Origin of the sequence: Leptotrichia sp. HSP-342 (assembly GCF_041199995.1) — a bacterium.
Lineage (GTDB): Bacteria > Fusobacteriota > Fusobacteriia > Fusobacteriales > Leptotrichiaceae > Leptotrichia > Leptotrichia mesophila.
Map to the genome: position 1 here is coordinate 115,344 of NZ_CP165646.1, position 115,343 is coordinate 230,686.

At 30.8% G+C, this 115,343-nt stretch carries 112 protein-coding genes, 6 tRNA genes, 3 rRNA genes and 6 pseudogenes (2 of these 127 cut by a window edge); 106 read left to right on the forward strand and 21 right to left on the reverse strand.

Annotated elements, in window-relative coordinates:
• The 17 genes and pseudogenes from murC to AB8B23_RS00565 all read left to right on the forward strand — a co-directional run.
• Window positions 1-419 carry the 3' end of a UDP-N-acetylmuramate--L-alanine ligase gene (gene murC, locus AB8B23_RS00485; RefSeq protein ID WP_369712992.1) on the forward strand. It extends 943 nt beyond the left edge of the window, so the window shows 419 of its 1,362 coding nt (coding positions 944-1,362); its start codon lies off the left edge, out of view; the stop codon is at window positions 417-419.
• A 304-nt stretch (window positions 420-723) separates the two neighbouring features.
• Window positions 724-1,578: a UDP-N-acetylmuramate dehydrogenase gene (gene murB / locus AB8B23_RS00490; protein ID WP_369712993.1), complete on the forward strand. Its 855-nt coding sequence runs from the start codon at window positions 724-726 to the stop codon at window positions 1,576-1,578.
• 166 nt (window positions 1,579-1,744) lie between these two features.
• Window positions 1,745-2,413 (forward strand): cell division protein FtsQ/DivIB, encoded by a 669-nt coding sequence (locus tag AB8B23_RS00495; RefSeq protein ID WP_021744603.1) that lies wholly within the window; start codon window positions 1,745-1,747, stop codon window positions 2,411-2,413.
• 76 nt (window positions 2,414-2,489) lie between these two features.
• Window positions 2,490-3,608: a cell division protein FtsZ gene (gene ftsZ / locus AB8B23_RS00500; protein ID WP_021744602.1), complete on the forward strand. Its 1,119-nt coding sequence runs from the start codon at window positions 2,490-2,492 to the stop codon at window positions 3,606-3,608.
• Window positions 3,609-3,844: 236 nt separating this feature from the next.
• Window positions 3,845-4,129: a 30S ribosomal protein S6 gene (gene rpsF, locus AB8B23_RS00505; protein WP_021744601.1), complete on the forward strand. Its 285-nt coding sequence runs from the start codon at window positions 3,845-3,847 to the stop codon at window positions 4,127-4,129.
• Between the two features lie 94 nt (window positions 4,130-4,223).
• Window positions 4,224-4,646, forward strand: a complete 423-nt coding sequence (locus AB8B23_RS00510; RefSeq protein ID WP_147004738.1) for a single-stranded DNA-binding protein — start codon at window positions 4,224-4,226, stop codon at window positions 4,644-4,646.
• Window positions 4,647-4,736: 90 nt separating this feature from the next.
• A complete protein-coding gene (gene rpsR, locus AB8B23_RS00515; protein WP_006806119.1) occupies window positions 4,737-4,976 on the forward strand; it encodes a 30S ribosomal protein S18 in 240 nt (79 codons plus the stop codon).
• A 171-nt stretch (window positions 4,977-5,147) separates the two neighbouring features.
• Complete coding sequence (locus AB8B23_RS00520; RefSeq protein ID WP_369712994.1) at window positions 5,148-5,807, forward strand: lipoprotein; 660 nt, start codon at window positions 5,148-5,150, stop codon at window positions 5,805-5,807.
• 146 nt (window positions 5,808-5,953) lie between these two features.
• Window positions 5,954-6,532: a DUF937 domain-containing protein gene (locus AB8B23_RS00525; protein ID WP_369712995.1), complete on the forward strand. Its 579-nt coding sequence runs from the start codon at window positions 5,954-5,956 to the stop codon at window positions 6,530-6,532.
• 117 nt (window positions 6,533-6,649) lie between these two features.
• A complete protein-coding gene (gene crcB / locus AB8B23_RS00530; protein WP_369712996.1) occupies window positions 6,650-7,009 on the forward strand; it encodes a fluoride efflux transporter CrcB in 360 nt (119 codons plus the stop codon).
• A gap of 78 nt (window positions 7,010-7,087) precedes the next feature.
• The gene (locus tag AB8B23_RS00535; RefSeq protein ID WP_369712997.1) at window positions 7,088-8,500 is read left to right on the forward strand and encodes an MFS transporter; all 1,413 of its coding nucleotides are present in this window, start codon (window positions 7,088-7,090) and stop codon (window positions 8,498-8,500) included.
• A gap of 181 nt (window positions 8,501-8,681) precedes the next feature.
• Window positions 8,682-9,647, forward strand: coding sequence for a transposase (locus AB8B23_RS00540; RefSeq protein WP_369712998.1), 966 nt, complete (start codon window positions 8,682-8,684; stop codon window positions 9,645-9,647).
• Between the two features lie 178 nt (window positions 9,648-9,825).
• Complete coding sequence (locus AB8B23_RS00545; protein ID WP_369712999.1) at window positions 9,826-11,757, forward strand: ATP-binding cassette domain-containing protein; 1,932 nt, start codon at window positions 9,826-9,828, stop codon at window positions 11,755-11,757.
• Complete coding sequence (locus AB8B23_RS00550) at window positions 11,718-14,654, forward strand: SIR2 family protein (RefSeq protein WP_369713000.1); 2,937 nt, start codon at window positions 11,718-11,720, stop codon at window positions 14,652-14,654. The genes AB8B23_RS00545 and AB8B23_RS00550 overlap by 40 nt, the downstream gene beginning before the upstream one ends.
• Window positions 14,655-14,966: 312 nt before the next feature.
• Window positions 14,967-15,634, forward strand: a pseudogene (gene fic, locus AB8B23_RS00555) (protein adenylyltransferase Fic).
• A gap of 1 nt (window position 15,635) precedes the next feature.
• A complete protein-coding gene (locus tag AB8B23_RS00560) occupies window positions 15,636-16,031 on the forward strand; it encodes a zinc transporter 7-A (protein ID WP_369713001.1) in 396 nt (131 codons plus the stop codon).
• A gap of 161 nt (window positions 16,032-16,192) precedes the next feature.
• The gene (locus AB8B23_RS00565) at window positions 16,193-17,848 is read left to right on the forward strand and encodes a tetratricopeptide repeat protein (protein WP_369713002.1); all 1,656 of its coding nucleotides are present in this window, start codon (window positions 16,193-16,195) and stop codon (window positions 17,846-17,848) included.
• Window positions 17,849-17,889: 41 nt separating this feature from the next.
• Here the strand turns inward: AB8B23_RS00565 and AB8B23_RS00570 are convergent, their stop codons facing one another.
• Window positions 17,890-18,441: a phosphatase PAP2 family protein gene (locus tag AB8B23_RS00570; RefSeq protein WP_369713003.1), complete on the reverse strand. Its 552-nt coding sequence runs from the start codon at window positions 18,439-18,441 to the stop codon at window positions 17,890-17,892.
• A gap of 197 nt (window positions 18,442-18,638) precedes the next feature.
• On the opposite strand from AB8B23_RS00570, the gene AB8B23_RS00575 reads away from it, so the two are divergent.
• Window positions 18,639-19,280: a hypothetical protein gene (locus AB8B23_RS00575; RefSeq protein WP_369713004.1), complete on the forward strand. Its 642-nt coding sequence runs from the start codon at window positions 18,639-18,641 to the stop codon at window positions 19,278-19,280.
• Window positions 19,281-19,360: 80 nt separating this feature from the next.
• On the opposite strand, the gene AB8B23_RS00580 is transcribed toward AB8B23_RS00575, so the two are convergent.
• Window positions 19,361-20,836: a carbon starvation protein A gene (locus tag AB8B23_RS00580; protein WP_369713005.1), complete on the reverse strand. Its 1,476-nt coding sequence runs from the start codon at window positions 20,834-20,836 to the stop codon at window positions 19,361-19,363.
• Between the two features lie 282 nt (window positions 20,837-21,118).
• On the opposite strand from AB8B23_RS00580, the gene AB8B23_RS00585 reads away from it, so the two are divergent.
• From AB8B23_RS00585 to secY, 28 genes are all read left to right on the forward strand, one after another.
• Window positions 21,119-21,820: an N-acetylmuramoyl-L-alanine amidase gene (locus AB8B23_RS00585; RefSeq protein WP_369713946.1), complete on the forward strand. Its 702-nt coding sequence runs from the start codon at window positions 21,119-21,121 to the stop codon at window positions 21,818-21,820.
• Between the two features lie 123 nt (window positions 21,821-21,943).
• On the forward strand, window positions 21,944-23,407 hold the full coding sequence (locus AB8B23_RS00590) for an ATP-binding protein (protein ID WP_369713007.1): 1,464 nt from the start codon (window positions 21,944-21,946) through the stop codon (window positions 23,405-23,407).
• A gap of 351 nt (window positions 23,408-23,758) precedes the next feature.
• Complete coding sequence (rpsL, locus tag AB8B23_RS00595; RefSeq protein WP_006806098.1) at window positions 23,759-24,127, forward strand: 30S ribosomal protein S12; 369 nt, start codon at window positions 23,759-23,761, stop codon at window positions 24,125-24,127.
• 32 nt (window positions 24,128-24,159) lie between these two features.
• Entirely contained in the window at window positions 24,160-24,630 is a 471-nt protein-coding gene (rpsG, locus tag AB8B23_RS00600; protein WP_021744579.1) for a 30S ribosomal protein S7, read from the forward strand.
• A 156-nt stretch (window positions 24,631-24,786) separates the two neighbouring features.
• The gene (gene fusA, locus AB8B23_RS00605; RefSeq protein ID WP_369713008.1) at window positions 24,787-26,871 is read left to right on the forward strand and encodes an elongation factor G; all 2,085 of its coding nucleotides are present in this window, start codon (window positions 24,787-24,789) and stop codon (window positions 26,869-26,871) included.
• Window positions 26,872-26,943: 72 nt separating this feature from the next.
• Window positions 26,944-28,128 (forward strand): elongation factor Tu, encoded by a 1,185-nt coding sequence (gene tuf / locus AB8B23_RS00610; protein ID WP_369713009.1) that lies wholly within the window; start codon window positions 26,944-26,946, stop codon window positions 28,126-28,128.
• A 193-nt stretch (window positions 28,129-28,321) separates the two neighbouring features.
• The gene (gene rpsJ / locus AB8B23_RS00615; protein WP_012806349.1) at window positions 28,322-28,627 is read left to right on the forward strand and encodes a 30S ribosomal protein S10; all 306 of its coding nucleotides are present in this window, start codon (window positions 28,322-28,324) and stop codon (window positions 28,625-28,627) included.
• Between the two features lie 66 nt (window positions 28,628-28,693).
• On the forward strand, window positions 28,694-29,320 hold the full coding sequence (gene rplC, locus AB8B23_RS00620; RefSeq protein WP_369713010.1) for a 50S ribosomal protein L3: 627 nt from the start codon (window positions 28,694-28,696) through the stop codon (window positions 29,318-29,320).
• A 21-nt stretch (window positions 29,321-29,341) separates the two neighbouring features.
• Window positions 29,342-29,986, forward strand: a complete 645-nt coding sequence (gene rplD / locus AB8B23_RS00625; protein WP_147004750.1) for a 50S ribosomal protein L4 — start codon at window positions 29,342-29,344, stop codon at window positions 29,984-29,986.
• Window positions 29,986-30,270 (forward strand): 50S ribosomal protein L23, encoded by a 285-nt coding sequence (rplW, locus tag AB8B23_RS00630; protein ID WP_021744149.1) that lies wholly within the window; start codon window positions 29,986-29,988, stop codon window positions 30,268-30,270. Before rplD ends, rplW begins: the two co-directional genes overlap by 1 nt.
• Window positions 30,271-30,455: 185 nt before the next feature.
• Entirely contained in the window at window positions 30,456-31,283 is an 828-nt protein-coding gene (rplB, locus tag AB8B23_RS00635; protein ID WP_021744150.1) for a 50S ribosomal protein L2, read from the forward strand.
• A 215-nt stretch (window positions 31,284-31,498) separates the two neighbouring features.
• Window positions 31,499-31,771, forward strand: a complete 273-nt coding sequence (gene rpsS, locus AB8B23_RS00640; RefSeq protein WP_021744152.1) for a 30S ribosomal protein S19 — start codon at window positions 31,499-31,501, stop codon at window positions 31,769-31,771.
• A gap of 40 nt (window positions 31,772-31,811) precedes the next feature.
• Window positions 31,812-32,150, forward strand: a complete 339-nt coding sequence (gene rplV / locus AB8B23_RS00645) for a 50S ribosomal protein L22 (RefSeq protein ID WP_021744153.1) — start codon at window positions 31,812-31,814, stop codon at window positions 32,148-32,150.
• A gap of 25 nt (window positions 32,151-32,175) precedes the next feature.
• Window positions 32,176-32,832: a 30S ribosomal protein S3 gene (gene rpsC, locus AB8B23_RS00650; RefSeq protein WP_021744154.1), complete on the forward strand. Its 657-nt coding sequence runs from the start codon at window positions 32,176-32,178 to the stop codon at window positions 32,830-32,832.
• Between the two features lies 1 nt (window position 32,833).
• On the forward strand, window positions 32,834-33,259 hold the full coding sequence (gene rplP / locus AB8B23_RS00655) for a 50S ribosomal protein L16 (protein WP_018451265.1): 426 nt from the start codon (window positions 32,834-32,836) through the stop codon (window positions 33,257-33,259).
• A complete protein-coding gene (gene rpmC / locus AB8B23_RS00660; RefSeq protein WP_006806082.1) occupies window positions 33,259-33,450 on the forward strand; it encodes a 50S ribosomal protein L29 in 192 nt (63 codons plus the stop codon). The genes rplP and rpmC overlap by 1 nt, the downstream gene beginning before the upstream one ends.
• A 20-nt stretch (window positions 33,451-33,470) precedes the next feature.
• Window positions 33,471-33,722, forward strand: a complete 252-nt coding sequence (rpsQ, locus tag AB8B23_RS00665) for a 30S ribosomal protein S17 (protein WP_196808126.1) — start codon at window positions 33,471-33,473, stop codon at window positions 33,720-33,722.
• A 95-nt stretch (window positions 33,723-33,817) separates the two neighbouring features.
• A complete protein-coding gene (rplN, locus tag AB8B23_RS00670; protein WP_021744156.1) occupies window positions 33,818-34,186 on the forward strand; it encodes a 50S ribosomal protein L14 in 369 nt (122 codons plus the stop codon).
• A 15-nt stretch (window positions 34,187-34,201) separates the two neighbouring features.
• The gene (rplX, locus tag AB8B23_RS00675) at window positions 34,202-34,585 is read left to right on the forward strand and encodes a 50S ribosomal protein L24 (RefSeq protein WP_369713011.1); all 384 of its coding nucleotides are present in this window, start codon (window positions 34,202-34,204) and stop codon (window positions 34,583-34,585) included.
• Window positions 34,586-34,625: 40 nt separating this feature from the next.
• The gene (rplE, locus tag AB8B23_RS00680; RefSeq protein ID WP_369713947.1) at window positions 34,626-35,165 is read left to right on the forward strand and encodes a 50S ribosomal protein L5; all 540 of its coding nucleotides are present in this window, start codon (window positions 34,626-34,628) and stop codon (window positions 35,163-35,165) included.
• 30 nt (window positions 35,166-35,195) lie between these two features.
• A complete protein-coding gene (rpsN, locus tag AB8B23_RS00685) occupies window positions 35,196-35,483 on the forward strand; it encodes a 30S ribosomal protein S14 (protein ID WP_012806360.1) in 288 nt (95 codons plus the stop codon).
• Between the two features lie 21 nt (window positions 35,484-35,504).
• The gene (gene rpsH / locus AB8B23_RS00690; protein ID WP_006806076.1) at window positions 35,505-35,900 is read left to right on the forward strand and encodes a 30S ribosomal protein S8; all 396 of its coding nucleotides are present in this window, start codon (window positions 35,505-35,507) and stop codon (window positions 35,898-35,900) included.
• Between the two features lie 32 nt (window positions 35,901-35,932).
• Window positions 35,933-36,466: a 50S ribosomal protein L6 gene (gene rplF, locus AB8B23_RS00695; protein ID WP_314113801.1), complete on the forward strand. Its 534-nt coding sequence runs from the start codon at window positions 35,933-35,935 to the stop codon at window positions 36,464-36,466.
• A gap of 13 nt (window positions 36,467-36,479) precedes the next feature.
• Window positions 36,480-36,842 (forward strand): 50S ribosomal protein L18, encoded by a 363-nt coding sequence (gene rplR, locus AB8B23_RS00700; protein WP_021744160.1) that lies wholly within the window; start codon window positions 36,480-36,482, stop codon window positions 36,840-36,842.
• Between the two features lie 18 nt (window positions 36,843-36,860).
• On the forward strand, window positions 36,861-37,370 hold the full coding sequence (rpsE, locus tag AB8B23_RS00705; RefSeq protein ID WP_021744161.1) for a 30S ribosomal protein S5: 510 nt from the start codon (window positions 36,861-36,863) through the stop codon (window positions 37,368-37,370).
• 21 nt (window positions 37,371-37,391) lie between these two features.
• Window positions 37,392-37,571, forward strand: a complete 180-nt coding sequence (gene rpmD / locus AB8B23_RS00710) for a 50S ribosomal protein L30 (RefSeq protein ID WP_006806072.1) — start codon at window positions 37,392-37,394, stop codon at window positions 37,569-37,571.
• A 5-nt stretch (window positions 37,572-37,576) separates the two neighbouring features.
• Window positions 37,577-38,191 carry a 50S ribosomal protein L15 gene (gene rplO / locus AB8B23_RS00715; protein WP_021744162.1) on the forward strand — a complete coding sequence of 205 codons (615 nt, stop codon included), beginning with the start codon at window positions 37,577-37,579 and terminating at the stop codon, window positions 38,189-38,191.
• Window positions 38,192-38,237: 46 nt separating this feature from the next.
• A complete protein-coding gene (gene secY / locus AB8B23_RS00720) occupies window positions 38,238-39,545 on the forward strand; it encodes a preprotein translocase subunit SecY (protein ID WP_039901264.1) in 1,308 nt (435 codons plus the stop codon).
• A 633-nt stretch (window positions 39,546-40,178) separates the two neighbouring features.
• Here the strand turns inward: secY and AB8B23_RS00725 are convergent.
• The 6 genes from AB8B23_RS00725 to AB8B23_RS00750 all read right to left on the reverse strand — a co-directional run bounded on the left by AB8B23_RS00725 (window position 40,179) and on the right by AB8B23_RS00750 (window position 46,279).
• Window positions 40,179-40,985 (reverse strand): PhnE/PtxC family ABC transporter permease, encoded by an 807-nt coding sequence (locus tag AB8B23_RS00725; RefSeq protein ID WP_369713012.1) that lies wholly within the window; start codon window positions 40,983-40,985, stop codon window positions 40,179-40,181.
• Window positions 40,986-41,014: 29 nt separating this feature from the next.
• Window positions 41,015-41,809, reverse strand: a complete 795-nt coding sequence (locus AB8B23_RS00730; RefSeq protein ID WP_369713013.1) for a PhnE/PtxC family ABC transporter permease — start codon at window positions 41,807-41,809, stop codon at window positions 41,015-41,017.
• 23 nt (window positions 41,810-41,832) lie between these two features.
• Window positions 41,833-42,576 carry a phosphonate ABC transporter ATP-binding protein gene (phnC, locus tag AB8B23_RS00735; RefSeq protein ID WP_369713014.1) on the reverse strand — a complete coding sequence of 248 codons (744 nt, stop codon included), beginning with the start codon at window positions 42,574-42,576 and terminating at the stop codon, window positions 41,833-41,835.
• Between the two features lie 84 nt (window positions 42,577-42,660).
• Window positions 42,661-44,175, reverse strand: a complete 1,515-nt coding sequence (locus tag AB8B23_RS00740) for a hypothetical protein (RefSeq protein WP_369713015.1) — start codon at window positions 44,173-44,175, stop codon at window positions 42,661-42,663.
• A gap of 190 nt (window positions 44,176-44,365) precedes the next feature.
• Complete coding sequence (locus AB8B23_RS00745; protein ID WP_369713016.1) at window positions 44,366-45,247, reverse strand: peptidyl-prolyl cis-trans isomerase; 882 nt, start codon at window positions 45,245-45,247, stop codon at window positions 44,366-44,368.
• A 120-nt stretch (window positions 45,248-45,367) separates the two neighbouring features.
• Window positions 45,368-46,279 carry a site-specific integrase gene (locus AB8B23_RS00750; RefSeq protein WP_369713017.1) on the reverse strand — a complete coding sequence of 304 codons (912 nt, stop codon included), beginning with the start codon at window positions 46,277-46,279 and terminating at the stop codon, window positions 45,368-45,370.
• Window positions 46,280-46,883: 604 nt separating this feature from the next.
• Here AB8B23_RS00750 and AB8B23_RS00755 point away from each other — a divergent pair.
• The 5 genes and pseudogenes from AB8B23_RS00755 (at window position 46,884) to AB8B23_RS00775 (ending at window position 51,993) form a co-directional block, all read left to right on the forward strand.
• Complete coding sequence (locus AB8B23_RS00755; RefSeq protein WP_369713018.1) at window positions 46,884-49,058, forward strand: SNF2-related protein; 2,175 nt, start codon at window positions 46,884-46,886, stop codon at window positions 49,056-49,058.
• A 402-nt stretch (window positions 49,059-49,460) separates the two neighbouring features.
• Window positions 49,461-49,580, forward strand: a pseudogene (locus tag AB8B23_RS00760) (DNA-binding protein); the annotation flags it as partial.
• A 17-nt stretch (window positions 49,581-49,597) separates the two neighbouring features.
• Window positions 49,598-49,840, forward strand: coding sequence for a hypothetical protein (locus AB8B23_RS00765; RefSeq protein ID WP_369713020.1), 243 nt, complete (start codon window positions 49,598-49,600; stop codon window positions 49,838-49,840).
• Between the two features lie 192 nt (window positions 49,841-50,032).
• Complete coding sequence (locus tag AB8B23_RS00770; protein WP_369713021.1) at window positions 50,033-51,148, forward strand: DNA methyltransferase; 1,116 nt, start codon at window positions 50,033-50,035, stop codon at window positions 51,146-51,148.
• A gap of 14 nt (window positions 51,149-51,162) precedes the next feature.
• A complete protein-coding gene (locus tag AB8B23_RS00775) occupies window positions 51,163-51,993 on the forward strand; it encodes a DNA-methyltransferase (RefSeq protein ID WP_369713022.1) in 831 nt (276 codons plus the stop codon).
• Between the two features lie 27 nt (window positions 51,994-52,020).
• On the opposite strand, the gene AB8B23_RS00780 is transcribed toward AB8B23_RS00775, so the two are convergent.
• Window positions 52,021-52,566, reverse strand: coding sequence for a hypothetical protein (locus tag AB8B23_RS00780; RefSeq protein WP_369713023.1), 546 nt, complete (start codon window positions 52,564-52,566; stop codon window positions 52,021-52,023).
• A 79-nt stretch (window positions 52,567-52,645) separates the two neighbouring features.
• A complete protein-coding gene (locus tag AB8B23_RS00785; RefSeq protein ID WP_369713024.1) occupies window positions 52,646-54,349 on the reverse strand; it encodes a hypothetical protein in 1,704 nt (567 codons plus the stop codon).
• A gap of 328 nt (window positions 54,350-54,677) precedes the next feature.
• Here AB8B23_RS00785 and AB8B23_RS00790 point away from each other — a divergent pair, with 328 nt between their 5' ends.
• The 8 genes from AB8B23_RS00790 to AB8B23_RS00825 all read left to right on the forward strand — a co-directional run bounded on the left by AB8B23_RS00790 (window position 54,678) and on the right by AB8B23_RS00825 (window position 61,495).
• Window positions 54,678-54,824 carry a hypothetical protein gene (locus AB8B23_RS00790; protein WP_369713025.1) on the forward strand — a complete coding sequence of 49 codons (147 nt, stop codon included), beginning with the start codon at window positions 54,678-54,680 and terminating at the stop codon, window positions 54,822-54,824.
• Window positions 54,825-55,161: 337 nt separating this feature from the next.
• Window positions 55,162-55,323 (forward strand): hypothetical protein, encoded by a 162-nt coding sequence (locus tag AB8B23_RS00795; protein ID WP_369713026.1) that lies wholly within the window; start codon window positions 55,162-55,164, stop codon window positions 55,321-55,323.
• A 126-nt stretch (window positions 55,324-55,449) separates the two neighbouring features.
• On the forward strand, window positions 55,450-55,632 hold the full coding sequence (locus AB8B23_RS00800) for a hypothetical protein (protein ID WP_006805581.1): 183 nt from the start codon (window positions 55,450-55,452) through the stop codon (window positions 55,630-55,632).
• Entirely contained in the window at window positions 55,610-56,212 is a 603-nt protein-coding gene (locus AB8B23_RS00805; protein ID WP_369713027.1) for a GNAT family N-acetyltransferase, read from the forward strand. The genes AB8B23_RS00800 and AB8B23_RS00805 overlap by 23 nt, the downstream gene beginning before the upstream one ends.
• 79 nt (window positions 56,213-56,291) lie before the next feature.
• Entirely contained in the window at window positions 56,292-59,351 is a 3,060-nt protein-coding gene (locus AB8B23_RS00810; protein WP_369713028.1) for a DEAD/DEAH box helicase family protein, read from the forward strand.
• Between the two features lie 16 nt (window positions 59,352-59,367).
• Complete coding sequence (locus AB8B23_RS00815; RefSeq protein WP_369713029.1) at window positions 59,368-60,285, forward strand: hypothetical protein; 918 nt, start codon at window positions 59,368-59,370, stop codon at window positions 60,283-60,285.
• A 66-nt stretch (window positions 60,286-60,351) separates the two neighbouring features.
• Window positions 60,352-60,675, forward strand: coding sequence for a hypothetical protein (locus AB8B23_RS00820; RefSeq protein ID WP_369713030.1), 324 nt, complete (start codon window positions 60,352-60,354; stop codon window positions 60,673-60,675).
• Window positions 60,676-60,844: 169 nt separating this feature from the next.
• Window positions 60,845-61,495, forward strand: a complete 651-nt coding sequence (locus AB8B23_RS00825; protein ID WP_369713031.1) for a hypothetical protein — start codon at window positions 60,845-60,847, stop codon at window positions 61,493-61,495.
• 552 nt (window positions 61,496-62,047) lie between these two features.
• Here AB8B23_RS00825 and AB8B23_RS00830 read toward each other — a convergent pair.
• Window positions 62,048-62,707 (reverse strand): IS30 family transposase, encoded by a 660-nt coding sequence (locus tag AB8B23_RS00830; RefSeq protein WP_369713948.1) that lies wholly within the window; start codon window positions 62,705-62,707, stop codon window positions 62,048-62,050.
• A pseudogene (locus AB8B23_RS00835) lies at window positions 62,611-62,823 on the reverse strand (helix-turn-helix domain-containing protein); the annotation flags it as partial. The pseudogene AB8B23_RS00835 and the gene AB8B23_RS00830, both read right to left, overlap by 97 nt.
• A 320-nt stretch (window positions 62,824-63,143) precedes the next feature.
• Between AB8B23_RS00835 and AB8B23_RS00840 the strand changes: the two are divergent.
• The 6 genes from AB8B23_RS00840 (at window position 63,144) to AB8B23_RS00865 (ending at window position 68,101) form a co-directional block, all read left to right on the forward strand.
• A 16S ribosomal RNA gene (locus AB8B23_RS00840) occupies window positions 63,144-64,655 on the forward strand.
• A gap of 38 nt (window positions 64,656-64,693) precedes the next feature.
• Window positions 64,694-64,770, forward strand: a tRNA-Ile gene (locus tag AB8B23_RS00845).
• Between the two features lie 11 nt (window positions 64,771-64,781).
• Window positions 64,782-64,857 (forward strand) — tRNA-Ala (locus AB8B23_RS00850).
• 75 nt (window positions 64,858-64,932) lie between these two features.
• A 23S ribosomal RNA gene (locus tag AB8B23_RS00855) occupies window positions 64,933-67,836 on the forward strand.
• Between the two features lie 63 nt (window positions 67,837-67,899).
• Window positions 67,900-68,012, forward strand: a 5S ribosomal RNA gene (gene rrf / locus AB8B23_RS00860).
• The 16S, 23S and 5S rRNA genes sit together here with 3 tRNA genes alongside, the layout of an rRNA operon.
• A gap of 12 nt (window positions 68,013-68,024) precedes the next feature.
• Window positions 68,025-68,101: transfer RNA gene (locus AB8B23_RS00865), tRNA-Asn, on the forward strand.
• A 21-nt stretch (window positions 68,102-68,122) separates the two neighbouring features.
• Here AB8B23_RS00865 and AB8B23_RS00870 read toward each other — a convergent pair.
• Window positions 68,123-68,257 (reverse strand): hypothetical protein, encoded by a 135-nt coding sequence (locus AB8B23_RS00870; RefSeq protein ID WP_021745040.1) that lies wholly within the window; start codon window positions 68,255-68,257, stop codon window positions 68,123-68,125.
• 450 nt (window positions 68,258-68,707) lie between these two features.
• Window positions 68,708-68,992, reverse strand: a complete 285-nt coding sequence (locus AB8B23_RS00875; protein ID WP_369713032.1) for a hypothetical protein — start codon at window positions 68,990-68,992, stop codon at window positions 68,708-68,710.
• A gap of 920 nt (window positions 68,993-69,912) precedes the next feature.
• Here AB8B23_RS00875 and AB8B23_RS00880 point away from each other — a divergent pair.
• From AB8B23_RS00880 to AB8B23_RS00895, 4 genes are all read left to right on the forward strand, one after another.
• On the forward strand, window positions 69,913-70,746 hold the full coding sequence (locus AB8B23_RS00880; RefSeq protein ID WP_369713033.1) for a glycosyltransferase family 2 protein: 834 nt from the start codon (window positions 69,913-69,915) through the stop codon (window positions 70,744-70,746).
• 197 nt (window positions 70,747-70,943) lie between these two features.
• Window positions 70,944-71,177: a hypothetical protein gene (locus AB8B23_RS00885; protein ID WP_021744576.1), complete on the forward strand. Its 234-nt coding sequence runs from the start codon at window positions 70,944-70,946 to the stop codon at window positions 71,175-71,177.
• Between the two features lie 512 nt (window positions 71,178-71,689).
• Window positions 71,690-72,718, forward strand: coding sequence for a glycoside hydrolase family 16 protein (locus AB8B23_RS00890; protein ID WP_369713034.1), 1,029 nt, complete (start codon window positions 71,690-71,692; stop codon window positions 72,716-72,718).
• Between the two features lie 26 nt (window positions 72,719-72,744).
• Window positions 72,745-72,924 carry a hypothetical protein gene (locus AB8B23_RS00895; RefSeq protein ID WP_299574051.1) on the forward strand — a complete coding sequence of 60 codons (180 nt, stop codon included), beginning with the start codon at window positions 72,745-72,747 and terminating at the stop codon, window positions 72,922-72,924.
• Between the two features lie 115 nt (window positions 72,925-73,039).
• On the opposite strand, the gene rfbC is transcribed toward AB8B23_RS00895, so the two are convergent.
• Window positions 73,040-73,615: a dTDP-4-dehydrorhamnose 3,5-epimerase gene (gene rfbC / locus AB8B23_RS00900; protein WP_369713036.1), complete on the reverse strand. Its 576-nt coding sequence runs from the start codon at window positions 73,613-73,615 to the stop codon at window positions 73,040-73,042.
• A 30-nt stretch (window positions 73,616-73,645) separates the two neighbouring features.
• Window positions 73,646-74,851 (reverse strand): dTDP-glucose 4,6-dehydratase, encoded by a 1,206-nt coding sequence (locus tag AB8B23_RS00905; protein WP_369713037.1) that lies wholly within the window; start codon window positions 74,849-74,851, stop codon window positions 73,646-73,648.
• Between the two features lie 206 nt (window positions 74,852-75,057).
• Between AB8B23_RS00905 and nagB the strand changes: the two genes are divergently transcribed.
• The 9 genes from nagB (at window position 75,058) to AB8B23_RS00950 (ending at window position 80,064) form a co-directional block, all read left to right on the forward strand.
• Window positions 75,058-75,891, forward strand: a complete 834-nt coding sequence (nagB, locus tag AB8B23_RS00910) for a glucosamine-6-phosphate deaminase (RefSeq protein WP_369713038.1) — start codon at window positions 75,058-75,060, stop codon at window positions 75,889-75,891.
• Between the two features lie 15 nt (window positions 75,892-75,906).
• A complete protein-coding gene (gene nagA, locus AB8B23_RS00915) occupies window positions 75,907-77,055 on the forward strand; it encodes an N-acetylglucosamine-6-phosphate deacetylase (protein WP_369713039.1) in 1,149 nt (382 codons plus the stop codon).
• 111 nt (window positions 77,056-77,166) lie between these two features.
• Complete coding sequence (radC, locus tag AB8B23_RS00920) at window positions 77,167-77,886, forward strand: RadC family protein (protein ID WP_021744570.1); 720 nt, start codon at window positions 77,167-77,169, stop codon at window positions 77,884-77,886.
• The gene (gene ricT, locus AB8B23_RS00925; protein WP_021744569.1) at window positions 77,883-78,389 is read left to right on the forward strand and encodes a PSP1 family protein; all 507 of its coding nucleotides are present in this window, start codon (window positions 77,883-77,885) and stop codon (window positions 78,387-78,389) included. Before radC ends, ricT begins: the two co-directional genes overlap by 4 nt.
• 91 nt (window positions 78,390-78,480) lie before the next feature.
• A tRNA-Val gene (locus AB8B23_RS00930) sits at window positions 78,481-78,556 on the forward strand.
• Window positions 78,557-78,563: 7 nt separating this feature from the next.
• A tRNA-Asp gene (locus tag AB8B23_RS00935) sits at window positions 78,564-78,640 on the forward strand.
• Between the two features lie 3 nt (window positions 78,641-78,643).
• Window positions 78,644-78,719: transfer RNA gene (locus AB8B23_RS00940), tRNA-Phe, on the forward strand.
• 171 nt (window positions 78,720-78,890) lie between these two features.
• Complete coding sequence (locus AB8B23_RS00945) at window positions 78,891-79,133, forward strand: transposase (RefSeq protein WP_369713040.1); 243 nt, start codon at window positions 78,891-78,893, stop codon at window positions 79,131-79,133.
• 70 nt (window positions 79,134-79,203) lie between these two features.
• Complete coding sequence (locus AB8B23_RS00950; protein WP_369713882.1) at window positions 79,204-80,064, forward strand: IS3 family transposase; 861 nt, start codon at window positions 79,204-79,206, stop codon at window positions 80,062-80,064.
• 371 nt (window positions 80,065-80,435) lie between these two features.
• Here the strand turns inward: AB8B23_RS00950 and AB8B23_RS00955 are convergent, their stop codons facing one another.
• The 3 genes and pseudogenes from AB8B23_RS00955 to AB8B23_RS00965 all read right to left on the reverse strand — a co-directional run.
• On the reverse strand, window positions 80,436-82,130 hold the full coding sequence (locus AB8B23_RS00955; protein WP_369713041.1) for a peptide ABC transporter substrate-binding protein: 1,695 nt from the start codon (window positions 82,128-82,130) through the stop codon (window positions 80,436-80,438).
• 1 nt (window position 82,131) lies between these two features.
• Window positions 82,132-82,950, reverse strand: a complete 819-nt coding sequence (locus tag AB8B23_RS00960) for a hypothetical protein (RefSeq protein ID WP_369713042.1) — start codon at window positions 82,948-82,950, stop codon at window positions 82,132-82,134.
• A gap of 218 nt (window positions 82,951-83,168) precedes the next feature.
• Window positions 83,169-83,336 (reverse strand): annotated as a pseudogene (locus AB8B23_RS00965) (transposase); the annotation flags it as partial.
• 220 nt (window positions 83,337-83,556) lie between these two features.
• Between AB8B23_RS00965 and AB8B23_RS00970 the strand changes: the two are divergent.
• Both AB8B23_RS00970 and AB8B23_RS00975 read left to right on the forward strand, forming a co-directional pair.
• Window positions 83,557-83,784 (forward strand): DUF6290 family protein, encoded by a 228-nt coding sequence (locus AB8B23_RS00970; RefSeq protein ID WP_369713043.1) that lies wholly within the window; start codon window positions 83,557-83,559, stop codon window positions 83,782-83,784.
• A 1-nt stretch (window position 83,785) separates the two neighbouring features.
• Window positions 83,786-84,106: pseudogene (locus AB8B23_RS00975) on the forward strand (type II toxin-antitoxin system RelE family toxin); the annotation flags it as partial.
• Between the two features lie 445 nt (window positions 84,107-84,551).
• Here AB8B23_RS00975 and AB8B23_RS00980 read toward each other — a convergent pair.
• Window positions 84,552-84,851, reverse strand: coding sequence for a Fic family protein (locus tag AB8B23_RS00980; RefSeq protein WP_369713044.1), 300 nt, complete (start codon window positions 84,849-84,851; stop codon window positions 84,552-84,554).
• Between the two features lie 175 nt (window positions 84,852-85,026).
• Complete coding sequence (locus AB8B23_RS00985; protein ID WP_369713883.1) at window positions 85,027-85,437, reverse strand: DNA-binding protein; 411 nt, start codon at window positions 85,435-85,437, stop codon at window positions 85,027-85,029.
• A 960-nt stretch (window positions 85,438-86,397) separates the two neighbouring features.
• On the opposite strand from AB8B23_RS00985, the gene AB8B23_RS00990 reads away from it, so the two are divergent.
• The 26 genes and pseudogenes from AB8B23_RS00990 to lpxK all read left to right on the forward strand — a co-directional run.
• Window positions 86,398-87,354 carry a hypothetical protein gene (locus AB8B23_RS00990; protein WP_369713045.1) on the forward strand — a complete coding sequence of 319 codons (957 nt, stop codon included), beginning with the start codon at window positions 86,398-86,400 and terminating at the stop codon, window positions 87,352-87,354.
• Window positions 87,355-87,483: 129 nt separating this feature from the next.
• Window positions 87,484-88,719, forward strand: coding sequence for a hypothetical protein (locus tag AB8B23_RS00995; protein ID WP_369713046.1), 1,236 nt, complete (start codon window positions 87,484-87,486; stop codon window positions 88,717-88,719).
• 298 nt (window positions 88,720-89,017) lie between these two features.
• Complete coding sequence (locus AB8B23_RS01000) at window positions 89,018-89,272, forward strand: hypothetical protein (RefSeq protein WP_369713047.1); 255 nt, start codon at window positions 89,018-89,020, stop codon at window positions 89,270-89,272.
• A 7-nt stretch (window positions 89,273-89,279) separates the two neighbouring features.
• Window positions 89,280-90,239, forward strand: a complete 960-nt coding sequence (locus tag AB8B23_RS01005; protein WP_369713884.1) for a histidine-type phosphatase — start codon at window positions 89,280-89,282, stop codon at window positions 90,237-90,239.
• A gap of 763 nt (window positions 90,240-91,002) precedes the next feature.
• On the forward strand, window positions 91,003-93,591 hold the full coding sequence (locus tag AB8B23_RS01010) for a DNA translocase FtsK (protein WP_369713048.1): 2,589 nt from the start codon (window positions 91,003-91,005) through the stop codon (window positions 93,589-93,591).
• Window positions 93,592-93,841: 250 nt separating this feature from the next.
• Entirely contained in the window at window positions 93,842-94,888 is a 1,047-nt protein-coding gene (locus tag AB8B23_RS01015) for a rod shape-determining protein (protein ID WP_021744833.1), read from the forward strand.
• A gap of 99 nt (window positions 94,889-94,987) precedes the next feature.
• Window positions 94,988-95,680 carry an SMC-Scp complex subunit ScpB gene (gene scpB, locus AB8B23_RS01020; RefSeq protein WP_369713049.1) on the forward strand — a complete coding sequence of 231 codons (693 nt, stop codon included), beginning with the start codon at window positions 94,988-94,990 and terminating at the stop codon, window positions 95,678-95,680.
• 20 nt (window positions 95,681-95,700) lie between these two features.
• Complete coding sequence (locus AB8B23_RS01025) at window positions 95,701-96,387, forward strand: pseudouridine synthase (protein WP_369713050.1); 687 nt, start codon at window positions 95,701-95,703, stop codon at window positions 96,385-96,387.
• Window positions 96,388-96,409: 22 nt separating this feature from the next.
• A complete protein-coding gene (locus AB8B23_RS01030) occupies window positions 96,410-97,075 on the forward strand; it encodes an HAD-IB family phosphatase (protein WP_369713051.1) in 666 nt (221 codons plus the stop codon).
• A 152-nt stretch (window positions 97,076-97,227) separates the two neighbouring features.
• Entirely contained in the window at window positions 97,228-97,527 is a 300-nt protein-coding gene (gene gatC, locus AB8B23_RS01035) for an Asp-tRNA(Asn)/Glu-tRNA(Gln) amidotransferase subunit GatC (RefSeq protein ID WP_369713052.1), read from the forward strand.
• A 20-nt stretch (window positions 97,528-97,547) separates the two neighbouring features.
• On the forward strand, window positions 97,548-98,294 hold the full coding sequence (locus tag AB8B23_RS01040; RefSeq protein WP_369713053.1) for a DUF4253 domain-containing protein: 747 nt from the start codon (window positions 97,548-97,550) through the stop codon (window positions 98,292-98,294).
• Window positions 98,295-98,315: 21 nt separating this feature from the next.
• Entirely contained in the window at window positions 98,316-99,779 is a 1,464-nt protein-coding gene (gatA, locus tag AB8B23_RS01045; protein WP_369713054.1) for an Asp-tRNA(Asn)/Glu-tRNA(Gln) amidotransferase subunit GatA, read from the forward strand.
• A 288-nt stretch (window positions 99,780-100,067) separates the two neighbouring features.
• Window positions 100,068-100,247 (forward strand): hypothetical protein, encoded by a 180-nt coding sequence (locus AB8B23_RS01050; protein WP_369713055.1) that lies wholly within the window; start codon window positions 100,068-100,070, stop codon window positions 100,245-100,247.
• Between the two features lie 17 nt (window positions 100,248-100,264).
• A complete protein-coding gene (gene gatB, locus AB8B23_RS01055) occupies window positions 100,265-101,701 on the forward strand; it encodes an Asp-tRNA(Asn)/Glu-tRNA(Gln) amidotransferase subunit GatB (protein WP_369713056.1) in 1,437 nt (478 codons plus the stop codon).
• A 22-nt stretch (window positions 101,702-101,723) separates the two neighbouring features.
• Window positions 101,724-103,832, forward strand: coding sequence for a penicillin-binding transpeptidase domain-containing protein (locus AB8B23_RS01060; RefSeq protein ID WP_369713057.1), 2,109 nt, complete (start codon window positions 101,724-101,726; stop codon window positions 103,830-103,832).
• Between the two features lie 49 nt (window positions 103,833-103,881).
• A complete protein-coding gene (gene priA / locus AB8B23_RS01065) occupies window positions 103,882-106,164 on the forward strand; it encodes a replication restart helicase PriA (protein WP_369713058.1) in 2,283 nt (760 codons plus the stop codon).
• A gap of 120 nt (window positions 106,165-106,284) precedes the next feature.
• Window positions 106,285-107,213, forward strand: a pseudogene (locus tag AB8B23_RS01070) (IS30 family transposase).
• A gap of 179 nt (window positions 107,214-107,392) precedes the next feature.
• Complete coding sequence (gene uppS / locus AB8B23_RS01075; RefSeq protein WP_369713059.1) at window positions 107,393-108,211, forward strand: polyprenyl diphosphate synthase; 819 nt, start codon at window positions 107,393-107,395, stop codon at window positions 108,209-108,211.
• Window positions 108,201-109,127, forward strand: a complete 927-nt coding sequence (locus AB8B23_RS01080; protein WP_021744821.1) for a phosphatidate cytidylyltransferase — start codon at window positions 108,201-108,203, stop codon at window positions 109,125-109,127. The genes uppS and AB8B23_RS01080 overlap by 11 nt, the downstream gene beginning before the upstream one ends.
• 219 nt (window positions 109,128-109,346) lie before the next feature.
• Window positions 109,347-110,585 carry a tyrosine--tRNA ligase gene (gene tyrS, locus AB8B23_RS01085; RefSeq protein ID WP_369713060.1) on the forward strand — a complete coding sequence of 413 codons (1,239 nt, stop codon included), beginning with the start codon at window positions 109,347-109,349 and terminating at the stop codon, window positions 110,583-110,585.
• Window positions 110,586-111,130: 545 nt separating this feature from the next.
• A complete protein-coding gene (gene acpS / locus AB8B23_RS01090; protein ID WP_369713061.1) occupies window positions 111,131-111,499 on the forward strand; it encodes a holo-ACP synthase in 369 nt (122 codons plus the stop codon).
• 21 nt (window positions 111,500-111,520) lie between these two features.
• The gene (locus AB8B23_RS01095) at window positions 111,521-112,810 is read left to right on the forward strand and encodes a glutaredoxin (protein ID WP_369713062.1); all 1,290 of its coding nucleotides are present in this window, start codon (window positions 111,521-111,523) and stop codon (window positions 112,808-112,810) included.
• Window positions 112,811-112,928: 118 nt separating this feature from the next.
• Window positions 112,929-113,744, forward strand: coding sequence for a toxin-antitoxin system YwqK family antitoxin (locus AB8B23_RS01100; RefSeq protein WP_369713063.1), 816 nt, complete (start codon window positions 112,929-112,931; stop codon window positions 113,742-113,744).
• 161 nt (window positions 113,745-113,905) lie between these two features.
• Complete coding sequence (locus AB8B23_RS01105; protein WP_369713064.1) at window positions 113,906-114,088, forward strand: hypothetical protein; 183 nt, start codon at window positions 113,906-113,908, stop codon at window positions 114,086-114,088.
• A gap of 214 nt (window positions 114,089-114,302) precedes the next feature.
• Window positions 114,303-115,205 carry a DNA-binding protein WhiA gene (gene whiA, locus AB8B23_RS01110; RefSeq protein ID WP_369713065.1) on the forward strand — a complete coding sequence of 301 codons (903 nt, stop codon included), beginning with the start codon at window positions 114,303-114,305 and terminating at the stop codon, window positions 115,203-115,205.
• Window positions 115,206-115,233: 28 nt separating this feature from the next.
• On the forward strand, window positions 115,234-115,343 hold the 5' portion of the coding sequence (gene lpxK, locus AB8B23_RS01115; protein ID WP_369713066.1) for a tetraacyldisaccharide 4'-kinase. It continues 904 nt past the right edge of the window; only the first 110 of its 1,014 coding nucleotides appear in the window; its start codon is at window positions 115,234-115,236; its stop codon lies beyond the right edge, outside the window.

Here is a 115,343-nt window from a genome sequence, read left to right on the forward strand (position 1 = left end):
ATGACAATAATTTGAGAATAATTGATGATTATGCACATCATCCAACAGAAGTAAAAGTAACAATTAATGCGGCACATAATACTGAAAAAGGCAAAGTAACTGTAATTTTTCAGCCTCACCGATACAGCCGTACAAAGTTTTTCTTTGATGATTTTGTAAATTCATTAAAAGATACTGACGACTTGATTCTGCTTCCAATTTATGCGGCAAGCGAAGACAATACTTACGGCGTAAGTTCAGAATTGCTCGCAGAAAAAATTGGAGGAAATGTCAGAGTGCAAACTCAGGAAGAAATAGAAAGCCTTATAAAAAATGATAGAAATAACGGAAATACATATGTGTTTATGGGAGCTGGAAGCGTTTCGAGAGTGGCTCATGAGATTGCAAATGATTTGAAAAAGATGGAAATTGATAGTTAGTATAGAATAAAGTATGTTTTTTCAAGCAAAATTTCGTTAGAAAAAATAGTTGTTTGAGCTTTTGAAATATATTTTAAATTGAATTTATTTACTTGTTATTAAAATAACTCTTATTCAAAAGCGAGTTCTATTTTTCTTTTATAAAAAAGTTTTGCGTCAAGCGTGGATGAAGGGAAATGGCGTTTGATTTCCCTACTTAAAATAAATCTGAAATAGAGAAAATCAAAAATATTTATTAATTAAGAAAATATTTAATATAATAATGCTTATATAAAGATTCGTAGAAAGTGAGAATGAAATAAGAATGGAAATAATAAAAAATGCCAAGATGAAGGAATATTCAAATATGAAAGTTGGCGGAACTGCAAAAGAGCTTATTTTCATAGATGATAAAAATGAATTAAAGGAAGTTTTACAAACTAGAAATAATATTTTTCTTTTAGGAAATGGAACAAACACTCTTATTAATGATGGAAATTTAGATATAAACTTTTTATCATTAAAAAGATTAAAAAAAATAGTAATTGAAGAAAAAAAAGGTGACTATGATTTGGTAAGAGTGGAAGCTGGATTGGACTTGGATGATTTGATAGATTTTATGGAAAAAAATGATTATTCAGGGCTAGAAAATATTACTGGCATTCCAGGATCTGTTGGTGGACTTGTGAATATGAATGGCGGTGCTTATGGAACAGAGATTTTTGACTGCATTGAAGAAGTGGAAGTTTGTAAAAATGATGGAGAAATTGTAAAAATTAAGACAACAGACTTGAACTTTAAATATAGAACCACTGAAATAAAAGAAAATAAATGGATTGTAATTTCTGCTCTTTTCAAATTTGGGTTTGGGTTTGACAAAGCTGCTTCAGAGGATAAAAGAGAACAAAGAAAAGTGAAACATCCATTAGATTTACCAAATTTAGGAAGTACATTTAAAAATCCAGAAGGTACATTTGCGGCAAAATTAATTTCAGATGCTGGTTTAAAGGGATATAGAGTTGGAGATGTAGAAATTTCGCCAAAACATCCAAATTTTGTTACAAACTTGGGAAATGCAACATTTAATGATATAATTTCAGTTATTGAACACGTAAAGGAAGTAGTTTTTGAAAAATTTGGAGTAAAATTAGAAACAGAAATTATAATTTTAAAAAATTAATAATAATTTATTTAAAAAATGTATAGATAAAGAATTTTAGAATAATATCTATAATTTTTAAGTTTAGTTTTAAAATAATTTCGCAATTAAATTTAAATAAATTTATTTAATATATTGAATAAAATTGAAAAAAAGTGTATAATAATAGAAAAAATGGAGTTTGAATATGAAAAAGTCGATTAATGTATTGATTTTACTATTTTTATTGGCAGGAATGATGTTTTTTGGTAAAAGATTTATTGACACAGATTACTTCAAAGTTCAGGAAGTCCTAGTAAATAGTGATTCTAAGCTATTAAAACAGGATATAATAGTACAACTTGAACAGATGAAAGGTAAAAATATCGTATATTTAAATACCAATGAGATTGAAAGTCTTATAAAAAAAGATGTAAGAGTAAAAAAGATATCAGTAAAAAAACTTTTTCCAAGCAAAATTGAAGTTACATTGGAAGAGAAGCAGCCTTATGTATATGTAAAAAAAGGAAATGAAACTCTTCTTGCAGATAAGGATTTAGTCATTTATGGAGATATCTTGGAAGACCCTTCAAAAAATATTCCTGTAATAGAATATACAAATGATGAAAGTTTAAATGCAATAAAAACAATACTTTCTAAAATAAAAAATAAAGATTTTTATGCTATGATTTCTGAAATAAGACAATCTGAAAAAAATTATGAAATACTTTTAATTAATAATGTAAAAATTATAACAGATACACAAGTAACAGATAAAAAATATGAAGATGCATATAAATTATACGAAAGAATAAAAAAAGAAAGACCAGTAACTTCTATGGATTTAAGATTCATAGATATTGTTGTAAAACAATAATTGTAGTAAATAAGAGAAAGGAGAGGCTACTTTAATAAATTTTATAATACCAGCGTTTGTAAGTAGCAAAGGGAAAATGGATAACTTTAGTAATGTGGCAAAACTTAAGGTAGTAGGAGTAGGTGGAGCCGGTGGAAATGCAATAAATGACATGATTGAAAGCAATATAACAACTGTTGATTTTATAGCAATAAATACGGATCAGCAGGATTTAGATAGATCAAAGGCGGCAACAAAGGTACTTTTAGGAAGAGGAATGGGAGCAGGAGCAGATCCTGAAAAAGGTAGGATTGCCGCAAAGGAGTCTGAAGAAAAAATAAAAGAAGTGCTGGAAGGAACAGACATGCTATTTATAACTGCTGGAATGGGAGGTGGAACAGGAACTGGAGCTTCTCCGATTATTGCAGAAGTAGCAAAGGCAATGGGAATTCTAACTGTAGCTATTGTAACAAAGCCATTTAGTTTTGAAGGGCCGCTAAAGAAAAATAATGCTGCAATGGGAATTGATAATTTAAAGGAAAATGTAGATACATTAATAGCAATCCCAAACGATAAACTTTTTGAGATACCAGGGATGAATATTTCGTTGATGAATGCCTTTAAAGAAGCAAATGGAGTTCTGAAAATGGGAATAAAAGGAATATCAGATTTAATAATAAAGCAAGGAACTGTAAATCTTGATTTTGCAGATGTAAAATCTATTATGCAAAACTCAGGTATTGCAATGTTAGGATTTGGAGAGGCAAATGGAGATGAAAAAGCTAAGAGTGCTACTGCTCAAGCATTAAACAGTCCATTACTTGAAAAATCAATCGAGGGTGCGAGAAAGATACTAATAAATATTACAGCAGGACCAGATATAGGGTTGCAGGAAATACAGGAAGTTGCTGAGACTGTTTCTAAACAAGCTGGACAAGCTAAGGCAAATTTATTATGGGGATTTATTATGGAACCCGAGTTAGAAGGTACAATAAGTGTATCATTGGTAGCAACAGATTTTGAAGAAGAATTTTTAACAAATATTAATAATTCAGATACTATTAGATTTGCGCCATCTGAAGAAGATAAGTTAGAAACAGAAAATCAAGATGAAGAAAATGATAATGAGAGTATTCATCTAAATGAAGATGAAAATTATGAAGAAAATAAAGAAGATGCAGAGGATTTTGTATTACCTCCATTCTTTGAAGAATAAAGATATTTATTAATAAATAAAAAGAAAAGCCTAATAATAAGGTTATTACAAACTAAATACAATATAAAACTACTGAATAAAATTTAGATAGTTTTATTTTTGTGTATAGAAGTATTCAAATACTAAATAATAATTTTTGAAAATAACTTGATTTTATTAGGCTTTTTTGATATAATAAAAAGACCTGCTCTATTTACAGAAGTAGGGCTAAAAAGCCATAGGAAAGGAGAAAGAAAATGAGAAATTACGAAATTATGTTTATTTTGTCTACACAATTAACAGATGAAGAAAAACAAGCTGGAGTTGAATTTGTAGAAAAAACATTGACAGCTGCTGGAGCAACTGAAGTTAAAACAGAAATTTGGGGAGATAGAAAATTAGCTTACCCAATTAAGAAAAAAGAAAATGGATACTATGTTTTAACAACATTCCAAGCAGATGGAACTAAATTTACTGAAATTGAATCAAAATTAAACATTAACGAATCAATTTTAAAATACATGATTGTTAAAAATGACTAATTTAAAATAGCGTTATTATAAGAGGGTTAAACTTATAAAAATTTGAGGTTTTGTTATTTTAAATGTTAAAAATATTAAAATAGGGGGAAAATTTATGAACGTAGTAATACTGATGGGAAGAATGGTAAGAGATCCTGAGTTAAAATATACTTCAGGAGGGAAAGCATTTGCCAATTTTACATTAGCTGTACAAAAAACAAAAGATGAAGCAGAATTTATTGATTGTACTGTTTGGGAAAAAACAGCAGAAACTATTGCAGAATATTTTAGAAAAGGAAATAAAATTCTTGTTCAAGGAAGATTAAACGTAAGCAGTTACGAGCAAAACGGTGAAAAAAGAAGAATGACAAGAGTTGTTGTAAATAGTTTTGAATTTATTGAAAATTCAGGTAATGGTGGAGGATACCAACAACAGCAGACTTTTAACAATAATAACAGCAATAGCAAACCAGTACAAAATAATTCATTTGAAAATGATAACGATGATATGGATGACGATGAAGAGTTTCCGTTTTAATAATAACTAAGTAAATTTTGTAAATTAAAATATTTTGAATATTTTTGAAAAATAAAATTTACTATAAAAGTTTTTAGGAGGTGTAAATTAATGAGAGCTAAACCAGTTACAGAATTTAAAAGAAGAAAAAGAAGACCAAAAGTTAAATTTAAAGTAGAAGATATTAATTATAAAAATGTTGAACTATTGAAAAACTTTATGAATGATAAAGGTAAAATCTCTCCAGCGAGAGTAACAGGATTAGAAGCTAAAGTTCAAAGAAAAATTGCTAAAGCAATTAAAAGAGCTAGACAAATCGCTTTGATGCCTTATACAAAAATTGAAAAATAATAGTAATTTTATTTTTTGATAAATTTAGACTATTTAAAATAAGTTTTAACTTGTTATAGATAGTCTTTTTTTGTGAAAAAATATGGAAAAATTAAGATTTATATTGTATAATGTATCAAATGTATTTAAAAAGACATTTTTTTATATAATAAAAATTAGGCGGTAGTAAAAATGTTGAATAAAAAATTGGGGTTATTTTTAATTTTTTTATTTATTTTTATAATAGGTTGTAGTAAAAAGGAGAGCAAAGAAAAAGAAGATAAACACAATAATGTACAAAATAAAACCACAAAAGAAAATGTTTTTTCGAATAATTCAATAGAGAAAATAATTGAAACTTTTACAAAAAAATCGAAAGAGAATAAGATAAGTATAGGAAATTTTGAAAAACTGGTATATGAGAACAAAAATTATTATTATGCCAAGATACATTCTAGAGGAGATGCTATTTATGCACTTGATTATAGTGGGATAAGTGCAACAAGTATATTTCTGAAGGTTAACAAGGTGGATGGAGCTAACTTGGGAATAATTGAAAATATGGTGGTTAATCTTATACAGGTATCTGATGAAAAAATTAATGACACTGAAGCTAGAGCAATTTATACAAAAATTTTGGCAAGCATGAGGGAAAAGGAGCTATCAAGTTTATTAGCATATACAAATGGAATAATATATGGAATAAGAATAGACTCAATTACAGGTGAATTCATATTTTTTGCTAGAGAATCAGAAAATGAAAATGCAGTTACAAGTATTCAAAATCTGAAATTTAATAATAAAAATGAAGGAACTTCTGAAAAAATAGTAAATCTAAAAGAAAAAAAATAAATATTTATTAATCTAAATGAACTTAGATTGTAAATAAAAAATTATTATTTCGTTCAAACTTTTAATGTTATTTGATTTTATTGATATGAAAAAGATTTAGATACGAAAAAATAGAATAAATTATAATATAGAATTTAGGAGGTAAAATGAATTTAGAAGCATTATTTGGACTTTTACAGGGACAGGATCTAGGAAAATTGACAGAACAGATAGGAGGAGACAGTACGCAAGTAAAAGATGGAGTATCAGCGGCTTTACCTGCAATATTGGCAGCAGTTAACAAAAATGCAAATAACAGCGAAAAAGCAGAAGGGTTGAATAACGCATTAAATCAGCACGATGGTTCAATATTAAATAACCTTGGGAGTTATTTACAAAATCCTGATTTAAAGGATGGAGAAGGAATTTTAGGACATTTGTTTGGAAATAATACACAAAATGTGGCAAATGCTGTTTCACAGTCAAGCGGACTAGATAACCAAGGAAGCATGAAAATCTTACAAACGTTGGCTCCGCTTGTATTAGGTGCATTAGGACAGCAAAAAAAGGAAAATAATCTAGATGCAGAAGGAATTGGTAACTTAACTTCAAACCTTGCAGCAAACTTTACAGGCGAAGGTGGTATTATGAGCATGGTTACAAATATGCTGGATGCAAATAAAGATGGAAACGTAATGGATGATGTAATGGGATTAGTTGGAAAATTTTTTGGCGGCAAAAAATAGAAAGTGTAAAAAATTAAGTATGAAATTAGGCAAAGGGACTATTTTATTTTTAAAGGTATCTCACAAAAGCCTAATTTTTTTTTTAGATAAATTTTTAATTATTAAGGATGGTAAATAATGAAATTTTTGATGATTGGAATTGGTGGAGGAATTGGAGCGATTCTTCGGTATTTAATTAGTATTGTGCCTTTAAAAGTGAGTTTTCCCGTGCAGACTTTTGTTACGAATATTTTGGGAGCAATTTTGATTGGGGTTGTTGTTGAGATGCTGGCTGGGAAGCAGGTTTCACAGAATTGGAGTTTATTCTGGAGAGTGGGAATTTGTGGAGGATTTACGACATTTTCTACATTTTCGCTGGAAACATATAACTTGATTGAGAAAGGGAATACTTGGATTGCATTGGGATATGCGATTTTGAGTGTTGTGCTGTCAGTTGCAGGAGTTTTTATTGGAAGGGGAGTTGTTAGAGCGGCATAAAAAGTGTAATGTAAAAAAATTTTAATATTTTTATTAAATTTTGGTATAAAAACTTGGATATTTAGTGAAGGAGTTATTATGGATAAGGAACATTCAATAGAAAATACGAAAAGATATGCGATACTGGAGGTTATGTTCTTTAATGGATATATAGTAGGAATGCAGAGTTTTGTGCTTTTGAGCTTGGCGATTTATTTTAATATGAGTTCTTTTTTTATATCAATTGTATCATCATTGCCAACAGCAGGATATTTGTTGCAGATATTTACTAAGCGGGTAAATCTTCTGCTTGGGAGCAGGAAAAGGACGATGGTAATAGCGGCGACTGTTTCAAGGCTGGTTATTTGTGTTATGCCTTTTGCTGTTTTTTTTGATATAAGAAGGCAGGAAGTCTATTTTGCGGTAATGTTTATTTATGCTCTTGTTTCACCTTTTTCAAATAATGTTTGGACAGCTGTTATGACGAAGATTGTTGATAAAAGAGAAAGAGGGAAATATTTTGGGAAACGTAATTTGTTTTCATCGTTGTCTACTGTGGTTTATACTTTGTTTTATGGGTATGTTTTGTCAATGCCAGACAGGAAAAATGCAATGCTTATCTTGACAACGGCAATGTCACTTTCAGCAATAGGTTCAGCAATATTTATGTGTCTTCATTATGTGCCTGATTCAGAAAGCGATATGAAAAAAGTGAGCATAAAGACAGCATTTAAAAATAAAAATTTTGTTGTTTATCTAAAATTTGCTTCTGTGTGGCTGTTTACATGGGAATTTCTAAAGCCAATGACAGAATATTACAGAATAAAAGTGCTTGGTGTAAATACAATGTTCATTTCTCAAATGGGAGTTCTAACAGCGATATTGTCAAGCATACTTTATCTAGTTTATGGAAAATTGTCTGATAAATACGGAAATAAGACAATGCTTAGAATGGGAATATTTTTTACAACATATTATGTACTTACATATTTTTCAATGACTCAGGACAATAAAATGTCAATGCTTTTTGCAGCCGCAGTAATTGACGCAATAGGATTTACAGCAATAACACTAAGTCTATTAAATTTGATGATGGAAGTTTCAGGCGAGCCTGCTGATGCTTATGTGGGAGCTTATGCGATGGTTTCAGGGCTTTCAGCAATATTGGCTGGATTATTTGGTGGAATACTGGGAAAATTTATAAATAACGGAGTAATTTATATTTTTGGGGAACAATTTTACACAATAAGGTTTGCCTTTGTTATAGGATTTATTTTGAGATTATTTTCATTGCTGGAATTAACGAGAGTTTATTCATTTGAAAAAACATTTGTGTATCCTGGCGGAAGCAGCCGAATAAAAAGCATGTTTTCAAAAATAATGTTTTCAGGCTCAAGATATGTTATCCATTCTAATAAAGGAAAAAATGAGGATTCTGATGAGAAGGAGAATGATGTAAGCGGAGAAGAGAATATCAATGGTAAATTTAATGAAAGTAAGGAAGAACTGTAATTGATTTGTAGCCAGCTATAAGAGTAAAAAGTTGCAGAAATTGAGTAGCATAGCAAGGAGTCAAGACCCCTTGTCAAAGAGTGTAGAAAAACAAGAAAATTAAATATTAAAAAATATTGTGTTTATCGGGATTTTCAGACTTTTACAAATGAGTAAAAGTTTTGTAGAATAGGAGAATTTTATGAAAAAGATTTTAGAAAAAATTGGGAAAGATGAGTTGCTGGAGTATTCACGTTTAGGAGATAGATTTTCTGTTGGGAATTATATTGGAAATAGTAGTAAATTTCATATTTTCACATCAATTAACCCATACGGAAAGTACGAAGGATACAAATTTTTAAAAGATGAAGAATTAAAGAAATTAGGAAGAAAAAAATGGTATTTAGAATTAATGAAGGAAAATATAAAAGAGAGACTTTTCAAAGAGGGAAAAACTGTTATTTTAAGAAAAGATAATTTTTTTAAACATTTATTTGAATATTTTGTAAAAAATAAAATAAGATTACAAATTTCTTATGATAGAGATTGGAATAATAATGGCTATTTAATTAAAAATTCAGATGAGTTTTTTTGGTTTCATTTTTGTGATGAAGAAGATGAAAACGAAGAAGAAATTATAAGAAAATACGGAGTAAAAATTATAAGAGCAGGAAAAAACGTTATAAAAGATATTATTGTAGAAGATAGCAAAATTAAAAAAAATAAATTGATAAAAGTTTATGATTTGGACGATGTTTTAGGTGATATTATTTTTCAAGATGATAATCATATTTTAATTTATGAGAAAGATTTGTTTTTTGGCGATTGTAAATTTACAATATTACAAATGTCGGATATTGAAGAAATTAATGATAGAATGAATTTAATAGAAACAAAAGATATAAATTTAGAAGAAATTTTTCCAAATATTGTAAAAATGAAAATAGAAGAAGTTTTGAAAAAGTGCTTTGAAAATAAAATATTAGTGCATTTTGAGTATGAGAAATCATATTCTGAAAAATTTGGGATAATTGAAAGATTTGATAACAAGAAAATAATTTTAAAAGAAATAGACAAAATGTCTGGAATTTTTGTTGCTAAATCTGAGATAATAATTGAGGATATTTCGTTTTTATTTGTGAGAAATTGTAAAGTTTTAGGAATTTGAAATTTTAAAAAAAGGCTTTGTTCTTTATTGAATGGAGTCTTTTTTGATTTTTGTTGTATTTTATATGATTTCAAAAATTTTACAAACATTGTAAACAAATATCAAAAATGATATAATTTAAAAATAAATTTAAATAAAAATAATTTGATAAATAACGGAGAAAAGGAAAGGAAATTTAATGAGTTTAGTTCAGTTTAACAAGGTATATAAACAATTTGCGGGGGAATATATTTTGAGAGATGTTAATTTTACGATTGAAGAGAGAGATAAGATTGGGCTTGTGGGGGTAAATGGGGCTGGGAAGTCTACAATTATTAGAATGCTTTTGGGGGAAGAGCGGATTGATGGAAATGAGAATAATCTTAATGAGTTTGGGGAAATTGTGAAAAGTGGGGCTACAAAAATTGGGTATTTGTCGCAGAATACAGAGTTTTTGGATGAAAAAAATACGATTTACGAGGAAATGATGACTATTTTTGAGGAAGAGAGAAAAATTTGGGACGAGATTCAGAAGGTTAATATGCTTATGGGAACAGCGAACGAAGATGAAATGGAAAAGCTGATTAACAAGTCTGCTGAACTTTCTTCTATTTACGAGGCAAAAAATGGCTATGAGATTGAATACAAGATTAAACAGGTGCTTACAGGGCTTGAGCTTACTGGGGAATATGAGAATTTGCTATTGCAGGATTTGAGCGGTGGAGAAAGAACACGTGTTTCACTTGCAAAACTGCTTTTGTCTGAACCTGACTTGCTGATTTTAGACGAGCCGACAAACCATCTGGACTTGATTTCGATTGAGTGGCTTGAGGATTATTTGAAAAAGTATAATAAGGCGTTTTTGCTTGTTTCTCACGATAGAATATTTTTGGATAATGTTTGTACAAAAATTTTTGAATTAGAAAATAAAAAATTACATAAGTATGATGGCAACTTTTCATCATTTATTCTTCAAAAGGAGATGATTTTGAAGGGAGAAATCAAGCGGTATGAGAAGGAGCAGGAAAAAATTAAGAAAATGGAGGAATACATTGACAGATTTCGAGCTGGAATAAAGGCAAGACAGGCGAAAGGACGGCAAAAAATACTGGATAGAATCGAGAGAATGGAAGATCCTGTATTTAATCCGCAAAGAATGAGGCTAAAATTTGAAGCAGCTAAAATGAGTGGAGAAAATGTGTTGAAAGTTAGAAACTTGTCTAAAAGCTTTGATGGGAAAAAAGTTTTGAATAATATAAATTTTGAGCTTTTCCGTGGAGAAAGAGTTGGAATTATTGGAAAAAATGGGATTGGGAAATCTACGCTTTTAAAAATACTTTTGGATAAATTGCCGAAGGATACAGGGGAAATTGAGTTTGGAACAAGGCTAAAAATCGGATATTATGATCAGAATCATCATGAATTTTCGCAAGAAAATACGATTTTACAGGAAATAAACAATTCACTTGACTTGACGGAAGAATACTTGCGAACACTCGCAGGTGGATTTTTGTTTTCAGGTGACGATGTGCAGAAAAAAATCAGTATGCTAAGTGGTGGAGAAAGAGTCCGTGTGGCATTTTTGAAACTTTACATGGAAAAAGCCAACTTTCTGATTTTAGACGAACCGACAAACCATCTGGATGTTTATTCCATCGAAGTGCTGGAGGACGCCTTGGAGGATTTTGACGGAACAATGCTAGTTGTTTCCCACAACAGACACTTTTTAGACACAGTCTGCAACACAATTTACTGCCTTGATGAAAACGGACTTACAAAATTCAAAGGAAATTACGAAGACTACAAAGAAAGCCTAAAAACAGCAAAATCAGCTTCTCAAGGAACAGACCTTGAAACAAAGGAAGAGAAAAAGCTTTCATATCAGGAGCAGAAGGAACAGTCAAGAAAAATCGCAAAATTGAAACGTGATATTGAGAAACTGGAAAAGAAAATGGAAAAAATCACAGAAATGAGAGAAAACTTGAACGCAGAATACGAAAAGGCTGGAAAAGAAAACAATATGGAAAAACTGATGGAAGTGCAGGAAAAGCTCGACAGGCTGGAAGAAGAAGAGATGGAAAAGATGGAAGAGTGGGATGTGAAGAGTGGGGAGTTGGAGAGTTTGGAGTAGAGAAGGGAGAAAAAATGTTAGAACAAGATGTTAGATTTTTAGCTGAAGAATTAGAAAAAGGAAAGTTAGTAGTTTTTGTTGGTGCAGGAGTTTCTAAAAATAGTGGATTGCCAGATTGGAAAGAATTAATAAAAGATTATGCAGAATATAGAGGAATAAAAGAATTTACATCAAAACAATTTTTAACTATACCAGAAGAAGTTTTTGAAAGATATGGTAGTTTAAAATATTATGAAATTGCAGAAAAAAGATTTTCTGGGAAATATGTTCCTAATTCTGTTCACAGAATATTAAAAAAAATGAAATTGACTTATATAATTACAACCAATTATGATACATTAATTGAAGATCAAATAGAAAATTTACAAATTGTAAGTAAAGATGAAGATTTACCATACACTAATTCTAACAGAATGCTTATAAAAATGCATGGTGATTTTAAAAATAAAAATATAGTTTTGAAAAAAAGTGATTATGATAATTACGAGAAAAATTTTCCACTAATTTCAACTCTTATAAAAGGATTATTTACAACAAATACAGTATTATTTATAGGTTATTCATACAATGATACAAATGTACAGCAAATTATGAATTGGATAAAAGACATTTTGAAAGAGGAAACTAGGAAAGCATTTCTTGTTGAATTTACAGAAGAAGATGAAAAAGAGGAACAAAATGATGGACATATAAATAGAATTTTTTTAAAATTGTTGAATAATAATGACGATGAGAGATTATATGATAATGAAGAAGAAAAGTTCAATAATAAATATGAAAAAACTTTAACAAAATTTCTATCAAATATATATAATAAAAAAATAAATGTAATAGGGGAAGAAAGTTTTGAAATCTATAAAAATTTAAATTATTTAACGGAGCACAATTGGAAAAAACTTAGTAAATATTCTGAAATTTATATAGATAAAGACTGGAAAAAAATTTTAAATATAAGGTTAGAGTTTAAAGATATAGAAAAATATGAAGAGATACTTTTTAAATCAAGGATAAAAAAAGTTATTCGAAATATAAATAGAAATGAGAAGGAAATACTTATTCCTTTTTCAGAAAAAGAAATTACTCCTGAGAGAAAAAAGCAAAAAGAAAATCTGGAAGAATTAATAGGAATAGAAGAAATATTTTTAGAAACAATTTATGATTATGATTACCAAAATTTTCAAAATTTAGTAGAAGAATACATAAAAAGTAATAATATTAATAAATATGTAATTGTATATGGATATTTATTTTTTAAAAAAATATATGAAGCAAAAAAAATAATAGAAAGTATGATAAAAGAAAAAGAAGATTTAAATGATGAAAATGAAAAAATAATTTGGGATAATTTTATATTAACCATTATAAATACAAGAATTGATTATGACATTAGAAAAAATAAAGAAACGCTTGAAGATAAGTATTTTGGATATTTTAAATCCGAAAATGAACTTTTTAATGAAATATTTAAATATTCAACTTTAGAAGCTATAAATAAGGAAATGAACAGATTATTTGATGAGGTAAGAATAGAAAAAAGAGCTTCATATGTGGGGACACCTCCATTAGACCAAGCTATAATTTTGTCAAGAGATTTATTTTATTTTTGTTCTTTAAATGGAATATTTGGAAATTCATTTTCTCTTTATTCAGAATTTATGAAAAAATATATTGAAATTTTACTTGTATCATATACTAATAAGAATGTTGAGCTTAAAAATCAGATGTTTGAAAACAGAAATCTTTTAGAAGAATTTGAATATTTTGATTTTTTTATGATGTTGGAATTAAGTTACAGTGATTTGAAAAAGTTATTTAATGAATATACGATAAAGGATTTAAAATGCAAAGAAGAAATTTCGGATAGGTTAATTGTACTACTTAAAAATATATTTGATTGGATAGAAGAAAATGATAAAGAATTCATGGAAAAAAAGGATGCTTTGGAAAATGTTATATTAATAATTTCAAAATTGGATTTAACAAAAAACCAATTTAAAAATCTATTTAATGTAATACTAAATTATAAAAACAACAGTATCTTTTTTGAAGATAATCCTATTTTAGGGATAGTAAATAACTTTAGAATAATAACTTATAAAAATTTTAAAAATTTGAATAAAGAGTTTTTTGATAAGGTGTTGGAAAAGATTTTTTCAATTGACAGGAATAGAATAGATGAAAATTTATTAGATTATATCACATACTATTTTAATAAAAAAGAAATGCCAAAAATTTTAAAAAATGATAGAATAGAAAACTTTATTAATAAAAATAATTTAAAAATAAAATGTTATTTTTTAAGAATAATAGATGAAACATATTTTGAAGAATTAAAGAATGAAATACTAAAAGAAATAAAAAATACTTTAAATATAGAAGTTTATAGTTTTTTATTAAATCAAAAATTTATAGATTTCATTCCAGAAACAGAAGATAAAATACTGGAAGAATTAGATGAAATATTCCAGAAAAAAGATAGTAATAAAGATTTAAATGTAGATAATTTAGTAAATTTGATATCTAAGCAGGAAAATATTTTAGATTTTTTATTAGTATCAGGTTTAAATGATAGATTGCCAATTTCTTTTATAGAAAAATTAAGTAATTATAAAAATGAGGAATTTTTTAAATCGTTGAAACAATATAAATTAGAGATATTGTGGAAATATATACTGAATCAAGAAAATTTTGATTTTTCTGAATTTACAGAAAATGAATTAGAAAAATTTTCAAAAACAGGAATAAAAAATCTTTTGAAAAAAAATGATAAAAAACTTATAAAAGTAATTAGAGAGTATGTTTTTTCCAAAATAAAGAATAATGATAATATCTCAATGAATAATGTTATAGAAGCCTATTTTGAGTGGGAGAGTGAAAAAGTTGAAACTTCAAAGTAAAAATTCCGTGATGAATTTAGGGGATACAAGTTTTAGAAGGAAAAATTTGTTAGATGACTATAAAGTAATGTTGTAAGGAATTACGGAACAATTGGAAGAATGGAATATAAATAACAGTTTACAAATGACTTTTTATCAAAAGTGGGTTATATATAAATGAGATTTTCTATAGTGATTACTATTCTTTAAAATTGACAATATAGAACTCAGTAAACATAGTATTTTGTGTAATGTATTATAAAGAATAAAAAATATAGTAGAAATTCAATTTTTATAGCAGAACAAGTAATTTTATGAAAGCAGGAAAAGCAAATGGCAAATAATAAATACAGCTGGGAAAACGAAAGTGACAAAATTTTAAAAAGGTTAGTTTTACAAGATGATGAAGAATTTTTGAGTAAAAAAAGGGCAAAAGAGTTATTTGATAATGGGATATTGAAAAAAATTCAAGTGGGAACTTTTGAAGGATTGAAGGAAATACATCGGTATTGGTTTCAGGAATGTTATGGAACTGCAGGAAAAATACGAAAACATGATATTCGGAAAGGCGATACTGTGTTTTGTCGTGCGATGTATCTTGAAGATAATTTAAAGACCGTTTCTAAAATGCCTGAAAATACTTTTGAGGAAATAATTGAGAAATATGTTGAGATGAATATAATGCATCCGTTTTATGAGGGAAATGGAAGAACGACTAGGATTTGGCTAGATCGGATGTTGATAAAAAGGCTTGGAATGTGTGTAAATTGGCAAAGTATCAGTAGAAATAATTATTTATCAGCAATGAAAAGAAGTGTAGTTAATGATTTGGAATTGAAATTTCTTTTGAAGGAGAATTTGACGGAAGATGTGGAAAGCAGAGATTATTCATGAATGGGATTAATCAGTCTTATGAATATGAAAATATGAAGAAATATGATGTGAAGGAACTGGAAGTTTCAAATGAATTAGGAAAATTAGCGAATAAAAAAGGAGATTAAAATGGAAAAATTAGTAAGAAGAGGTGGCGGTGGACATTTTCACGGTGGAGGACATAGCCATTCTCATGGAAGTGGAAGCCATCATTATAGTGGTGGGCATCACAGTGGAGAACATAGTGGCGGAGAGCATTCGAGCGGTCATTCAGATGGAGAAGGAAATGGAAAATCTAAAAAATCAAGTGACGACGAACAAGAAAATTCATCATCTTTTTGGAGAAGTCACGGATCTCATTCAGGAAGTTCAAATCAGAGAAGTTGTGAAAGTATTGTTGACGCTAAGGAAAGACAGGATTGTATTGATAGCAATAATAACGCTGGTAATCTTGAGGTATTTTTTATTTTTTGTGCTGTCATAGTTTTTGTTTTTTTGAAAATAAAAGATTTTGGAAGAAAATAATAAAAAATAATGAGCGTTATATTGGACATATTTACATTGAATGATAAAAATAGATTCTGAATTGATAATGTTTAAGATAATGGATAAAATCGTAAATATAACAGCGAGTACAGGAGAAAAGAGAAATAATAAGTTGAGATGGCAGGAGTAGAAGATAAAATATGGAAATATTAATATCGGTATTAATCGTAGTTATTGGAATTGTAATTTTGATAATAATGAATTTTAGAAATCGTAAAAAAATGGATGAATTTGATGACTTTTCGAGAGAAATGCAGGAAAGGGAAAAAAGAAAAAGAAAAGTTCGTGAAATTGAAAAATATGAAGCTGAAGAAAGAGCGAGTTTTAGCGAAAGTGCTTATGATGAAAATAGAATTTCTTCGGAAAGTGTGCCTAAACAAAATGGAGAAAAAGCGAATATAGATAAATTTGGCGTGAAGATAGTTTCGTTGGATGATATTGTTACAGAAGATTATGGGAAAGATTTTATAGAATATGACAAAAAGGAAAGCGAGGAATATCAAGAAAATATTAGAACAGCGAATATATTTATAATGTCAGGATTTTTTGGAGAAGCAAGGGATAGAATAGTTGAATCCTTGAAATTCAGCCAAAGAGCAAATTACGAGCTTGGAAAGTATTACTATTATTGCGAGAAAGATAACCAAAGCGCTGTAAACGCATTAAATTTGGCATACAATTCAGGAATAAAGGAGGCTATGTATTACATAGGGATAATTGAAGAAGAATCGGGAAATTATGAAATTGCAAAAGGCTGGTATGTGGCAGGTGCGGAAAATGGCGAGATTAATTCAATAATTAGGCTAGGAAAAATTGCTGAAGAAGAGAAGGATTATGAAGAAGCAGAAAGTATTTATCTAAAAATTGCTGATACAAAAAATGCTGAATTAATATACAATCTTGTAAGAATTTACTTTAAGCAGAATAAAAGAGAAAAAATACTAAAATGGCAGGAAAAATTGTTAAATGAAAAGCAAATTATGGGATTGAATTCTGAAATAATAAAGAATATTGAATTTATGCTCGGAAATGAAAAAGACAGAAAATACGTGGAACTGATTAATCAGGGAAATGAACTTTTTGAAAAGAGAGATAAGGGAAATGCTCAAAAACTGTTTCTTGAAGCGACACAATATAATGAAAGAGGATATTTGTCGCTTGCAAAATCATATTATGTTGCAGGCGATGGAGAAAAAGCCAAAGATATGTATCAAAAGGCTTATTCTTTAGGAGTGGAAGAGGCAGCTTATGAACTGGGGAAATATTTTGATATAGTTGAAGAAAATGAGAAAGAAGCTGAAAAATGGTATAAAATTGGGCAGGAAATGGGAGATGTAAAATCTATTTATAAACTTAGGATACTTTATGAATGCAGTAAGGAATTTGGAAAAAGTGAAGAGGAAGCATACAAACTATATGAAAAAGCCGCTAATATGAAATATGCCCCTGCAATTAGTGATATGATATATTACAATAATAGACATGAAAATGGGAACAAATCAAAGGAATGGGCATTTAAAGTATTAAATGAAACAGGATTGATTGAACTTGGGAGAGAAGCAATAAGAGATGCACAGGATTTTCTGGAAGAAATGGGGGAATATACGGGTGATAAAATTTCAGAAAAAAATTATGAAATTGAATACGATAACGATTTGATATATTTTATAGAAAAAAATTCTAAAGGCAGAAATATAAAGGAAGAAACTTATGAAAGAAAAAAATCAAATTTCTGGATGATATTTGGAATTATAATTTTTATACTGCGGCTGATTATAAAATGTTCGGAGTATTAATTATGAAAAATAAATTTTTATACAAAAAAAGCTAGTAAATCCTAACTTTTCATCAAATTATTTTTCTTATTAAAAACTTTCTCCCCCAAAAATCCTGCAAACAATCCAATAAGCAATCCAGCCAAAACATCACTTGGAAAATGTACAGTTAAGTATAGCCTTGAAAAGGCAATAATAATGCTCGTTATCAGTACAGCTGGAAAATATTTTTTTAAATGTTTGTAAAAAACATATACCATTGTAAAAGATGCAGAGGTATGTCCTGAAGGAAATGAAAAATCCTTTGGGGCTTTGATTAAAAGAATAATGTCAGATATTTCTGTAAAGGGTCTTGCTCTATGTGTAAGGTTTTTCAAAATGACATTTACAATAATTGCATTTATAATCAATGAAATTATGGCTAAATATCCGATTTTTCGATATTTTTTGCTAGAGAGCAGAAATAATGTTATTGCAATCCATACTAATCCGTGATTTCCTAAGTTGGTAAAAAATATTAGTATGTTGCTTAGGAGTTTGGAATTTAAGCTGTGTTGAAAATTGTAAAATTGTTTAATAATAAAAATATCAATATTTTGTATAAAGTTTAACATTTTTTCTCCTAAATAATTTATTTTACAGATATTATATATTAAAAAGCTTGAAAAATAAAGTAGGAATTATACTCAATCCGCTTAAAAACGGAAATAAATATATAAAAGTAATTAATTTTTATAAATACAGTCTGACTTTCTACTTTTGTTTTATACTAAAATTACTATATTTTTTTAATAAGAAAGAAGGTATTGAAATGAAAAAAATAAATTTAATAATTTGGCTAATAAATTTTGGAATTGTGATTATTTCAAACGCTGCAACAAATAGCAAAAAAGGCTGTTATATTCCGAAGGGTGAACTGACTTGCGTAACAGATATAACAACTGAAACTGGAAAGAAAAAATTAAATGAGATGAAAAAACAAAAATCAGAACTTTTTGAAAAATCGCAAGAAAGTTTGAAAAATGGGAGATTTGGAAATAAAACTGTAGGATTTATTGATTTTCCGAGAGGATGGAAAATGTTTGTAGACGCAGATTCGGGTAAAACAACTATGCAAATAACAAGAGATGGATTTGATATTTACACTCTTGATATAATTTATTTAAATAATAAAAATAATAATTTGATAGATTTAGTAGATGAAGTGGCAAAAAACCAATATAATGGACTTTTGAATGCTGGGCATACAAGAGATAATCTTGAAATGAGAAGTATTATAATAAATGGGTATAAAGGTAAACAGGTAAAAGTTAAAAGAATTTCTGGAAAGAGCTGGATAAGTAACTATATTGAATATAATGGAAAGATTTATTTAATAAGTGTTGAAGGCTCGCCTCAAAATGTAAATGAAATGCAAAAAAACGTTGAAAGAAGCTGGAATCCCTTGAAATAATAGAGAATATAAAAAAACAGTCAAGCGAAGAATTCTGAATAAAATCTTGTTTGACTGTATTTTTTTGTTTATTTAATTATTTATTTTGCAATGTGTAAATGTCCAGCGTGATGAGATTTTCCATGCAAATGATGTTTATAGTTAAATAATAATGCTGTACAGATGATTGTAACTATGCTTGCAATTAAAATACCATAAAATTCAATAGTGTGAACAGGCACATTCTTGAAAAATCTTACAAATCCTTCTGGAGCGATTATTATGTAAGTTGTAACAACCATTGTCATAAACATTGAAGGAATTAATGCGAATAAGAAAGGTTTTTCTTTCTTAACAAGCCATACTGTTGCAGTCCATAATGAAACTGCCGCCAAAGTTTGATTTGCCCATGCGAAGTATCTCCAGATAATGTTAAAATCAATAGTTGTTAAATAAATACCGACAACAAATAAAGGAATTGCGATTAAAAATCTATTTTTTATTGGAGCTTGTTTAATTTTGAAAATATCAGCAATAATTAATCTTGAACCTCTGAAGGCAGTATCTCCTGACGTAATTGGGCAGGCAACAACACCAAGCACAGCCAGAAATGCTCCAAATACACCAAGTAATTGAACGGATGCCTTATTTACAACAACTGCAGGAGTTCCAGCAGCAGCAAGTTCTTTAATTCCACCAAATACTGTCATTGCAGCAGCAGCCCAAACTAATGCAACGACACCTTCTGCAATCATGGCACCATAAAATACTTTTCTTCCTTCAGTTTCGTTTTTTATACAACGTGCAACCATTGGAGACTGAGTAGCATGGAAACCGCTTACAGCACCGCAGGCAATTGAGATAAATAAGTAAGGGAACATTGATACTCCTTTAGGATGCGGATTTCCTTTAAAAATTTCAGTAATTTCAGGAATTGCAAAAGCACCTGTAAATTGTCCATAAATTAACATTCCTCCAATACCAATCGCCATAAATAGCAACGCAAAACCAAAAATTGGATAAATTTTGGCAATGATTTTATCAAGCGGAAGAATTGTAGCCAAGATATAATAAGCAATGATAACGATTGTAAAAGTCATGGCACTCACACCTGGAATCAGATTGTGAAGGATATCAGCAGGTGATTTTATAAACACTACTCCAACTAAAAGAAGTAAAACAATTGAGAAAACTCTCATAATCTGCTGCATTACGACACCTAAATTTTGTCCCACAAGTTCACCAATACTGCTCCCCTTATCCCTAAGTGAAAGCATACCAATCAAGAAATCATGGACAGCCCCTCCAAATATGCATCCAAAGACAATCCACAAAAATGCGGCTGGACCCCATAAAGCCCCTGCAATAGCTCCAAATATAGGACCTGTTCCGGCAATATTCAGAAATTGAATCAAAAATGCTTTTGGAGTGCTAACTTCCACATAGTCCACACCATCGTAATATTCGATTGAAGGTGGCATTCTGTCAGGTTCTATTCCGAAAACTTTTTCTACAAATTTACTGTAAAATGCATAACCTAAAATAAGTGCGACAATCGCTAAAATGAAAGAAATCATAATAAAAACCTCCTATAATTTTAAATATTCATTTATTTATCATATAAAAATTTTTAAAATTATTCTACTAATATAATAGCCTGATTTTGCAAAAAAACAAGTATATTTTTAAAAAAATTAACATAAATTTAAAAAAAGTTGTTGTCAATTTTATTGTTATGTGGTAGACTAAAATAATGGAGAACTTTAAAAGTAAAATTAAAAAGGAGAGTTAGAGGTTAGACATAAATATACTGATATTTTAGATTTTAAATTTTAGGAGGAAAAATAATGAAAAAAGGAATGAAAAAAATATTGTGTTTGGCAATAACAGGATTGATGATGGCATTTCCATTGAATGCAGCTGAAAAAGGCAATGAGTTAATCTGTATTGATCCAGGGCATCAACTTAAGGGAAACTCAGGACTTGAAGAAATTGGGCCTGGTTCGACTAAGAAAAAGCCCAAAGTATCATCTGGAACAAGAGGAGTGGCAACTAAAAAATATGAATACCAGCTTACACTTGAAGTTGGGCTAAAATTAAGAGATGCATTACAAAATAAAGGGTATAAAGTGTTCATGGTACGAGAGACACATGATGTGAACATTAGCAATAAAGAACGTGCAATCAAGACAAATAACGCAGGATGCTCATTATACATAAGACTTCATGCTGACGGAATTAATAATTCCTCAACACAAGGGGCTTCGGTACTAACATCTTCATCAAAAAATCCGTACACAAAAAGTGTTCAAAAATCAAGTGACAAATTCTCACGTGACATATTATCAGAATATGTAAAGGCAACAGGGGCTAAAAATCGTGGAGTTTCATACAGAGATGACTTGACAGGAACAAACTGGTCAAAAGTTACAAATACCTTGATTGAATTTGGATTTATGTCAAATCCAGAAGAAGACAGAAAAATGTCAACGCCAGAATATCAGGAAAAGATGGTAATGGGAATGGTAAATGGTATTGAAAAATATTTAAGAGAAAAATAATTTAAAATTTTAAATAAAGTGCTTTGAAGAAATTTGGATAGGTGCTTTATTTTTTTTAATTGAAAAGGATAAATTTATATTGTATAATAGAACAAAAATAAAAAATTAAAGGAGGGACTTCAGATGTTAATTGAGGAAATATTGAAAGGGGAAAGCGAAAAGATTGAATTTAAGGAAAATGCTAAAACTAATACCTATATAAAAACAGTTGTAGCATTTGCAAATGGAAATGGTGGAAAAATAGTTTTTGGAGTAAAAGATAATAAAGAAATTGTTGGAGTTGAAAATGAGTTTGAAGTTATGGATGGAATAATTAACGCGATATCAGATAACTGTTATCCAATGATTGTGCCAGATATAAGTTTGCATACACTTAAAAATAAGATAGTTATTCTTGTGGAAATTGAAGGAGGTAAGAAAAAACCCTATTATTTGAAGTCAAAAGGCATGCAGAAAGGAACTTATATTAGAAGTGGCGCTACAACTAGAATTATCGAAGAAGATTATGTTTTGAAGGAATTAGTTTTAGAAGGGGAAAATAAATATTTTGATCAGCAAGTTTGCCATGGAGAAAGTGTTAGCGATGAAGAAATTGAAAAGTTTTGTGAATGGCTGGAGAAATTGGCAAGGAAAAATTCTGAAAATGATACAGAAATAAGAAAAATTACTAGAAATACTTTGTTAAGCTGGAAAGTTCTAGAAGAAAAAAATGGCAGAATTTTTCCGACAAATGCCTATATTTTATTATCTGGTAAGGAAAATTGGGAAGTTTCACGAAAGATACAATGTGGTGTGTTTAAAGGAGAAACTAGAAGCATATTTGTTGATAAAAAGGAATTTGAAGGCTCAATTATTATGCAACTGGAAAAAGCGTATCAATATGTGCTTGAAAAAATAAATTTGGGTTCAGATATTATTGGAATTTACAGAGTTGATAAATATGAAATCCCGCCTAAATCAATAAGAGAGGTAATTGCAAATGCTGTAATTCATCGAAGCTATCTTGAGCCAAACGATATTCAAGTTGCACTTTATGATAACAGGTTAGAAATTACTTCACCAGGAATGCTGCTTTCAGGGGTAAATGTAAAAAGAATGAAAGAGGGGTATTCCAAACTTCGTAACCGTGCAATCGCCTCAGTTTTTGCTTATGTAAATATTATTGAGAAATGGGGAAGCGGTATTCCTAGAATTATGAATGAAATAAGGGAATATGGATTGCAAGAGCCTGAATTTATCATTTTTGAAAATGATTTTAGAGTTAATATTTACAGAAAAAACTATAATACTACCCAAAGTACCCAAGGTAGTACCCAAAATAGAATCAACACTACCCAAGATATTTCCAAAAAAGAAAAATTAGATGTAAAAAATCTTACAGAAACAGATAAAACTATAATAAACACAATAATAAATAATCCTGAAATGTCTCAAAAACAGATAGCTGATAATCTAAACTGGACAGTAAATAAAGTAAAATATTACATGAAAAAATTTAAACAAAAGAATATTTTAAAGTATGAAGGAACAAGCCAGAATGGAAAATGGGAAATTCAGGAAGAAAATTTAAAATATTTTTTAAAATAAAAACTTCTTTGAAAAATTATTGAATAAAAAATCTTTTATAGCCCTTGACAAAAGGGCTTTTATAGTATAAAATAATTAGGTTAGAACTCATAACTAAATTTTAAAAAATATATTATTTATAAAATAATATGTTTTGAAGTGAATTTTAGAGTAAATCGACATACTTAAAATAAGTATGCAGTTATGTTTGATAAAGTGATTTGCAAGAAAAGCAAAAAAAATTAAAAACTTTGTCAAATGCAGCTTTATCAAATGTAGATTGAAGAAATGAGCTTTATAAAAAGTTTTAGTTTTGAAATATAACACGAGAATAAATATATAAATCAAAGAAATTTGAGAGGAGGAAAACAGATGCCTACTATTAATCAATTAGTAAGATTTGGTAGAAGTACAACTGAGAAAAAGAAAAAATCACCTGCATTGAAAGGTAATCCACAAAAAAGAGGGGTTTGTGTAAGAGTATATACAACTACACCTAAAAAACCTAACTCAGCCTTAAGAAAGGTAGCAAGGGTTAAATTAGTAAATGGAATCGAAGTTACTGCTTATATTCCAGGAATCGGACACAACTTACAAGAACATAGTATCGTTCTTTTAAGAGGAGGAAGAACAAAAGATTTGCCAGGGGTTAGATATAAAATAATCAGAGGAGCATTGGATACAGCAGGAGTTGTAAACAGAAAACAAGGTAGATCAAGATACGGAGCTAAAAAAGGGTAATTAAATTTTAAAAAAGTAAGGAGGACAATTAAGTGTCAAGAAGAAGAAGAGCGGAAAGAAGAGATGTATTACCAGATTCTCAATTTAACGATAAAGTAGTAACTAAATTCATTAATGGATTAATGAAAGATGGGAAAAAATCATTAGCTGAAAATATTTTTTATACAGCATTGCAACAAATAACTGAAGAAACTCAAGAAGAAGGAATTGAAGTTTTCAGAAGAGCAATGGAAAATGTAAGACCTCAATTAGAAGTAAGATCTAGAAGAATCGGAGGAGCAACTTACCAAGTACCAGTTGAAGTAAGAAAAGAAAGACAGCAAACATTAGCAATTAGATGGTTAGTTAGATATACAAGAGAAAGAAAAGAATATGGAATGGTTGCTAAACTTAAAAAAGAATTAATTGCAGCTGCCAACAATGAAGGTGGATCAATTAAGAAAAAAGAAGATACATATAAAATGGCTGAAGCAAACAGAGCGTTCGCACATTACAAATGGTAGTCTTATTTGTTTGAAGAAAATTATTAAATATTCAAAAATGGTTATATTTTTACAAAATTCATTTTTTCAGAACTGGATTTATAAAAATATTGTTTCAAATTTCAAATATACTTCTTAAATAAGAAGTAGCTTACAAAAATAAGGAGGAAAATTTAAATGGCAAGAAAAGTTGCTTTGAAAGATACTAGAAACATTGGTATCATGGCACATATAGACGCCGGAAAAACAACTACTACTGAAAGAATTTTGTTTTATACAGGTGTAAACCATAAAATCGGAGAAGTTCATGAAGGAGCTGCTACGATGGATTATATGGAACAAGAACAAGAAAGAGGAATCACAATTACATCAGCTGCAACAACAGCATTCTGGAATGGACATAGAATTAACATAATAGATACACCAGGCCACGTTGACTTTACAGTTGAGGTAGAAAGATCATTAAGAGTATTGGATGGAGCAGTTGCGGTGTTCTCAGCAGTTGACGGAGTGCAACCTCAATCAGAAACAGTTTGGAGACAAGCTGACAAATATAACGTACCAAGAATGGCTTTCTTTAACAAAATGGATAGAGTCGGAGCAGACTTTAACATGTGTGTAAACGACATCAAAGAAAAATTAGGTGGAAATGGTGTACCAATCCAATTACCAATTGGTGCAGAAGATAATTTTGAAGGAATTATCGACTTGGTAACAATGAAAGAATACCTATTTAAAGATGAAACTATGGGAGCAGATTATGAAGTTGTTGATATTAGGGCAGAATTGTTAGATGATGCTCAAGCAGCAAGAGAACACATGATTGAATCTGTAGTTGAAACTGATGATGAATTGATGGAAAAATACTTTGGAGGAGAAGAAATCTCTGAAGAAGAAATCAAAAAAGCATTAAGAGCTGCAACAATTGAAGGAACTGTTGTACCTGTATTGTGTGGAACAGCGTTCAAAAACAAAGGGATTCAACCATTACTTGATGCAGTAGTTGCCTACATGCCATCACCATTAGACATTAACGGTGGAAAAATTAAAGGAACTGATCCTAAAACTGAAGAACCTATTGAAAGAGAAATGGGAGACGATGCTCCATTCTCAGCATTGGTGTCTAAAATCATTACAGATCCATTTGTTGGAAGATTATCATTCTTTAGAGTTTATTCAGGAGTACTAGAAAAAGGATCTTATGTATTAAACTCAACAAAAGGTAAAAAAGAAAGAATGGGAAGATTGCTTCAAATGCACGCTAACAAAAGAGAAGAACTTGATGTAGTTTACTCTGGAGATATAGCTGCGGCAGTTGGATTAAAAGATACTACAACAGGAGATACATTGTGTGCTGAAAATGCTCCAATTATCCTTGAAAAAATGGAATTCCCTGATACAGTTATCCAAATTGCGGTAGAGCCAAAAACTAAAGCCGATCAGGAAAAAATGGGAACAGCTCTTTCAAAACTTGCAGAAGAAGATCCAACATTTAAAGTATCAACTAACCAAGAAACTGGACAAACACTTATTGCAGGAATGGGAGAGTTGCACTTGGAAATCATCGTAGATAGAATGAAACGTGAATTCAAAGTGGAAGCAAATGTTGGTAAACCACAAGTTGCTTATAGAGAAACAATTAATGGAGCAACAGATGTTGAAGAAAAATATGCGAAACAATCTGGAGGACGTGGACAATATGGACATGTTAAAATGAAAGTTGAAGCTAACCATGGAAAAGGTTATGAATTTGTTAATGAAATTACTGGAGGAGCAATTCCAAGAGAATATATTCCAGCAGTAGATAAAGGAATCCAAGAAGCATTAGAAGCAGGGGTTGTTGCAGGATACCCTGTTCAAGATATAAAAGTTACATTGTATGATGGATCTTACCATGAAGTCGATTCATCAGAAATGGCATTTAAAATAGCAGGTTCAATGGCAGTTAAAAAAGGACTTAGAGCCGCTAATCCAGTATTATTGGAACCAATCTTCAAAGTAGAAGTTACTACTCCAGAAGAATACATGGGAGACGTAATTGGAGATTTGAACTCAAGACGTGGACAAGTTTCAGGAATGACTGACAGAAATAATGCAAAAATTATTAATGCAGAAGTACCTTTATCACAAATGTTCGGTTATGCAACTGACTTGAGATCGAAAACACAAGGAAGAGCGTCTTACTCAATGGAATTTGAAAAATATGTAGAAGTTCCAAAAAACATTGCTCAACAAGTAATTGATGAAAGACAAGGAAAATAATAAAAATTTAAAATAACAATAAAAATCTTAAAAAAATTTAAAAACTAAAGAAATAATGGAGGAAAAATTAAAATGGCAAAAGCTAAATTCGAGAGAAGCAAACCACACGTAAACGTAGGAACAATAGGTCACGTTGACCATGGGAAAACAACAACAACAGCAGCAATTTCAAAAGTATTGGCTGAAAAAGGGCTAGCTGAAAAAGTTGACTTTGAAAACATTGACCAAGCGCCTGAAGAAAGAGAAAGAGGGATTACAATCAACACAGCTCACATTGAGTATGAAACAGAAAAAAGACACTATGCTCACGTTGACTGTCCAGGGCATGCGGATTACGTAAAAAACATGATTACAGGAGCGGCTCAAATGGATGGTGCTATCCTAGTAGTATCAGCAGCTGACGGTCCTATGCCTCAAACAAGAGAGCATATCCTTCTTGCAAGACAGGTTGGAGTACCTTACATCGTAGTTTACTTGAACAAAGTTGACATGGTAGATGACGAAGAATTATTAGAGTTAGTAGAAATGGAAGTAAGAGAATTACTTACAGAATATGGATTCCCTGGAGACGATGTACCAGTAATCAAAGGGTCTTCATTAGGAGCATTAAATGGGGAAGCTCAATGGGTAGAAAGAATTATGGAATTAATGGATGCAGTTGACGAATATATCCCAACACCAGAAAGACCAGTAGACCAAGCATTCCTAATGCCAATTGAAGATGTGTTCACAATTACAGGAAGAGGAACAGTTGTAACAGGAAGAGTGGAAAGAGGAGTAATCAACATTGGTGAAGAAGTAGAAATCGTAGGAATCAAACCAACAACAAAAACTACTGTAACAGGAGTAGAAATGTTCAGAAAATTATTGGATTCAGGACAAGCTGGAGACAACATTGGAGCATTGTTAAGAGGAACTAAGAAAGAAGAAGTGGAAAGAGGACAAGTACTTGCTAAACCAGGAACAATCAATCCACATACAGGATTTAAGTCGGAAGTATACGTATTGACAAAAGATGAAGGAGGAAGACATACACCATTCTTCACAGGATACAAACCACAATTTTACTTCAGAACGACTGACATTACAGGAGAAGTAAACTTACCAGAAGGAGTAGAAATGGTAATGCCTGGAGACAACATTGAAATGACAGTTGAACTAATTCACCCAATCGCAATGGAAGAAGGATTAAGATTTGCGATAAGAGAAGGTGGAAGAACAGTAGCTTCAGGAGTAGTAGCAACTATTACTAAATAGTTTTTTGTAAGAAACTCTCTTAATGATAAAAAATAAAAATAATTATTGCAGATAATGAAAATATTTGTTATAATGATTAGAAATGTAAAGAAAAATAGTCCAAAATATTAAATTAAAAAGAGAGATTAGGTTTTTATAGTCTAATTTCTCTAGTTATTAAAATAAGCAGGACAAAAAAACAGGAGGAAAAACTTTGGATAAAATAAGAATATATTTACAATCTTATGATCACAAACTGTTAGATCAATCTGCTAAAAAAATTGCAGAAGTAGCTAAGAAAAATGGTTCAGAATTAGCAGGGCCACTTCCATTACCTACAAAAACTAAAAAATATACAGTTTTAAGATCAGTTCACGTAAATAAAGATTCAAGAGAACAATTTGAAATGAGAATTCACAGAAGATTTGTAGAAATCAAAAATTCAAATCAACAAATCGTAAATGCATTAGCATCATTAAACTTACCATCAGGTGTGGGAGTTGAAATTAAGCAATCGTAAGGCTTAGTACAAGTTGGCTATTTTAAGAAAATTGTCAACCAATATATTAAGGAGGAAAAATAAAAAATGATATTAGGTAAAAAAATCGGAATGACTCAAATTTTCGAAGACGAAAAATTAATTCCAGTTACAGTAATTGAAGCAGGGACTAACTTCATTACACAAATTAAAACTGAAGAAAAAGAAGGATATAATGCGATCACATTAGCTTATGGAGATAAAAAAGAAAAAAACACTACTAAACCACTATTAGGTGTATTTAAAAAAGCAGGAGTTACTTCAAAAAGATTTCTTAAAGAATTTAAAGTAGCTAATCCAGCTGACTTTACATTGGGACAAGAAATTAAAGTAGATGTATTAGAAGGTATCGAATTCGTTGATATTTCTGGGACTTCAAAAGGTAAAGGAACTGCAGGAGTTATGAAAAGACATAACTTTGGTGGAAACAGAGCTTCACACGGGGTTTCAAGAAACCACAGACTTGGAGGTTCTAACGCAGGAGGAGCTGCATCAAATAGTAATGTACCAAAAGGTAAAAAAATGGCTGGAAGATTGGGAGCTGAAAAAGTAACAGTTCAAAACTTACAAGTTATAAAATTTGATGTAGAAAACAATCTTTTATTAGTAAAAGGTGCTGTTCCAGGGCCAAAAAATGGTTACTTAGTTATCAAAAAATCGGTAAAGAAATATTAATAGGAAAGAGAGGAGGATAACATGCCAGTTTTAAATATATATAAATTAGACGGTTCACAAGCAGGAACTATTGAAGTAAATAACGACATATTTGGAATTGAACCAAATAAACACGTAATGCACGAAGTTTTAGTAGCAGAATTAGCTGAAGCAAGACAAGGATCTGCCTCAACAAAAACAAGAGCAGAAGTAAGAGGTGGAGGAAGAAAACCTTTTAGACAAAAAGGAACAGGAAGAGCAAGACAAGGATCTACAAGAGCACCACACATGGTAGGTGGAGGAGTAGTTCACGGACCAAAACCAAGAAATTATGCTAAAAAAGTAAATAAAAAAGTTAGAAAATTAGCTTTAAAATCAGCTTTAGCAACAAAAATTAATGAAGGAAATGTAATTGTGCTAGATGATTTTGCATTAGAAACACCAAAAACAAAAACATTTATTAATTTTGCAAAAGCATTAAATTTTGATGGTGTAAAACAATTATATGTAACAAGTGATGACGCTGATAATATAGATAGAGATTATTTCTTATATTTATCAACAAGAAATATTGAAAAAGTTGCAGCAATAAATACAAGAGATTTAAGCATCTACTGGTTAATCAAACAAGATAAAGTAATTTTAACTAAAGAAGCTCTTGCAACTATCGAGGAGGTGCTAGCATAATGCATATTACTGATATTATCAAAAAACCTGTAATTAATACAGAAAAAGCAAGAAATTTATTGGAAAACAATGAATATGTTTTCATAGTAGATAGAAGAGCAAACAAACTTCAAATTAAAGATGCAGTTGAAAAATTATTCAATGTAAAAGTTGAAGGTGTAAATACTTTGAATATTAAACCAAAAAATAAAAGATTCAGAATGTCAATGTATAAAACAGCCGCTATAAAAAAAGCAGTTGTTAAATTGAAAGATGGAGAATCTATTACAGCTTATGAAGGATAATAAAATTATAGTACTTAATAATTTCAAAAAATCTCTTTAATATAAAGAGTAATTATATTTTTTGTGGAAATTATTCGATAAAAATGCTATAATAGATAAGTTATGTAAATTTGTAGAAATTATTCAGTTTTTTGAATGATTTAAGAAAATAAAAATGAGAAATAGGAAGAGAGGGAACATAAGTTATGCCAATAAAAAAATTAAAACCGATGACTAGTGGGACACGGCATATGTCGATATTAGTTAACAAGGAATTAGATAAGGTAAGACCTGAGAAATCTTTAGTTGAACCATTAAATTCATCTTACGGAATTGATAACTATGGACATAGAACAGGTAGAAATAGACATAAAGGACACAAAAGATTATACAGAGTAATTGACTGGAAAAGAAATAAAATTGGAGTGCCTGCAAAAGTTGCAACTCTTGAATATGATCCAAACAGAACTGCAAACATCGCATTGTTACACTATGTTGATGGAGAAAAAAGATATATTTTAGCTCCAAATGGACTTAAAAAAGGTGACATCGTATTAGCAGGAGAAGGTGCAGATATCAAACCTGGAAATGCACTAAAATTAAAAGACTTACCAGTAGGGACTGTTATTCATAATGTAGAACTTATGCCTGGTAAAGGTGGACAGTTAGCAAGATCAGCAGGAACAGCTGCAAGACTTGTTGCAAAAGAAGGAACTTACTGCCACGTAGAATTACCATCTGGAGAATTAAGACTTATTCATAAAGAATGTATGGCAACAGTTGGAACAGTAGGAAACTCTGAACATTCATTAGTATCATTAGGAAAAGCTGGAAGAAATAGACACTTAGGAAGAAAACCTCACGTTAGAGGATCTGTAATGAACCCTGTAGATCACCCACACGGAGGAGGAGAAGGAAGATCTCCAATAGGTAGAAAATCACCAGTTACACCTTGGGGTAAACCTACACTTGGTAAGAAAACTAGAGGTAAAAAACTTAGTGATAAATTTATTGTTAGAGGAAGAAAAAAATAATTGCTTAAAAGTTGAATTGATATCCCAAAATATATTAATGATATTTTTAAATAAAGAACGTAGAAATGGACTGTGCCAGTCAAATAAACACATAAAATATTTGAATGGAAATCTGGCTGAATATAAAAATATTGCTTAATACATTGAATTAAATATTAAAATGAGATGTATTGAGTAACATTTCTCAATTTAAAAAATGAAATAAGGAGGAAAGAATGTCTCGTTCATTAAAAAAAGGACCTTTTGTTGATGCATATTTATTAGAAAAAATAGAAGCATTAGGAGGTAAAAAACAAGTTATTAAAACATGGTCTAGAAGATCAACTATATTCCCTCAATTTATTGGACATACTTTTGCAGTATATAATGGTAAAAAACATATTCCTGTATATGTGACTGAGGAAATGGTTGGACATAAGTTAGGTGAATTTGCACCAACTAGAACTTTCTATGGACATGGAAAAGATGCTAAAAAAGGTAAAAAATAGAGATTAATATTTATAAATTAACGAAAGGAGAGGACTTTGAATGGCAGTAGTAGCTAAATTGAAATATCAAAGATTAAGCCCTCAAAAAGCAAGATTAGTTGCTGATATTGTAAGAGGGAAAAATGCATTGCAAGCATTGAACATTTTAAAATTTACAAATAAAAAAGCAGCATTATATATAGAAAAAACATTAAGATCAGCAATTGCAAATGCTGAACATAATAATAATATGGATCCTGATAAACTGTTTGTATCAAAAATATTAATTGATAAAGGACCTGTATTAAAAAGAATCAGCCCAAGAGCAATGGGAAGAGCTGATATTATTAGAAAACCGACAGCTCATATCACAGTAGAAGTTGATGAAAGAGAAGATTAATTCAGAAAAATAAGGAGGTAAGTCTGTGGGACAAAAAGTAGATCCTAGGGGGATAAGATTAGGAATCACAAGAACTTGGGATTCAAAATGGTTCGCTGAGGGAAAAGAATACGTAAACAACTTTCACGAAGATTTGAAAATAAAAAAATATATTAAGAAAAACTATTACCATGCAGGGATTTCTTCTATTCAAATAGAAAGAACATCACCTACAGAAGTAGCAGTTATTATAGAAACTGGAAAAGCTGGAATTTTAATTGGAAGAAAAGGTCAAGAAATTGAAGCTTTAAAAGTAAAATTAGAAAAATTAACTGGTAAAAGAGTACAAATTAAAGTACAAGAAATCAAAAATCCTAATAAAGATGCTCAATTAGTAGCAGAAAGTATTGCAACAGCAATTGAAAAAAGGGTTGCTTATAAAAGAGCAGTTCAACAAGCTATTCAAAGAGCAGAAAAAGCTGGGATTAAAGGAATTAAAGTTATGGTATCGGGAAGATTGAATGGTGCCGAAATTGCAAGAAGTGAATGGACACTTTCAGGAAGAGTACCACTACATACTTTAAGAGCAGATGTTGATTATGCAACAGCTACTGCACACACTACATACGGTGCTTTAGGATTAAAAGTATGGATATTTAATGGTGAAGTTCTTTCTACTACAAAGGAAGGAGAAAACGAATAATATGTTAATACCTAAAAGAACGAAATATAGAAAACAGTTCAGAGGAAAAATGGGTGGTGTAGCAACTAAAGGAAACAAAGTTGATTTTGGTGAATTTGGGCTTGCCGCTAGAGAATTTGGTTGGATTACTTCAAGACAAATAGAAGCTTGTAGGGTAACAATTAATAGAACATTTAAAAGAGAAGGTAAAATTTGGATTAGAATATTCCCTGATAAACCTTATACAAAAAGACCTGAAGGAACAAGAATGGGTAAAGGTAAAGGTAATGCAGAAGGTTGGGTAGCAGTAGTTAAAAAGAATAAAATAATGTTTGAAGTTGGTGGAGTATCAGAAGAGAAAGCCAAAGAAGCATTAAGAAAAGCTGGACATAAACTACCTATAAAAGTTAAATTTGTAAGAAAAGAAGAAGTAGGTGGTGATAAGTAATGACAATTAACGAAATTAGAGAATTATCATTGGAAGAATTGGAAGTTAAAGTAAATGAATTGAAACAAGAATTGTTTAATTTAAAATTTCAAAAAACTCTTGGACAATTACAAAACACTGCTAAAATACGAGATGTTAAAAGAACAATAGCAAGATTAAAAACTGTTGTAACTGAAAAAACTGGTAAATAGGAGGATCAAGAGTGGAAAATATAAGAAAAGAAAGAAAAGTAAGAGAAGGAATCGTTGTTTCTAACAAAATGGATAAAACTGTAGTTGTTCTTGAAGAAACAATGAAATTACACAAACTTTATAAAAAGAGAGTAAAAACTTCTAAAAAATATAAAGCACATGATGAAAACAATGATTGTGGAATCGGAGATAAAGTGCAAATTATGGAAACTAGACCATTAAGTAAAGATAAAAGATGGAGAGTCGTTACAATCTTAGAAAGAGCTAAATAATTTAATCTTATTAAGAAAATTGCTTGATGTTTTATTTTCAATATTAAAACGGAAGAAGATAGTGTGAGTTAACATTTGAGAGGAGGAAATTTTAAATGGTTCAACAACAAACGATACTTAATGTTGCTGATAACACTGGAGCTAAAAAAATCATGGTTATTAGAGTATTAGGTGGATCAAGAAGAAGATTCGGTAAAATAGGAGACATCGTAGTAGCAAGTGTAAAAGAGGCTATACCAAACGGAAACGTAAAAAAAGGTGATGTAGTAAAAGCTGTAATCGTTAGAACTAGAAAAGAATTAAAAAGAGCAGACGGTTCATATATAAAATTTGATGATAATGCGGCTGTTATATTAAATACAGCATTAGAAGTAAGAGGAACAAGAATTTTTGGACCTGTAGCAAGAGAATTAAGAGCGAAAAACTTTATGAAAATAGTTTCTCTAGCACCAGAAGTATTATAGGAAGGAGAGTTAAACGTGGCTAAACCAAATTTAAAATCAGTACCTAAAAGATTACATGTTAAAACTGGAGATACAGTTATTGTAATTAGCGGTAGATCAAAAGATTTGTTACGTAATGAAAATAGTAAACAAACTGGAGATAAAGGAAAAATTGGAAAGGTATTAAAAGTATTCCCTAAGACTGGGAAAATAATTGTTGAAGGTGTAAATATCAAAAAAAGACATATTAAACCTAATGCAATGAACCCACAAGGCGAAGTTGTAGAAAGAGAAATGCCAATCTTCTCATCTAAAGTAATGCTTTGGGATGAAGGAGCAGGGAAACCTACAAGAGTAAGAAAAGAAATAAGAGACGGTAAAAAAGTAAGAATATCAGTAGTATCTGGTAACGAAATATAATATTTTAGAGAGGAGGATGTCATAAATGGCTGAAAAATATATTCCAAGATTACAGAAATTATACAAAGATGAAATTGTTTCATCACTAATGAAAGAATTAAACTTATCTAACGTTATGCAAGTACCTAAACTTGATAAAATCGTAGTTAATATGGGGATTGGAGAAGCAGTAAGCAATTCTAAATTAATCGATACAGCAATTGCTGAACTATCACAAATTACAGGGCAACAGCCTGTACCAAGAGCAGCTAGAAAATCAGAAGCTGGATTTAAATTAAGAGAAGGACAAAAAATTGGAGCAAAAGTTACATTAAGAAAAGAAAAAATGTATGAATTCCTAGACAGATTAATTAGTATCACATTACCAAGGGTAAGAGATTTTGAAGGTGTTTCACCTAAAGGTTTTGATGGAAGAGGAAACTACACATTAGGTCTAAGAGAACAAATCGTATTCCCTGAAATCGAAATTGATAAAGTAGATAAAATCTTCGGATTAGGAATTACAATTGTATCTACAGCACAAAATGATGAGCAAGGAAGAGCTTTATTAAAAGCATTCGGAATGCCGTTTGCAAAATAGTATTATTTTGAAGGAGGTGTAATTTAATCAATGGCTAAAAAAGCAATGGTTGAAAGAAACTTAAAAAGACAAAAAACAGTTGATAAATATGCAGCTAAAAGAGCTGAGTTAAAAGAAAGAGCTAAAAAAGGTGATAGAGAAGCAGTTTTAGAATTATCTAAATTACCAAGAAATGCTTCGCCTACAAGAGTTAGAAATAGATGTCAAATTAACGGAAGACCAAGAGGATATATGAGAGAATTTGGTATTTCAAGAGTTATGTTCAGACAATTAGCAGGAGAGGGAGTTATCCCAGGAGTAAAAAAATCAAGTTGGTAATTTTGAGAGGAGGAAGAATTAATGTATTTAACAGATCCTATTGCTGATATGCTTACTAGAATCAGAAACGGAAACATGGCTAAACATGCACAAGTTGCAGTACCATTTTCAAGAATTAAAGAAAGTATAGCAAATATATTAAAAAATGAAGGATATATAAACGGTTACGAAATTAAAGAAGAAGGAGCTATAAAAAATATAGTTGTTTCTTTAAAAACTGTAGATGGAGAAGCTGTAATTAAAGGATTGAAAAGAATTTCAAAACCTGGAAGAAGAGTTTACACATCTGTAGAAAATTTACCTAAAGTATTAGGTGGATTAGGAATTGCCATTGTCTCAACGCCACAAGGTGTTATTACAGACAAGGAATGCAGAAAGCATAACGTTGGTGGAGAAGTTCTTTGCTACGTGTGGTAATTTACGCATTTTATAAATTAGGAGGATAAACAATGTCAAGAATAGGTAAGAAACCTATAACTATACCTGCTGGTGTTGAAATTAAGCAGGATGGGAACACTTTTACTGTAAAAGGGCCAAAAGGGCAATTAGTAAGAGAATTAAGCAGTGAAATTAAAGTAAATATTGATGGTAACGAAATTACATTTGAAAGACCAAATGATTTACCAAATATCAGAGCTCTTCATGGAACTACAAGAGCAAACTTAAACAATATGATTGTTGGAGTAAGTGAAGGATTTACTAGAGGATTAGAATTAGTCGGAGTAGGTTACAGAGTACAAGCTAGCGGAAAAGGATTAACTTTATCTTTAGGATATTCACATCCAGTTGAAATTGAAGCAGTAGAAGGAATCACTTTTAAAGTTGAAGGAAATACTAAAATTTCTGTTGAAGGAATTGATAAACAATTAGTTGGACAAGTTGCTGCAAACATCAGAGCTAAACGTCCACCTGAACCATATAAAGGAAAAGGTGTTAAATACGCTGATGAAGTAATCAGAAGAAAAGAAGGTAAGAAAGGATAGGAGGTAGATTTTAATGGTAAAAAAACTTGATAGAAATAAATTAAGACAAAAAAAACATAGAAGTATTAGAAGAAAAATCGTTGGAACTGCTGAAAGACCTAGACTTGCTGTGTATAGAAGTTTACAAAATATCTTTGTTCAAGTAATTGATGATACTACAGGAAATACTTTAGTTTCTGCATCAACTATTGAAAAAGGTGCAAAAATTGAAAAAGGTTCAAATATTGAAGCAGCTAAACAAATAGGAGAAAGAATTGCTAAAAAAGCATTAGATAAAGGGATTACTACTGTTGTATTTGACAGAGGAGGATACGTGTACACAGGAAGAGTTAAAGCTGTGGCAGATGCTGCAAGAGAAGCAGGATTAAAATTCTAAAGATAAGGAGGATTTATTTTGGCTAGAGATAGAGATAACAGAGAAAGAGAAAGTGAATATAAAGAAAGACTTTTAAGAATAAGCAGAGTTTCTAAAACTGTTAAAGGAGGAAGAAGAATTTCATTCTCAGTATTAGCAGCTGTTGGAGACGAAAAAGGAAAAGTAGGTATCGGTTTAGGAAAAGCTAACGGTGTACCTGATGCAATCAGAAAAGCCATCGCAAATGCTAAGAAAAACTTAGTAAATGTTTCATTAAAAGGTGGAACATTACCGCATGAGCAAATTGGTAAATATAATGCAACATCTGTATTATTGAAACCAGCTTCAAAAGGGACAGGAGTTATCGCTGGTTCAGCAACTAGGGAATTATTAGAGTTAGCAGGTGTAAAAGACGTACTTACAAAAATTAGAGGTTCAAAAACTAAAGATAACGTTGCAAGAGCAACTTTAGAAGGATTAAAACAATTGCGTTCTCTTGAAGATGTAGCAAGACTTAGAGGAAAATCAGTTGAAGAAATTTTAGGATAATAAGGTTAGGAGGTAAAATTAATGTCTAAAGTAAAAGTAACGCTTGTAAAAGGAATTAATGGAAGAAAACCTAATCATGTTGCGACTGTAAAATCACTTGGATTAAGAAAAATCAGTCAAAGTGCAGTTCATAATAAAACTGCTGATATTGAAGGAAAAATTAAATTAGTTTCTTATTTACTTAAAGTAGAGGAGGTTTAGAATAGATGAATCTTAATGAATTAAGACCTGCTGCTGGATCGAAAAGAGAAAGAAGAAGAGTAGGAAGAGGACACGGAACTGGTTGGGGAAAAACTGCTGGTAAAGGTCACAATGGACAAAAACAAAGATCAGGTTCTTATGTATCACCTATATTTGAAGGTGGACAAATGCCTATTATTAGAAGAATCCCTAAAAGAGGATTTTCTAATTCACCATTTAAAAAAGATATAATAGCAATTACATTGGCTGATATCGTAGAAAAATTTAACGATGGAGATGTAGTTAGCTTACAAACATTAGTTGAAAATGGAATAATTAAAAACCCTAAATTTATAACAAAATATTCTGATGAAGCTTTGAGAAATGTAAAAGGTAGAAGAGCAGTAAAAGAATATTTAAATGCAAATATTGAATCTTATGTTAAAGAAAAAGATTTTACAAGTGTTTTAAAAATTATAGGGAATACAGAAGTTAACAAAAAATTAACTGTAAAAACACATAAAATTTCTAAGACAGCTAAAGAATTAATTGAAAAAGCTGGAGGAAGTGTAGAATTAGTAGAAATAAAATCATATTCAGCTAAAGCAGGAAATAATAAAAAAGAAGATGGGAATAAGTAAGATTTAATATCTTGCTTTTTCTTCATATACTAAAGGAGTGATAGAATTGACTCTAGCTGAAGCATTATCAAGTAGGGTAAAAGCTATTTTTAATATACCTGAACTAGAAAAAAGAGTAACATTTACATTATTAATGATAATAGTTGCAAGAGTTGGAATCCATATAGCAGTTCCGGGAATTAATACAGATGCTTTTAAAAATTTCCAGCAGGGAAATGCAATTGCTCAATTTTTAAATTTATTTTCGGGTGGAGCTGTTGAAAGAGCTTCAATTTTTGCATTGGGAATTGTCCCATACATTAATGCTTCCATTGTTTTTCAATTATTAGGAGTAATTTTTCCTAAAATAGATGAAATGCAGAAGGAAGGCGGAAAAGAACGTGATAAAATTACACAGTGGTCAAGATATGTGACAATTGTGCTGGCAATAATCCAATCTTTTGGAATTGCAATATTAATGCAAAATCAAAATCTAGTGTTGGAACCAGGTCCTAAATTCATATTAAGCACAGTAGTTTTAATTACAGGAGGGACTTCATTCCTTATGTGGATTTCTGAAAGAATCTCGATAAGAGGTATTGGAAATGGGACTTCAATGCTTATATTTTTAAATATTGTTGCAGGATTGCCAACAGTAATTAGTCAAATGGTTTCTGGCTTACCTAGCGGAATGGGAAAAGTTCTGTTAGGATTGTCAATAGTTGCATTTGTGGTATTCATTGCATTAATGGTAGTTGTACAACTTGCTGAAAGAAGAATTCCTATTCAGTATGCAGGAAAAGGAAGTCTCGGATTTGGTGGAGGACAAAGTACAGTTGGTAAAAGAACATATTTACCATTAAAGATAAATATGTCTGGAGTAATGCCAATAATCTTTGCGTCAGTATTGATGGCAGCACCGCCATTCTTGATTTCAACAATGAAAACTGGGAATCTGAAAAACTTTTTGACAGCTCAGTTTGAGCCTAAAGGTATTTTTTATTTATTGTTATTTGCAATATTAATTACAGTATTTTCATTTTTCTATACGCTTACAATTGCTTTTGATCCAGATAAAGTAGCAGATGATTTGAAGCAAAGTGGAGGAACAATTCCAACAGTAAGAGCTGGGAAGGAAACTGCTGACTATTTAGAAAAAGTTGCAACAAGAGTAACTTTTGGAAGTGCGATATTCTTATCATTATTAGGTATTATGCCAAATATTTGGTTTGGATATATTTTGAATCTTCCGGTAATGCTTGGAGGAACAAGTTTACTAATCTTAGTTGGGACAGCAGTAGAATTATTATTACAAATAGATTCTTACCTAGCAGTTAAACAAATGAAAGGTTTTATAAATAAAAAAAATCGTTAAGAATAGTATATAAAATATTTTTAAAGTACACTTAGTTGTGTACTTTTTTTCTTTTTATAAAGATTATTATATTTATAGTTCCTATACTAAACCCCGTTTAAAAACGAGAATAAATTTTTATAATAAGACTGTTCAGTAGCTAATTCATAATCATACGACTTTTTTTTATTTTTGTAGGATTGCTCATTGCCGCAAAACCTTATCTTGCAGTAAAAGTTTTTCCTAATAATTAAAATTGTGGCAAGATTGCTACGCAATAATATATGGACTGACTAAAAACTCACTATACTCAAATAGTTTTGCCAGCACAGAAAAATGCTCCGACGAATTAGTTTACTAGACTTTGTTTAAAAGATGAAAATTAGATCTTAAATTATTTGAAAATATTAGGTTGATATCCTTTATAAGAAAATTTTGCGTAAAGCGAGGTTATAAGAGCATGACGTTTGATGCTCTTACGTTAAAAAAATATATTAATAAAATAAGAAGAAGCATTTATTAATTATATAAAATAAAATTATAAAAGTCTTTAAGATGAATACTTAAGAATTAAATTTGATTTTTTTAACAAAGTTATCAAATTAATAATTATAGATTTTTCTATGTTTTTTTAACGGGATTTAGTCTTAAATTTTAATTTTTTAAATATTTTTTTCTCAAAAAATATGAAATAAATTCTAATATAATTGCTACACTAAATATTAAATATATAAATACCCCAATTTCTCTTATATCAAAGTACATAGTTCCAGCCATAAACATATCATAACCAATTCCCCCAGCTCCAGCTGCAGCTCCTACTAATACAGCATTTGTAAAGTTTATCTCAAAACGGATGAATGTCCAAGATAGAATAGAAGTTACAGTGCTTGGTAAAATTCCTTGAAAAATAATTTTCCAGAATGATGCTCCCGTTGCTTTTAGAGCTTCTATAATGCCATTATCTATTTCTTCGATACTTTCAGAATAGGCTTTTACAAGGTAGGCAACACTATGGAAAGTCATACCAATAATAGCTGCCTCAACACCAATATTTGCAACGACTGAAAATACCATAACCCATAATATTGTTGGAATTGCACGAATAAATGTAATTCCTATTTTAACAGCTTTTGATATATACGAGCTTGATAAATTTTTAGCTGCAAAAAACGAAAAAAACAATGCAATAAATGAGCCGATTATTGTAGTAAGTACAGCAAGGGCGATTGTTACAGCAAGGCTAAGAAATACCTGGCTATATGTGTATCTGTCAGATAATCTTGGGGAAAAGAACATTGTTTTTAAGTCTTTAAAAAAATGTACAGTTGCTTTAGCAATATTCACATTATCAAAATCCATTGTAATTAATGTATAAATTGTAATAATTGACAAAACAGATAAAGTTGTGTATAAATAGAATCTTGATTTTGTAAATTTTCTAATTTTTATTTTTTTCAAAGGATATTCACCTTCTTTCTGTTTTATATTTACATCAGTTCATTTCTAAGTTTGTTTGAGAGCATTTCTATTCCGATTACAATAACGGTAACAACTAGAATTACAAGTCCTGCGGCATCGTAACGAAAACTTTTATAATACAGGCTGAATGTAAATCCAATTCCAGTTCCTGTTAAAATACCAACTAAAGTTGATTCACGAACTCCAGTTTCAATAAAGAAAAGAAGCCATGATACAAGTTGTGAAGAGACACTTGGAATAACTCCGCAAAATATTATTTGAAAGTATGAAGCTCCTACTGATTTTAGGGCTTCAATTACGTCGCCTGCAACATCATCAATTGTTTCAGAAAAGGCACGTGTAAGATACCCAAACGTAATTAGAAATAATGCGAGAAAGCCTGTAAATTGGCTCTGTTTGAATGAAAATACCAGTATTAATGCCCATGCTACGATTGGAATATTTCTAAAAAAAGAAGCAATTACTTTTGTTATAACTTTGGTAAAAATATTTATTCCAGTCAAATTTGAGCCAATTATTGCAAGAAAAAGGGCAAAAATTGATGAAATCATTGTGGAAGTTATAGCAAGCAGGACAGTCTTTAATGCTGAATCTAAAATTTCAGGAAAATACTGCAGAGCATTTTGTGTAGGAATAAATTTTTGTAAAAGCCAAAAGATTCCAGCTGGAATTGAGGAAAATGCCATTCCATTCTGAAAGCCTGAAATAACCGATGAAATCCCGTAAAGTATTACAATTATTGATAACAGTATAATTTTTGAATAAAATCGCTGTTTAAAAATATCTTTTTTTGTTAAATTCATAAAATCTCCTTATTTTATCAAATTTATTCTTGATCCTTGTAAATAAATTCAACCATTTTTTCTGTAAGTTTTTCTGCCTTATCGTCAAAAATTTTTTCTCCTTTGTTAAGTGCAATTATTCTATCTGAGTATTTTTTTGCAATGTCGACTTGATGAAGATTTACAATACACGTAATTTTTAGTTCTGTAACAATTTTTTTTAGATAATCCATTATGTTTTCAGCAGTTTTTGGATCAAGTGAGGCGATTGGCTCGTCACAAAGAAGCAATTTTGGCTTTTGCATGATTGCCCTTGCAATACCGACACGCTGCTTTTGTCCGCCTGAAAGTTCACTGCATTTTTGATAAGCGTATTTAGTCATATTTACTCTTTCTAGAAAGCTAAAAGCTTCTTTTTTTTCTTCCTCTGAATAAATACCCAATATTCCAGCAATTATTGATTTATATCCAAGCCGTCCATGAAGCACGTTTTCAATAACAGTGAGCCTTTCCACAAGATTGTAACTTTGAAAAATCATTCCAATTTCTCGTCTTACAAGTTCGATTTGTGTTTTTTTCAAGCTCTCAATATTTTTATCTTCAAATAAAATTGAGCCTTGTGAAATATCAATCATTTTGTTGATGCTTCTAAGTAATGTTGATTTTCCAGAGCCTGATGGACCAATAACCGATATAAATTCTCCTTTTTCTACATCGAATGAAATATTTTTCAAGGCATTTGTTCCGTTATTATATTTTTTTGAAACATTTTTTATACTTAATAACATAAAAAATTCCTTTCTAGATGATTTTACTATACAAATAATATTTTAAAAAATAAGGCATATCAATCTTGGTATGCCTAAAAACTTTTATTTATTTCCAATATTAATTTTGCTAGTGTTCTGATTGTTATTTTGTTTTTCTGTATTATTATTTGTGTTACTGTTATTGTTATTGACAGAGCTTGGATTATTTAAAATATTGATAGTAGAATTATTATTTTGACTATTATTTTCAGCAGTTTCATTGGCTGTCTGTTCAAATGTGATAATTGTTCCCAGTGATAGCAAGTCTCTTTGAAGTTTATCAAGTTTATTTTTTTGGACATATACATTATCAATTAATGTTTCGATATTTTTGTTATCTTCTTCATATTTAGACATAATTTGCTGATAATTATTATTTCTTAGGTTTTCAATTTTTTGAGTCAGCAATGTTTTTTCCTCGTCAGTTAATACAGTATGATTTAAATTTTTGAAATTGCTGTTTTCTAAAATAAGTTCTGAGGCAAGTTTTACAATTCTTCCTTCAAGTAAATCATTTTTTGAATATTCAATAAGAGAACTTATTTTATTGATTGCAAATAAAGTTTTGGAAGTAAAATTATCTTTGTTATAAGTAATTTCATAACCATTATTAAGCCCTTTTATCAATGCTTTTGAATTATTTTCCAATAAAACTTCCCCATTTATCTGCGAGTTGTTTCCATTAAGCCCTTTAACCACAATTTTGCCATCATTAATATTTATATCCGAAATTCTTATGTTCAAATCCTTTATCTCTTTTATGAGGGAAGTAGCTTTTAAAGCTGTATTTAATGAAGTTTCTAAATTTTTTCCTTTGTCTAGGAATATATATAGATTCATATTTTGAACATTATTGTTAGAATTATTGTTAAAATCATTCAATGAAATCTCTTTTTCAAGCTTAGTCAAATTATCAGAAACATTTGCAAGTGCAATATCCCTTTCAAGCTCAATTTCAGAAATGTTTTTTTCAATGTTTTCTTTTTCAGAATTGATAGATTTTATTAATGGCTTAATTTCGTTATTTAATTCTACAATTTTTTGAGCCTTGCTCTTCAAGTCTGTAAGCCCTACATAGTCTTTTTTCAGAACGTTAATTTTTTCAATATTCTCTTTCCATTTGCTGTTAATAAGGTTGTTTGTATTATTTGACAATGTTGTAACCTTATCAGTTGTTTCCTTGATAAAATCTGCAGTTGTCTTGTCAGATTTCTCTTGAGAAGCAAGAGAATTTATTTTTTCAGTAAAAGTATCAATCTGAGAATTTTTTTCTTTATATATGCTTTCAAGATTTACATCATCCAATTTCAAATTAGACAATGTTAATTTTGGTACAAGATTAAATAGTCCGCTTTGCACAATGCCAACTGTAGCTCGACCTTTTCCAAGACTTTTTCCGTTGACTACAAAATTATCGAAAGTCATTTCGCTGTTTCTTACAGAAAATTTTACATTTTCAAATTCCGAATTTTTTGATTTTGTCATATATGTGACAATATTGCTGGAAAACATCACGCCAAAAAGCATCATAACCAAAGCTATTAATATAAGACTTAATAAATATTTCAAAATTTTCACAAAAAACCTCCTTTTGAGATATGATAAAACTTTTTAATATCAAGCTTCTGTAAGATTAAATAATTAACTTGAAGCTTAGATTTAAAGAAGTTTTACTATAGTTTTTACATCAAATAAGCTGTCAAAAATAGATGTTATAAATTTATATCTATTTAAAACAGCTCCTTTCTAAATTTTTTAAAGTTTTAGATTATTTAATATTTTTTAATGCTTCATCCATATTTGATAATTTAAATTCATCAGAAATTGATTTTAGGTAAGTTTGTTGTTCAAGTTGCCTTTTCTGATTTCTTAATTGAGTTTTGATACCTTCTTTAACGCTTTCAAAAGGTATCAGTCCTTTAGGATTTCTTTCAAGAACTTTCACGATATACAAACTTTTTCCATCATTTACAACTTTGTTAACAACTTGTCCTGCCTTAACATCCTTGATAGCTTCACTTACTGAACCAAATCGGCTTGCTAATTGACTTAGAAGAATTGATTGTGTCTGTCCGTTTTGTTCAGTTCCAGGATTGTATTGATTTACGTAGGCAGTAAAATTATTAGGATTTGCAACAGCTTCCTTTAATGCCTGCTCAGCTTTTGCTGTATCAGTAGGCTGGAATACTATAACTTGCAGTCGCACTGAATCTTCAGGCTGTGTAAAACTAGCTTGGTTGGCGTCGTAGGCAGCTTTAGCATCAGCATCTGTAATTTTGGCTCTTTCGTTGATTTCGCTTAATGTTGCAAGGCTTGCTAGTAATTGTTCCTGTAAAATTTCTTGGCTTTGTGTATATTTCTTGTCTTTATCAAGTTTTTTTTCTTTTGCTTTTAAGGCAAGAGCTCTGTTTAGAGCGATATTTTTAATAATAGAATGTTTCATTTGTGTAATTTGCTCAGGAGTAAGTTCTTTTTCAGAAATTCCACTAGAAAATAGACTTTTTTCCAATTCGTTATTAACTTCCTTTTCATAAACTTTTATTTTTTTGTCTGACGATTCGAATAGTACTTTACCTCCGTTACTATTTCCACAAGATAACGCAAGTGTGCATAATGCTGTCAAGATAATTATTTTAAATTTATTTTTCATTTTTTCTTTTCCTCCAAAATGGTTTTATGTTTTTAAGATTATGTCTTTAGTATATCACAACATTACAAACATTTCAAACTTTATTAAAAAAACAACAAATGAAAATATATCAAAAAAAATTTATTCATTTTTCAGTTTTTTGTAAATTAAATCAAGGCATTTGTGTTTATATTCAGTCTTTGGATGAACGTAAAGATTTAGAGTAGTATTCATGTTGGCGTGTCCTAAAATTTCAGAAATGGTCTTGCAGTCAATTCCAAGTTCAACGGCCTGCGTTGCAAAAGTATGACGAAGACTGTGAAATTTGAGTTTTGGGAGATTTAGAAAGTGAAGAAGTTTTTGATAGTAATATCGGTAGCAATGAGGCTTTAAATAATTCGTGCTATTTGTAATAAAGTAGTTATTTTTATTTTGCTGAAACGGTTTTATTAAATTTATAAAATCAATATTAAGAGGAATTATGCGGTTGGAAGTTTTTGTTTTTGGAGTACTAATAATTGTTTTGGAGTAGGATTTGTTTTTTTCTTTTATATAAATTTTCTGTAAAGTTCTGCAAATAGTTAGAGTACTTTTTTCTAAATTTATATCCTGCCATTGTAGTCCACATATTTCTCCAAGTCGCAGTCCTGTCTGTAGGCAAAGTAAAATTCCTAAATTTTTTGAATTCTGATTATTTATCAAATATTTAAAAAGTATCTTTTGTTCTTCAACAGAAAAAGTTTTTAAATGTGATTTTGAAAAGGAAGAGGGGAATTTGCATTGAAAATTCTGAAAAGATATCAATTTATTTTGAGTTGCAGTTTTTAAAGTATTCTTTATAAGTACAGTCATATCCTTGACAGTCTTTAGTGCAAGCCCTTTTTCCAAATTTTTCTTTGAAGTGCTTAATTTTAAGATAATAAAATTTTGTAAATCTTCATTTGTAATATTATTGATTTTCTTTTTTCCAAGCACAGGCTTTAAGTGATTCTCGATAATATTAGTATAAGTTGCATAAGTCGATTCCTTTATAAAAAATCTTTCTTTTTCCATCCAAATATCTAGCTATTCTTCATATTTCAAGTTTTTGTTTAAATGTTTTTTTGTAGCCATATTTTCCTCCTAAATTTAGTTTTTTATATTTTACTAAATTATTGGAAAAATGTTTAGTAAATTTAATTAAGTTTATTACTTAGTCCATTCCTATTTTTTCACTAAGTATTATACCATAAAATAATATATTTTTGTTATCTTTTTCATACTATACAAATGAAATTAATAGTCTTTTCTACTAAATCTTATTTTTTATTGTTAATAAATATTCTTCCTATAATTTTTATATTTTTTCTTTTTTATAAAGTAAAGGGGATCAATCGCCATCCCCTTTACAATCCCCGCTTGTCTAAGCATTTTTTGAAAACAAAATTGAAACTCGCTACGTTAAACTTCGCTCAAACAGTCAATTTTATTTCCAAAAAATCACGACGTTCCTAATTTAACTATGAAAAATAATTTAATAAAAACAAATATTAAGCAAAATTGTAAAAGTGTAGTAATTCAATATCCTTACATAAAGAATTAAGTAATAAACTTAGTTAGAAAAAGGGGAAAAATTAATCGAGGTTGTAAAAACTAAAATGTAGAGGATATTGAGAGAATGGGAAATTCAGCAAAAAAATTTATTGAGAAGATAAATGAAGTTTTATCGGAAAAAGAAAATGCTGTGGTGAATATCATTAATGATAAATTAACCATATCAGTTTTTACGGCATTGGAAAAAAATTTAAAAAATGTGAAGGAAATAAATTTTATTATAAGAGATACAAAATTTATTCCTAAAAATGATGAAATATCAAGAGAATTTGAGATAACACCTAATGATATTTTATACAATTCTTATGATATAAAGGAAAAAAATAAGTTAAAGCACTTTGCCAAGGCAAAGGCTATGTATGATTTTATAAAAAACAACGTAAATGTCAGAAAAGTAAAGCCATATCAGAAAGTAAACGGGAATATTCTTATAATTGATGATGATTTTATGATTCAGGGAACATCATCACTTGAAATATACGAAAAAAGGACAAATCGCTATGATTTTGATACAACAATAAAAGGAGAAGCAGAAAAATCCCAGATACTTGGCATGTCGAAAATATATGATGAAATTTGGAATAATGATGATGTAACACAGGATTATAAACAGGAATTATTAGAAAGCCTTGAATTTGTTTATAAAAATTATAATCCTAAATTTTTGTATTACTTCACGTTAAATGAACTTTTTGGAGATAAGCTGGACAGTGGAGTTGAGAGATTTGAAAAAGATAGTGATAAATTTAAAAAGACTGAAATTTGGAATTCGCTTTTTGATTTTCAGAAGGACTGTGTTGTTTCAGCTATACAGAAATTACAAAAATATGGAGGATGTATAATTGCTGATTCAGTAGGATTGGGAAAAACATTTGAAGCACTTGCTGTGATTAAATATTTTGAAATAAGAAATGATAATGTATTAGTTTTTACACCAGCAAAATTATATGATAACTGGCGTTCTTTTACTGGAAGTTATAAAGATAGCTTTTTGGATGAAATGTTTAATTATAAAATTATGTTTCATACGGATTTATCGAGAACTAAGGGAGAATCAAAATCAGGATATGAATTGAGCAGATTTGACTGGTCAAAATTTGATTTGGTAGTTATTGATGAGTCACATAATTTCAGAAATAGGATTGCAAAATATGATGAAAATGATGAGTTAATAATGAACAGATACTTTAAATTGCTTCATAATGTAATAAAAAACGGAAAAAATACAAAAGTACTACTGTTATCAGCGACACCAGTAAATAATAGTCTTGTGGACTTGAAAAATCAGATTTCCATTATAACAGGGGATGATGACAGTGCTTTTAACGAAGAGGGAATTTCAAGTGTGGGATATCTACTGAAAAAGGCGACGCAAGTTATAAATGACTGGGAAAAAGAAGGAAACCAGAAAAAAGACGAGTTACTGGATAACTTGCCATCAGATTTTTATAAACTGCTGGAAATGATGACAATATCAAGAAGCAGAAAACATATTACAAATTATTATGGAACAAAGAATATAGGAAAATTCCCACAAAAAAACAAGCCGATAACTTATTATCCTGAAATTGACAGTGAGGGCAAACTGTTAGACTTTAAAGGTACCAATTCTCTTCTGGAAGAATTGAATTTATCAGTATATACACCAACTAAATTTATAAAAAGCAACAAATTGGCCTACTACATCAACAAATACAAGTTATCAGGAAATCGTGGGGGAAAACTGGACTTTGAAACACAATCAAAAGGACTTATTTATCTGCATAGAGTGAACTTATTTAAAAGGCTGGAAAGTTCAGTTTATTCATTCTCTGAAACATTGAAAAGGCTGATTGAAAATATTGACAGGACAATAGATAACTTACAGAGAGGACAGCAGATTGAAGAAGAGCTTGATGTGGAAAATGAAGATGAAATCTATATTGAAAGAAGTAAATATGAAATAAAGGTAGAAGATTTGAGAATAAATGTCTATCTTGAAGAGTTGTATAATGATAGAGATATTGTAAAAAAAATATATGATGAAACATTGATTTTATTGAAAGAAGATAGAGATAACAAGATTCATGAACTGGAAAAGATTGTGGAAAATAAGGTTGAAAAACTTGGTAATGAGAACTATGAGGACTTCATCAAGGCGATCGTGAGTTTTGAAAAAGGAATCAATGATACGGATGCACTCGATAAGTTATGGAAAGCGACACCAAAGGGCAGCTCCACGAGGACTTTGATTATGTAATTAATGAGCTGAGAGAAAATGGAGAAATCAAAGATGTTTCCTTTGTAAGTGAATAGAAGGATAATCTCGGCAACATTGTGGGAAATGTCATTGGTGAAATGGAAGTTTTAGATAGGGAAACAAAGGACGGGAAGCCTTTTACGGTGGTCAACTTTGCACTGCTTTCCAAAGATAAGGATGGCAACAGCGTGATTACAAACTGGGAAATAAGGCGGAGATTCCGATGGAGTTCATAGGAGATTGTAAGAGTAAAAGCGATAAATATTGAATAATAGCAGTATTTATAATCACAAAGGGCTAAGACCCTTTATCAGGGAGTAGAGAAAAACAAGAAAATTACTCATAAAAAAACTGTATTTGCTGAATTTTTTAGACTTTTACAAATGGCTAATGGAGTTCAGAAAAGAAGATTTTGTAAAACTCTTTGGTGAAGTCAGAACCTCTATTGACAATAAGGGAAAGGATTACAGCAATATCAGAATTCTCTCCTCGAAGATCTTTAAATCAAAAGAACAGATGAAGGAATAACAAGAAAGAAAGTGATAACTCTTGGAAAGGAGATAAATACCTTAAAAAACACAATAGAAGAAAGGAAAAAGGATCTGTACTATTCTGACTCTTTTGAACAATCTGCTCAGATAAGAGAAGATATTGAAAATATGCAGAAGAAACTTTCTATTTTAGAACAGAAGCTGAACAAGGAAGCAATTAAAAGCATAGAAAAAGGTTTGGTCAAAAATGATAAAGAAAAGGCGGAAGATTCTGTGCTTGGTGCCTATTAAGGAGTTCAAAGCTGAAAATAAAGCAAAGTCAAGTGAGGCAAATTGGAAAAACAGAATGAAACATAAGAAAATCTCGGTGTGAACTTCGGACTGCACCGAAGTATTTTTTTGCGAAAATAAAATGAATAGTGTTGAATAATGTTGAAAAGTGTAGTATAATGATATAAGTAAAATTGAGGAGAAGATAAAATTATGAAAAATGAACTTTTAACAACAAAACAAGCTGCGACTCATATCGGTGTGAGTATAAGCACTTTATATAGAATGATTGATAAAGGAATGTTAGTCCCCAATAAAACTCCAGGAGGTCAAAGACGCTTTTCAATTGAAATGCTGGATACTTTTTTAGAGAGTAGTAAGAAAATTGTAGCTCCGCAAAAGCCGTTTGATTATAAAAAAAATAAAGATTTGGAGTGTCTTGATGTTATGGAAGAAAAAGTCAAGTATAATGATGAAGAAAAACCGAAAGTTGATAAACGAAATGTTTTAAATGATTTAACCGGAACGGAATGGCTTCCTTCAACAAAAAGTTATTTTTACCAAAAAGGCTTGGGGTCAAAACATCCTCATGCACAAATTGAAAGAGAGCATCCTGCCCCTTTTTCTTTTCAAGATATTGAAAGTCTTATTTTGTTTTTTACAAAGAAAGGTATGAGTGTACTTGATCCATTCGGAGGCGTTGGATCTACTGCTAAAGCTTGTGCTTTGAATGAAAGAGTATGTACAAGCATAGAATTACAAGAAAAGTGGAATTCGCTATCAAAAAAAAGATTGGAAATTGAAGTAGGAGAAAGGACATCTTTAAAGCACACTTTTGTAAATGGAGATTCAAGAATTGAACTAAAAAAAATGCTAGATTCTTCATTTGACTTCATAGTAACAAGTCCTCCATACTGGTCTATATTAAACAAGAAAGCAGATCATAAAGTAAAAAAAGAAAGATTAGCAAATAATTTAGCTACTAATTATTCAGAAGATAAGGATGATTTAGCTAATATCGATGATTATAATGATTTTTTGGAAGAATTGGTTGAGAATGTTTTTCTAGAGTGTGGAAGGGTGTTGAAAGTAAAAAAATATATGTGTCTAGTGGTTTCTGACTTTAGAAATAAATCTGAATTTATTAGTTTTCATAGTGATTTAATACAAAGACTTAACAATAGAAAACTTTCAGATGGAGGAATTTTAAAACTACAAGGAGTGAAAATTTTAATACAAAATCACAAAAGCTTACTCCCTTATGGGTATCCGTTTGCTTATGTCGAGAATATACACCATCAATATGTTCTTATTTTCAGAAAAAATTAGGTAAGAGGTAAAAAATGACTGAGTTTAATACAACATATATTGGAAATAGTGATGAAATCATGAAAAATATGATTGAAGAAGGGGTAAAGTTTGATTTGATTCTAACAGATCCTCCATATAACTTAAATAAGGATTTTGGTAATAATTCCGACTCTTTGTCATTGGAAGATTTTTTAGAAGTGAATAAAAAAAGAATTAATCTGTGTCATTCGCTATTGAAAGAAAATGGAAGTTTAGTATGGTTTGGAATCCATAAGTATATAGGCTTTATTCAAGTAATAATGTATGAAGAAGGATTATTCTATCGATCGATGAATATTTGGCGTTATGAAAATGGTTTTTCTAGAAGCAAGAAAGTTCCTGCAACACAGTATGAACCATTTCTGTGGTTTTCTAATAATAATAGTAAATGGACATATAATGCTGATGATGTGAGAGTTCCATATAAAAGTAAAGAGCGACTTAAAAATCCGGTTTTTTATAAAGATAAGAACGGTAATAAGAAAGAATGGCAACCTAATCCTAAAGGAGCTTTAAGGGGAGATATATGGGAGTTTCCCACTTTAGCTGGAAAGGTATTTCAAAAAGAAAGAACTATCCACCCTACTCAGAAACCAGAAAGTTTAATTACTGAAATAATTAAGGCGTATTGCCCTAAAAATTCTGAAGGATTATTTGAAGGATTAATTCTTGATCCATTTCATGGCTCTGGAACTTTAGGGGTATGCTGTGAGAAATTGAATAGACAGGGGCATAGAATTAAATGGATAGGCATTGAGATACAAAAAGAGTGGGTTGATATAGGAAATGAGAGATTACAGGGATTACAAAATCAAGGTCATTGATAAAATGTGACCTTGATCGTCTTGATATCATTTTATTGGCTGAAAATATCCTGCATATTTTTGAGGGTCTATATGATTTTCTTTTAAGATTTTTTCTGATGCAACCATGCGTGTGTTATCAGAATATAAAAAATAATCATCATTTTCAAAATCTAAATCAGTATTGGTCCAGTAATGCAAAGCTAATGACAGTACCGAAATGGTTTTTATTTTAATTGATAATATTCTGTTTATATCATCTATAACATTCCAATAATCAGTTCTTTTGTTCGGTAAATCCCAACAGATTACAACAGGGATTATTTTCTTGTTACCATCTTTTCTTGATTTTATAACTGCATAGTCATCTAGTAGATTTCTAGGAGCATCTAGTATTTCTGTAGAGGGAATCTCTATTTCGGCGACACAACTATAAGTTGAAAAGAGGATTAAGGCATCAAATCTCTCGCTGTTATCCCCTTTTCTTGGGAAATATATTTGTCCACCTAATTTATCAAGCAACAATCCGATGAGCTTTGATTCTGCATTAGGAGTTAGTTTGATTTGAGAGTAAGAATTAATTAGATGCATCAATCTCTCTTCTAATGTTTTGTTTGATTCTAGAATTATTTCTAGAATGTTATCTCTCTCTATTTCGGGAATCTTATTGGATTTATAGATTTTCATATTCAAAATGAATTACTCCTTTCTTATTTTTGAACTCAGAGATATCAAAATGTTTGTTGCTTTTTGAACAATAAAAAGCGGCTGAAATAAGTTCTTCCATATCCATAATAGCAATATTAATTCCGTATGTCTGATGTATTTCATCTATCAACTTGTAAGCATCGGATCTAGTGTTTGGGATATTAAAGCCTATTGCAAAACTACTTGTATCGTATTCAGTTTTGAAGGGCTTTCTAGCCAATAATAATACTTTGTTTTCAAGAGCTTGTCTTATAGCTTTTATAGATAACATCTTTTCTTCTGTTGGTGATTTTACTTCCACAGGTATAGAACAACACTCATCCGGAATTATAACATCATATCTCAAGTTGTTATTTCCAGCTGGTGGAGCAAATGCTTTTCTGTTGAAGATTATTCCAAGCAGATTTGCCACGAGTGGGTAAAAATCTTTTTGCTTCATAATTTCAATTTCGTCTAAAAAGAGTTTAATTGCAGACTGATTATTTGGCTTCGTAGACATTTTGTTTAATAAAAACCTTTTTGTTTTATCATGGTGACTATCAGTTTCTTTGATAAAATAAGTGTTTTTTAGTGTTGTATATAATTGAATTTCTTGGTAATGCTCATTGCTAATGTTAGATTCAATATGGGAGTTTTGCGATTGCATCAAAGTTTCTGGGAAAATTTTCAATAGTTCACTACTTGAAAAATATTGAAAGGGAGAAAACAATATTCTCTCTTTATTAAACTTTGAAACTAGCGTATCCTTAAACATTTGATACTTTAGAAGATCAGTTTTTACATCAAAATTAGCTGCTTCTAACATATTTAAAAAAGCAAAACGAGAAACTAGTTCTTGATCTAAATTCAAGGTTTGAAATTGACCGCCATATATATCTATGGATCTTTTAATAAGATTTATCACTTCTGTTCCTTTTTTTGTAAGAAGAAGAAAAGGGGCTTTTTTTCCATAAACGGACAAATTCTTTTTATCAAACCATCCAGTATAAACTAAAGCAGATATTACAAACCTTGTTAGATTTCTTACTGAAGTGGTTTGCATCTTGTTTTCATCGCTAATTTTTTGAATTTCTTGATTTAATGAGGCGATACTAGCTGTTTTTCGGAGCTCTTTAATCTTGTTAATTTTAGAGTCGAATTCATGTTTGTCTAAGGCGTTTTTTAAATTCATTGGACCAATAATTATTTCATCTCGATGGATTTTGTTATCTAAACTTTCAGCGAATAACAGCATACTTACAAAAGGTTTATTTGTATCATCAAATTTTACATTTAAAATTTGGTTTGGATAGATCACACCTAAAAGGCATTGCTCAAACAATTCTTTTGATGCTTTACCTGATAGTGCGATGTGCATTCCTAAGTAAGTGAAACTGAATTTTAAAGCTGCATTATCAGCTGAGAAAATCCATCCTAAAAACCTGTATAATTCTGTGTAGCTTTTGGCTTGCATTTTCATTGATTTTCTTGAGTCGTCAGAAATGCTATAAGAACGTTTCAGAGCTTCGTTTCCGGTATAACCTGAAGAACTAGCTAGATTTTCCCTAGCAAAATATTCGGCTATGTTATCTAAATCAAAGAAATCTACATTTGAGAATTCTGAAAATAATCCTTTAAAAACTTTTATCACTATGTCCATGTCAGAAACAGGATTTCTGAACTTTATCATTTGTAATCTCCTTCCGTTGTAATAAGTTTTGAAATGGTGGTGTTAAAATAACAAAATTATTAGACTAATTATTATAACATATTTTAAAGAAAAAAGCAGCTATTAGGGCTGACAAAAAAAGGTAAGTGCAGTATCATATAAGGTTATCGTTATGTAGACATTTATATCATTTCAAAACAACTAATTTTTATTCTATAGGAAACAATAGAAAAGTATGGTAAAATATAAAATAAATCCAATAAAGAGGAGTTTTATACTATGATTATGAAATTTGATTATGATGGTCTGTGGAAGCTTCTGATAGATAAAAAAATCGAAGAAGAAGGATTTGACGGTTAAGTTGGGAATATTTTCAACTGCTGCTATTTCTAAAATTACGAAAGGTAAGTTAGTTTTACTGACTGTATTAGGAAAAATCGAGACTGAATTAGGATCAGACATCGGAGAAATAGTATGTTTAGATAATGAAAGTTAAAACAATTTGGATAGGTTTTTATTGATGTTACACTAGCTGATTACATTTAATATTTATATTTAGAATTATTAGATTTACCAAATGGGGATGAAGTAATTTGGAAAAGCATTATATGGGACTGCCAGATGATATGGCAGAGAGCATTTCAAAAAATCATTTCAGAATTGAATTATTTTGAGAAATTAGTAAGATGATTGAATGTCATAAAGAGAATACAGTACAAAAAGATGATTTTAAATTATTATAACAAATGTATGTGTTGTGTAATTTTTGTAAAGATAATGATTAACAAAATCAAGATTACAAAATACACTTACAATTAAGGAAGGTGATTAATATGACACAAAAAATGATTGATTCTAATATTGATAAAAATACAGAAAAAGAAGTAGAAGAATTATTTTATTCTGAAAATAACATGAAATATTTAGAAAAAATTATTACAGATATTGAATCAGGAAAAGCAAAATTAATAGAACATGATTTGATAGAAGAATAAAGAAAATTCTTTTATTGCTTTAATTTTCAGATTATAAATTAAAAATCAAAAATCCAATTGACACTCTAAAATAGATATGGTATCATAAAAATGAAAATAAAGTTAAAAAAGGGGAGAGTGGTAATTATGGCTACAGAAAGTATATTACTTGATGCTTTGAGAATTCCAGCAAGATATGCAGATGAAGTACTGGAAGCAATGGAAAGTAAAAAGAAAGTTAAAAAACTTGATGTTGATTTTGAAATTGTAGATGACCCAGAAGAAATTTTGAGGATAGCAAAGAATTTTGGATATAAAGAAAAAGAGTGAAACTATATCGTTGCAGAAATTAAGAGAAAAATTGAAAGACGATGACTTTATAAGAGAAAAAATTTTAAAGACTTTTAAAAGTAGAGATAGAAATAGTATTGAGGATTTTCTACATAATAAAGCTATAGATTTTGAGAAAAAATCACTTTCTGCAACACATATTATTTACAATAAAGAGGGAACGGAAATATTGGGGTATTTTACATTTGCAAATAAGAGTTTAATTATTGAAAAAGAAAATTTTCTTAGTCTTAGTAAAACACAGCAGAAAAGATTTTCACAGAGTGGAAGAAGATTGAAAGACGGAAGTTATGTTGTAAACAGTTTTTTGCTGGCACAAATAGGGAAAAATTATAATATTTCTGATAAAAATATGATAACAGGTAATGAAATAATGTCATTGGCACATGAATTATTATTAATTGTGAAAAAAATTATAAATACAAAATATTTATGGCTGGAATGTGAAGATAACAGTTCGCTGATAAGATTTTATTCAAATTATGGATTTAACCTGATAAAAAAATTCAGTTCAGAAAATAAATTAAGAACAATGATACTAAGGTTAGATAATTTTTGAAAATAAAGATTTTAATAGTCTCTTTTATCAAAAAAAGATAATTGAGGCTTTTTTATTTTCAAAAAAGAAGGAGGAGAAAATGTCAAATAAAATAATATTTCAGTTTGATGATAATTTGGAATATCAGAAAAAGGCGGTAAATTCTGTTGTAGAGTTATTTAGAGGATTGCCAAAATCGTTGGATAGTATTTATGCTGAAAGAATAAGAAGAAGTTTTACAGAAAAAGATCCTGTGAGAAATATTGATATTGTTAGAGGGAATAAACTTTTTCAGAATTTGAAAAAAGTTCAGTTAAAAAATGGATTGTTTACCGATGAAAAGGCTTACAGCAAGCACGAGCGAGATTTTACAGTCGAGATGGAAACGGGGACTGGGAAAACTTATGTTTATTTACGTACGATATTAGAGTTGCACAAGGAGTATGGGTTTAAGAAATTTATGATTGTAGTTCCGTCTGTAGCGATACGTAAAGGAGTGGAAAAATCTATTGAACAATTAAGGGAGCATTTTAAAAGGCTATACAATGTGGATTTATCAAAATACAGTTTTATTTATGACAGTAACAATTTAGGGAAAGTAAATAATTTTGTGGAAGAAAATAATTTGAGTATCTGTGTTATGAATATTCAGGCGTTTAATAAAGATACTAATAAAATTCGTAAGGATGATGAACATGCTAAAAATTTATGGAGAGATATAAAATTTGTAAGACCGATTGTATTAATTGATGAGCCACAGAAAATAGAAGGAACAGCAAATAAAAAATCACAATCATTGAAGGCAATAGACGAACTGGAGTCGTTATTTACACTTCGTTATTCGGCTACACATAAAAATCTGTATAATCAAGTTTATAAATTAGATTCTTATGAGGCTTATAAAAAAGACTTGGTAAAAAAAATTCGAGTGAAAACCATAAATAGTGTGATTTCTAAAGATTTTCCATATATCAGGTATACTTATTTTACAAAAGATTACAGAGCAAGGATAGAAATGTTTTCTCAAGAGCAAGGGCAAAGTATCAGATTTAGAAGTTTTGATGTGGAAAATGGATTTTCGTTGTATGAACTTTCTGGAGGATTGCCTCAGTATAAGGATATGTTTATTGCGGAACAGCCACATAAAGAGAAGACATTGAAAATTGCTTCGGTTAATGGAGATATTGAACTGAAATTAGGGGAAAGTAATAAAAAATTGGAAGATAAGGAGATTATCCGTATTCAGATAAATCTTGCGATAGACAATCACTTTAAAAAGCAGTTTGAAATTTTGGAAGAAGGTAAGAGAATAAAGAGTTTGACACTGTTTTTTATTGATGAGGTTAAGAAAGTTAGGGATAGTGGGGCTTCTGATGGGAGAGGAGTCTATTTGAAAATATTTGATGAGGAATATTTAAAAATTGTGCAAAAGTATAGGGAAAAAATTGAGAAATATAAAAATTATTTTCCACATTATGAAGATGTGAATTTAGTCAGAGAAGGATATTTTGCGTTGGATAAAAAGAAAAAGGAAGTTGAGGTGGAATATAAGAAAGAAAACGAAGTGAAGGCAAAATCACAAGAAGATATTGACAGAGGGATTGAATTAATATTAGAGAAAAAAGATGAATTGATTTCTTTTAACGAGTCACTTGCCTTTATTTTTTCCCATTCAGCACTTAGGGAAGGTTGGGATAACCCAAATGTATTTACATTGTGTACACTAAAAAATGGAAATAGCGACATAGCCAAAAAGCAGGAAATAGGGCGAGGACTTAGACTTCCTGTAGATGTCGCTGGAAATAGAAGTTTAGATAAAAATGTAAACGAACTTACCGTGATTGCAAATGACAGCTATGAAAACTTTTCAAGAATGCTTCAGGAAGATTTTAACAAAAATATAAATAAAAATGAAGTTACCTCAGATCTTTTACTTGTAACTCTTGAAAAATCAGGAATTCCTAAAATTAAGATTACTTCGGAACTGGTAGATGAATTTAAGAAAGAATTGATTGAAAAAAGAGTGATGGATTCTAACAATGTGCTTTTGAAAAATGGGGAAGAGGATATAAAAGAAATACATTTTTCAAATGAAACTTTACAGGAACATTCTATACAGATTGCTGAAAATTTTGTAAAATATATGGTAGAAAAAGGTTCAAATCGTATCGAAATTGCAAATGGAGATAATGAACCGATTGTTAATAAACGAAGAAGTTTTATTTCTGAAAAAGATTTTGAAAATCTTTTTGAAGAATTAGGGACAAATCTTAGTAAAAAAGCGATTTATAAGTGTAAAATCGACAAGGAAAAATATATAGAAAGTAGCATAGAAAAAATAAATAACTATATAAGCAATTTTGATTTGAAACAAATTGTGGAACTTATTGATTCAAAGGGAAATTATGATGATACAGGGAAAATTAATCTTGAAAAAGGTATTGAGGACAAAATTGAATTATCCGAAATTGAAGCAACACCAAAAAGTGATTTTGAAATAGCAAATTACATAATGTATCACACAATGTTGCCAAGATTAGCAATATTAAAAATAATAAGTGGACTTGAAAAGGAGAAAAGAAAAGCCTTAAATATTCAAGATGTGCTGGAAAATGTAACTGAAATATTGCTTGAAAACTTAAATGAAATGAAAGCTGAAAAAGTTTTTGAATATGAAGTGATAGATGGATATGTGACTGATACAGAGAAAATTTTTCAAGTGGATAATAAAATAAACGAAGAAGATTTTGAAAATAAAAGAAGGTTATTTCAAGCTAAAAAAGGTAGTAGAAGTCTAAATGATTATTATAAACTTGATAGTGATGGAGAAAAGGAATTTGCAGAAAAGCTGGAAAATGATAAAAATGTATTGCTATTTACAAAACTCAAAAAAGGTGGCTTTGTAATAGATACTCCATACGGAAACTATTCTCCTGACTGGGCAATCATCTACAAAAATTCTTCAGAAAATAATGAAAACAATGTAGGAATCTATTTTATTGTTGAAACGAAAGCAGATAAAAAAGAAAAGGATTTGACAACTGTGGAAAAAAACAAAATAAAATGTGGAAAACTGCATTTTGAAGCGATTTCAAAGGAGGTAAAATTTAACTGGGTAAATAATTATGATGATTTTAAAAGGAAATTTGAAATTATATAAGGAGCAATGATATAAAATGAAAAAATTTTTAAATCAAAATTCCAAGATTAAGTCAATACTAATTTGCCTATTTTTAGTAATACTTATAGTTATTTCAGAAATTTTTTCATTTTTTAGTTATCAAAATGATAAAAAAAAATATGAAATGGAAGAAATTAAATGGAAAAAAATAGAAGCAGAAAAAGAAGAGCGTGAAAAAAAGGAAGAGGCAGAAAAACTAAAAAAAGAAATGGAAGATGATTTTGCATTTTTTGAGAGATATTTTAAAGAGTTTAAAAAAACAGCAGAAAAAATTAATAATCCTAAAAATCCGTCTGAAATTCGGGCAACAATGTATTTTGTTCTAGATTCAAAATATTCATTTGCAAAAATTGCAATGTATTCAGATAAATTTATTTATATAAAAGCAGATAGAATTATGAAATATACTCTCTCTAACGGGGAAAAATTGTATGTTTTTGAGAATGCTGTAGTAAAAAGTAAGAAAACCCATAAAACAATTAATAAAAGTTCTGATGTTTATATTCTGGACGGAAATCTTTTTTGTATGATAGATTATAATGGCTCTATTGTTGACAGTATGACAACTAGATATACGGATCCAGAATCTTTGAAAGTAATCTTGAATGAGAATAAACTAGAAATTCCCAAAAAAGAAGCTTGGTGGATGGAGATGGATAAGTATCTCTATTTACGTCGTAGTAAGGAAGAGAAAGAAGAAAAAAAATATAGAAAAAATACTTCAAGTTCCAGCCCTTATAATTACTCGCCAAATCCTTTAACACAAAAAGAACTGGAAAAAATGGAAAGAGAAGAAAATCGACGTGACAGAATGGACTCAGATGAATGGGAATATGAAGACAGGGAAGAAAGAGAATACTGGGAAAGTGAAGAATATTGGGGAGAAGAGGGAATAGAAAAGGAAGTTTATTAAAAAAGGTCAATTAATTTATATAATTTTAGTAATAAATAAAAAATAATATGAAAGGAGGCATTAAAAATGGTCAACTTTGAAAAAGTGAGAGCCAATATAACTTTAAAATATGATAATGAAAATCTGTATGATTATATTTATTCTAAATTTCATTCTATAGTATGGAATGACGTAGAAAAAATTTTGAATGAAAGGGAAGAAAAGTTTAAAAATTCTATAAGTAAAGATGTGATTTTAGATGATGAATTTTGTTATGTTTTCGGTTTCATATTAGGGGAAAAAGAATTTTTGACTGAAGATATGAAAACTCTTTTTTTTGAAAACTTTAATTTATTCGAAGTATACTTATTAAGATACTTGTATAATAAGTTTGTAAAAGGTTTTGAATAAACTATTTTAAATTATAGGTATATTCAAATTGTCTCAATATCAAATTAATAAAGTTATAATATTGAGGTTTGAGTAGCATAATTAAAATTTTTAAGTTTGGTTTATTATAATTTGAGTAAGTTAAAAATGAAATACTTTAAAATTTAGAAATGAATTGGAAAGGAAAAAAATGTTAATAAAAATAGTATTTGGTATAGTAGTAATAGTATTACTTACACTTTTCTTACAAGGAGTTGTACAAGGATTTATAATAGCAATAGAAATAGGTGGTCCAATAGGCTTAATCGTGTATACACTAATGTTAGTCGCATTAGTAATATTTTGTAAGTATTTGGTAAAAAGGGAGGAACAAAAAGAGAAAAGAGAACAAGAGATTAAAGATAATACAAAACTGACTAAACAAACAATAAATTTTGAAAAAATAAAAGCAAATTTAATTTTAAATAATTATAATGGTAATTTATACAATAATTTATATAATTATATTTATTGGGAATTTAGTCGTATTATTAAATATAGAACAGATATAAGGCGAAAAATAGAAGATTATTATGAAAATACAGATACCGAACTTTATTGGTGGGAAGGTATACATCCAGATGTTGGAAAAATATTCGGTTATATTTTAGAACAAGAAGAATTTTTAACTGAAGAAAATAAAAAACTATTTTTTGAAAATTATCCTCTATTCTCAAAAAATTTAAGTAAATATATATATGAAAAATTTGTAAAAGATTTTGTTGAAGAAATAGAATTGGATTATTCAGAAAGGGAAGACTATTGGAGAGAAGAAGAGTGGAGAAAACGAGGAATAGAATGATGAATTTAAAATTATATTTCAGCAGCAAAAGTGTTTAAATAAATAATAGGATTACAACAAGTCATTTAACCGTAGTTAATCTGTATAATTTGAGATTATTTATTTTCATTGTCTTGAAAAAATGTTGTGAGATAATACATATGTGATAAGAATATACAAAAAAAGGAAGGTTTCTGATATAATATAACCTACCAAAACTACATTAACCCCTTTTTTTTTATATGAATAGTATAACAGAAATATATCGTGTTCGTCAACGAGTAGTTGAGTATACAGAAAAAAACGGTGTATTGTCAAGTCAAGTGCAACAGAAAGTAAAAATAATATAAAGTTAAAGTTTTTTTAAGGGCAGAGATTCTTTTTGCTCTTTAATTTTTATGCTGTAGTGTTATCAAAATGATACTCTTCTGCTGAACGATAGTTCAGTATTTTTCTGCATCTCTCATTTAAAATTTTTTGTATTTCTGATATTTCCTTCTCTTTTCCATTCATGTTCTTCCCTTTGGGAAGAAACTCCCTTATCAGTCCGTTTGTGTTTTCGTTTGTTCCACGCTAGTATGAGGAATATGGATGTGCAAAGAACACTTTCATGTTTCTGCTTTCCATCTCTGTCAGCCTGCTGAATTCCGAGCCGTTGTCCGAAGTTATCGACTTGAAATTCTTTTTTCTGACCTTTCTGAATAGCTTTTGCAGAGCCTTGTTGACATTCTGGGCATTCAGCTTGGCTAAAAAGAGGATACATGTGTATCTGCTTTTCCTATCAACCAATGTAATTATGCAAGCCTCATTCTTTCCATTCTTGCCTTTTACGGCATCAATTTCAAAGTGTCCTTTTTCTTCACGGCTGTTAATATGTTCAGGTCTCTGCTTAATTCTTGCGCCCAGTATGCTTTTATTCTTTTTAGTATTGCATTGTCCATCAGTTTTTTTTCTAGGCTTAAGCTTGATCATTCTTGGAAGCATGTATGGCTTTATTCCTTCAATTTGGCCTCTGTGAATCATTTTATATACAGTTTTGGTTGAAGGGGCAACTTTATCAGGATTGTCTCTTTTGTAGATATTGCAGAAAGTATCAATGCTGTGAACTCTTTTCTCTCTTTTAAGTATTTCTTGTTTCAGCTCAACAAAGAATAGAGAGTCATACTGCTTACGGTAGATACACTTCTGTCTTCTTTTTTTGTATAGGATGTGAGCAGTATCAGCAATATAGATACCTTTAAGGTGTAGGATGAATCCAACTGTATTATAGAGTTTCTTTTGAGTTTTCTTGAAATAGTGGAGGGGCTTTTTCCAAGCATCTTTGTTATGAAGCGGATAGACTTGCCTTCATTTTTGTAAGTATGTGAGAGATATTAGAATATCATTTTTACTATGTTTTTTTAATATGTTTTAGGTGCTGCACTTGATTATACAATACACCTACGAATAAAAATATGAAAAAATTCAAAAAAAGTAGTTGACAAAAGGGAGTGATTGTGGTAATATATATCTTGTCGATACGAAAAAGGTATCACAGGACAATAGAAAATAAGAATAGAAGAAGCAATAATGTGTAATAGATAAAATAAAAGTCAAGAGTATATATTTTAGTAGAGTAAGATATGAACTTGTCAAAACTAAGGTGAAATAAAATATATTTATGATATATTGAATGAAGAGTTTGATCCTGGCTCAGGATGAACGCTGACAGAATGCTTAACACATGCAAGTCTTTGGCGAAGCTGTGCTTGCACAGACTAGCCAAGGCGGACGGGTGAGTAACGCGTAAGGAACTTACCCTGCAGACAGGGATAACAGATGGAAACGACTGATAAGACCTGGTATTGTCAGGCTGACGCATGTCAAGCCTGATGAAAGGAGACGCTGCAGGAGAGCCTTGCGTCCTATTAGCTAGTTGGTGGGGTAATGGCCTACCAAGGCGATGATAGGTAGCCGGCCTGAGAGGGTGAACGGCCACAAGGGGACTGAGATACGGCCCTTACTCCTACGGGAGGCAGCAGTGGGGAATATTGGACAATGGGGGCAACCCTGATCCAGCAATTCTGTGTGCACGAAGAAGGTTTTCGGATTGTAAAGTGCTTTCAGCAGGGAAGAAGAAAGTGACGGTACCTGCAGAAGAAGCGACGGCTAAATACGTGCCAGCAGCCGCGGTAATACGTATGTCGCAAGCGTTATCCGGAATTATTGGGCATAAAGGGCATCTAGGCGGCCCTGTAAGTCTAGGGTGAAAACCTGCGGCTCAACCGCAGGCTTGCCCCGGAAACTACAGGGCTAGAGTACCGGAGAGGTGGACGGAACTGCACGAGTAGAGGTGAAATTCGTAGATATGTGCAGGAATGCCGATGATGAAGATAGTTCACTGGACGGCAACTGACGCTGAAGTGCGAAAGCTAGGGGAGCAAACAGGATTAGATACCCTGGTAGTCCTAGCTGTAAACGATGATTACTGGGTGTGGGCATGAAGAGTGTCCGTGCCGAAGCAAATGCGATAAGTAATCCGCCTGGGGAGTACGGCCGCAAGGCTGAAACTCAAAGGAATTGACGGGGACCCGCACAAGCGGTGGAGCATGTGGTTTAATTCGACGCAACGCGAGGAACCTTACCAGATCTTGACATCCTGCGAATGCCCGTGAGAGCGGGCAGTGCCTTTGGGAACGCAGAGACAGGTGGTGCATGGCTGTCGACAGCTCGTGTCGTGAGATGTTGGGTTAAGTCCCGCAACGAGCGCAACCCCTATCGTTAGTTACCATCATTAAGTTGGGGACTCTAGCGAGACTGCCTGCGAAGAGCAGGAGGAAGGTGGGGATGACGTCAAGTCATCATGCCCCTTATGATCTGGGCTACACACGTGCTACAATGGCCGGTACAGAGAGCAGCCAGGCGGCAACGCTGAGCGAATCTTGAAAGCCGGTCCAAGTTCGGATTGAAGCCTGCAACTCGGCTTCATGAAGCTGGAATCGCTAGTAATCGCAGATCAGCAATGCTGCGGTGAATACGTTCTCGGGTCTTGTACACACCGCCCGTCACACCACGAGAGTTGTCTGCACCTGAAGCTGCTGGTCCAACCGTAAGGAGGAAGGCATCTAAGGTGTGGATAGTGATTGGGGTGAAGTCGTAACAAGGTATCCGTACCGGAAGGTGCGGATGGATCACCTCCTTTCTAAGGAGAAATAAACACAGCTTCTTCTTATATCTTATGGGCGTGTAGCTCAGGTGGTTAGAGCACTGTGCTGATAACGCAGGGGTCGCTGGTTCGAGTCCAGCCATGCCCACCATATTATGTCTTGGGGATATAGCTCAGTTGGGAGAGCGCTGCCCTTGCAAGGCAGAGGTCAGCGGTTCGAACCCGCTTATCTCCACCAACTCTTATATAGGACAATGAGAAATGAATAGTAGGTAAAAGATTACAATAAAACTAGAGTAAAAGTTATTCTGGAGAAAAAGCTAATAAGGGCACACGGAGGATGCCTAGGCAACAGTAGCCGATGAAGGACGTGATAAGCTGCGATAAGCCAGGAGGAGATGCACATAATTATTGATCCCTGGATTTCCGAATGGGTAAACCTACATATCTGAAGGATATGTGTGAAAACGGTAAGTCCGCGAACTGAAACATCTAAGTAGCGGGAGGAAAAGAAAGTAAAAACGATTCCCTAAGTAGCGGCGAGCGAACAGGGAGGAGCCTAAACCGTGTCAGTGCCAAGCGGACAGCGTTGCTGGCACGGGGTTGAGGGACTTCCATTAACGGATTGTCATAATGTTTAAGCTGCATGTGTGTAAGTGGAACCAGCTGGGAAGCTGGACCAAAGAAGGTGATAGTCCTGTAGAACATAAAACATATGCTGTGACCGGAAGCACCCGAGTAGCGTCAGGCACGAGGAATCTGGCGTGAATCAGCGTGGACCATATCACGCAAGGCTAAATACTACTGTTGACCGATAGTGAAGAGTACCGTGAGGGAAAGGTGAAAAGAACCCTGAGCAAGGGAGTGAAATAGAATTTGAAACCGTGTGCTTACAAACGGTAGGAGCACTTTATGTGTGACTGCGTGGATTTTGGTTAATCATCCTGCGAGTTATGATTAGTGGCAAGGTTAATAAAGTGGAGCCGAAGGGAAACCGAGTCTTAATAGGGCATTAAGTCGCTAGTCATAGACGCGAAACCTAGTGATCTAGGCCTGTCCAGGCTGAAGCTGAGGTAAGACTCAGTGGAGGGCCGAACTCACCGCCGTTGAAAAGTTGGGAGATGAGATAGGTCTAGGGGTGAAAAGCCAATCGAACTAGGAGATAGCTCGTTCTCTCCGAAATGCATTTAGGTGCAGCCTTGATATTAAGATATGCGGGGGTAGAGCTCTGTATGGTCTAGGGGGCGTATTGCTTACCGAAATCAAGCAAACTGCGAATACCGCATATTAATAGTCAGGAGTGAGTCCGTGGATGACAAGGTCCTCGGACGAGAGGGGAACAGCCCAGACCGCCAGCTAAGGTCCCTAATTATGTCTAAGTGGGAAAGGAGGTGGATATTCACAGACAACCAGGAGGTTGGCTTAGAAGCAGCCATGCCTTGAAAGAGTGCGTAACAGCTCACTGGTCGAGAGTATCTGCGCCGAAGATGTAACGGGGCTAAGACATAAACCGAAGCTGCGGAGGCGTTTTTACGCCTGGTAGGAGAGCGTTCTGTAGGCCGTTGAAGAGACGCCGTAAGGCAGTCTTGGAGGTATCAGAAGTGAGAATGCAGGAATGAGTAGCGAGAAGGCGGGCGAGAATCCCGCCGGCCGGAAGTCCAAGGTTTCCAGGGGAAGGTTTGTCCGCCCTGGGGGAGTCGGGACCTAAGCATAAGCAAAAATGTGATGGCGAATGGAAAACAGGTTAATATTCCTGTACCGCTGTTATCGCCTGAGAGACGGAGTGACGCAGGAAGGTATGCGGGAAGGCTGACGGAATAGCCTTTCTAAGGGCGTAGCATGGGCATGCAGGAAAATCCGCATGCCTAAATGTGAGACCTGATGGGTAAGTGCATCTGCATAAGCTGCAGATCCTACACTGCCGAGAAAAACTTCTATCGATGAGAAGCAGCGCCCGTACTGTAAACCGACACAGGTGGACAGAGTGAGAAACTTAAGGCCGACAGGATAACTCTAGCTAAGGAACTCTGCAAAATGGCCCCGTAACTTTGGGAGAAGGGGTGCCTGATATACCTGATGGGAGAAACACCCTGAGGGGAAACAGGCCGCAGTGAAGAGTCCCAAGCAACTGTTTACCAAAAACACAGGTCTATGCTAAGCTGAAAGGCGACGTATATGGGCTGACACCTGCCCAGTGCCGGAAGGTTAAGAGGAGGGTTGAGAGACTCAAATTGAAGCCCCGGTGAACGGCGGCCGTAACTATAACGGTCCTAAGGTAGCGAAATTCCTTGTCGGGTAAGTTCCGACCTGCACGAATGGTGAAATGATTTGGGAGCTGTCTTGGCTGGAGACCTGGTGAAGTTGTAATGCCGGTGAAGATACCGGCTACCTGCAGTAGGACGGAAAGACCCCGTGGAGCTTTACTGTAGTTTGGCATTGGGTTCTGGCTGCATGTGTATAGGATAGTTGGGAGACTATGAAGCCAAGGCGTCAGTCTTGGCAGAGTCGCTGTTGGAATACCAACCATATGCCGTCGGAATTCTAATCTGGAAACGGAGACAGTGCTAGATGGGCAGTTTGACTGGGGCGGTCGCCTCCCAAAGAGTAACGGAGGCGTTCAAAGGTTCCCTCAGGCTGGATGGAAATCAGCCTAAGAGTGTAAACGCATAAGGGAGCTTGACTGCAAGACTGACGGGTCGAGCAGGCACGAAAGTGGGAGTTAGTGATCCGGCGGTTCCGAATGGAAGGACCGTCGCTCAACGGATAAAAGCTACCCCGGGGATAACAGGCTGATACTTCCCAAGAGTCCATATCGACGGAAGTGTTTGGCACCTCGATGTCGGCTCGTCTCATCCTGGGGCTGGAGAAGGTCCCAAGGGTTGGGCTGTTCGCCCATTAAAGAGGCACGCGAGCTGGGTTCAGAACGTCGTGAGACAGTTCGGTCCCTATCCACTGCAGGCGCTTGAGTACTGAAAAGATCTGACCTTAGTACGAGAGGACCGGGTTGGACAGACCTCTGATGTATCAGTTGTCACGCCAGTGGCACGGCTGAGTAGTCACGTCTGGAACGGATAACCGCTGAAAGCATCTAAGCGGGAAGCCGGCTTTGAGATGAGTACTCGCAGTATCCATGGAGAACACATGGTCGATAGGCCAGAGGTGTAAGCGTAGTAATGCGTTTAGCTGACTGGTACTAATATTACATATGCTTTTTAGGTAGTCTTTTACTTCTACTATTTATTTCTCATTGTCTTAGTTCATACAATTTAATCTTACATAGTTTGGTGATCATAGCGGCAGGGATACACCCGGTCACATTTCGAACCCGGCAGTTAAGTCTGCCTGCGCCTACGATACTTGGATTCGTCCCGGGAAAATAGGAAGTTGCCAAACTTTTTTCTTTGCGTCTCCGTAGCTCAGCTGGTTAGAGCATCTGACTGTTAATCAGAGGGTCGTTGGTTCAAGTCCAACCGGGGACGCCATTTTTTTGTTCAAAAAGGAATTCAGTTTGATTTATATCTCTTATCTGCTCTTCCCTTCAAATATATATCTTTATCCTTCTGATAAATTTCTTTCTGAATGACAGTTCCAGTGTCGATATTGCTAATTTCCTTAAAATATGCTGCATTTTTGTTCAATGTCTATTTTCTTAATGAAAAATCTTCTGTCTTTTTCTTAAATTTTATCTATCCATACAATGTTCTGGAATTTATGTTGAATTGAAATGATGTTTTTGTTTTTCCATAACCTTTTTCATATATCGTAATACTATTATATTTTTAGGTCATTTTATATTGGCTTCACTATTACTGCTCTTACAAATTCCTCTACTCCTCCTGTTATATTGATTATCTAGTATCTTCTCTGTTTCTGTTTTTTCCGTCTACTTCCGTGGTTAAAATTGATACACCTATCTCCCCTACTTCTTTCAATTCCTTATTTCTTTTGTATAGTAATATTCCCTTGTTTTCTCTCTTCCGGCTATATTTTCTTTCGTTCTTTATTTTTTTCTGTATCCTTTGTAATTATAGCTTCTTTTTTTGAAGTATTCTGATTACCTTTTACTTGAAGAGAGAAATGCCCATCTTCTACTCTATCTTTCTTATGATTTCTTTTTGAGTTCCTATTGTAGCTATGCATTCTTTTATTGAGATTTTATCAAGCAGGCGTAATATCGCTTCTATCTCATTTTCTTTTCCTTCAGTTGCTACTTGTGAATAGCATATCCCATCTTCTTTTGAATATGTAGATGCTATATCTAATGAACTATTGTTTTTATTTTTCATCCTGTTTGATAAATTCCCGTTAATGTTCAATATCCTTCTTATTTTTTTATCTTTCCCAGAAATTTTTAGTTCCATCCATTTTGTCAAAAAAACTTCTATAATTTCAAGCCTATTGTAGCATGACTCTTTGAATAGTCATGTGAAGGAACTCCAAGTATCTTTTTAATGCTTTAAGATACAATTTCTCAAATTCTTTAATTTTCAATATTTGTAAGTATAGCAAAAATAATAATTACAACAATGTCACTTAACTTGTATTTTATTTTTGAAGTTTATCGCTTGTTCTATATTTGAGTAAAATTCTTTTAGATTTTGACTATCTTCTGACATTTTTATCAGTTTCTTTCATCAGTAATATTATATCTCTTTTTTCAGATTTTTTTCATGTGTTTGTCGTGATTTATAGCAAAACTTATATAAAAACGTCCTAGAAATATGGTATAATAATATTACAGCATACAAAAAAATTACAGAAAAAGAATTTTAAATTTTTATTTTGAGAATGGAAAGACAAAAACGTTATTTCAATTCAATATAAGTTCCAGCATATTGTATGGCTGGATAAAGTTCAAGAAGGATACAGGAGACCTTTCATAAAAGAAACGGTTATTTCTGTTTTGTTTGATAAAATAGTTCAGTTTTAAATAGGTTTTATTATATATACAATTTTATATAACTTTTGAATGTTTTTATGTTATTTTATATTTGGATAGGGGTATTTCATGAATTTTGATTACATACTAGTTAGAAAATGTTACTTTTATTTTTTATACGATTTATTATTGTGTTATCAAGTGTAAATATAGATAGAGAATTTATGTCTAATTTCTAACTGTTATAGATTGATTTATAATGGTTTAAAGAATTTTTATTAATACTAATGGATTTATAAAAAATGAAATGGTAAAATTAAGATAAGAGAAGTACGATATGTAAAAATTTAGTTGTTTGATTATGGGAAAAATAGTATAATTTTTTTAATAAAAAATGTGGATAGAGGTTAGATTATGTATGATTTTACAGCTTGTATTGTTACTTATAATACGAAGCAGGAAGAGTTAAAGAAGATTATATGTTGTTTTCAGAAGATAGAACTTAGATTTAAACTGTGGATTTCAGATAATTCTGAAAAGGATGAATTAAGAAAGTTTGTAGAAGAATTTTTAGATGATAGAATTGAGTATATTTTTAATAATTCAAATGGTGGATTTGGAGCAGGGCATAATGTTGTGATTAAGAGACTGGGTTCAGAAGACACAAAATCAGAGTTTCATTTGATGGTAAATGCTGATGTTTTTTTTGAGGAAAATACTATTGAGAAAATTGTAGAATATATGAGGGAGAATAAAAATATTGGGCAGATTGGGCCAAAAATATATGGAACTGATGGAAAAGTGACAAAATCTTGTAGATTGTTGCCATCGCCTGTGAATTTGATATTTAGAAGATTTTTACCATTAAAATCGGTTGTTAAGAAATTGGATTATGATTATGAAATGAAATGGTATGATTATAAGGAAATAATCGATGTTCCGATTTTGTCGGGGTGTTTTATTTTTGTACGAACAGATGTTTTGAAGGAAATTGGTGGGTTTGATAAGAGATATTTTATGTATATGGAAGATTATGATTTGTGTAGGCGGGTTGGAAAGAAGTATAGGACTGTTTTTTATCCAGAGGCGGAGATAATTCATGAGCATGGTAAGGCATCTTATAAGTCACGGAAAATGATGCTCCTGCATGTGAATTCAGCTATAAAATATTTTAATAAGTGGGGATGGTTTTTTGATAAGGAGAGAAAAGAGAAAAATAGAGAATGTATGAAAAAATATAAAAAATAAATTATTATAGAAATTATTTTTGTATTTATATGAAATAAAATAGAATATATTTGGAAATAATCAAAATCAAATATTTTAAAGTTTATAAAATTGACCTAATTCGATAATACTGTTTAAAGAATAATATTAGGGGATAATAATACTGGTAATAAAAATGATAAATAATATTAAAGAAATAAAAAAATATCAGAGAATTTTTGGTATTAAAAAATTCCTTTGATAAAATGATGGAACTTTTGAATAAAGCATACAGGGTTGAACATTTAAGATATGGATATCTGCAAAAGTTGCCTGTGTCTAACAGGCTTGTAATTATGATTTTGTATTATCGTGGCTATAGGATTATGAAAAATAAGAAGTTTCTCTGCTTCAAAAAGAGAACTTATAAAGAGTATCTTTATCGTGTCATTTATAAAAACGTGAAAACATAGTTTTCAGTGAACCAAAATGTTTAGGAAAATCTCTACAGGGCGTACTACTGCAGGCAATCCGAAGGACAGCATTGGAAATATTTGCCTGGATGTCCTGTTTTAGTTTTAGGAAATGTATGTTTTTTATTCCATTAATTCTTTGAGATTTCATATTTTCTTTGCGTGCTTCTTCTATGCTTTTTCTTTATATTGTAGTAGATATGACAGCAATGTTTCAACTGATTATGAGTATTTTATTTGACAATCATTAAAAATATTACTGATTTTAGAGTTTTAAGACATGTTTTAGAAAAGATTTTTTTAGGAATTTTAGTATTTATTATCAGTTAATGTTTAGTCGAGGAGAGATATGTATAAAAAATAAGGTTATTTTAATGAAATTATCTATTTTTAAGAAAAGTTTTCTAATTGATTTTCCTTTTAAATTAGTATAAAATATTTAGGTATATAACTTTGCATAAGAATTATTTAATGGAAGATTTGAGTATAATTTAAAAAGGAGAATATGACATATGAAAAAAATGTTTTTGGGAGCAATTCTGCTGATAATAATAGGAAATACTGTGTTTGCAGCAGGAGAAGAAAATATTGGAGTAAAAAATGAAGGTAGGATGGAAGTTAGAGAAAAGGAAATGCAAGATATTAGTAGAAAGACTGAAAACATCGAAATTGTAAAAGAGGAAGGAAGAAAGAAATCTAAAAAAAATAAAATAAATTCTTTTATTTCAAAAATTAAGGGTAAAGAATGGAAATTAGTGTGGTATGATGAATTTAACGGAAGTCAGTTAGATACAAAAAAATGGGATTATTGGGATTATGGAAACCCATGGAATCCCGGAAATTATCTAGATGAAAATGGAAACTTAGTTAATCAGTATGGGTTTGATGCAAAGCACTATTATCTTAAGGACAATGTAAAAATTGAAAATGGGAATATGGTTATTAAATTGAAAAAGGAGACTAATAAAAAGGTTAATGTAAATGGAACAGAGAGACGAATTCTTTACAGTTCAGGGGCAGTACATACGAGAAATACTTACAATATTCAATATGGAAAAATTGAAATGAGGGCGGCTATGCCAGAAGGTGTAGGAACTTGGCCTGCGTTTTGGATGTGGCCTGCGGGATATTCTCAAGCGTCAGGAGGACCAGCTATTGGGGAAATAGATATAGTGGAAACGTATGGAAACGATATGAGACGTGCGACTGGAACGCTTCACGTACTGAAGAGCGATAACACATATGAAACGTTTGATGGAGATGATTATAAGCTAAGTAAATGGCCTAGAGAAAAATTGACTAACTTTAATACTTATGCAGTAGAATGGGATGACAAAGAAATAAAATGGTTATTTAATAATAAAGTATATAAAAAATTCTCTTACAAGGAACTTGAAAGGAAAGGGCTACAGAATCCATTTAATCAGCCTTACTTTATAATAATAAATGTTGCGTTAAGTAAAATTACTGGTGAAGATGGGGATGTGGATTTTCCGACAGAAATGAAAGTTGATTATGTAAGGGTTTATCAGAAAAAATAAAAATCAATAAAAAATGTTGTAGGAGAGTGACTGACATGAAAAAATTAGTTAGGATTTTGGTAGTGGTTTTATTTGGATTAAGTGTTGTTGGGTGCAGTGCACGTGATATAGCACTTTGGAAAGAAGTTAAGGCGGAGAGAGCTAAATATTGTGATCCAACTCCTTGGGGATATAGTTGTATAAGAAAACAACGAGTGTATTATTAAGTAGAGTAAATAGAAGTGATTTAGGCAGGAAGGCTTTTGAAAAGAAGTTTTTTCTGTCTTTTTTGTAAAAAAAAAGCTATCTCAACAAGAAATAGCTAATTTTAGAGTGTTTTTTTTATTGTTCAAAATAATTTTTGTTTTCATCAAATTTCTGCTGAACTTTGTCTTTTTCAGAAATTGTTAGTTCATCGAGATTTATTCCAAATTCTTCAAATTTCCAGTCGATATTTAAAGTTTTGTCGCTCCATAAAAGTCCGCTGTCGTATTCTGGAGCATATAAATCTGTACATCTGTAAACAAATTCTGTTTCATCTTCAAGTGTTAGAAATCCATGTGCAAAGCCTTCTGGAACGTAGAATATTAATTTGTTTTCAGCAGATAATTTTACTGCGTACCATTTTCCAAAAGTTTCGCTTCCTTTTCTTAAATCAACTGCCACATCGTAGACACTTCCTTTTATTACTCGTACTAATTTTCCTTGAGTGTGTTTTGTCTGGAAGTGAAGTCCACGTAAAACCCCTTTTTTGGATTTTGAGTGATTGTCTTGGACGAAGTTCATGGTAAGTCCTAATTCCTCAAAGGATTTTTGGTTGTAAGTTTCCATAAAAAATCCTCTTTCATCTCCAAAAACTTTTGGCTCGATTATTACTAAATCTTTTATTGGGGTTTCTTTTATTGTAAAATTGTTCATTAATTTGCTCCTTTTTTTATATAAATTTGATTATTTATTTCCGTACATTTCTTCGTAATATTTTTGATAATCTCCTGAGACTACTTCGTTTACCCATTCCTGATGTTCCAAGTACCATTTTACAGTTTTTCTGATACCTGTTTCAAAATCTGTTTCTGGATACCATCCTAAATCCCTTGCAATTTTAGAAGGGTCAATAGCATATCTCATATCGTGTCCAAGTCTATCTTGAACATAAGTAATCAAATCATAATTTATATTTTGCAAGTCAGTTTTTAGAACTTTTTTATATTCGTCATTATTTTCAATTTCTTCTTTTAAAATGTCGATAACCAGTTTTACAATATTAATATTTTGTTCTTCGTTAAAACCACCAATATTGTAAATTTCGTAAATATTGGCATTTCTTAAAACTAAGTCGATTCCTTTACAGTGATCTTCTACGTAAAGCCAATCCCTTACATTGTCCCCTTTTCCGTAAACTGGCAACTTTTTACCTTCCAGTACGTTTTTAATCATAAGTGGGATTAATTTTTCTGGGAAATGGTAAGGTCCGTAGTTGTTTGAACATCTTGTAATATTTATTGGCATTTTGTAAGTTTCACCGTAGGCAATTACGATGTGGTCGGCACTCGCTTTGGAAGCTGAATATGGGCTTCTTGGGTCAAGTGAAGTTTTTTCTGTGAAGAAATTTTTTCCGTAAGTTTTTAAATTCGTTCTATTTTTTACAACTTTTTTCACTTCTTCATCATCAATTACCAAGTCAATCGCTGTGTCATAATCTTTTGAAAGACTTCCGTAAACTTCGTCTGTGGAAACTTGTAAATATTTTACACCTTCTCTGTAAACTGGATATCCATTTTCATCTTTTGAAACAGTCCATGCTTTTTTAGCATTTTCCAAAAGATTTTGCGTACCAAGAATGTTTGTTTCTAAAAATATCTGCGGATTTTCAATAGAACGATCAACGTGTGATTCAGCTGCAAAGTTTACAACAAAGTCAATTTCATTTTCAGAAAAAATTCTCGCAATTTCCTTTTGGTCACGAATATCAACTTTTTCAAATTTTACTCTTTTATCTTTAATTTCTTCAGCAATTGTACCTAAATTTCCAGCATAAGTTAGCACGTCTACGACAATTACCTTAATTTCATCATTTTTATATTTATTTAAAATATATTTTAAATAATTGGCACCGATAAAGCCTGCGGCACCTGTCACTAAATATGTTTTCATATTTCCTCCTAATTAATTTATTTATTTACATATAGTTTTCTATATTAATAACATCAGTTAAATTATACAATTTTTTTTAGTTTTTTCCAAACAAAATTATTAAGTTTGAAAATATGCTTGACATAATTGAAAAAGGTTATATAATAGTAATAGATTTGTTTTAATAGAAATTTAAATTTTTAAAATTATTAAGGGAAGTGAATTGAATGCGTGTAATTATTTTGAAAAATGCTGATGAAGTTGCAAAATGGAGTGCATATCAGATAGCTAAGAAAATATTAAAATTTAATCCTACAAAAGAAAAGCCTTTTGTATTAGGACTTCCTACGGGTTCTACACCGCTTGCAACTTATAAGGAATTGATAAATTTATACAATGAAAAAATATTATCATTTGAAAATATTGTAACTTTTAATATGGATGAATATGTGGGATTGAAACCAGAAGATCCACAAAGTTATCATTATTTTATGAACGAAAACTTTTTTAAATATATTGATATAAAAAAAGAAAATATAAATATTCTGAATGGATGTGCCGAGGATTTGGAAAAAGAATGTGAAGATTATGAGAACAAAATAAAGGCAGCAGGTGGAATACAGTTATTTCTAGGTGGAGTTGGAGAAGACGGACATATTGCATTTAATGAGCCAGGTTCATCGCTTTCATCACACACACGTGACAAGGATCTGACTTATGATACAATCTTGGCAAATTCTAGATTTTTTGACAATGATATTGAAAAAGTACCAAAATGGGCATTAACAATAGGTGTAGGAACACTTATGGATTCAAAGGAAGTTATGATTCTTGCAAATGGTTACAAAAAGGCTCGTGCAGTTTATCATGGCGTAGAAGGCGGAGTAAATCATCTTTGGACAATTTCTGCTTTGCAGCTGCATAGAAGGGCTGTATTAGTAATTGATGAAATGGCAGCTTCGGATATAAAAGTTAAAACGTACAGATATTTTAAGGAAATTGAGGCAAAAAATTTGAATTTGGAAGAATATAAAAAATATTTAATAGAATTAGCAAAATAGAGAGGAATTATTGAAATGATTATAAAGAATGCAAAGATATTTGATGGAGAAAAGTTTATTGAGGAAGACACCGTTGTTTTGGAAGGAAAATTTATAAAGAAAGTAACAAATTTTTCATTGATTGATGAAAAAGAATTAGAAAATCAGGAATTGGTCGATGCCAAAGGGATGGTTTTGTCGCCAGGATTTATTGACTTGCAGATTAATGGATGTGGAGGAGTGCTGTTTAATGATGATATTTCACGAAAGACACTTGAGATAATGAATGAAACTAATAAGAGATACGGATGTACTTCGTTTTTGCCAACACTTATAACTTCTCCAGATGAGAAAATAGAAAAAGCTCTAAATCTTATGAATGAAATAAAAGATAAGGAAGAAATTGGAGTTTTGGGGCTTCACATAGAAGGACCTTATATAAGTGTTGAGAAAAAAGGAATTCATCGTCCTGAATATATAAGGGTTTTATCTGATGAAATGGTAGAAAAAATAGCGAATGCAGGATCTGAAGCTACAAAAATAATAACAATTGCACCTGAAAAGGCTAAAGTCGAACATCTTGAAATATTAAAAAAAGCAGGGATTAATATCGCTGTGGGGCATACGAATGCAACGTATAAAGAATGTATGGAAAAGAAAGACTATTTTAATTGTGCTACGCATTTGTATAATGCCATGAGAGCATTGGATTCAAGAGAGCCAGGAGTTGTAGGATTTTTATTCAATAATGACACTACAAACTGTGGGATAATAGTTGATGGGCTTCACATGGATTTTGCTTCTGTGGAAATTGCTAAGAAAATATTGAAAGATCGGCTTTATCTTGTGACAGATGCTGTTAGTCCTGCTGGAACTGATAATATGACAGAATTTATGTTTGAAGGAAATAGAGTTTTGTATAAGGATGGTAAATGTGTTTCGCCAGAAGGGACGCTAGGTGGATCGGCTTTAGTTATGATTGATGGAGTAAAAAATCTTGTAGAGAAAGTTCATGTTTCTCTAGAAGAAGCACTTAGAATGGCTACTTCTTATCCAGCAGAGGCTGTAGCTGTGGATGAAAAATATGGATTTATAAAGGAAGGGTATGTTGCAGATTTGACATATTTTGATGACAAGTTTAATATAAAGGGAACAATTAGTAAAGGAAAATTGACAAATTATTAATTGAAATTTTTAATGATTCAATATTGAAATGAATTTTGGAGATGTTGTTATTTTTTTCGTTTTATGATAAACTGTTTGTATAAAGTTTGATATGCATTTTTTGGGGGGAAAATGATAGAGGATAATAGAGAGATGATATTTGGAAATAAATTGACTGAAGAGCAGGAAAAAGGGCATAGAGAACGGCTTAGGAAGAGATTCCTTTCAACAGGAGTGAAGGGATTTCTGGATTATGAACTTCTGGAGCTGCTGCTCACGTATACTGTTATTAGAAAGAATTGTAGGGGAATTGCTAAGAATTTGCTAAAAAAATATGGAGATTTGTATACGCTTCTGAAACAGTCTGAGGAGGAACTAAGAAAAAATAAGTATGTGACTGAAAGAATGATAGTGTTTCTGAAACTTCTGTTTGAGATAATCGAAAATGGACTTTACAAAAAAGTACATAATAAAAAAATTACCTTATCCAGTAATGTAAAACTTATGAATTATTTAGAATATTCGTTACTGAAAAGAGATGTTGAGGTGTTTAAAGTACTCTTTTTAAATACTCAGAATGAACTTCTGAAGGAAGAGGAGCTGTTTCGTGGAACAATTGACAGAAGTACAGTCTACATACGTGAACTGATAAAAAAAATTTTTGAATACAATGCGAAATCAGTAATTCTAGTGCATAATCATCCAGCAGGTTCACTAAGACCATCAGATTCCGATATCAGATTGACAAAAAAAATAAAAGAGGTTTTTGAAAGTCTTGAAATAAGGCTTCTGGATCATCTTATAATAAGTGAGAAGGGATATTTTAGTTTTTTAGAAGGTGGAATATTGTGAAGATAATAAATATTAAGTTCAGAAAGACAAAAAAAGTTTATCCGTTTATGATAAACGATACTGAAAATTATAAAAAAGGGGATTATGTGCTTGTTGACACTATCCGTGGAGAGCAGATTGGAATAGTTTTAGGAATTGCTTTGAATAAGGAAAATAGCGAACAAGATGACTTAAAAATTAGGGAAGTTAAAAGAAAGCTTTCAAGCAGAGAGGTTCAAAAATTGATGGAACTGGATAAAAAAGCGGATGATGCTTATTTTAAGTGTAAAAAAATAGTAAAGGAACTGCTTCCTGAAATGAATCTTGTTATCGGGGAATATACGTTTGATGAAAGCAAGCTTATATTTTATTTTACGGCTAACAACAGACTCGATTTTAGAGAACTCGTAAAGGAAGTAAACAGAACTTTTAAAAAAAGGGTAGAATTTTATCAGATTAAGACAAATGATGAGGGAAGAATACTTTCTGCCTTTGGAAAATATGGAAGAGAAATTTACTGGTAGAATATATTGTTATGAAAAAAATTTTTTTTGGGAAAAAAAGTAGTTGAAAAATAGAAAAAGATATGCTATACTTATTAAGTAATATAAGTGTGGTCGCATAGCTCAGTTGGGAGAGCACCTGCCTTACAAGCAGGGGGTCACTGGTTCGAGCCCAGTTGTGACCACCATTTATTTGGAGGTGTAGCTCAGTTGGTTAGAGTGCTTGCCTGTCACGCAAGATGTCGCGAGTTCGAGTCTCGTCACTTCCGCCATTTGCCCAGATAGCTCAGTCGGTAGAGCAAGGGACTGAAAATCCCTGTGTCCGTGGTTCGATTCCGCGTCTGGGCACCATTAGAATAGCTAAAAATGTGATATATAGTGCAAGTCAGTGTTTATGCTGAAATGCACTTTTTTCTTTTATTTATGGTACTTTGCAGTTGGAGTGTACCCAAAATCTTGGACAAATAATTTGAAAACTAGTTTCCTATTTGTTAAAATATAGTTAAGGAGAGGAATTTGATTATGAACAAGAGAAGTAAAAGGTATACAAAGGAATTTAAAATGTTAATTTTAGAATTGCTGGAAGATGGAAGAACAAAAAAATCATTAGAAAATGAATATGGGGTAGCAACGGCAACAATCAGAAAATGGGAAAAAGAATTTAAAGGAATCATAGATAAAAAATACAATGCTAACGAAGCTTTAAATGAAATCATGGACTTAAAAAGGAAACTGCAACAAGAAATGGAAAAAATAAAAAATTAGAAAAAGATCTGGAACAAAAGGAATTAGATATTGACATATTAAAAAAGGCATCAGCCATATTGATGAAAAAATAAGGACTGTTGACAAGTACGCATTAGTAAAGACTTTATTCAATGAGTTTAATGTTTCAAAATCAAGAATAATTAATTTAATAGGCATTAAAAAAAGCAGCTATTACTACTGGGTTAAAGAGGTCAAGACACAGAGGGATATAGAAAATGAAATTTTGTATGATATAATAAAATCAATATGGCAAGACAGCAGAAAAACTTACGGAGCAGTAAGAATTCATAAAAAACTAAGAAAGTTAGGATTAGAAGTAAACATAAAACGAGTTAGAAGGTTGATGAAGGAAAACCAGATAAAGTCAATAATTCATAAAAAATTTAGAAATTATAACAAATCAGAAGATATAAAAGAAGCAGCAAGAAATATTTTAAAAAGAAATTTTGATACAGAAAAATTAAATGAAAAATGGGTAAGTGATATAACATATATTTGGACAAGAAAGGACGGGTGGTGTTATTTATCAAGTATAATGGATTTGCACAGCAGAAGAATAATATCACATAAGGTTGGAAAATTTATGGATATAAAATTAGTTATCGACACCTTAAAAATGGCGATATATAAAAGAGGGGATATAACTGATCTGATAATACATACAGATAGAGGAAGCCAGTATATGAGTAAAGAATATCGTAAATTTTGTGCAAAAAAAGGCATAAGCATATCTTACAGTAGAAAAGGAAATCCTTATGATAATGCGTGTATAGAATCATTCCATGTAACATTGAAAAAAGAATATGTACATAATGAAAACTTTGAAAGTCTAGAAAGTTTAAGAAGTAGAATGTACGAGTATATAGAAATATGGTATAATAACAGCAGAATACACAGTAAAATAGGATTTACAAGTCCGAATGAATAAGAAGAAAGCATAAAGAAAGGAAACAAAGAAATTGCTTAAAAATAGTCTAAATTTTGGGGGACACTCCAGTATAAGTTTCACTATAATATTAAATTCAGAAGAATTACCTTCATTAAAAAATTTTCCACAACCAGTTAGAAAACAAAAAAATAGTAATAATAAAAATCCCCCTCTTATACTTTTCACAAAATCCCCCACCTTTTACTTTATTTATTAATATAAGCCTTCCTATTTTTCAAAACATTAAAATTTCAAAAAATATGTCTAAATTTATTATAACAAAAAAGACTGAAGTATGTCAGTCTAATTTTATTAAATTAAATTAAATTTTTACTTTTTGTTACACTTGACAAAGAGCCTTTTTTAAACTTCTATTTAGCTTTATTAACATTTCTTAAATATAAAATCCCGCCATAAGGAACTAATTTCAGTTCTTTTATTCCTGGTTTTTCAAGAATAATATGAGTAATTTCACCGTAGCCCATTTTTGCTGCAGGATTTTCTTTCTCATATATATTTTCAGCTTTGATTAGAGCATCCGTTCTGATGTTAATATCTTTTGTTTCAGAGGCAATTTTTATAAGTTTATCATATTCAGAATTAGAATAAGAACCGTAATTATAAGGACTGTCTGATACAAATCTTTCAAGGTAAAGTATCGGGTCATTAAATCCTAACAAAATTTCATTTTCAATAATATCAAAATCTTTTTTTCTTGATTTTAAAATTAAATCCTTATAAGACATTCTTGTAACTTCGACATCTATTCCAAGATGTTTTTTTAAATTTTCTGAGAACCCGTCAATGGAATTTTCTTTAATAGCAATATTTAAAACAGGCATTTTACTTATTCCTAATTCTTTTAATCCCTCATCTAATAATTCTTTTATATTTTTGTAATGATAACTCCTACTTTCAGCTTTTCCATTTTTTGCAGCTAAAACAGAGAAATTTTTGCCATTAATACTGATGTATCCTGGAACAAATCCGTATTCTCTCCTTGTTTCTCCTGCCATTACAGCATCTATAGCCTTTCTGACTTTAGGATTACTTAATGTTTTTACTTTAGTATTGAAAACATAATAATAAGAAGAACCTGCAGATAGTCTCTGTGTTTCTTTCATATCATTTTTCAGTTTGGCTCTTGAAAAGAACTGGGAATATACAACAGTTGCGTCTATTCCTTTGCTTTCAGCAATTCTTTTATAGTCATTTCCATCCCACAAACCACCATAAATATTGATTTTATTCATTTTTATACTGTTACCGTTCCAGTAATTTTTATTTTTTTCCAATAATAATTTTCTTTTTCCTATACTTTTTATGATATAAGGTCCTGAATATAAAATATTTTCAGGTATTTTTCCGTATTTTTCTCCTAATTTCCCAAAAAATTCCTGATTTAAAGGTGAAAATTCTACTTTTGTCATTAACATATCAAAATATCCTATCGGCTTGGTTAGTTCCAGTTCAATAGTTTCATTATTATCCAATATTTTTATCCCTACATTTTCAGCTTTTACCTTTCCTTCATAAAATTCTCTGCCGTTCTTTATAAGAAAAAGGATATCCGTATTCGGAGATATTATCTCAGGATTCAGCATTCTCAACAATGCAGTTTTAAAATCTTCAGCTTTTATAGGAGTTCCGTCAGAATATTTCAATCCTTTTCTCAGATGAAAAGTCCACTTGGTTTTATCCTTGCCTGTTTCCCATTTTTCTGCCAGTCCGGGAACTATTTTCCCATTTTCATCAATTCTGACAAGTCCTTCAAATAAAAGGTCAAAAATATCGGCAGCTTCATAATTTCTGATATTTTCAGGGTGTTTATCATTAAGCAGCTGAGCATCGTAAGATTCAGGAAGAAACAGATGTACTAAATTAAAAGTATCAGGAGTACTTTCAGCAACATTATATTCAAATTTAGCCCCACTAATTGTGTCTACAATTGTATTAAATATATTTTTTTCTGTCTTATTTTCAGAATATGTTCCTGTTTTACTTTCAGAACATGATAAATTGAATACTCCTAATAATAATATAAAAATTGTATACATTTTTTTCATTTTATTCACCCTCTCTATTTTTTTTAGAAAAAATCAGCAAAATTCCTAAAAATATTATTACAAATAAATTTACACAGAAATACATATTAAATATCTCAATGTATAAATTTTTATACCTCAATATAAATTTTAAGAAATGAATAAAAAGCTTAAACTCATGCCCCACTTTAAAAGAGTAATTTTTATACAAGTTAGAAAGTTCCATTATAAAATTGATTCCTAATAATCCTATTATTGAAACAATAGCAGTATAAATTATTCCTATTATTCTGTGTTCATACAATTTCTTTTCGTATGTTTTTACTGAAAATAAAAAGACTACTGAAAAAAATGCAGTTGCTGATGTTGCTATTACTCCTGAAGGAATTCCGGAAAATAAAAACAGCATTGTTTTCTGAATGAAAGTAAAGTTGAGTTTCATCTGTTTAAGAACTTCAGATGTTCCAATAATCGAATTTATAATAATTAAAACTCCTATGAAAATTATTACATAATACTTTATTTTATGAGATAATTCCATACTATTTTCATTAAAATAGTCTTTTATCATTTTTATAAAAATAATAGCTGATACAATTATTACAATAAGAGAAAATAATGTAAATATTGCAGCTAGCATTGTTATTTTTTCTTTTACATCTGTACCCCTAAATTTCATTATAAAAGAAAGATAATATTGCATATATATCATTCTCTTAAATAATACAAGAAAAACTGCTAAAACGACTATACCTGTTATTTTCATCAATCCTTGAAATACACTGCTGATATTCTCTTTTTCAAAATCTTCAAATTTTTCATTTAAATCATTTATTTTCATATATTCTCTTACCTCCGGAAATGCATATTTTTTTATTTATTTTCTATTCTTATGTAATATTAGCAGTAAAAGATTAAAATAAAATGAGATTTTTGATTTTTAAACTTAGCAAGGATCCTTTTCTCTTAAAATAGAAAACCTGTCTTTTCTATTTTGTATAGTAAAACCTATTTAAAACTGAACTAATTTATTAAATAAAACAGAAGTAACTGCTTCTTCTAGTGTATTATATGGGCTATGTCCTTTAATTTTTTCTTCATATTAGCCCATAATTTTTCTATTGGATTTAAATCCGGCGAATATGGCGGAAGAAATAATAGACAATGCCCCGTTTCCTTAATTATCTTTTCTAACATATTCTTTCTATGAAATCTGGCATTATCCATCTGTTTTGGTAGATATATAAGTCTTGTTCTTTTCAAGTATTTACTTATAGAAAAATTTAGTTTATTATTTAAAAATTCAATTATAATTTTTTTATTATTTACTGACTTTTGTTCTTATGTTATATGATTTATAACAACAAAAAGGAATTTTTTATATCTTGACAAATAGAATAATACTTTGTACAATTGTAATATAAATATTACGATTGGAGGGATAAAAATGCCAACATTATCATTGAGAATGGAAAAGGAAGACTTGGAGTTCTTAAAAGAATATTCAAGTATGAATAATCTTAATATGTCATCTTTTGTCCGTAACTTAATCTTAGATAAAATATACGATGAAATAACTGAAGAAGATGAAAAAAGAATATTGAAAAGATGGGAAAAATCAAAATCTGAAAAAACTTCTGATGCTGAAGATGTATTCAAAAGGCTAGGATTATAATGAAAAAAAATTTTATGAAGTTAGGTTCACTGAATCTGCAGAAAAAGATTTAAAAAAATTAAGCAAATCAAACAAGACCATCGCTAAACTTATAAAAAAATGGATTTCAGAAAACTTAATAGATACACAAAATCCAAAACAAAGAGGAAAGGCACTAACAGGAAATTTAAAAGGATTATGGAGATACAGAGTAGGTTCCTATAGAATTGTAGCTGAAATAAAAAATGATATTTTGTTAATATTAATTATAGAAATTTCAGATAGAAAAGAAACTTATAAAGATAAAAGGAGAAAAACATATAAAGATGGAAAAATAAAATAAATATACAGAGCCACTGATTAACTTCCCCAAAAAGTTGGACAAATTTAATTTAACTTACTAACAAGAATTGATTTTTATACAGAAATCGATTTTTTTATTTATAAGGAAATTAAATTCATATTTTTTAGGTATTTACTGATATATTTGATAATTTTAAAAGAGGCGTCAGCCTCTTTTCCTCTTCTTTTGTCAAAATAACTATATAAATGTCTACGACAAAATATCCAACCTAGTTGGATTAATAAAATATTAATAGTATTTTTTGAGGGGCGGATATCTGTAATGATAAAATTCCCATACAATCATTTTAACCTTGCTGACTTTTTTTCTTATAAATCATATCTAAAAATAGAAAATGTATATTATATTTGGAATTTACGTTAAATAAAACTAATTTCCTGTTTAATTGTTCACAGTTTTGGGAACACTCTAATTTTTAAAATTCTTATTTATCTAAAATAGATAAATATAAATCTAGTCTCCGATTTAAATATCTAGCAAACATATCTGACATTCCTGATATATTGTGCTTTACATGATATTCATCAAAAGCTTCATAATATCTCAGTCGATCAGTAAACTTGATATCTATAGGTGGATATCCCTCCTTCATAAGTTCTAAATTTATTAACAATCTTCCAGTCCTTCCATTTCCATCAATAAAAGGATGAATACTTTCAAATTCTATATGAAAACGGGCAAGTTTAGTTACAATGTCTTCCTTGCTGTTTTTATACCGTTGCAATAATTCTTCCATTTTCGGAATAATTAGATATGGTTGTACGGGTTCATGAGCTGCTCACATAATTCTAACAGGAACTCTACAGTATATTCCTCTTTCTTATCAGCCAATATCAAATAATGAATATCCTTAATTACTTTTTCGGATATTTCAACATTTTCACTAACAAGTTTTCTTACTACTCAAAAGCTTCCTTGTGTCCAATTACTTCCAAATGCTCCTTTAATGATTTTTGGTTAATGGTAAGCCCTTTAAGAATCATGTCTGTTTCACGTAAAGTTAAAGTGTTCCCTTCAATTGCATTTGAATTATAGGTATATTCTGTTAAAAATTCTTCATTTAATCTTTCCAGTTCCCCTTCTGTTAAAGGTCTCCTTGCTTTAAGATTGCTTAATTTTTCTTCTAATATTGGAATGAGCGTTCCTGTAATTTTATATCTTCCATCAGTTGGTTTTATTGCATCATATGGTATTTTCCAAGTGCTTCCTTCTTGATATGCACCAGGTATTTTCCCTTCAGAGCATAAAACTCTTACTCTTCTATCAGATATTCCCCATTTTTCAGAAACTTGTTTAACTGTAATATATATAAAATCCCTCCAATCTTTTCATAGTATACTATTTTATCGGAATAATATCAATACTATTGGAATGAAATATATTGATTGTCGGAACAGTACTTTTTTTGAAAAATTTGAAACAAAAGTTAAAATTATTTCTGATGGTATAAAAGAAAGATCAATTCAGGAAGAATTAGCAGAAGATATTATTTCCATAATTCATTTATTTAGTGAAAAACTTTACGGATTGAGATCTGCTTTTATTTTGATTATGTGCAGCAGTTCTCTCCCTAACCGTATTTTCCAGCTCAATATCCAGATTAATCTTAAAATCATTCCACCAGCCAGTCGTTTGCTTTAAAATTTTGGAGTGTACCCAAATCTTGGACAAATAATTTTTGGTACACTAAAATAGTATTCAAAATGGGACTTTTTCATAATCTATGCTTCCCAAAGAAAAAATATACATTGTTTAGTTTAATTTCAGATAATCCTTGTTGTAAAAAATAGAGCTTTTTTATTAGGAAAATAAATTTATTTTCAACATAGGAGTAAAATTATGAAAAGAAATTTTAAAAAAGTAACTGAAATTTTACTGGCAACTTACTGACAACTTTTATATTTCAAATACCCATTTTTAGCGAAATAATTATGCGTGGGCACCATTAAAACAATTAAATTTAAAATATATAGTGCAAATCGGCATTTACGCTGGCTTGCACTTTTTTCTTTTTTTTATGATAACTCACCCCAATTATGATGTAGTAATTTATCACGGCAATAATAAATAATTGATATTTTATGATTGTTATTAGCAATAACTAAAGAAAGGGAAAAATAATACAGGAAAAAAGTTTTATAAAGTTACTAAAAAATTATTTAGTATTTCACAACAGAAAAGCAATAGGGTATAGTGAAGAAGAAATTAAGAAAATAGAGAAACTGTATGATATTGAAGTGAAAGGCGATTTTAAGGAGTTTTTGAGAATTGTGGGGAGGAATAGTAGTGGAATTTTGGGATATGGGTACTTAGTTTTTTATAATCCTTTTTTTACGCCAAGAAAAAATTTAATATTTCAGGAATTTGATAGAAATGCATTTTGTAAAATAGGAATGAAAAATATTTTAGAAAGCAAAATTTTTGTATTTTCAGTAGAGGATGAAACAATAGAATACTTTATCAAAACATCAGATGATGATTTTAAGGTTTATAAATACTATGGAAGTTATGATAAAATAGAAGAAGTAAGCATGAACTTTGATGAATATATGAAATTGCTTATATATATAAAAGAGCCAAATAATGATAATTTTATAGGAGATTTACTACCTAAAGAAATAAAAAATTTGAATAAAAATATTACACCACAAAAAATAGACAATTATTTATCGGAAGATAAGAAAAATGATAATAATTTTATATATTTACTAAAAAAATATTTAGAAAAAAATGGTAAACAATCAACAGGATATAATGATGAGGAAATTAAAGAAATTGAGAAATTTTATGAAATAAGAATAAAAGATGATTTAAAGGATTTTTTTAGAATAGCGGGAAGAAGTGATGGTGGGTTATTAAATAAAAATGATTTAATTTTCTATAAAAATTTAACAGTGAGAGAGCATGTAATTTTTCAATGGAATTTTGACGAGAAATGTATTATTGATAATGAATTGTATGAAGAAATAAAGGAGTATTTTTTAGTATTTTTGATAAATAAAAGTCTTTATTATTTAATTTCAATTGAAAAAGATGTGGAAAAATTATATGTGTATTCTTATAATATGGAAACACAGGAATTAACACATACAGGAAAAACATCCAATGAATTTATGGTTGATTTGGTGCGTAAGACTAATCCTAATCTTGAAGATGAGAAAGAGGAAATAGGGGAAATGATTGATATTAAGATTGATGATGAGGATGTTGCTGGAGAATTGCAATAGATGCTCGGTATCAGTGCCTAAATTCATAATAGATAATTTTAATTTTGATATAACTGTTTTTAAAGGGAGTATCTAAAAAAGTTTTTAATATAAATTTAAGTAAAAATATTGAAAGGAATGTTTAGAAAAATGAATAAAAAAATTTTTAGAAAAAGATTTATAGATTTACTAAAAAATTATTTAGTATTTCACGACAGAAAGGCGATAGGATATAGTGAAGAGGAAATTAAGAAAATAGAGAAATTGTATGATATTGAAGCGAAAGGGGATTTTAGGGAGTTTTTGAGAATTGCAGGGAGAAGTAGTGATGGATTATTAACTTCGACATTAACTTTTTATTATTCCCATACGACTGTTGGAGATAAAATAAGAGAGCAAAATTATGGCAGGAAAAAACTTAAAAACTTAAAATTTAATAATTTCGATAAATCAAAAATATTTTTATTGGCAGTTGAGCCAGATTCTCAATATTATTATATAGACACAGTAAATTTAAATGTATATCTTTATGATGACAACTTAGATGACGAAATAATAGAAGATACAGGGCAAGACTTTGACTCATATATGCTATCTTCAATATATTATTTTAATCCTAAAATGGTTCCACTTTCAATAATTTGCAGTGGAGAACTATTACCTAAAAATATAATAAATAAAGATAAAAATGTTACATCATATAAGATAGACAATTATTTATCAGATGACAAGAAAAATAACAATAGTTTTATATATTTATTGAAAAAATATTTGGAAAAAAATAATAGGCAGGCAATGGGTTATAATGATGAAGAAATCGAAGAAATTGAGAAATTTTATGAAATAACTATAAAAGATGATTTAAAAGACTTTTTTAGGATGGCAGGAAGAAGTGACGGCGGATTATTAGGCAAGATTGGTTTGCTTTTTTACAAAAATTGGGAAGTTAGGAAACAATGCATTTTTCAAGATGATTTTAATGGAGAATGCTTAGTAAAAAATAAATACTATACTGAAGCTAACTGCTATCCATTTATATTTTTTGTAGAGGATAGTTTGTACTATTTTGTGACAACACGAGAGAATAGTGAATTTTTAGAGAGCTATACTAAAAAAGATAGAGTTCATTGTTATTATATAAAAACACGGGAATTAACACATACAGGAAAAACATTCAATGAATTTATGGTTGATTTAGTGCGTAAGACTAATCCTAGTCTTGAAGATGAGAAAGAGAAAATAGGGGAAATGATTGATATTAAGATTGATGATGAGGATGTTGCTGGAGAATTGGAAGAGATGAAAATTATTGGAAGTCAGGAAGAAAAAATATTAGAACAGGAAGACGCAGAAAAATTTGTGCTGACTGAAGATGAAAAATCATAATTAATACAGGAGGAGCTTGCTAAAAAAGAAGCTGATAAAAAATTTGATGAGACATGGAGCTGGCTAAGCTAAAGAGAAAAAGTATTTGGGGGAAAGAGAGTTCTATTTTTTCCTTATAGGAAAGATTTGCGTAAAGTGGTGCAGTTTCGCCATTATCTCTAAGCAGTAGCCAGTGATACATGTTTTTAAATGAGGTTTAGTATAAAATTGACAAAATACTATTTCAAGGCATAATAAATAATGAGATTAAGCAAATATTAAAATTAATTATTAAAATTTTTTATAGGGAGATGGTATTATGTCAAAAATAAGAAAAATTGTAGTATTTTTGATATTTATTTTCTGTAGCTTGATGATATTCTCCAGTGAAAGTTTGCAGCTGGAAAAGGTTGTGATTTTTAGTAGGCATGGGCTGCGTTCACCATTAACATCGCCGGGGAGCAGATTGTTGAAGGTAACTCCATATGAATGCGAAAACTGGGATGTTCCTGCAAGCTATTTGACAAAAAAAAGGCGCTATTCTGGAAACTTATTTTGGACAGTATATAAATGACTGGTTAATACAAAATGAAGTTATAAAAAAAGGAGAGTGCTTAAGTCCTGATAATGTTCAAATTTATACAAATAGCCTGCAAAGAACGATTGCAACTGGGGAATCACTTACAACAGGGATGTTTCCGGGATGTGATATTAAAATAGAGCATAAAATGGAAATAGGGAAAATGGATCCTGTATTTAATCCGATAATTACAACTGATAATGTGAAATTTAAGGAAGAAGCATTAAAAGGAACGAATTTAAAGAAGCAGAATCAGGAATTGAAAGATTCGTACTCTTTATTGAGTAATGTAATTAACTATATAAAATCTGAAGAATGCCTGAAGGAAGGAAAATGTAAATTTTTTAATGAAGAAGGAACGTTAAAAATTGAAAAGGATAAGGAGCCAGGAGTAGACGGACCGATAAAATTGGGGACACAGATTGGAGATGCTTTGTTATTGCAATATTATGAAGGATATCCACTAGATAAAATTGCTGGAAATAATATAAATACGAGGGAAAAATGGCAAAAAATAACAGATATAAAAAATGGATATGAAGATTTACTATTTGCAACAGATAAAGTAGCTAAGAATGTGGCTGAACCATTGATAAAATACATTTATAATGATATATATTCTTCAAATCACAAAGTAACGGTATTAGTGGGACATGATTCTAATATAGTTGCTATGTTGGCTGCGTTAGGTTTTAAAGATTATAAGCTGGAAGAGCAGGTTGAAAAAACTCCAATTGGTGGAAAAGTATTCTTTGAAATTTGGAAAGATAAAAAAACAGGAGAAAGAAAAGTAAAAGTTGAGTACATATATCAGACATTGAGTCAAATAAGGGAAACACAAAAATTGACAAGAGAAAATCCACCAAAACATACAGTTTTAGAAATGAAAAATTGTAAAATTAACAGAGGAGGATATTGTCCGTATTCTAAATTTATGACAGAATTAAAAAAATTTAATTAAAAGTTAGAAATTATAAAGAAAGAGTTATTTCGATATAGGATAGCTCTTTTTATATTTGATAAAAATAGAAATTTTAGGTAAAAGCAAGTAAAATCCTAAGTTAATTAGAAGAATTAGATAAGATATTTAAAATGCTTGAAAATAGGGGAAAAAAATAAAAAAAGTTAAGAATTGGATAAATATAGTTAGAATTTATAAGTTTTATTTTAAGCAATATTGCCATAAAAAAAATGACAAAATTGAAAAAATATAGTATAATGTATGATATTATAATAAAACCGCTTTAAAACAGGTGGTATTTTACATAGCTAATTTAATCTTTAGTTAAATTTGACTACATTTGAAAATCAATACTAACCCCCATTTAAAAAATAGAAGCAAAATTCGATAATAATTAAGTCGATAGCCTTGTTAAAAAAATTAAATTTAATTCTTAAAGTATCTGTATAAAAGATTTTCATTTAGATTTTGAAAAATTTCTTATTGTAAAAGAGGGCATGGTGTCTGATGTCCTTACATTATAAAAAATTGAATAAAAATTATTACTAATCATAATGCCTGTAAATAAAATTATAAGAGTTTTCAAGGTGGATACTTAATGATAAAATTTAATTAAAGGGTATTCTAATAGTTACATAGGTTGTATAACAGTATAATCTTATAAAAAATGACTTTGATTGTATGAATTTTTTAATTTCTGCTTTTTAAATGGGAAGTAGTGTAACATTTTAGTAGATAGGAATTTTTTAGAAAGGATAGCAAAATGAATAAAAGAAAAATCGAAGGTGTAATATGGTTTGCTGCTGGACTTGTATTAACAATACTTCTGACAAATAAATCAAGCATGTTGAGTGACAATGTTGGGGAAAATGTTTTTTCACTTATACTGGGTGGAATTATGCTCTTTTTTGGAAAAATGACATGGTTTATAGCGATTGTCGCCATGCTATACGGAATAGTTCTGTTTTTTTACGAGAAAATAAGGGTTGATATAACGCAGGGGAAAGTTGTTGCACTTATCGGAGTATTTCTGAGTCTATCCATGTTTCTAGTAAAAAGTTCAGTTGGTGAGAATCCTTTGCCGAATGTATTTACTGAAGCGGGAAGAAAACTTCTGGAAATAGGGTTTAACCGTGAAAGCGGAGGAGTTCCAGGAGCCCTGCTGTCGATGCCGTTTTATAAGATTTTGCATCTGAAATGGATGACTATTGGATTGGTTGTTGTGCTGGCATTATCTGTCTGCCTTTTGTTAAAGGACTATATAGAGCTTGGTTATGAACTTCTAAGAGAAGTTGTAAGATACTATAAGAGCGACGACTATAAGGAAAAAAAGAGAAAGCTGAAAGCAAAAAAATATGCAGAAAACTTGAAAAAGACAGATTACAAACGTTATCAGAGGGAAATGCTCAAGGCAAAAATTATTCAGTCGAGAAGTGAAAAGCTGAGTTTTGAAATTGCTAAAAAGCCAAAGGATAACTTTTTGCAGAAAACGGAAGTCTATTCCAAAGAGGAATTAGCTGAAAAAGAAAAGGAATGGATTGAAATTTTCGAAGAAAAGGAAAAACAGAAAATTTTGGAAAATTCTAAAAAATCTGAGAATAAAGAAAAAGATAATAAGGAAAAACAGCAAGCTAAAACTGAGAATGTTACAGATTTGTCAGATAATTTAAAAAATAATGAAAATGATGAAAAAAATTTAGATAAAAAAGAACAAGAAGTATCTGAAATTGAAAATAATGGGAAGATAAAAGAGTCATCTGAAACAGAAGAAAATCAGGAAGAAGAGGAAAAAGAACCAAAACTTGAAATTGTAACGCCTTTAAGAAGAGAGTCGGTAGTTAATTCGGCTCAAATGGATCCCAATTTTCAGCAGTTTCCGAAACTCGAAGCATTTGAAAACAGTGGAGCTGTGAAAAAGGTACTAGAAGAAGAACTGAGAGAAGCAAATGCAATGCTTGATAGTAGTCAGGGATATGATGATATTGTGAAAAAGTCTATTGCTGAAATATTTAAGTCTAAGCCGATGGATTATAAAAAGAAGGAAAAGATTGAAAAGAGTATAAGAGAAAATGTAAGACATCTAGAAAACGTTTTAAAAGAATTCGGAGTGGAAGCAAAAGTTGTTAACTATGAATATGGACCAACAATTACTAGATATGAGATTGTTATTCCAAAGGGTATAAAAGTAAGTAAAGTTACAGGACTTTCAGATGATATAGCAATGAATCTTGCAGCGGAAAGTATTCGTATAGAAGCACCAATTCCTGGAAAAAATACTATTGGAATTGAAACACCAAATAAAATTAAAGAATCAGTACATTTTTCAAATATTATAAAAAATAAAGAGCTTGATAATGGGGAGTTAAAAGTGATTCTGGGAAAAGATATAGTTGGAAGAGATAAGCTAATAGATATTGTAAAAATGCCACATTTGCTAATAGCAGGACAGACAGGTTCAGGAAAGTCTGTAGCAGTAAATACATTAATTTCCACATTAATTTCCAAGAAGTCTGAAAAGGAAGTAAAATTTATAATGATAGATCCAAAGATGGTAGAGCTTATGCCATATAATGATATTCCACATTTGCTAGTTCCAGTAATAATAGATCCACAGCAGGCGGCAATTGCACTAAAATGGGCTGTAAATGAAATGGAAAACAGATACAAGAAGCTTATGGAAAATGGTGTAAGAAACATAAAAAAATACAATGATCTTAGTTATGTGGAAAAAATGCCATATATTGTCATAATTATTGATGAGCTAGCTGATCTTATGATGGTTGCGGCTGGAAGTGTTGAGGAGTCGATTGCAAGAATCGCACAGAAGGCAAGAGCTGTAGGAATTCATCTAGTTGTAGCGACGCAACGTCCATCTACAGATGTAATAACTGGAATGATAAAAGCAAATTTGCCAAGTAGAATTTCCTTTGCGTTGAGATCTCAAATTGACTCAAGAACTATATTGGATACAGCTGGTGCTGAAAAACTGTTAGGACAGGGAGATATGCTTCTTCTTGCCAATGGATCTTCAAAGCTGGAAAGAATTCAAGGAGCATATATTTCGGATGATGAAGTTAAGAACTTGACTGACACATTAAAGTCTGCTAGAAAAGTAAAATACAGGAATGAAATTCTGGAAGAGTCACAGGAAGAAATGATAGACGTCGATCCTTTTTTTGAAAATGCAATAAATATTATAAGACAGGAGAACAAGGTATCAATTTCATTGTTACAACGTAAATTAAAGGTAGGATTTAACAGGGCTTCAAGGATTTATGAACAGCTTAAGGAACATGGTGTAATAAGCTTTGATGACCAGATATTAGTTGATAATATTGATGAAATAAATTAAATTTATAATAATAATTTGTATATTATTTAAATTCACAGTTAAAGTTACTTGAGTATATTTAAAAAAAATGGTAAAATACATACAAGAATGAAAAATATAATAATTATTTCATAATAACTAAGTTTAAATTATACAGTAAAAATGTTTAAAACTAGAATTAAGATTTATAATATTTAATTTATCTAATTTTAAAAAGTTTGAGCAATTGCTGTAATCAAAAGCAAAAAATAAAATAAAGGAGATAGAATAGATGAAATTTTTGGATATTTTTAAAACAAATATAGCACCAAGAGGTACACGTGATATAGCTATTGACTTAGGAACGGCAAATACTGTCGTGTATGTTAAAGGAGAAGGGATTCTGGTAGATGAGCCAACTTATGTTGCAATTAACAAGAAAACTGAGGAATTAGAGCATATTGGTGAAAAAGCTAAAGAGATAATCGGAAGAACTGCTAAACATACAAGAATTATACGTCCGTTAAAAAATGGAGTAATCTCAAACTATGAAGTTACAGAAAGAATGCTTGAAGAATTTTTACATAGAATAAAAAAAGATAGATTTCAAAGTTCGAGAGTTATAATCTGTGTTCCAAGTGGAGTTACACAAGTTGAAAGAAGAGCTGTAATAGAGGTTGTGAAGGATGCTGGAGCAAAAGAGGTTTACTTAATTGAAGAGCCAATAGCGGCTGCAATTGGTGTTGGAATTGACTTGTTTGAGCCAAAAGGGCATTTGATAGTTGATATAGGTGGAGGAACTACCGAAATTGCATTTATTGTATCTGGTGGAGCGGCATTATCAAGATCAGTAAAAATTGCTGGAGATCACTTAAATGAAGATATTATGGAATTTGTAAAAGAAGAATACAATCTGTTGATTGGTGAAAAAACGGCTGAGGAATTAAAAATAAATACAATAAGCCATGCTGATCCAGATGCTGAATATGAAATAAAAGGACGTGAACTAGGGGTTGGATTGCCAAAAAGCTTGAAAGTAAAGGCTTCAGATATTGACAAGGCGATTAGAAAACATATTGATGCTATTATTGATGAAATAAGGCTTACGATAGAGGAAATAGAACCTGAGATAGCGGCAGATGTTTATGAAACAGGAATTTATCTGTCTGGTGGAGGAGCAGGAATAAGAATTTTGAAAAAGAGAATAGAAGAAGAATTGTCATTAGATGTGACAGTTGGTGAAGAAGCAATTCACGCAGTTGTGTTAGGAATTGCAGAAGTTCTTACAGACTTTAATAAATATAAGAATATTATTATTTCACCAACATACGAATATTAATTTAATAATATAAAATTTAGGGGAATTTTCTGAAGTTATAGTTAAAGGAGAATTCCCCTATTAATGCAATGGAAATAAATTTAAGATAAATGGTAGAATATGGAAAATTTTGAAAATAAAAAAAATGAAGAAATGGAAGAGATTAAAGAAAATAATAGAATCAATAACATTGAAGAAAAAATTGAAACAATAATCTTTTTATCGAAGGAAATGATAAGCATAAAGGAGCTAGCACAGTTTTATGGAATGGAATATTTTGAAATAGAGGAAATATTGCTTAATTTAAAGGAAAAACGAAAAGATACAGGAATAAATGTAAAAATTGAAAATGGAATCGTATGTCTTGTATCAAATCCACTTTTTGGCTCTGATGTAAAACGATTTTTTAATCCAGAAATGAAATTAAAGAAATTATCTCGTTCAGCAATGGAAACATTAGCAATCATCGCATATAAAGGGCCTATAACTAAAGCAGAAATAGAGCAAATCAGAAGTGTTGGTGTGGATAAGACTATGTCAAATCTATTGGAAAGAAAACTAATTTATATTTCTGGACGGAAAAAAACGGCTGGAACACCGAATTTGTACGAAGTAACAGATGATTTTTATAATTATCTGAATATTCGTGGGAAGCAAGAATTACCAGGAAGTGAGCAGTTTCAAAAAATTGAGATGCTTTACAAAGAAGATGAGAAGGCAGAAAATGAAGACTCAAAAGAGGGAGAAAAATTAAATTCAGAAGAAAATTCGGAACTAAAAGCAAAAGAAGAAATTGAAAAAATAAAAGAGTAGAAAATAAAGAGGTAAATAAAATGAGATTAAATAAATTTATAGCTGAAACGGGATTTTGTTCACGTAGGAAGGCTGATGAACTGATAAATGAAGGAAGAGTTACCGTAAATAAGCATGAGGCGATTATTGGAATGGATGTGAAGCCTGAAGATGTGGTTAGAATTGATGGAGAAAGAGTAAAACTTAATACAAGATATGAATATTATATTTTGAACAAGCCAAAAAGAGTGATTTGCTCAAATGAAGACAAGTTTGGGCGTAGACTTGCAGTAGACTTTATAAAATCACGTGCCAGACTTTTTACTTATGGAAGATTAGATTTTATGACAGAAGGGTTAATTATAATCAGTAATGATGGCGAAGTTTACAATCACGTAATGCATCCACGAAAAAAATTGTATAAAAGCTACATTGCAAAAGTTAGCCGTGAAATTGAAGACAAGGATATTGAGGCACTGCAGCATGGAGTTGTAATTGACGGGAAAAGAACTGCACCAGCAAAAGTTAAGAAAATTGACAAAAAGGAACTTAGAATTGCAATTTTTGAAGGAAGAAACAGACAGATAAGAAAAATGCTGGAAACATTGGGATATAATGTTAATTCATTAAAACGTATTAAAGTGGGAGAACTTACGCTTGGTAATTTACAAGTGGGAGAATATCGTACTTTGAATGAAGATGAAATTAAATATCTGAAAAGTTTATAAATTTTCTGGCAGGAGGAAAAAATTGGGAAATAATAAAAAATCAATCTTTTTAATAGATTTTGATATAACAATCAGTAAAAAAGATTCGACAGATGTTTTGCTTGAAACACATCAGCCTGAATTTAAACAGGAACTGCGAAAAAAATACAGAGCTGGAGAATATTCTATAAGGGAGTTTATAAAATATGGACTAGGCTCTCTAAATATCACAAAAGAGCAGTATATCCAGACGTTACAGGAAAATGTGACAATTGATGAAACTTTTATAGATTTTGTAAAAAGTGGAGAAGAATTTAAAATCGTTAGTGCGGGTGCAAGGCTAAACGTACAGGGAACACTTTCAAAATATGGTATAAACTTGCCAGATAGCGAAGTTATATCAAATGATTTAAAATTTAGTGGAACTGATAAAAACCAAATTACTGTGGAAAATCCATTTTTGGACAAGGAAGGCTATTACGGCGTTGACAAGAAAGAAGCTGTAGAAAATTATAAAAAAAAGGGCTACAAAACTTATTTTGTAGGCGATGGCCCGTCTGATTACAAAGCATTGGAAGTGGCTGATTTTGCTTTTGTGAGAAAAGGGACTAGGGCGGTTAAGTTTTGTGAAGAAAATGGAATTGAGTTTTTTAAGTTTGGGGATTTTGACGAGATTTTGGAGTGGGTAGAAAATAATAAGAAAGTTTAATTTAAGAAAAAAGTGCTTTTAAAATGAAAAAATTTAAAATAATAATAGAAGAACATGTTTAAGAAGAATTTGAAGTTGAAGCAGAAAATATGGAAAAAGCGTTTAATATTGCAAAAAAATAAGGATAAATTCGGAATGGAGGAAAAAATTAAATGTTAAGCAAAGAAGATGTTTTAAAAATAGCAGCACTTTCTAAATTGGAATTTTCAGAAAGTGAAATTGAGAAATTTAGGGTGGATTTGAATAAGATATTTGAGCATATGGAAGAGTTGAATGGGGTTGATACAACTGATGTGGAGCCGCTTTTTAATGTGCTGGACTTAAAAGATAAATTGAGGGAAGACAGGGCTAGGGATGCTGGAATTAAGAAGGAAATTTTAGAAAATTCGCCTAATAAGGATGAAGAATTTATAATTGTGCCAAAAGTTGTTGGAGAAAATGCGGATAATTAGATTCTTTTAAGGAGAGAAAAATGTTGGGAAATGTAGATTTATTTGCAGATAAAATAAAATGCGATTATGAAAAAATTAATGAAGATAGTGGAATAACAGAAGTTGTAGAAAGATACTTTCAGCTATTGGAAGAAGGTAAAGAACAAGGTTTTATCCCTGTTTTTGTTGAGGTAAAAGATTATTTCAATGAAGAATTTCCTGAATTCGAGGAATATAAAAGAATAAAAGATGAAATTTTAGAAAATTATAAAAAAGTAGACTGTACTCAGTGGTTTAAAGAAAGAAAACAGGAGTATATAGAAAATGAGTATCTGGATGAGGAATATGAATTTTCTGATGACAACGATTACTTAGATTATTTTAAAAATTTCAATGAAGATAAAACTTTATATCTAAATTCAATATTTGACATAGAAACTGGAAAAATAAGAGAAAATGTAGGATTATTTAAAGTTCCGGCAGATAAAGTTTATGAAATTCCAGGATGGTTTTTATTTGGTGGTTTTAATGAATGCCCTTTGCCAGAAGAAATCATAGCTATTAGTAAATATTGGTATGAAAAATATGATGCACGAATTGTTGCGATAACTGATTCTGAAATGGAATTTTATTTGGAGAAATTTCCAAAAAAACAAAAAGAGGCTGAAGAATTGGCAATAGAGCAGTTTTTAGTTAGTGAGGATTTAGTTTTTCAAATTTATGATGAACTGGAGGAACTTTCAAAAGAGTTATACAAAGCTAAAAATTGGTATTTTTGGTGGGATTAGAAAAGAAGAAAGGTGAAAAAAATGAATTTATACAAAAAAACGGCTAGCGAACTGGCTGAAATGATAAAGAATAAAGAGATTACTTCAGAAGAAGTTACAAGAAATTTTTTAGATAGAATAAAAGCAGTTGAAGATAAGGTTGGGGCTTTTTCTAATATTTTTGAGGAGAAGGCATTGGAACAGGCTCGAAAAATTGATGGGGAAAACAATGAAGAAGGAAGAAAAAATTATGAAAATACAGGACTTTTTGGAGTGCCTGTGGCGTTGAAGGATAATATTGTTTCAAAGGGAGATTTGACAACGGCGGCTTCACAAATTTTGAAAAATTATGTGGGAGTTTATGATGCTACTGTTGTGAAAAAGTTAAAGGAAGCTGGAGCAGTACTGGTTGGAAAGGCTAATATGGATGAGTTTGCGATGGGATCTTCAAATGAAAATTCGTCAATAAAGTCAGCATCTAACCCTTGGGATTTGGAAAGAGTGCCAGGAGGAAGCAGTGGGGGATCGGCAGCTGCGGTTGCGGCTAGTGAAATACCTGTTGCTTTGGGAACAGATACTGGTGGAAGTATTAGACAGCCTGCGAGCTTGACTGGAACTGTGGGGATAAAGCCAACTTACGGAAGAGTTTCGAGATATGGGCTTATGGCATTCGGTTCTTCGCTGGATCAGATTGGGGCTTTAGCAAAAAGTTCGCAAGATTTGGCAAGAGTTATGCAGATAATTTCAGGATACGATGAAAATGATCCGACAACTGCGGATGTGGAAGTGCCAGATTATTTATCTTTGCTTGAAAATGATATAACAGGATTAAAAATTGGGCTTCCAAAAGAATATTTTTCAGATGAACTGGATAAATCAATAAAGGAAGTTGTGGATAAAACTGTGGAAACATTGAAAAAACTTGGAGCGGAAGTGAAGGAAGTATCGTTGCCTTACACAAAATATGCAATTTCCACTTATTATATAATTTCATCGGCTGAGGCCGCTTCAAACTTGTCAAGATATGACGGAGTGAGATATGGGGTTAGAAAAAGTGATGAAAATATTGAGGAAATGTATGTAAAATCACGAACAGAAGGTTTTGGAGATGAAGTTAAGCGTAGAATTATGATTGGAAACTATGTGTTAAGTTCTGGATTTTATGATGCTTATTATAAAAAGGCCTCGCAAGTTAGAAGATTAATAAGAGATGATTTTTCACGAGTTCTTTCAGAAGTTGACTTGATTTTGACACCAGTTTCTCCGACAACAGCATTTAAAAAAGGTGAAAAAAATACAGATCCTGTCCAAATGTATTTAGCTGATATCTACACAGTTTCAGTAAATATGGCAGGATTGCCTGCAATATCAGTGCCAGGTGGCTTTGTAAATGGACTTCCTGTGGGAATACAGCTGATTGGAAATTATTTTAGGGAAGATTTGCTGTTTAATGTGGCAAATAAATTTGAGAAAGAACGTGGAGAGATAGAATATCCTGAGTTGTAAAATTAAAAAGGATGTATATAATAATTATGAATAACTGCTATTTATGTAAACAAGTTTTTTCTAAAGAGAATGAATCAGTAGAACATATAATTCCTATTAAAAAATATAGTTGAAGTTAGAGAAACAAAAAAAACAAATAATAACTATCATAGTTTATTTCTATTAAAAAATCCTATAACGACAAGAATAACTTGTTATGTTTTATATTTTAGCAAGTATTTTAATAATTATTTCAAAGTTGAATTATCAAAAAATTATATAGAAAAAAATTTTGATTTTGACTTTTATTTGTATAATTTAATAAAAAATACAGAAGAAAAAGAAATTTCAAAAAAGATTCAATATGAAATAGAAACAATGTTAAATAAAGAATTAGAAAATAAAGAAAATGATTCAAGAGAACTAAATGAAGTGGGAGAAACCATTGAAGAGTTAATGATAAATATGATTATTACTAATATACTATGAAAGGAAAAATAAAAAAAATGAGTATGGAATATGAAACAGTCATCGGACTAGAAGTGCATTGTCAATTGAAAACGAATACGAAAGTATGGTGTTCTTGTGATGCGGATTATGATAATAAAGAGCCTAATACTGCGGTATGTCCTATTTGTACAGGGCAGCCTGGGGCTTTGCCGAAGTTGAATGAAAAGGTGCTGGATTATGCGATAAAGGCGGCACTTGCACTTGGGTGTGAGATAAACAGGGAGAGCTATTTTGATAGAAAAAATTATTTTTATCCTGATTCGCCAAAAAATTATCAAATTACACAGTTTTTTAAGCCTTATGCTGAAAATGGAGTTTTGAAAATTACGACGAATAGCGGGAAGGAAGCAAGTATCGGGATTGAAAGAATACAGATTGAGGAAGATACGGCGAAAAGTATTCATACGGCTTCTGAAACTTTGCTAAATTATAACAGGGCCTCCGTACCGTTAATCGAGATTATTTCAAAGCCTGAGATAAAAAATGCTGAGGAAGCGTATGCTTATTTGAATACATTGAAGGATAGGCTGAAATATACAAAAGTCAGTGATGTAAGTATGGAACTTGGATCACTTAGATGCGATGCTAATGTTTCTGTTAGAAAAAAAGGTGAAACAAAACTTGGGACTAGAACGGAAACTAAGAACTTGAACTCGTTTAAGGCGGTTGTAAAGGCGATTGAGTATGAAACAAACAGACAAATTGAAGTGCTTGAAAATGGCGGGCGTGTAGTTCAGGAAACAAGACTTTGGGATGAGGAAAATGCGGTTACAAAGCCGATGAGAAGCAAAGAGGAAGCGATGGATTACAGATATTTTCCAGAGCCTGACTTGCCAGCGATTATCATTACTGAATCAAGACTTTCAAATGTAAAGGATGAAATGCCTGAATTTGCAGATGAGAAGGCAAAAAGATTTATTAATGAGTATAAATTGAATGAAATGGAAGCGGCTACTCTTTCATCAGAGCAGGAACTGGCTGAGTATTATGAGGAAGTTGTAAAAGTTTCGGATGATGCAAGACTTGCGGCAAACTGGGTATTGACAGAAATTTTACGTGTGCTAAAAGAAAAAAATATTTCTATTGAGGAGTTTTCTGTTGAGCCTGAAAATATTGGAAAATTAATTAAATTGATAAAAGCTAATACGATTAGTTCAAAAATAGCAAAAGATGTGTTTGAAATCTTGCTTTCAGAAAATAAAGATCCTGAAATTATCGTAAAGGAAAAAGGGCTTGTGCAAATTACAGACAACAGCGAAATTGAAAAGATTGTAGAGCAGGTGCTGGCTGAAAATCCTCAATCAGTGGAAGATTATAAGGCTGGAAAGAGTAACGCATTAAAATATCTTGTGGGACAGTCCATGAAGCTTTCTAAAGGTAAGGCCAATCCACAAATGATTAATGAAATGATTTTAGCAAGACTTGAAGGTTAATATTGGTTAAATTAGGAGAAAAATGAAAAAAGGTAATAAAAAAAGTAGTATTATTGACAGAGCAAAGTCAAATGTAGAAAAAAATAGAAAAGAGCAGAAAGTTGAAAAATTTTTCCAAAAGCTGAAAAAATATATAAATACATTTAATGGACGATTTATATTGTTATTTCTTTTTACAATTACAGGATTTGTAATGCTGCTAGGAAGAGTTTATCATCTTCAGACAAAAGGCGGAAAGAAATACAGGGCAGATGCTGAAAAGAAATATTCTTCTGAATACTATGTAAAGCCTAAAAGAGGGAAAATATCAACGAGCGATGGACAAGTTCTGGCGTATGACAATGAGCAGTTTATAGTCATATTGGATCCGACATTGATTGATGAGGAAAATATTGGTACGGTCCTGGATATGCTGAAAAGGTATATAGATCCGTTTGAAACTGATAAGTACAGGGCAGATTATGCTGAAAAGAAAAGACAGTCTAAACAATATCTAAAAATAGACAGCAAGATTTCCTACCAGACAAGAATGGCGATTGAAGCAGAAATTGATAATGACAGGAAAGAAGCCAGAAAAAATAAGGGAAAATATAAGAGAAAATTTAAGGGTGTAACATTTGAAACTGCATTTACAAGAAACTACGTACAAAACGACGCTTTTCAGGAAACGCTTGGGTATGTGAATAATGAAAACAGAGGTGTTTATGGAATTGAAAAGTATTATGACAAGGAGCTTTCAGGAGAAAGAGGAGTAGTAAAAGGCCTTAGAATACCAGAGGCATTTTTACGTCTTGTAAAGATAAATAATAAGGAAAATTCACGGAAAGTTAAAGATGGGAATAATATTGTGCTTACGATTGACAGCTTTATTCAATATGCGTTGGATGAGGAGCTGAGAACGACTTTTGAAAAGTATAATGCAGACTCTTCAATGGGAATTGTTATGGAAGTGGAAACGGGAAAGATAGTTGCAATGTCATCTTATCCAAAGGCAACAGAGAAAGCAAATATAAAAAACAGGACAATTACAGACTTCTTTGAACCAGGATCAATATTTAAGCCAGTAACAGTTGCGACGGGACTGGAGACCAAAGTGATTAATCCAAGTGCAAGAATCTATTCTCCGGGATCTATTCAGGTGCAGGATAGAATAATAAAAGATCATGACGGTAAGGCAATGGGAAATCTAAGCCTTATGGATGCGATTGCATATTCTTCAAATGTTGCGATGGTAAAAATTGGACTAATGGTAAATAGGGATATTTTTCATCATTATCTTACAGATATTGGGCTTGGAGCAAAAACTGGAGTAGATACTTATTTCGAGTCTACCAAAAAGCTATTGAAATTACGTGAACTTACAGAAGTTAAGCAGGCAAACATATCTTTTGGGCAAGGAATATCAATGACACAAATTCAAATACTTATGGCACTTAATACAGTTATAAATAATGGAAAACTTATAAAACCATATATAGTTGATAGAATTGAAGATAGTAATGGGAAAATAGTTGAACAAAACAAGCCTATTGTAATAAAAAAAGTATTTAGTGACGAAGTTTCAAGACTAAATAGAAAGTATATGGAGGCTGTCGTAAATTATGGAACTGGAAATGATGCATATATTCCAGGTTATAGAATTGGAGGAAAAACAGGAACGGCTCAGAAATCGGGAATTGGAGGATATGAGAAAGGAAAATATTTCAGTTCGTTTTTTGCGTTCTTTCCAGTAGAAAATCCTAAGTATGCTCTGATTATTACGATTAATGAGGCAAAAGGAAAATATTATGGATCAGAGGTTGCATTACCATCAGTAAGAAATATTCTTACAAAATTAATTGAATATAAGCGAATAGGACCTGATGGTCAATCTAAAAAAGAGGAAACAAGAAAAAAGGCAGAATTCGTACAGAAGGAAAAGAAAAAAGATTTAACTAAGATAAAGAAGGATTTTGAAAAAAATATTATGCCTGATTTGACAGGAGTTAGTCTAAGGGAATTTTTATCGATTTATCCACAAGGGAAATTTTCACCGTATGAAATTACTGGAAGTGGAGTAGTAGTATCACAATTTCCTGAAAAAGGTACTAAACTTGATAAACAGACGAAGATACAGATAATGCTGGAGTAAAAGTATTTTTTATAAAAATTAATTGAGGAAGCAATGTTAAGGGGTAAAAATGTATTATTATGAAATTTATGTGGAAAATAATCAGGGAATATACACGTATAAATCGGAAGAGAAGTATAAAATTGGGCAATGGTGCATTGTCAATTTTATAAATAAGGATAAAATGGGGCTTATTATAGCAATCGTTAATGAAAATCAGATTCAGTTTGATATTTCAAAAGTGAAAAAAATTAAGGATGCTGCCCCAGTTTTGTCCATTCCATCCGATATTATGCAGCTTATAAGGTGGATAAAAAATTATTATATAAGTGATTATTATAGCGTAATAAAGGCAGTTTATCCAGGAGCATTGAAGTTAAATTATTCTAAAAAAGCCATTTTTCAAAGGGAATTTTCTGAAAATAATGAAATTTTGAAAGTGGAAAAAATTGAGGAAATAAAAAAATTTAACGAATATATGAAAAAACGTCAGGAAGTTACCATCGCAACTTTGAAAAAGAATTTTTCCAGTAAAATTGTGGAACAGGCAATAAATGAAAAGGTTATTTCCATTGAAAAGAAAGTTATTTTAAATTCTAAAATTTCAAAAAGAGAAAAGGGAAAAAGTGAAATTGTAGAAAAGGAAATTATTTTGAATGATGAGCAGCAAAAGGCTGTGGATACGATAAAAAATAGTGAAAATCAGATTTTTCTGTTAAAGGGGATAACTGGCTCAGGGAAGACGGAAATTTATATTAACTTGATAAAGGAAGCCTTGAAACAAGGGTTTGGCAGTATTTTCCTAGTGCCTGAAATTTCACTTACAGTTCAGATGATACAAAGGCTTGAGGAGGAATTTCACAATGAAGTGGCTATTCTTCACAGTAAACTTACAGACAAGGAAAAGCGGGAAGAATGGACTTTTATACGAAATGGCGAAAAGAAAATTGTGATTGGAGCAAGATCGGCGGTTTTTGCACCTGTTCAGAACTTGAAATATATTATTGTGGATGAGGAGCATGAAAATACCTATAAGCAGGAGAATAATCCACGGTATCACGTAAAAAATGTGGCGATAAAAAGGGCATTTTTGCAAAACGAAAATTTGAAAAAAGATGAAAAACTTGAAAAAAATAATGAATTAGAGAAAAATGTTAATTTGGAAGAAGTTGAAATTGTAAAAAGTGAAAAGATAAAAGTTATTTTAGGTTCAGCAACTCCATCTTTTGAAACTTATTATCAGGCACAGCAGGGCGATATTGAATTAATTGAGCTGACAAAACGGTATAAGAATGCTAAACTTCCAAAATTTGAAATTGTGGATTTGAATGAAACAACAGAAAATTTTTCAGAAGAATTGCTAAATAGAATTTCTCAGACTTTACAAAAAAATGAGCAGGTTATCTTAATTTTGAACAGGAAGGCATTTTCAAATTTGCTAAAATGCAAGGATTGTGGAGATATTCCAACTTGTCCGAACTGTAGTATTTCCTTAAACTATTACAAATATGATAATAGTCTCAAATGCCATTACTGTGGATATGAAAAACGCTTTGATAATATGTGCGATGAATGTGGCGGACATAAAATGAGACAAATTGGGGCTGGAACGGAAAAAATTGAAGAGGAATTAGCGACGGCATTTCCATCGGCAAGAATCGTGAGAGTAGACTCTGAAAGCATAAAGACAAAGCAGAATTATGAAAAAGCCTACAACGATTTTAAAAATAACAAATATGACATAATGCTTGGAACACAGATTATCGCAAAGGGACTGCATTTTTCAAATGTAACATTAGTCGGAGTAATTAATGCTGATATAATTCTAAATTTTCCAGATTTTCGAGCCTCAGAAAAGACTTTTCAGTTATTGACACAGGCTTCAGGGCGTGCAGGACGTGGAGAAAAGGATGGGGAAGTGATTATTCAGACTTTTAATGGCGAAAATGACGTAATAAAAAAAACAATTGAAAGTGATTATGAGGGATATTACAAAAATGAGATGATTATGCGAAAAATGTTAAATTATCCGCCTTTTGGACGAATTATAATTTTGGTAATTTCGGCAACTGAAGAAAATTTGGTAATGGAAAAAGCTAAAATTTTACGTGAAGAGATTATAAGAAATGTAAATGAATCTATGAATTTAACTCAAAATGATTTTATCTCAGATGCTTTCAAATCTCCGATTTACAAAATAAATGGAAGATACCGATACCAGATATTTTTTAAATTTGAAAGAGAAAATATCTTGAAAATTAAAAAAATTATAAAAAAATGTGTAGGCAAATTTCGGGAAAGGGAAAAGAAAGTTAGGGTAACAATTGATGTGGATCCTGTAAATATGATGTGATTTTTTTTTAAACATAGATTGTATAATATATTGCGACAAACTAAAAAAATATAAAAACTCATGATAATTTCGTGTTAAAATGTTAGTAACGACAAAAACATTAACGAAAGGAAATATATCATGAGCCATAAATATTTTACCATAAATGAAAGAAATAAACTAGAGGTCCTGCTAAAAGAAAATTACAGAATTTCTAAAATTGCTGAAATTCTTAACAGGCACAGGGCTACCATTTACCGTGAAATCAAAAGAATTAATGGCGAATACTCTTCTGAGAATGCTCAGGCAGATGCCAGTACAAAAGCTGCTAATAAAGGAAGAAGCTCAAAAATTACTCCTGAATTGAAAAACCTGATAGAGGACAGGCTCTACAAAACCTGGTCCCCTGAACAAATTGCTGGCAGGGAACTAAAGGGGAGACTGTCATTTAAAACTATCTATAACTGGCTGTACAGTAATTTTCTGGATGTTTCCCTGAATGTCTTGAGAAGAAAGGGGAGGAGAGCGAAAACTAAGGAGACAAGAGGAAAATTCAATATTGGGAAGTCAATTGGCGACAGACCGGAAGAAGTCAGGAAAAAGAAGTTTTTGGGCATTGGGAGCTGGACTCGGTAGTTTCAGCAAGAGGAGAAAGCAAAGCCTGCTTTGCGACATTTGTGGAATTGAAGACAAGATTTTATGTGGCAATAAAGATGAAAGATAGAGGTAAAAGTTCAATGCTGGAAGCAATAAAACGGCTGACAGCCGGTATTCCAAAAGGAGCATTCAAGACTTTCACATCAGACAGGGGCAAGGAATTTTCGTGCTGGGAAGAGGTGGAGAAGATGGGAATAGATTTCTATTTTGCAGACCCTTACTGCTCATGGCAGAGAGGCTGCAATGAAAACAGCAACGGTCTTCTAAGAGAATTTTACCCAAAGAAGACCGACATATCAAAAATAGACACAGAAGACTTGATAAGAACCTTAATGCTGATAAATTCGAGACCAAGAAAATGTTTAAACTATGCAACGCCATTTGAAAAATTTTTACACGAAATTAGTTTTTAAAAAAAATTTGGTAAAATGTCGCAATTAATATTGCAATTTATGTAAACTTAATATATTTTGAAGTGGGATTTTTTGAATTCGGCTTCTTTTTTATGTAATAATTTTACAAACACCTTGAAAAATAATGATTTGGCTGTTATAATTATAGCAATAATATTTTTATTCTTGAAAGGGATAATATGGATAGAGATGAATTAGTGATTCCTAGGCACATTGCCATTATTATGGATGGAAACGGACGTTGGGCTAAGGAGCGTGGAAAGATTCGGCTGGAAGGGCATAGGGCTGGGGCTAGCAGTCTTGAGAGGATTTTAAAGTATGCTGGGAACATTGGTGTGGAATATTTGACTGTGTATGCATTTTCGACTGAAAACTGGAAGAGGCCTGAAAAGGAAGTAAATGGGCTTATGGACTTGTTTGCAAAGTATTTAGATAAAGAGAAGAAAAATTTAAAAAAACAAGGTGTAAAATTGCTTGTTACAGGAGCAAAGGAAAATATTTCACAAAAATTGCTAAAGAAGATTGAGGAAACTGAAAATTATTTGATGGATTGTGAGAATATTGTTTTTAATATAGCATTTAATTATGGCGGACGTAGAGAGATTGTTGATGCTGTGAACAAAGTTTTACAAACTAAACTTTTGGATAAATCAAGTGAAATAATAAAAGAGCAGTTTAATAATGAAAATAATGGATTAAATGTTACAGAGAAAGTAGTAAATGAGTTTGTAGATAAAAAGAAAAGTTCGGAAAATATAAAAATTACAGAAGAAGAATTTTCTAAATTTATGTACCGTCCAGAAATTCCAGATCCAGAACTTGTAATCAGAACAAGCGGAGAATTTAGAATAAGTAATTTTTTGCTTTGGGAAATTGCCTATTCAGAGTTTTACATAACAGATGTTTACTGGCCTGATTTTAACGAAGAGGAATTAGATAAAGCAATTTTATCCTTTAATAAAAGGGATAGAAGATACGGAGGACTGAATGTTAAGTAGATTATTTATTATTTTGTTATTTGTACCTTTCCTTTTATGGATATTTTTAAAGGGAAATGTGATGTTTCTAATATTTACACTTGTAATAACTGGAATGTCCCTGTTTGAATTTTATAAAATGCTAAAGGATAAGGGCTTTGAGGTGGCAAGCAGAATTGGAATGGGACTTGGTCTATTTTTACCAGTTGCAATATATTTTCAGGAAAATTCAAAAAATATTTTTTCATATTTCAGATTTGCTCTTTTTAAGCAGATTAACTTTGATATGGGTGGATTTATTGTATTTGCAATAATTCTTCTGTCTTTAAGGCAGGTTTTAAAGGTGAAAATTCAAAATGCAATGGCAGAAATTTCCTATACGTTGTTTGGAATAATCTATGTTTCATATTTATTTTCACATATTTTACTGATAAAATATGAATTTGCAAATGGAAATATTCTGGTTGTAATGACATTTATGTTAATCTGGGCATGTGATATTTCTGCTTACCTTGTTGGAATGGCAATTGGTGGAAAAATATTTAAGCATAGGCTTGCACCAAAAATCAGTCCGAAAAAATCAATTGAAGGTGCGATAGCAGGAATTTTGGGAGTATTTTTAGTAATTTTATTTTTTGACAAAATATATTTATTTATAGCAAATTTTGTATGTGGAATCTCCTTTTTGTCTTCAAACTGTTCAGTAAATTATGATTATGTGGCGATTAGTGGAGGAAAAGCCTTTATTTTAGCACTTGCAATAGGAATTTTTGCAGAATTAGGAGATTTAGTGGAATCTAAGATAAAAAGAGAACTTGAAGTAAAGGATTCTGGGAATTTGCTTTTGGGACATGGTGGATTTTTAGATAGATTTGACAGTGCGTTGTTCGTATTGCCAATCGTATATTATTTTATGAAGTATGTGGCATATTTATAAAAGTTAAGCGTAACTTTAAAACCGTTACAGAAATTTTTATTTCCAAAAAATCACGACAATTTTTAGTTTAATTACAATACCTTTGCGTTAAAAAACTAATATAATAAAAATAATTAAAGAAATAGATACTAATCAAAATTAGAATATTTAAGAGTAAAGTTATAAAATTAAGTTATTGAATGGATAAAAAATAAAACAGAAAAAGGAGAAAAAATAAGAATGAGCATAGATAGAAATAATGAAATAGAAGTAAAAAATGAAGTAGAAAGACAATTTAATATTTTGAGCCGTGGGTGCGATGAAATAATTAATGAGAATGAATTTAAGAAAAAGTTGGAAAAATCAATTTCAACTAATACTCCGCTAAGGGTTAAATTGGGGATAGATCCGACAGGTTCGGAGCTGCATTTGGGACATGCTGTACCTTTGAGAAAATTGAAGCAGTTTCAGGATTTGGGGCATGAAGTGCTGTTTTTGATTGGGACTTTTACTGGGAGAATTGGGGATCCAACTGGAAAATCTGAAACTAGAAAGATGTTGTCAGAGGAGCAAGTAAACGAAAATATAAAAACATATTTAGATCAAGTAAAATTGATATTGGACTTGGATAAAATAAAAGTTGTTTATAATGCTGACTGGCTTGAAAAATTATCACTTTCAGATGCGTTGAATTTATTGTCACAGTTTACTGTATCGCAAATGATTTCGAGAGAAGATTTTTCAAAAAGATTGTCTGAAAACAAACCAGTTTCATTGATTGAATTTATGTATCCGATTTTACAAGGATATGATTCAGTTGAACTGAAGGCTGATGTGGAATTGGGAGCAACAGAACAAAAATTTAATTTGCTAAGAGGGAGAGATTTACAGAAAAACTTTGGACAGGAGCAGCAAGTCTGTATGATAATGCCAATTCTGGTAGGTCTTGATGGAGTGGAAAAAATGTCTAAATCACTTGGAAACTACATTGGTGTAAAGGACACTCCTAACGATATGTTTGGTAAAGTTATGTCAATTTCAGATGAATTAATGGAAAATTACTATACAATGATAACAGACGTTCCTTTTGAAAAAATTGAAGAAATCAAGGCTCAAATTGCAGATGGAAGTTTACATCCAATGGAAGCCAAAAAGCAATTAGGAGCTGAAGTTGTAAAAATTTACTACGGTGAAGAAGCAGCTAAGGAAGCAAGAGACTGGTTTGAAAGCGTATTTAGTAAAAGAAATCTTGACGTAGATTTGCCAGAAGTGGAAGTTCCTTATGGAGAAATTAATGTAATTGACTTGCTTGTAAAAGAAGCAAAACTACTTGGAGGAACAAGTGAAGCAAGAAGGTTAATTTCACAAGGTGGATTCAAAATAAATGACGAGCCAATAAAAGATATTAAGGCAAATGTAAATGTCGAAAGCGGAATGATTATTAGGGCTGGGAAAAAGAAAATTGTGAAAGTGAAATAGTAAATTTTAACAAATAAAAAAATCTCTATATTAGGAATTATTTTTTCTTATGTAGAGTTTTTTTTTAATAAATATTAATACTAAATTCCATTTAGAAATAGAAATAAATTTTTATAATAAGGTTGTTTAATAGCAAATTCGTAATTATTCAATTAAATTATTTTTTAGATATTTTGATTAATAAATATTTTTTCATATTACTATGTTTTTTCTTTTTTATTTTCGTAGGATTGCTCATTGCCGCAAAACCTTATCTTGCAGTAAAGGTTTATCCTGATAATTAAAATTGTGGCAAGATTGCTACGCAATAACCTATGGCTAGTCTACGACATTTTACTGCACTGACAAAAAACTCGCTATGCTCAAACAGTTTTGCCAGCACAGAAAAATGCTCCGACGGATTATTTATGCTAGACTATGTTTGAAAAATGAAAAAAATATATGTAAACTTATTTAAAATTAAACTACTAAAATTATACAAATTTTGTATTTTTAAAAATTTGTAGTATAATCTAACAATAGCAAGTTTCAAAAAGGAGATAAAAATGGAAATATACGGTATTGGGACAGACATTATTGAAATATCCCGAATTGAAAAAGCGATTAACCAGACAAGCCTTTTTAAAAGAAAAGTTTATACAGAAAAAGAAATTGAGCATATTGAAAAAAAGAAACATCCATATGCTAGTTATGCAGGGAGATTTGCTGCGAAAGAAGCAGTTTCCAAGGCATTTGGAACTGGGGTGCATGGGTTTTCGCTAAGTGATATTGAGATTTTGAATGATGAGATGGGGAAACCTTATGTAACGCTTTATAATGCGATAAAGGAGAAGGCACAGGGGCTTACAATACAGATTAGTATTTCACATAGCAGAGAATATGCGGTTAGTACGGTAATTATTTATAAAAAATAAAAAAGAAAGGTGTGAAAAAAGATGGTTTGGAGAAAAGATTTTAATATTGGGATAGAGAAAAGTAGATTTTTTGCGTTGATGATTATGCTTTTTGGTATATTTTGTATAAGTCAGATTAGTTATTCTGCTGGAAATAGTCAGTCAAAGAAAGTAAAAATTGAGTACTTTGGTAGAAAAGACTGTAAAAATTGTGCAAATTTGGAGAAATTTTTGAAGGAATTATCTACTAAAAGGGATGATTTTGAATATGTGGAGCATAAAATTGATGAAAGCAAGGAAGAAAAAGTGTTTTTTGATGAAACTACATCGAAGTTAAAACTTGTCAAGGGAACTCCGATTATTTACATTGACGGACATATTATTCAAGGGTTTAATACAGCTGACACGACTGGGAAAGAAATTGAAAATTTGATAAATTCTGGGAAAACAAAGGACAAGATTTTGACTTTGAAGGAATATGTGGAAAGTGGACAGACGGGAAATGTGAGCAGCAATGGTGCAGTCTGTACAGGCGATACAGTATGTGAGGTGCCAGGACTTACGAAAGGTGCTGAGAATCAGGTATTTGTAAATATTCCGATTATTAATAAGACTGTTGACTTGACAAATTATTCGCTACTTACAATCTCAATAATTTTGGGAACAATTGATGGATTTAATCCTTGTGCAATGTGGGTTCTGGTATTATTTTTGACAGCTTTGATTGCCGTTGGAAATAAGGTGAAAATGTTCCGTGTGGCAGGGCTGTTTATCTTGGCTGAAGCTGTAATGTATTTTTTCATTTTAAATGCTTGGATTTATGCTTGGGATTTTGTGGGACTTGACAAATGGGTAACCCCGCTTGTTGGAATCGTTGGAATTATTGGTGGGATTTTCTTTATTAGAAATTACTTGAAAAAAGGAGATACGCTGGAATGTGAAGTAACAGACTTTGAGCAGAGGGCAAAAATTTCTAAAAAGATAAAGGATATTGCCAACAAGCCATTTACATTACTGACAGCACTTGCAATTATTGGCTTAGCACTTTCAGTAAATGTAATAGAATTTGCCTGTTCAGTTGGAATTCCTCAAACATACACAAAAATCCTACAAATAAATGAAGTTCCATTTTGGACTAGACAATTTTACACATTTATTTACATAATTGGCTATATGATAGATGATATAATAGTTTTTGGATTTGCCTTAATGAGTGTAAATAAATTGCAATTAACCACAAAATATTCTAAATGGGTAAATCTGTTTGGTGGAATTCTTATGATAATTTTGGGACTCATAATGCTAATTAAGCCAAGTTTGCTTATAATGTAAACTGGAACTAGAAAAATGAACAATTTAGTTTAAAAAATGAGAAAAATTTGTTATAATGTAAAAAGGTAAATTAATAAAATAAAAAAACAAACTTTATAAAATAATAGGAGATATGAAAATGAAAAAAAATAATAGCAAAAAAATATTATTTATAGCTGGAATGATGATGTTATCAGCAGTTGCATATGGAAAAGATGTATTTGCAAATTATGGGACAAATTTTGGGAAGGTTAGATTATCGAAGCTTAGCTCATCAAATATGGAAGATGTAAAAAGAATAGATTCTAGCACTTATGAATTGACAGGAAGCGGAGAATATAGAATTATGGAAGAAGGCGGAAGAAGACTTGTTGTTAATTTAAGCAATGGAATACTGAATGGGAAATATGATGAATTTTATGCAAACGGAAATAGATTTACGATAGGAAATTATAAAAATGGAAAAAAAGAAGGAGAATGGACAGTTTATACTGAAAATGGAAAAGTCTGGAAAAAATATCAATATAAAGATGATCAGTTAAATGGACGTTATTCTTCATATTACGGAAAAACAGGGTCTCAGGAAACAGTTGGGAACTATGAGAATGGAAAAATGACAGGAACTTGGACTGAGTATTATGAAAATGGCTCGAAAAAATCACAAGGAAATTATTCAAATGGACAGAAAAATGGATTATTTACTGAATGGAACACTAATGGAGGTAAAAAATCTGAAATTAATTATGTAAATGATGAAATAAATGGGAAAATGAATGTATACTACGAAAGCGGAAGACCTTTATATGAAGCAAATATGAATGGGGAAACTGGAACTGTAAGAGGATATCATACAGATGGAAGCCTTGGATTTGAGGGAAGCGTTAAAGGTAGAGGAAGAACAGGAACTTGGACTTACTATGATAAATCAGGGAATCCTAGAAAAATGAATTATTAGGCTTGTTGTAGTTTTAATTATTAAACCCTATTTAAATAACGAATTTATTACAAACTTTTCTAAGTAAAGGATATAAACCTAATATTTTCAAGTAATTTAAGATATAACTTTCATTTTTTAAAAAGAATCTAATATAAATTAATCTGTCGGAGCATTTTTCTGTGCTGGCAAAACTGTTTGAGCATAGCGAGTTTTTTGTCAGTATGGAAAAATGTCGTAGACTAGCCATAGGTTATTGCGTAGCAATCTTGCCAAATATTTTGATTGTCAGGATAAACCTTTACTGCAAGATAAGGATTTGCGGCAATGAGCAATCCTACGAAAATAAAAAAGAAAAAAGTTGAATGATTATAAATTATCTATTGAACAACCCTATTATAAAAATTTATTTTCATTTTTAAATGGGATTTAGTATTAATAAAAGTCTGAAAGTCCTTATTTTAACGAAATTTTATAAACAAGTGTATAGGTCTTATAAAAATAGAGCAATAATAAACATCAAAAAGTCAAAAACTTTAATTTAGGAACAGAGAAAAAAATATAAAGAGAGGGTGAAAAATGTCATATTCAGCAAATGTAAAAAGAGAAATCTTTAATTTAGAAAACACAGATAAAGATACTATTTATGCAGAGCTTTTTGGAATTTTTATTGCAAAGAATGTAATTACAGAACACGGAATTTATTTCAGCACAGAAAATGTCTCGCTTGCTAAAAGAATTTATTCAAATTTACGGGCAGTAACAAATATCCCAATTCAACTAAAATACGTTATTAGTAAGCGTCTTGGAACACACAAAATGTATGAAGTGATACTTTTTCCCGCTCAGCACAATCAGCAGGAATACAAATCATTTTTAAAAAAAATCTATTTTCACAAAAATTTTTCAGTTGTGGAGAATGAAAAACAATTAGCTGGGATAATCAGAGGTTTTTTCCTTAGCTGTGGATATATAAAGTCTCCAGAAAAGGCTTATGCAATGGACTTTTTTGTGGATACTGAAGATTCTGCCACTTATTTGTATTACTTGTTTAAACAGATGGGAAAAAAAGTTTTTCAGACAGAGAAAAAAAATAAGAGCCTTGTTTATTTAAGAAATTCAGAAGACATTTTGGATATAATTTTTTTAATTGGGGGAATAAATTCGTTTTTTGAATTTGAAGAAGTTACGATAAATAAGGAAATTCGAAATAAAATTAATAGAAATATGAATTGGGAAATCGCAAATGAAACAAAAAAATTATCGGCTTCTGAAAAGCAGATTAACATGATAAAGGTAATTGATGAAAAAATGGGTCTTTCAGAATTGACAGACGTATTAAGCGAAACAGCAAGAATTCGACTGGAAAATCAGGAAATGTCCCTACAGGAACTAGCAGACTTAATGGAAATTTCCAAATCTGGAATAAAAAATAGATTTAGACGGCTGGAAACAATTTATAAAGGACTGTTAGAAAACTAATTAAGAAAGTTAAGCTGAGGAAGAATTAATGAAATTATTGTCGATTATATATGGATTTATTGTCTTTTTACGAAACAAACTTTATGATTTGAATATTTTTAAAGAAAAAAAGGTTGATGGAGTGGAAATAGTTTGCAT

Coding starts and splice junctions, on each gene's coding strand:
- murB (WP_369712993.1), top strand. CDS start 724: ATGGAAATAATAAAAAATGCCAAGATGAAGGAATATTCAAATATGAAA.
- AB8B23_RS00495 (WP_021744603.1), top strand. CDS start 1,745: ATGAAAAAGTCGATTAATGTATTGATTTTACTATTTTTATTGGCAGGA.
- ftsZ (WP_021744602.1), top strand. CDS start 2,490: ATGGATAACTTTAGTAATGTGGCAAAACTTAAGGTAGTAGGAGTAGGT.
- rpsF (WP_021744601.1), top strand. CDS start 3,845: ATGAGAAATTACGAAATTATGTTTATTTTGTCTACACAATTAACAGAT.
- AB8B23_RS00510 (WP_147004738.1), top strand. CDS start 4,224: ATGAACGTAGTAATACTGATGGGAAGAATGGTAAGAGATCCTGAGTTA.
- rpsR (WP_006806119.1), top strand. CDS start 4,737: ATGAGAGCTAAACCAGTTACAGAATTTAAAAGAAGAAAAAGAAGACCA.
- AB8B23_RS00520 (WP_369712994.1), top strand. CDS start 5,148: ATGTTGAATAAAAAATTGGGGTTATTTTTAATTTTTTTATTTATTTTT.
- AB8B23_RS00525 (WP_369712995.1), top strand. CDS start 5,954: ATGAATTTAGAAGCATTATTTGGACTTTTACAGGGACAGGATCTAGGA.
- crcB (WP_369712996.1), top strand. CDS start 6,650: ATGAAATTTTTGATGATTGGAATTGGTGGAGGAATTGGAGCGATTCTT.
- AB8B23_RS00535 (WP_369712997.1), top strand. CDS start 7,088: ATGGATAAGGAACATTCAATAGAAAATACGAAAAGATATGCGATACTG.
- AB8B23_RS00540 (WP_369712998.1), top strand. CDS start 8,682: ATGAAAAAGATTTTAGAAAAAATTGGGAAAGATGAGTTGCTGGAGTAT.
- AB8B23_RS00545 (WP_369712999.1), top strand. CDS start 9,826: ATGAGTTTAGTTCAGTTTAACAAGGTATATAAACAATTTGCGGGGGAA.
- AB8B23_RS00560 (WP_369713001.1), top strand. CDS start 15,636: ATGGAAAAATTAGTAAGAAGAGGTGGCGGTGGACATTTTCACGGTGGA.
- AB8B23_RS00565 (WP_369713002.1), top strand. CDS start 16,193: ATGGAAATATTAATATCGGTATTAATCGTAGTTATTGGAATTGTAATT.
- AB8B23_RS00570 (WP_369713003.1), bottom strand. CDS start 18,441: ATGTTAAACTTTATACAAAATATTGATATTTTTATTATTAAACAATTT.
- AB8B23_RS00575 (WP_369713004.1), top strand. CDS start 18,639: ATGAAAAAAATAAATTTAATAATTTGGCTAATAAATTTTGGAATTGTG.
- AB8B23_RS00580 (WP_369713005.1), bottom strand. CDS start 20,836: ATGATTTCTTTCATTTTAGCGATTGTCGCACTTATTTTAGGTTATGCA.
- AB8B23_RS00585 (WP_369713946.1), top strand. CDS start 21,119: ATGAAAAAAATATTGTGTTTGGCAATAACAGGATTGATGATGGCATTT.
- AB8B23_RS00590 (WP_369713007.1), top strand. CDS start 21,944: ATGTTAATTGAGGAAATATTGAAAGGGGAAAGCGAAAAGATTGAATTT.
- rpsL (WP_006806098.1), top strand. CDS start 23,759: ATGCCTACTATTAATCAATTAGTAAGATTTGGTAGAAGTACAACTGAG.
- fusA (WP_369713008.1), top strand. CDS start 24,787: ATGGCAAGAAAAGTTGCTTTGAAAGATACTAGAAACATTGGTATCATG.
- tuf (WP_369713009.1), top strand. CDS start 26,944: ATGGCAAAAGCTAAATTCGAGAGAAGCAAACCACACGTAAACGTAGGA.
- rplC (WP_369713010.1), top strand. CDS start 28,694: ATGATATTAGGTAAAAAAATCGGAATGACTCAAATTTTCGAAGACGAA.
- rplD (WP_147004750.1), top strand. CDS start 29,342: ATGCCAGTTTTAAATATATATAAATTAGACGGTTCACAAGCAGGAACT.
- rplW (WP_021744149.1), top strand. CDS start 29,986: ATGCATATTACTGATATTATCAAAAAACCTGTAATTAATACAGAAAAA.
- rplB (WP_021744150.1), top strand. CDS start 30,456: ATGCCAATAAAAAAATTAAAACCGATGACTAGTGGGACACGGCATATG.
- rpsS (WP_021744152.1), top strand. CDS start 31,499: ATGTCTCGTTCATTAAAAAAAGGACCTTTTGTTGATGCATATTTATTA.
- rplV (WP_021744153.1), top strand. CDS start 31,812: ATGGCAGTAGTAGCTAAATTGAAATATCAAAGATTAAGCCCTCAAAAA.
- rplP (WP_018451265.1), top strand. CDS start 32,834: ATGTTAATACCTAAAAGAACGAAATATAGAAAACAGTTCAGAGGAAAA.
- rpmC (WP_006806082.1), top strand. CDS start 33,259: ATGACAATTAACGAAATTAGAGAATTATCATTGGAAGAATTGGAAGTT.
- rplN (WP_021744156.1), top strand. CDS start 33,818: ATGGTTCAACAACAAACGATACTTAATGTTGCTGATAACACTGGAGCT.
- rpsN (WP_012806360.1), top strand. CDS start 35,196: ATGGCTAAAAAAGCAATGGTTGAAAGAAACTTAAAAAGACAAAAAACA.
- rpsH (WP_006806076.1), top strand. CDS start 35,505: ATGTATTTAACAGATCCTATTGCTGATATGCTTACTAGAATCAGAAAC.
- rplF (WP_314113801.1), top strand. CDS start 35,933: ATGTCAAGAATAGGTAAGAAACCTATAACTATACCTGCTGGTGTTGAA.
- rplR (WP_021744160.1), top strand. CDS start 36,480: ATGGTAAAAAAACTTGATAGAAATAAATTAAGACAAAAAAAACATAGA.
- rpmD (WP_006806072.1), top strand. CDS start 37,392: ATGTCTAAAGTAAAAGTAACGCTTGTAAAAGGAATTAATGGAAGAAAA.
- rplO (WP_021744162.1), top strand. CDS start 37,577: ATGAATCTTAATGAATTAAGACCTGCTGCTGGATCGAAAAGAGAAAGA.
- AB8B23_RS00730 (WP_369713013.1), bottom strand. CDS start 41,809: ATGAATTTAACAAAAAAAGATATTTTTAAACAGCGATTTTATTCAAAA.
- phnC (WP_369713014.1), bottom strand. CDS start 42,576: ATGTTATTAAGTATAAAAAATGTTTCAAAAAAATATAATAACGGAACA.
- AB8B23_RS00745 (WP_369713016.1), bottom strand. CDS start 45,247: ATGAAAAATAAATTTAAAATAATTATCTTGACAGCATTATGCACACTT.
- AB8B23_RS00750 (WP_369713017.1), bottom strand. CDS start 46,279: ATGGAAAAAGAAAGATTTTTTATAAAGGAATCGACTTATGCAACTTAT.
- AB8B23_RS00755 (WP_369713018.1), top strand. CDS start 46,884: ATGGGAAATTCAGCAAAAAAATTTATTGAGAAGATAAATGAAGTTTTA.
- AB8B23_RS00770 (WP_369713021.1), top strand. CDS start 50,033: ATGAAAAATGAACTTTTAACAACAAAACAAGCTGCGACTCATATCGGT.
- AB8B23_RS00775 (WP_369713022.1), top strand. CDS start 51,163: ATGACTGAGTTTAATACAACATATATTGGAAATAGTGATGAAATCATG.
- AB8B23_RS00785 (WP_369713024.1), bottom strand. CDS start 54,349: ATGATAAAGTTCAGAAATCCTGTTTCTGACATGGACATAGTGATAAAA.
- AB8B23_RS00795 (WP_369713026.1), top strand. CDS start 55,162: ATGACACAAAAAATGATTGATTCTAATATTGATAAAAATACAGAAAAA.
- AB8B23_RS00800 (WP_006805581.1), top strand. CDS start 55,450: ATGGCTACAGAAAGTATATTACTTGATGCTTTGAGAATTCCAGCAAGA.
- AB8B23_RS00810 (WP_369713028.1), top strand. CDS start 56,292: ATGTCAAATAAAATAATATTTCAGTTTGATGATAATTTGGAATATCAG.
- AB8B23_RS00815 (WP_369713029.1), top strand. CDS start 59,368: ATGAAAAAATTTTTAAATCAAAATTCCAAGATTAAGTCAATACTAATT.
- AB8B23_RS00820 (WP_369713030.1), top strand. CDS start 60,352: ATGGTCAACTTTGAAAAAGTGAGAGCCAATATAACTTTAAAATATGAT.
- AB8B23_RS00825 (WP_369713031.1), top strand. CDS start 60,845: ATGTTAATAAAAATAGTATTTGGTATAGTAGTAATAGTATTACTTACA.
- AB8B23_RS00880 (WP_369713033.1), top strand. CDS start 69,913: ATGTATGATTTTACAGCTTGTATTGTTACTTATAATACGAAGCAGGAA.
- AB8B23_RS00890 (WP_369713034.1), top strand. CDS start 71,690: ATGAAAAAAATGTTTTTGGGAGCAATTCTGCTGATAATAATAGGAAAT.
- rfbC (WP_369713036.1), bottom strand. CDS start 73,615: ATGAACAATTTTACAATAAAAGAAACCCCAATAAAAGATTTAGTAATA.
- AB8B23_RS00905 (WP_369713037.1), bottom strand. CDS start 74,851: ATGAAAACATATTTAGTGACAGGTGCCGCAGGCTTTATCGGTGCCAAT.
- nagB (WP_369713038.1), top strand. CDS start 75,058: ATGCGTGTAATTATTTTGAAAAATGCTGATGAAGTTGCAAAATGGAGT.
- nagA (WP_369713039.1), top strand. CDS start 75,907: ATGATTATAAAGAATGCAAAGATATTTGATGGAGAAAAGTTTATTGAG.
- radC (WP_021744570.1), top strand. CDS start 77,167: ATGATAGAGGATAATAGAGAGATGATATTTGGAAATAAATTGACTGAA.
- AB8B23_RS00945 (WP_369713040.1), top strand. CDS start 78,891: ATGAACAAGAGAAGTAAAAGGTATACAAAGGAATTTAAAATGTTAATT.
- AB8B23_RS00955 (WP_369713041.1), bottom strand. CDS start 82,130: ATGAAAAAAATGTATACAATTTTTATATTATTATTAGGAGTATTCAAT.
- AB8B23_RS00960 (WP_369713042.1), bottom strand. CDS start 82,950: ATGAAAATAAATGATTTAAATGAAAAATTTGAAGATTTTGAAAAAGAG.
- AB8B23_RS00970 (WP_369713043.1), top strand. CDS start 83,557: ATGCCAACATTATCATTGAGAATGGAAAAGGAAGACTTGGAGTTCTTA.
- AB8B23_RS00995 (WP_369713046.1), top strand. CDS start 87,484: ATGAATAAAAAAATTTTTAGAAAAAGATTTATAGATTTACTAAAAAAT.
- AB8B23_RS01000 (WP_369713047.1), top strand. CDS start 89,018: ATGTCAAAAATAAGAAAAATTGTAGTATTTTTGATATTTATTTTCTGT.
- AB8B23_RS01010 (WP_369713048.1), top strand. CDS start 91,003: ATGAATAAAAGAAAAATCGAAGGTGTAATATGGTTTGCTGCTGGACTT.
- AB8B23_RS01015 (WP_021744833.1), top strand. CDS start 93,842: ATGAAATTTTTGGATATTTTTAAAACAAATATAGCACCAAGAGGTACA.
- scpB (WP_369713049.1), top strand. CDS start 94,988: ATGGAAAATTTTGAAAATAAAAAAAATGAAGAAATGGAAGAGATTAAA.
- AB8B23_RS01025 (WP_369713050.1), top strand. CDS start 95,701: ATGAGATTAAATAAATTTATAGCTGAAACGGGATTTTGTTCACGTAGG.
- gatC (WP_369713052.1), top strand. CDS start 97,228: ATGTTAAGCAAAGAAGATGTTTTAAAAATAGCAGCACTTTCTAAATTG.
- AB8B23_RS01040 (WP_369713053.1), top strand. CDS start 97,548: ATGTTGGGAAATGTAGATTTATTTGCAGATAAAATAAAATGCGATTAT.
- gatA (WP_369713054.1), top strand. CDS start 98,316: ATGAATTTATACAAAAAAACGGCTAGCGAACTGGCTGAAATGATAAAG.
- gatB (WP_369713056.1), top strand. CDS start 100,265: ATGAGTATGGAATATGAAACAGTCATCGGACTAGAAGTGCATTGTCAA.
- AB8B23_RS01060 (WP_369713057.1), top strand. CDS start 101,724: ATGAAAAAAGGTAATAAAAAAAGTAGTATTATTGACAGAGCAAAGTCA.
- priA (WP_369713058.1), top strand. CDS start 103,882: ATGTATTATTATGAAATTTATGTGGAAAATAATCAGGGAATATACACG.
- uppS (WP_369713059.1), top strand. CDS start 107,393: ATGGATAGAGATGAATTAGTGATTCCTAGGCACATTGCCATTATTATG.
- AB8B23_RS01080 (WP_021744821.1), top strand. CDS start 108,201: ATGTTAAGTAGATTATTTATTATTTTGTTATTTGTACCTTTCCTTTTA.
- tyrS (WP_369713060.1), top strand. CDS start 109,347: ATGAGCATAGATAGAAATAATGAAATAGAAGTAAAAAATGAAGTAGAA.
- acpS (WP_369713061.1), top strand. CDS start 111,131: ATGGAAATATACGGTATTGGGACAGACATTATTGAAATATCCCGAATT.
- AB8B23_RS01095 (WP_369713062.1), top strand. CDS start 111,521: ATGGTTTGGAGAAAAGATTTTAATATTGGGATAGAGAAAAGTAGATTT.
- AB8B23_RS01100 (WP_369713063.1), top strand. CDS start 112,929: ATGAAAAAAAATAATAGCAAAAAAATATTATTTATAGCTGGAATGATG.
- whiA (WP_369713065.1), top strand. CDS start 114,303: ATGTCATATTCAGCAAATGTAAAAAGAGAAATCTTTAATTTAGAAAAC.